At 67.6% G+C, this 111000-nt stretch carries 107 protein-coding genes, 1 tRNA gene, 1 other RNA gene and 1 riboswitch (2 of these 110 cut by a window edge); of the genes, 54 read left to right on the top strand and 55 right to left on the bottom strand.

Annotated elements, in window-relative coordinates; translation table 11 throughout:
• A protein-coding gene (locus U5809_RS07510; protein ID WP_322086036.1) for an ABC transporter permease subunit crosses the window boundary here: on the bottom strand, positions 1 to 1754 show its 5' portion. 4 nt of this gene lie to the left of the window's left edge; 1754 of the gene's 1758 nt are visible here — the first part of the coding sequence; its start codon is at positions 1752 to 1754; its stop codon lies off the left edge, out of view.
• Between the two features lie 432 nt (positions 1755 to 2186).
• Between U5809_RS07510 and U5809_RS07505 the strand changes: the two genes are divergently transcribed.
• Positions 2187 to 2453, top strand: coding sequence for a hypothetical protein (locus tag U5809_RS07505; protein ID WP_011545926.1), 267 nt, complete (start codon positions 2187 to 2189; stop codon positions 2451 to 2453).
• A gap of 42 nt (positions 2454 to 2495) precedes the next feature.
• On the opposite strand, the gene U5809_RS07500 is transcribed toward U5809_RS07505, so the two are convergent.
• Together U5809_RS07500 and U5809_RS07495 are read right to left on the bottom strand one after the other, a co-directional pair.
• Positions 2496 to 3812, bottom strand: coding sequence for an ATP-binding protein (locus U5809_RS07500; RefSeq protein ID WP_282505735.1), 1317 nt, complete (start codon positions 3810 to 3812; stop codon positions 2496 to 2498).
• Positions 3796 to 4521 (bottom strand): response regulator, encoded by a 726-nt coding sequence (locus U5809_RS07495; protein WP_006493394.1) that lies wholly within the window; start codon positions 4519 to 4521, stop codon positions 3796 to 3798. The genes U5809_RS07500 and U5809_RS07495 overlap by 17 nt, the downstream gene beginning before the upstream one ends.
• A gap of 224 nt (positions 4522 to 4745) precedes the next feature.
• Between U5809_RS07495 and U5809_RS07490 the strand changes: the two genes are divergently transcribed.
• Entirely contained in the window at positions 4746 to 5297 is a 552-nt protein-coding gene (locus U5809_RS07490) for a periplasmic heavy metal sensor (RefSeq protein ID WP_322086035.1), read from the top strand.
• 69 nt (positions 5298 to 5366) lie between these two features.
• Here the strand turns inward: U5809_RS07490 and U5809_RS07485 are convergent, their stop codons facing one another.
• Positions 5367 to 6065 carry a pirin family protein gene (locus tag U5809_RS07485; protein ID WP_322086034.1) on the bottom strand — a complete coding sequence of 233 codons (699 nt, stop codon included), beginning with the start codon at positions 6063 to 6065 and terminating at the stop codon, positions 5367 to 5369.
• A 369-nt stretch (positions 6066 to 6434) separates the two neighbouring features.
• Here U5809_RS07485 and U5809_RS07480 point away from each other — a divergent pair, with 369 nt between their 5' ends.
• The 4 genes from U5809_RS07480 to U5809_RS07465 all read left to right on the top strand — a co-directional run bounded on the left by U5809_RS07480 (position 6435) and on the right by U5809_RS07465 (position 9632).
• Positions 6435 to 7217 (top strand): ABC transporter substrate-binding protein, encoded by a 783-nt coding sequence (locus tag U5809_RS07480; protein ID WP_176050605.1) that lies wholly within the window; start codon positions 6435 to 6437, stop codon positions 7215 to 7217.
• Between the two features lie 217 nt (positions 7218 to 7434).
• Entirely contained in the window at positions 7435 to 8124 is a 690-nt protein-coding gene (locus tag U5809_RS07475) for an ABC transporter permease (protein WP_021158491.1), read from the top strand.
• Positions 8121 to 8834: an ABC transporter permease gene (locus tag U5809_RS07470; protein WP_282505738.1), complete on the top strand. Its 714-nt coding sequence runs from the start codon at positions 8121 to 8123 to the stop codon at positions 8832 to 8834. The genes U5809_RS07475 and U5809_RS07470 overlap by 4 nt, the downstream gene beginning before the upstream one ends.
• Positions 8835 to 8852: 18 nt before the next feature.
• A complete protein-coding gene (locus U5809_RS07465) occupies positions 8853 to 9632 on the top strand; it encodes an ABC transporter ATP-binding protein (protein WP_282505739.1) in 780 nt (259 codons plus the stop codon).
• Between the two features lie 54 nt (positions 9633 to 9686).
• On the opposite strand, the gene U5809_RS07460 is transcribed toward U5809_RS07465, so the two are convergent.
• Positions 9687 to 10184 carry a GNAT family N-acetyltransferase gene (locus tag U5809_RS07460; protein ID WP_322086033.1) on the bottom strand — a complete coding sequence of 166 codons (498 nt, stop codon included), beginning with the start codon at positions 10182 to 10184 and terminating at the stop codon, positions 9687 to 9689.
• 133 nt (positions 10185 to 10317) lie between these two features.
• Between U5809_RS07460 and U5809_RS07455 the strand changes: the two genes are divergently transcribed.
• On the top strand, positions 10318 to 11244 hold the full coding sequence (locus U5809_RS07455; protein ID WP_322086032.1) for a LysR family transcriptional regulator: 927 nt from the start codon (positions 10318 to 10320) through the stop codon (positions 11242 to 11244).
• Positions 11245 to 11801: 557 nt separating this feature from the next.
• The gene (locus U5809_RS07450) at positions 11802 to 12881 is read left to right on the top strand and encodes a porin (protein ID WP_322086031.1); all 1080 of its coding nucleotides are present in this window, start codon (positions 11802 to 11804) and stop codon (positions 12879 to 12881) included.
• A 136-nt stretch (positions 12882 to 13017) separates the two neighbouring features.
• On the opposite strand, the gene U5809_RS07445 is transcribed toward U5809_RS07450, so the two are convergent.
• Both U5809_RS07445 and U5809_RS07440 read right to left on the bottom strand, forming a co-directional pair.
• Positions 13018 to 13356 carry a P-II family nitrogen regulator gene (locus U5809_RS07445; protein ID WP_006398637.1) on the bottom strand — a complete coding sequence of 113 codons (339 nt, stop codon included), beginning with the start codon at positions 13354 to 13356 and terminating at the stop codon, positions 13018 to 13020.
• A gap of 83 nt (positions 13357 to 13439) precedes the next feature.
• Positions 13440 to 15158, bottom strand: coding sequence for an NAD+ synthase (locus U5809_RS07440; RefSeq protein WP_322086030.1), 1719 nt, complete (start codon positions 15156 to 15158; stop codon positions 13440 to 13442).
• Between the two features lie 109 nt (positions 15159 to 15267).
• Here U5809_RS07440 and U5809_RS07435 point away from each other — a divergent pair, with 109 nt between their 5' ends.
• The gene (locus U5809_RS07435) at positions 15268 to 16446 is read left to right on the top strand and encodes a GNAT family N-acetyltransferase (RefSeq protein WP_322086029.1); all 1179 of its coding nucleotides are present in this window, start codon (positions 15268 to 15270) and stop codon (positions 16444 to 16446) included.
• Between the two features lie 71 nt (positions 16447 to 16517).
• Here U5809_RS07435 and U5809_RS07430 read toward each other — a convergent pair whose 3' ends face one another.
• Positions 16518 to 18776, bottom strand: a complete 2259-nt coding sequence (locus U5809_RS07430) for a glycoside hydrolase family 3 C-terminal domain-containing protein (RefSeq protein WP_322086028.1) — start codon at positions 18774 to 18776, stop codon at positions 16518 to 16520.
• A 150-nt stretch (positions 18777 to 18926) separates the two neighbouring features.
• Here U5809_RS07430 and U5809_RS07425 point away from each other — a divergent pair, with 150 nt between their 5' ends.
• Together U5809_RS07425 and U5809_RS07420 are read left to right on the top strand one after the other, a co-directional pair.
• Entirely contained in the window at positions 18927 to 19961 is a 1035-nt protein-coding gene (locus U5809_RS07425; protein ID WP_322086027.1) for a helix-turn-helix transcriptional regulator, read from the top strand.
• 49 nt (positions 19962 to 20010) lie between these two features.
• Complete coding sequence (locus U5809_RS07420) at positions 20011 to 20877, top strand: GIY-YIG nuclease family protein (protein WP_322086026.1); 867 nt, start codon at positions 20011 to 20013, stop codon at positions 20875 to 20877.
• A 54-nt stretch (positions 20878 to 20931) separates the two neighbouring features.
• Here U5809_RS07420 and ppa read toward each other — a convergent pair whose 3' ends face one another.
• A complete protein-coding gene (gene ppa / locus U5809_RS07415; RefSeq protein WP_011352863.1) occupies positions 20932 to 21459 on the bottom strand; it encodes an inorganic diphosphatase in 528 nt (175 codons plus the stop codon).
• Positions 21460 to 21685: 226 nt separating this feature from the next.
• Here ppa and U5809_RS07410 point away from each other — a divergent pair, with 226 nt between their 5' ends.
• From U5809_RS07410 to U5809_RS07390, 5 genes are all read left to right on the top strand, one after another.
• Complete coding sequence (locus U5809_RS07410; protein ID WP_322086025.1) at positions 21686 to 23125, top strand: aldehyde dehydrogenase family protein; 1440 nt, start codon at positions 21686 to 21688, stop codon at positions 23123 to 23125.
• An 85-nt stretch (positions 23126 to 23210) separates the two neighbouring features.
• Entirely contained in the window at positions 23211 to 23969 is a 759-nt protein-coding gene (locus U5809_RS07405; protein WP_322086024.1) for an SDR family oxidoreductase, read from the top strand.
• A gap of 174 nt (positions 23970 to 24143) precedes the next feature.
• Positions 24144 to 25448, top strand: coding sequence for an MFS transporter (locus tag U5809_RS07400; RefSeq protein ID WP_282505750.1), 1305 nt, complete (start codon positions 24144 to 24146; stop codon positions 25446 to 25448).
• A 230-nt stretch (positions 25449 to 25678) separates the two neighbouring features.
• Positions 25679 to 26092 carry a helix-turn-helix domain-containing protein gene (locus U5809_RS07395; RefSeq protein WP_322086023.1) on the top strand — a complete coding sequence of 138 codons (414 nt, stop codon included), beginning with the start codon at positions 25679 to 25681 and terminating at the stop codon, positions 26090 to 26092.
• Entirely contained in the window at positions 26089 to 27315 is a 1227-nt protein-coding gene (locus U5809_RS07390; protein WP_322086022.1) for an alpha/beta fold hydrolase, read from the top strand. Before U5809_RS07395 ends, U5809_RS07390 begins: the two co-directional genes overlap by 4 nt.
• A gap of 62 nt (positions 27316 to 27377) precedes the next feature.
• Here U5809_RS07390 and U5809_RS07385 read toward each other — a convergent pair whose 3' ends face one another.
• The 3 genes from U5809_RS07385 to hemC are packed head-to-tail and all read right to left on the bottom strand — an operon-like array spanning position 27378 to position 31542.
• A complete protein-coding gene (locus U5809_RS07385) occupies positions 27378 to 28565 on the bottom strand; it encodes a heme biosynthesis protein HemY (RefSeq protein WP_282505753.1) in 1188 nt (395 codons plus the stop codon).
• Positions 28566 to 28567: 2 nt separating this feature from the next.
• Complete coding sequence (hemDX, locus tag U5809_RS07380; RefSeq protein ID WP_282505754.1) at positions 28568 to 30538, bottom strand: fused uroporphyrinogen-III synthase HemD/membrane protein HemX; 1971 nt, start codon at positions 30536 to 30538, stop codon at positions 28568 to 28570.
• Positions 30538 to 31542 (bottom strand): hydroxymethylbilane synthase, encoded by a 1005-nt coding sequence (gene hemC, locus U5809_RS07375; protein ID WP_282505755.1) that lies wholly within the window; start codon positions 31540 to 31542, stop codon positions 30538 to 30540. The genes hemDX and hemC overlap by 1 nt, the downstream gene beginning before the upstream one ends.
• A gap of 208 nt (positions 31543 to 31750) precedes the next feature.
• Here hemC and ppc point away from each other — a divergent pair, with 208 nt between their 5' ends.
• On the top strand, positions 31751 to 34765 hold the full coding sequence (gene ppc / locus U5809_RS07370; RefSeq protein WP_322086021.1) for a phosphoenolpyruvate carboxylase: 3015 nt from the start codon (positions 31751 to 31753) through the stop codon (positions 34763 to 34765).
• Between the two features lie 105 nt (positions 34766 to 34870).
• On the opposite strand, the gene U5809_RS07365 is transcribed toward ppc, so the two are convergent.
• Positions 34871 to 35623 carry a class I SAM-dependent methyltransferase gene (locus tag U5809_RS07365; RefSeq protein WP_322086020.1) on the bottom strand — a complete coding sequence of 251 codons (753 nt, stop codon included), beginning with the start codon at positions 35621 to 35623 and terminating at the stop codon, positions 34871 to 34873.
• 218 nt (positions 35624 to 35841) lie between these two features.
• Between U5809_RS07365 and U5809_RS07360 the strand changes: the two genes are divergently transcribed.
• The 3 genes from U5809_RS07360 to U5809_RS07350 all read left to right on the top strand — a co-directional run bounded on the left by U5809_RS07360 (position 35842) and on the right by U5809_RS07350 (position 38944).
• The gene (locus U5809_RS07360) at positions 35842 to 36651 is read left to right on the top strand and encodes a helix-turn-helix transcriptional regulator (protein ID WP_322086019.1); all 810 of its coding nucleotides are present in this window, start codon (positions 35842 to 35844) and stop codon (positions 36649 to 36651) included.
• Positions 36652 to 36754: 103 nt separating this feature from the next.
• Positions 36755 to 38164: an argininosuccinate lyase gene (gene argH, locus U5809_RS07355; RefSeq protein WP_322086018.1), complete on the top strand. Its 1410-nt coding sequence runs from the start codon at positions 36755 to 36757 to the stop codon at positions 38162 to 38164.
• A 96-nt stretch (positions 38165 to 38260) separates the two neighbouring features.
• Positions 38261 to 38944 (top strand): HAD family phosphatase, encoded by a 684-nt coding sequence (locus tag U5809_RS07350; RefSeq protein ID WP_322086017.1) that lies wholly within the window; start codon positions 38261 to 38263, stop codon positions 38942 to 38944.
• Between the two features lie 87 nt (positions 38945 to 39031).
• Here the strand turns inward: U5809_RS07350 and U5809_RS07345 are convergent, their stop codons facing one another.
• The 5 genes from U5809_RS07345 to apbC form a co-directional block, all read right to left on the bottom strand.
• Positions 39032 to 39862 (bottom strand): lysozyme inhibitor LprI family protein, encoded by an 831-nt coding sequence (locus U5809_RS07345; RefSeq protein ID WP_322086016.1) that lies wholly within the window; start codon positions 39860 to 39862, stop codon positions 39032 to 39034.
• On the bottom strand, positions 39862 to 42141 hold the full coding sequence (locus tag U5809_RS07340) for an arginine/lysine/ornithine decarboxylase (protein ID WP_176050627.1): 2280 nt from the start codon (positions 42139 to 42141) through the stop codon (positions 39862 to 39864). Before U5809_RS07340 ends, U5809_RS07345 begins: the two co-directional genes overlap by 1 nt.
• Positions 42142 to 42222: 81 nt before the next feature.
• Positions 42223 to 42792: a dCTP deaminase gene (dcd, locus tag U5809_RS07335; protein ID WP_006398615.1), complete on the bottom strand. Its 570-nt coding sequence runs from the start codon at positions 42790 to 42792 to the stop codon at positions 42223 to 42225.
• A 112-nt stretch (positions 42793 to 42904) separates the two neighbouring features.
• On the bottom strand, positions 42905 to 43441 hold the full coding sequence (gene sodC / locus U5809_RS07330) for a superoxide dismutase [Cu-Zn] (RefSeq protein ID WP_282505760.1): 537 nt from the start codon (positions 43439 to 43441) through the stop codon (positions 42905 to 42907).
• A gap of 133 nt (positions 43442 to 43574) precedes the next feature.
• A complete protein-coding gene (gene apbC / locus U5809_RS07325; protein ID WP_322086015.1) occupies positions 43575 to 44666 on the bottom strand; it encodes an iron-sulfur cluster carrier protein ApbC in 1092 nt (363 codons plus the stop codon).
• Positions 44667 to 45017: 351 nt separating this feature from the next.
• On the opposite strand from apbC, the gene U5809_RS07320 reads away from it, so the two are divergent.
• Positions 45018 to 45662, top strand: coding sequence for an OmpA family protein (locus U5809_RS07320; protein ID WP_282505762.1), 645 nt, complete (start codon positions 45018 to 45020; stop codon positions 45660 to 45662).
• A gap of 376 nt (positions 45663 to 46038) precedes the next feature.
• The gene (gene metG, locus U5809_RS07315) at positions 46039 to 48195 is read left to right on the top strand and encodes a methionine--tRNA ligase (RefSeq protein WP_322086014.1); all 2157 of its coding nucleotides are present in this window, start codon (positions 46039 to 46041) and stop codon (positions 48193 to 48195) included.
• Positions 48196 to 48253: 58 nt separating this feature from the next.
• On the opposite strand, the gene U5809_RS07310 is transcribed toward metG, so the two are convergent.
• Positions 48254 to 52327, bottom strand: a complete 4074-nt coding sequence (locus U5809_RS07310; protein ID WP_322086013.1) for a translocation/assembly module TamB domain-containing protein — start codon at positions 52325 to 52327, stop codon at positions 48254 to 48256.
• A gap of 28 nt (positions 52328 to 52355) precedes the next feature.
• Positions 52356 to 54170: an autotransporter assembly complex family protein gene (locus tag U5809_RS07305; protein ID WP_322086012.1), complete on the bottom strand. Its 1815-nt coding sequence runs from the start codon at positions 54168 to 54170 to the stop codon at positions 52356 to 52358.
• A 247-nt stretch (positions 54171 to 54417) separates the two neighbouring features.
• Here U5809_RS07305 and U5809_RS07300 point away from each other — a divergent pair, with 247 nt between their 5' ends.
• From U5809_RS07300 to panD, 4 genes are all read left to right on the top strand, one after another.
• Positions 54418 to 54606, top strand: coding sequence for a DUF3460 family protein (locus U5809_RS07300; RefSeq protein WP_322086011.1), 189 nt, complete (start codon positions 54418 to 54420; stop codon positions 54604 to 54606).
• A gap of 4 nt (positions 54607 to 54610) precedes the next feature.
• Positions 54611 to 55483: a segregation and condensation protein A gene (locus tag U5809_RS07295; protein ID WP_176050634.1), complete on the top strand. Its 873-nt coding sequence runs from the start codon at positions 54611 to 54613 to the stop codon at positions 55481 to 55483.
• A gap of 259 nt (positions 55484 to 55742) precedes the next feature.
• Complete coding sequence (gene panC, locus U5809_RS07290; protein ID WP_322086010.1) at positions 55743 to 56582, top strand: pantoate--beta-alanine ligase; 840 nt, start codon at positions 55743 to 55745, stop codon at positions 56580 to 56582.
• 45 nt (positions 56583 to 56627) lie between these two features.
• Entirely contained in the window at positions 56628 to 57014 is a 387-nt protein-coding gene (gene panD / locus U5809_RS07285; protein WP_011545962.1) for an aspartate 1-decarboxylase, read from the top strand.
• Between the two features lie 73 nt (positions 57015 to 57087).
• On the opposite strand, the gene U5809_RS07280 is transcribed toward panD, so the two are convergent.
• The 4 genes from U5809_RS07280 to U5809_RS07265 form a co-directional block, all read right to left on the bottom strand.
• Positions 57088 to 57756 carry a ParA family protein gene (locus U5809_RS07280; RefSeq protein ID WP_322086009.1) on the bottom strand — a complete coding sequence of 223 codons (669 nt, stop codon included), beginning with the start codon at positions 57754 to 57756 and terminating at the stop codon, positions 57088 to 57090.
• Between the two features lie 137 nt (positions 57757 to 57893).
• The gene (locus tag U5809_RS07275; protein WP_322086008.1) at positions 57894 to 58307 is read right to left on the bottom strand and encodes a DoxX family protein; all 414 of its coding nucleotides are present in this window, start codon (positions 58305 to 58307) and stop codon (positions 57894 to 57896) included.
• 148 nt (positions 58308 to 58455) lie between these two features.
• Positions 58456 to 58593: a hypothetical protein gene (locus U5809_RS07270; protein WP_322086007.1), complete on the bottom strand. Its 138-nt coding sequence runs from the start codon at positions 58591 to 58593 to the stop codon at positions 58456 to 58458.
• A gap of 82 nt (positions 58594 to 58675) precedes the next feature.
• A complete protein-coding gene (locus U5809_RS07265; protein ID WP_322086006.1) occupies positions 58676 to 60178 on the bottom strand; it encodes a cobyric acid synthase in 1503 nt (500 codons plus the stop codon).
• Between the two features lie 74 nt (positions 60179 to 60252).
• Here U5809_RS07265 and cobU point away from each other — a divergent pair, with 74 nt between their 5' ends.
• Genes cobU through U5809_RS07245 form a run of 4 tightly spaced genes read left to right on the top strand, consistent with a single transcriptional unit; the run spans position 60253 to position 63671 of the window.
• Entirely contained in the window at positions 60253 to 60807 is a 555-nt protein-coding gene (gene cobU / locus U5809_RS07260) for a bifunctional adenosylcobinamide kinase/adenosylcobinamide-phosphate guanylyltransferase (protein WP_322086005.1), read from the top strand.
• Positions 60801 to 61745, top strand: coding sequence for an adenosylcobinamide-phosphate synthase CbiB (gene cbiB, locus U5809_RS07255; protein ID WP_322086004.1), 945 nt, complete (start codon positions 60801 to 60803; stop codon positions 61743 to 61745). Before cobU ends, cbiB begins: the two co-directional genes overlap by 7 nt.
• Positions 61738 to 62757, top strand: a complete 1020-nt coding sequence (cobD, locus tag U5809_RS07250; RefSeq protein ID WP_322086003.1) for a threonine-phosphate decarboxylase CobD — start codon at positions 61738 to 61740, stop codon at positions 62755 to 62757. Before cbiB ends, cobD begins: the two co-directional genes overlap by 8 nt.
• Positions 62754 to 63671: a cobalamin-binding protein gene (locus U5809_RS07245; protein ID WP_322086002.1), complete on the top strand. Its 918-nt coding sequence runs from the start codon at positions 62754 to 62756 to the stop codon at positions 63669 to 63671. Before cobD ends, U5809_RS07245 begins: the two co-directional genes overlap by 4 nt.
• Positions 63672 to 63777: 106 nt before the next feature.
• Here the strand turns inward: U5809_RS07245 and cobC are convergent, their stop codons facing one another.
• The 5 genes from cobC to U5809_RS07220 form a co-directional block, all read right to left on the bottom strand.
• Positions 63778 to 64362, bottom strand: coding sequence for an alpha-ribazole phosphatase (gene cobC / locus U5809_RS07240; protein ID WP_322086001.1), 585 nt, complete (start codon positions 64360 to 64362; stop codon positions 63778 to 63780).
• Complete coding sequence (locus U5809_RS07235; RefSeq protein WP_322086000.1) at positions 64347 to 65123, bottom strand: adenosylcobinamide-GDP ribazoletransferase; 777 nt, start codon at positions 65121 to 65123, stop codon at positions 64347 to 64349. The genes cobC and U5809_RS07235 overlap by 16 nt, the downstream gene beginning before the upstream one ends.
• The gene (cobT, locus tag U5809_RS07230; RefSeq protein WP_322085999.1) at positions 65113 to 66168 is read right to left on the bottom strand and encodes a nicotinate-nucleotide--dimethylbenzimidazole phosphoribosyltransferase; all 1056 of its coding nucleotides are present in this window, start codon (positions 66166 to 66168) and stop codon (positions 65113 to 65115) included. The genes U5809_RS07235 and cobT overlap by 11 nt, the downstream gene beginning before the upstream one ends.
• Positions 66169 to 66229: 61 nt before the next feature.
• Positions 66230 to 67042, bottom strand: coding sequence for an ABC transporter ATP-binding protein (locus U5809_RS07225; RefSeq protein WP_322085998.1), 813 nt, complete (start codon positions 67040 to 67042; stop codon positions 66230 to 66232).
• The gene (locus U5809_RS07220; protein WP_415877931.1) at positions 67039 to 68154 is read right to left on the bottom strand and encodes a FecCD family ABC transporter permease; all 1116 of its coding nucleotides are present in this window, start codon (positions 68152 to 68154) and stop codon (positions 67039 to 67041) included. The genes U5809_RS07225 and U5809_RS07220 overlap by 4 nt, the downstream gene beginning before the upstream one ends.
• A gap of 41 nt (positions 68155 to 68195) precedes the next feature.
• A riboswitch (cobalamin riboswitch) is annotated at positions 68196 to 68448 on the bottom strand.
• A 154-nt stretch (positions 68449 to 68602) separates the two neighbouring features.
• Here U5809_RS07220 and U5809_RS07215 point away from each other — a divergent pair.
• The 5 genes from U5809_RS07215 to U5809_RS07195 all read left to right on the top strand — a co-directional run bounded on the left by U5809_RS07215 (position 68603) and on the right by U5809_RS07195 (position 70982).
• On the top strand, positions 68603 to 68953 hold the full coding sequence (locus tag U5809_RS07215) for an ATPase (protein ID WP_282505779.1): 351 nt from the start codon (positions 68603 to 68605) through the stop codon (positions 68951 to 68953).
• Positions 68950 to 69264 carry a cell division protein ZapA gene (locus U5809_RS07210; RefSeq protein ID WP_006478091.1) on the top strand — a complete coding sequence of 105 codons (315 nt, stop codon included), beginning with the start codon at positions 68950 to 68952 and terminating at the stop codon, positions 69262 to 69264. Before U5809_RS07215 ends, U5809_RS07210 begins: the two co-directional genes overlap by 4 nt.
• Before the next feature lie 81 nt (positions 69265 to 69345).
• Positions 69346 to 69527, top strand: a non-coding RNA gene (gene ssrS, locus U5809_RS07205) — 6S RNA.
• 71 nt (positions 69528 to 69598) lie between these two features.
• Entirely contained in the window at positions 69599 to 70060 is a 462-nt protein-coding gene (locus U5809_RS07200; protein ID WP_282505780.1) for an EVE domain-containing protein, read from the top strand.
• A gap of 181 nt (positions 70061 to 70241) precedes the next feature.
• Entirely contained in the window at positions 70242 to 70982 is a 741-nt protein-coding gene (locus U5809_RS07195; protein WP_322085997.1) for an SIMPL domain-containing protein, read from the top strand.
• 111 nt (positions 70983 to 71093) lie between these two features.
• On the opposite strand, the gene lgt is transcribed toward U5809_RS07195, so the two are convergent.
• On the bottom strand, positions 71094 to 71984 hold the full coding sequence (gene lgt, locus U5809_RS07190; protein ID WP_322085996.1) for a prolipoprotein diacylglyceryl transferase: 891 nt from the start codon (positions 71982 to 71984) through the stop codon (positions 71094 to 71096).
• 88 nt (positions 71985 to 72072) lie between these two features.
• On the bottom strand, positions 72073 to 72987 hold the full coding sequence (locus U5809_RS07185) for a LysR substrate-binding domain-containing protein (RefSeq protein WP_322085995.1): 915 nt from the start codon (positions 72985 to 72987) through the stop codon (positions 72073 to 72075).
• Between the two features lie 134 nt (positions 72988 to 73121).
• Here U5809_RS07185 and ilvD point away from each other — a divergent pair, with 134 nt between their 5' ends.
• On the top strand, positions 73122 to 74795 hold the full coding sequence (gene ilvD, locus U5809_RS07180) for a dihydroxy-acid dehydratase (protein ID WP_282505783.1): 1674 nt from the start codon (positions 73122 to 73124) through the stop codon (positions 74793 to 74795).
• A gap of 126 nt (positions 74796 to 74921) precedes the next feature.
• On the top strand, positions 74922 to 75248 hold the full coding sequence (locus tag U5809_RS07175) for a c-type cytochrome (RefSeq protein ID WP_322085994.1): 327 nt from the start codon (positions 74922 to 74924) through the stop codon (positions 75246 to 75248).
• Between the two features lie 143 nt (positions 75249 to 75391).
• On the opposite strand, the gene U5809_RS07170 is transcribed toward U5809_RS07175, so the two are convergent.
• The 3 genes from U5809_RS07170 to U5809_RS07160 are packed head-to-tail and all read right to left on the bottom strand — an operon-like array spanning position 75392 to position 78126.
• On the bottom strand, positions 75392 to 76138 hold the full coding sequence (locus U5809_RS07170; protein WP_322085993.1) for a DUF2486 family protein: 747 nt from the start codon (positions 76136 to 76138) through the stop codon (positions 75392 to 75394).
• Positions 76139 to 76163: 25 nt separating this feature from the next.
• Positions 76164 to 76580: a DNA polymerase III subunit chi gene (locus U5809_RS07165; protein ID WP_176050655.1), complete on the bottom strand. Its 417-nt coding sequence runs from the start codon at positions 76578 to 76580 to the stop codon at positions 76164 to 76166.
• A 34-nt stretch (positions 76581 to 76614) separates the two neighbouring features.
• Positions 76615 to 78126, bottom strand: a complete 1512-nt coding sequence (locus U5809_RS07160) for a leucyl aminopeptidase (protein ID WP_176050656.1) — start codon at positions 78124 to 78126, stop codon at positions 76615 to 76617.
• A 122-nt stretch (positions 78127 to 78248) separates the two neighbouring features.
• Between U5809_RS07160 and lptF the strand changes: the two genes are divergently transcribed.
• Genes lptF through U5809_RS07145 form a run of 3 tightly spaced genes read left to right on the top strand, consistent with a single transcriptional unit; the run spans position 78249 to position 80903 of the window.
• Positions 78249 to 79340 carry an LPS export ABC transporter permease LptF gene (gene lptF / locus U5809_RS07155; RefSeq protein WP_322085992.1) on the top strand — a complete coding sequence of 364 codons (1092 nt, stop codon included), beginning with the start codon at positions 78249 to 78251 and terminating at the stop codon, positions 79338 to 79340.
• Between the two features lie 3 nt (positions 79341 to 79343).
• Entirely contained in the window at positions 79344 to 80492 is a 1149-nt protein-coding gene (lptG, locus tag U5809_RS07150; RefSeq protein WP_176050658.1) for an LPS export ABC transporter permease LptG, read from the top strand.
• A gap of 27 nt (positions 80493 to 80519) precedes the next feature.
• Positions 80520 to 80903: a sirohydrochlorin chelatase gene (locus tag U5809_RS07145; RefSeq protein ID WP_282505788.1), complete on the top strand. Its 384-nt coding sequence runs from the start codon at positions 80520 to 80522 to the stop codon at positions 80901 to 80903.
• An 81-nt stretch (positions 80904 to 80984) separates the two neighbouring features.
• On the opposite strand, the gene cobA is transcribed toward U5809_RS07145, so the two are convergent.
• The 6 genes from cobA to U5809_RS07115 form a co-directional block, all read right to left on the bottom strand.
• Positions 80985 to 81734 (bottom strand): uroporphyrinogen-III C-methyltransferase, encoded by a 750-nt coding sequence (cobA, locus tag U5809_RS07140; protein WP_322085991.1) that lies wholly within the window; start codon positions 81732 to 81734, stop codon positions 80985 to 80987.
• Between the two features lie 86 nt (positions 81735 to 81820).
• Entirely contained in the window at positions 81821 to 83137 is a 1317-nt protein-coding gene (locus tag U5809_RS07135; RefSeq protein ID WP_282505789.1) for a sulfate adenylyltransferase subunit 1, read from the bottom strand.
• A gap of 22 nt (positions 83138 to 83159) precedes the next feature.
• A complete protein-coding gene (gene cysD, locus U5809_RS07130; RefSeq protein ID WP_322085990.1) occupies positions 83160 to 84122 on the bottom strand; it encodes a sulfate adenylyltransferase subunit CysD in 963 nt (320 codons plus the stop codon).
• A gap of 76 nt (positions 84123 to 84198) precedes the next feature.
• A complete protein-coding gene (locus U5809_RS07125) occupies positions 84199 to 84942 on the bottom strand; it encodes a phosphoadenylyl-sulfate reductase (protein WP_322085989.1) in 744 nt (247 codons plus the stop codon).
• Complete coding sequence (locus U5809_RS07120) at positions 84939 to 85505, bottom strand: DUF934 domain-containing protein (protein WP_322085988.1); 567 nt, start codon at positions 85503 to 85505, stop codon at positions 84939 to 84941. The genes U5809_RS07125 and U5809_RS07120 overlap by 4 nt, the downstream gene beginning before the upstream one ends.
• A 25-nt stretch (positions 85506 to 85530) precedes the next feature.
• Positions 85531 to 87210 carry a nitrite/sulfite reductase gene (locus U5809_RS07115; RefSeq protein WP_322085987.1) on the bottom strand — a complete coding sequence of 560 codons (1680 nt, stop codon included), beginning with the start codon at positions 87208 to 87210 and terminating at the stop codon, positions 85531 to 85533.
• A gap of 215 nt (positions 87211 to 87425) precedes the next feature.
• Between U5809_RS07115 and U5809_RS07110 the strand changes: the two genes are divergently transcribed.
• From U5809_RS07110 to U5809_RS07095, 4 genes are all read left to right on the top strand, one after another.
• Positions 87426 to 88367: a CysB family HTH-type transcriptional regulator gene (locus U5809_RS07110; RefSeq protein WP_282505793.1), complete on the top strand. Its 942-nt coding sequence runs from the start codon at positions 87426 to 87428 to the stop codon at positions 88365 to 88367.
• A gap of 64 nt (positions 88368 to 88431) precedes the next feature.
• On the top strand, positions 88432 to 89589 hold the full coding sequence (locus U5809_RS07105; protein WP_322085986.1) for an ABC transporter substrate-binding protein: 1158 nt from the start codon (positions 88432 to 88434) through the stop codon (positions 89587 to 89589).
• Positions 89590 to 89685: 96 nt separating this feature from the next.
• Positions 89686 to 89770: transfer RNA gene (locus tag U5809_RS07100), tRNA-Leu, on the top strand.
• A gap of 82 nt (positions 89771 to 89852) precedes the next feature.
• The gene (locus tag U5809_RS07095) at positions 89853 to 90062 is read left to right on the top strand and encodes a hypothetical protein (protein WP_322085985.1); all 210 of its coding nucleotides are present in this window, start codon (positions 89853 to 89855) and stop codon (positions 90060 to 90062) included.
• A gap of 40 nt (positions 90063 to 90102) precedes the next feature.
• Here the strand turns inward: U5809_RS07095 and U5809_RS07090 are convergent, their stop codons facing one another.
• Positions 90103 to 90993 carry an alpha/beta hydrolase gene (locus U5809_RS07090; protein WP_322085984.1) on the bottom strand — a complete coding sequence of 297 codons (891 nt, stop codon included), beginning with the start codon at positions 90991 to 90993 and terminating at the stop codon, positions 90103 to 90105.
• Between the two features lie 106 nt (positions 90994 to 91099).
• On the opposite strand from U5809_RS07090, the gene U5809_RS07085 reads away from it, so the two are divergent.
• A complete protein-coding gene (locus U5809_RS07085; RefSeq protein WP_322086114.1) occupies positions 91100 to 91996 on the top strand; it encodes a LysR family transcriptional regulator in 897 nt (298 codons plus the stop codon).
• Between the two features lie 23 nt (positions 91997 to 92019).
• On the opposite strand, the gene U5809_RS07080 is transcribed toward U5809_RS07085, so the two are convergent.
• The 4 genes from U5809_RS07080 to copC form a co-directional block, all read right to left on the bottom strand.
• The gene (locus U5809_RS07080) at positions 92020 to 92955 is read right to left on the bottom strand and encodes a LysR family transcriptional regulator (protein WP_322085983.1); all 936 of its coding nucleotides are present in this window, start codon (positions 92953 to 92955) and stop codon (positions 92020 to 92022) included.
• 187 nt (positions 92956 to 93142) lie between these two features.
• Complete coding sequence (locus tag U5809_RS07075) at positions 93143 to 93916, bottom strand: SDR family oxidoreductase (protein WP_124456186.1); 774 nt, start codon at positions 93914 to 93916, stop codon at positions 93143 to 93145.
• 179 nt (positions 93917 to 94095) lie between these two features.
• Positions 94096 to 94596: a DinB family protein gene (locus U5809_RS07070; RefSeq protein ID WP_176050671.1), complete on the bottom strand. Its 501-nt coding sequence runs from the start codon at positions 94594 to 94596 to the stop codon at positions 94096 to 94098.
• A 65-nt stretch (positions 94597 to 94661) separates the two neighbouring features.
• A complete protein-coding gene (gene copC, locus U5809_RS07065) occupies positions 94662 to 95036 on the bottom strand; it encodes a copper homeostasis periplasmic binding protein CopC (protein ID WP_322085982.1) in 375 nt (124 codons plus the stop codon).
• Between the two features lie 114 nt (positions 95037 to 95150).
• Between copC and U5809_RS07060 the strand changes: the two genes are divergently transcribed.
• Complete coding sequence (locus U5809_RS07060; protein ID WP_322085981.1) at positions 95151 to 95867, top strand: 16S rRNA pseudouridine(516) synthase; 717 nt, start codon at positions 95151 to 95153, stop codon at positions 95865 to 95867.
• A 106-nt stretch (positions 95868 to 95973) separates the two neighbouring features.
• Entirely contained in the window at positions 95974 to 96162 is a 189-nt protein-coding gene (locus U5809_RS07055; protein ID WP_322086113.1) for a hypothetical protein, read from the top strand.
• Here U5809_RS07055 and U5809_RS07050 read toward each other — a convergent pair.
• Positions 96145 to 97182: an NAD-dependent epimerase/dehydratase family protein gene (locus U5809_RS07050; protein ID WP_322085980.1), complete on the bottom strand. Its 1038-nt coding sequence runs from the start codon at positions 97180 to 97182 to the stop codon at positions 96145 to 96147. The genes U5809_RS07055 and U5809_RS07050 overlap by 18 nt on opposite strands.
• 107 nt (positions 97183 to 97289) lie before the next feature.
• On the opposite strand from U5809_RS07050, the gene U5809_RS07045 reads away from it, so the two are divergent.
• The 3 genes from U5809_RS07045 to U5809_RS07035 all read left to right on the top strand — a co-directional run bounded on the left by U5809_RS07045 (position 97290) and on the right by U5809_RS07035 (position 100270).
• Complete coding sequence (locus tag U5809_RS07045; RefSeq protein WP_322085979.1) at positions 97290 to 98321, top strand: CDP-6-deoxy-delta-3,4-glucoseen reductase; 1032 nt, start codon at positions 97290 to 97292, stop codon at positions 98319 to 98321.
• A 295-nt stretch (positions 98322 to 98616) separates the two neighbouring features.
• Complete coding sequence (locus U5809_RS07040) at positions 98617 to 99801, top strand: acetylornithine transaminase (protein WP_176050676.1); 1185 nt, start codon at positions 98617 to 98619, stop codon at positions 99799 to 99801.
• Between the two features lie 13 nt (positions 99802 to 99814).
• Complete coding sequence (locus U5809_RS07035) at positions 99815 to 100270, top strand: GNAT family acetyltransferase (protein WP_322085978.1); 456 nt, start codon at positions 99815 to 99817, stop codon at positions 100268 to 100270.
• A gap of 24 nt (positions 100271 to 100294) precedes the next feature.
• On the opposite strand, the gene U5809_RS07030 is transcribed toward U5809_RS07035, so the two are convergent.
• The 8 genes from U5809_RS07030 to U5809_RS06995 form a co-directional block, all read right to left on the bottom strand.
• The gene (locus U5809_RS07030) at positions 100295 to 100966 is read right to left on the bottom strand and encodes a DUF2278 family protein (RefSeq protein ID WP_322085977.1); all 672 of its coding nucleotides are present in this window, start codon (positions 100964 to 100966) and stop codon (positions 100295 to 100297) included.
• Positions 100967 to 101251: 285 nt separating this feature from the next.
• Complete coding sequence (locus U5809_RS07025) at positions 101252 to 101968, bottom strand: ABC transporter ATP-binding protein (RefSeq protein ID WP_282505803.1); 717 nt, start codon at positions 101966 to 101968, stop codon at positions 101252 to 101254.
• The gene (locus U5809_RS07020; protein ID WP_059233415.1) at positions 101968 to 102744 is read right to left on the bottom strand and encodes an ABC transporter ATP-binding protein; all 777 of its coding nucleotides are present in this window, start codon (positions 102742 to 102744) and stop codon (positions 101968 to 101970) included. The genes U5809_RS07025 and U5809_RS07020 overlap by 1 nt, the downstream gene beginning before the upstream one ends.
• Positions 102745 to 102767: 23 nt before the next feature.
• The gene (locus U5809_RS07015; protein WP_282505804.1) at positions 102768 to 103937 is read right to left on the bottom strand and encodes an ABC transporter permease subunit; all 1170 of its coding nucleotides are present in this window, start codon (positions 103935 to 103937) and stop codon (positions 102768 to 102770) included.
• Positions 103938 to 103955: 18 nt separating this feature from the next.
• Complete coding sequence (locus U5809_RS07010) at positions 103956 to 104906, bottom strand: branched-chain amino acid ABC transporter permease (RefSeq protein WP_034208173.1); 951 nt, start codon at positions 104904 to 104906, stop codon at positions 103956 to 103958.
• A 211-nt stretch (positions 104907 to 105117) separates the two neighbouring features.
• Positions 105118 to 105792: an amino acid-binding protein gene (locus U5809_RS07005; protein WP_322085976.1), complete on the bottom strand. Its 675-nt coding sequence runs from the start codon at positions 105790 to 105792 to the stop codon at positions 105118 to 105120.
• 269 nt (positions 105793 to 106061) lie between these two features.
• Entirely contained in the window at positions 106062 to 107042 is a 981-nt protein-coding gene (gene ispH, locus U5809_RS07000; protein ID WP_011352949.1) for a 4-hydroxy-3-methylbut-2-enyl diphosphate reductase, read from the bottom strand.
• A 2-nt stretch (positions 107043 to 107044) separates the two neighbouring features.
• A complete protein-coding gene (locus U5809_RS06995; RefSeq protein WP_006488950.1) occupies positions 107045 to 107500 on the bottom strand; it encodes an FKBP-type peptidyl-prolyl cis-trans isomerase in 456 nt (151 codons plus the stop codon).
• A gap of 136 nt (positions 107501 to 107636) precedes the next feature.
• On the opposite strand from U5809_RS06995, the gene radC reads away from it, so the two are divergent.
• The 4 genes from radC to nadB all read left to right on the top strand — a co-directional run bounded on the left by radC (position 107637) and on the right by nadB (position 110813).
• Complete coding sequence (gene radC, locus U5809_RS06990) at positions 107637 to 108410, top strand: RadC family protein (RefSeq protein WP_322085975.1); 774 nt, start codon at positions 107637 to 107639, stop codon at positions 108408 to 108410.
• Between the two features lie 237 nt (positions 108411 to 108647).
• Positions 108648 to 108881, top strand: a complete 234-nt coding sequence (gene rpmB, locus U5809_RS06985; RefSeq protein ID WP_004186391.1) for a 50S ribosomal protein L28 — start codon at positions 108648 to 108650, stop codon at positions 108879 to 108881.
• 17 nt (positions 108882 to 108898) lie between these two features.
• Complete coding sequence (gene rpmG, locus U5809_RS06980) at positions 108899 to 109066, top strand: 50S ribosomal protein L33 (RefSeq protein ID WP_006478046.1); 168 nt, start codon at positions 108899 to 108901, stop codon at positions 109064 to 109066.
• A gap of 160 nt (positions 109067 to 109226) precedes the next feature.
• The gene (gene nadB, locus U5809_RS06975; RefSeq protein WP_176050682.1) at positions 109227 to 110813 is read left to right on the top strand and encodes an L-aspartate oxidase; all 1587 of its coding nucleotides are present in this window, start codon (positions 109227 to 109229) and stop codon (positions 110811 to 110813) included.
• A 98-nt stretch (positions 110814 to 110911) separates the two neighbouring features.
• Here nadB and nadC read toward each other — a convergent pair whose 3' ends face one another.
• Positions 110912 to 111000, bottom strand: partial view of a carboxylating nicotinate-nucleotide diphosphorylase gene (gene nadC / locus U5809_RS06970; RefSeq protein WP_322085974.1) — the 3' portion only. Its footprint extends 793 nt past the window's final position; 89 of the gene's 882 nt are visible here — the last part of the coding sequence; the start codon falls outside the window, past its right edge — the gene reads right to left on this strand; it ends in the stop codon at positions 110912 to 110914.

The raw sequence follows: 111000 nt of genomic DNA, 5'->3' as shown, positions 1-111000 counted from the left end.
TCGAGCCGCAGCTTCGCTTCGGCGAAGGCATACAGCGGGCGCCACAGCAGGCGGTTGAACAGGGTGACGAACAGGGACATCACGGCGATGCCCAGGATGATCTTCGGGAAATCGCCGGCAGCCGTGGTCTGTGCGATGTACGCGCCGAGGCCGTGCGCCTCGATCTTGGTGTTGCCCCACTGGACGGCTTCCGACACGATGCTCGCGTTCCACGCGCCGCCCGACGCGGTGATCGCGCCGGTCACGTAGTACGGGAAAATGCCGGGCAGGATCGCCTGCCGCCACCACTGCCAGCCGCGGATGCGGAAATTCGTCGCCGCTTCGCGATAGTCGTTCGGGTAGGACGTTGCACCGGCAATCACGTTGAACAGGATATACCACTGCGTGCCGAGCACGATCAGCGGCGACAGCCAGATGTCCGGGTTCAGGTGAAAGCGCGCGATCACGATCACGAACACCGGGAACAGCAGGTTGGCCGGGAACGCGGCGAGGAACTGCGCGAGCGGCTGCAGCTTCTCGGCCAGCCTCGGGCGCAGCCCGACCCACACGCCGATCGGCACCCAGATCACGGATGCGATCGCGATCAGCACGACCACGCGCAGCAGCGTGATGAGCCCGAGCACGATCACGTGGCCGACCTCGGCCATCGTCACGCCGGTCGACACGAAGCTGATGACGCGCCACACGATATAGGCCGTGCCGATCAGCACGAGGATCGCCCACGTGATGTCGACGGTGCGCGACGCCTTCTTCTCGACACGCGGCAGCGAAAAACGCATCGCGCCCGACAGCGGCAGGCGCAGCGGAATCCGTGCGGCCTTCGCGAACAACCAGCCGGCCGGCACGAGCAACTGATGAATCAGGCGCGTGCGGCGCACGAGGTCGAGCAGCCAGGATTGCGGTGCATCGCCCGACGCGGTGTTCTCCATCCGGAACTTGTCGGCCCACGCGATGAGCGGGCGGAACAGCAACTGGTCGTACGCGAGGATCACGACCGTCATCGTGACGATCACCCAGCCGATCGCCCCAAGGTTCTTGTCCGAGATCGCCTGTGCGAGATACGCACCGATGCCCGGCAGCGTGATCGTCTGGTTGCCGACGGTGATCGCCTCCGACGCGACGACGAAGAACCAGCCGCCCGACATCGACATCATCATGTTCCAGATCAGGCCCGGCATCGAGAACGGTACTTCGAGCTTCCAGAAGCGCTGCCACGACGTCAGGTGGAAACCGCGCGACACTTCGTCCAGATCGCGCGGCACCGTGCGCAGCGACTGATAGAAGCTGAACGTCATGTTCCAGGCCTGCGCGGTGAAAATCGCGAAGATCGCCGCGAGCTCCGCGCCGAGCACGCGGCTCGGGAACAACGCGAGGAAGAACGTGACGGTAAACGAGATGAAGCCGAGCACCGGCACCGACTGCAGGATGTCCAGGATCGGGATCAGCACCATGCCCGCGCGACGGCTCTTGGCCGCGAGCGTGCCGTAGACGAGCGTGAACACGAGCGACGCGACCATTGCCGCGAGCATCCGCAGCGTGGTCCGCAACGCGTATTCGGGCAGGCTCGACGGATCGAGCGAGATCTTCTGCGTCTGCAGCGTCCCGATCGGCGCCATCGTTTCGTGGAAACCGACGACCGCCATCGCGATCAGGCAGATGATCAGCGGAAACGCGATGAAGTCCCACCGGTTCGGCAGAACGCGCCACGCGGACGCGTTGGCGGTCCGGTTCGGATTGAAGAATCCGACGTCCATCAGGCGCCCTCCCCGGTAAGGCCGAACGAAGCCGGCAGTCGATGTTGATTCATGGCAAAGCGCTCGGGCGCGGTAATTCGATTGACTGACGATCTCGCGCACGCGCGATGCGCCGTGCGTGCAAGCTGCACCCGCGCACCCGGGCGAGTCGGCCCGCGACCGCACGACACTACACCAACCTGTATTTCAGGTACAACCGTCCGGGGGCGGCGCACGGATCGTGCCCGACGCGCGGACGGCCGGCCGGTGCAACCCGGCCTGAGTCCTTCGGCCGGCAGCAGGCCCGAATTATGCCGTGATCCGGCCCGGCCGGGAACCCGCCAGCCGCACACGGGCGCAATCCGTGTCCGGCGTCACGAGCCGGATGTGGCGAAGCGGGTATGATCGGGGCTAGCCCCCTTGGGGATCGATCGACGAGCGGGAGGAAAGGGAATGGCAGGAAACTTGGTGATCGTCTGCCGCGATCAGGATGCCGACGCGTTCTACGAACTGATGCAGGAGTATGGGTCGTTCCAGACGCGGCTGTCGTCGACGGCATGGTACCTGAACATGAACGTCGTGCCGGAATCGCTGCAGGAGGAAATCCTGGAGCGCCTCGGCCGGTATACGACCGTCTACATCTTCGAGGCCACCACCGTGACCTACAACACCATCGACAGCAACGCGGCCGAGACGCTCGGCACGCTGTTCGGCGAATGATGCCGCGCGGCGCCCGCCCCGCCGGGCAGGCGCCGCAGCCGCTTACGCGGCCTGTGCGTGGGGTTCGTCCTTCGGCACCACTTCGAACGGGAATGTCATCGCAACGCGCAGGCCGCCTTCGGGGCGGTTGCCGATGTCGCATGCCCCGCCCAGCCTGAGCACCAGCCGCTCGACGATCGCGAGCCCGAGCCCGCTGTGGCCATTCCCGCCGCGCGCGGGGTCGAGCCGCACGAACGGCCGCGTCGCGGCCGCCAGATCGCGCGGCGCAATCCCGCCGCCGCTGTCGCTGACCGACAACACATAGCCGGTCGGCGTGCGCGCCGTCTCGACGATCACCGGCGGCGCGCCATACGCATGCGCGTTGTCCAGCAGGTTCGACAGGATCCGGTCGAGCGTGGCCGTCGGCAGCCGGAAGCCCGGATCGGCGTCGAGCTGCGTCTGGACCGTCGGCGCGTTCGGTGCGACCGCGCGATAGCTGCGTGCGATCCGCTCGCAAGCCTGGTCGACCGACACCGGTTCGCTGCGGTCGGACCCGCCGTGCGCGAACACCAGGAACTGGTCGACGATGTGCGACATCGAGTCGACATCGCGCACGACACCGTCGCGCAACCGCGCGTCGTCCATCATTTCCGCCCGCAGGCGCATCCGCGCGAGCGGCGTGCGCAGGTCGTGCGCAACGCCCGCCAGCATCACCGCGCGATCGCTCTCGGCCTGCGACACCTGCTCCACCATCTGGTTGAAGCCGTGCGTGAGCTGGCGCAGCTCGCGCGGGCCGCGCTCGCGCAGCGGCGGCACCGGCTGCCCGCGGCCGAAACGCGCAACCGCGCGCGCGAGCGAGCGCAACGGCTGCTGCAGCTGCCAGGCCGCGAACAGCGCGGCGATCACGCCGGCCGAGAAGATCGTGCCGAGCCACAGCAGCATCCGGTCGAGCGAGCGCGGCGGCCGCAGCGGCTGCACGGGCACCACGATCCAGTTACGGTCGGCCGGCTCCTTCACCCACAGCACGGGCGGATGGCCGGGTGCGCCGATCTCGACCTGCGTGCCGGGCGGCATGCGGTCGCTTACGTCGTCGCGAAAACGCTTGAGCGGCGGCGGCAGCCCCGAATCGCCGCCCTTCGGTATGTCGGCGCTGCCCGGCGCGACGAGCCGCACGCGCGACGGCAGCGGCTGGTCCGGCGTGCGCGCGACGTGCTGGCGCACCGCGTCGACGAGGAAGGTGGCCTCCTCGACCGCATAACGCGTCTGCATCTGGTTGCGCTCGAGCCGCATCGCGAAGAACCACGCGAAGTGCGACAGGAGCAGGACACCGATGACGAGCAGCGCCAGCCGCCCGAACAGTGAATCAATGGGTTTGCGCATGAGCCTCGCCGTCGGGCACGAACACGTAGCCGCGCCCGCGCACCGTCTGGATGAAGCGCGGCGTCGACGGATCCGTCTCGAGGATACGGCGCAGGCGCCACACCTGGACGTCGATGCCGCGGTCGGTACCGTCGTACTCGGGCCCGTGCAGCAGCTCGAGCAGCCGCTCGCGCGTGAGCGTGCGCAGCGCATGGTTCACGAAGATCTTCAGCAGCGCGAATTCGCTGCTCGACAGCGTGGCCGGCTTGCCGTCGACCGACAGCGTGCGCGCCTGGAAGTCGAGCAGGAAGCGGCCGAACGCGAACGGCTCGCGCTGTTCGGGCGCGGCCGCCGACGGCGTCGCACGGCGACGGCGCAGCACGGCCTGCACGCGCGCGAGCAGCTCGCGCGGGTTGAACGGCTTGCCGAGGTAGTCGTCCGCGCCGAGTTCGAGCCCGACGATGCGGTCGACGTCGTCCGCCCGCGCGGTCAGCATGATCACGGGGATGTCGTCGCCGGCCGCGCGCAACTGGCGCAGCGCGGTCAGGCCGTCCACGCCCGGCATCATCAGGTCCAGCACGATCAGGTCGGGCCGCTCGCGCTCGAGGCGCTTCTCGAGCGTCGCCGCGTCGTGCAGCACGGACACTTCCATCCCCTGGCGCACGAGATAGTCGCGCAGCAGGTCTCGGAGTTCTTGGTCGTCGTCGACGATGAGGATCTGGGTAGTCATGGCTCGAAGTTTACCGCGCGAGGGCGGAGTCGAAGAACGAAACAAAGGGACGAAAGGGTTACTGCGAGTTACCGCGCAAGGGAACTGTAATGCGCGGTAATCGGGCCGCCGCCCCACGTAACACCGGCCGGAGCCTGCATCGCTAACCTGCGTCTTACCGGATGCGGTACCCGACTTTCCCGGCACCGCATCGCCGGACCCTTTGGATACAAGGAGTTTCTGAAATGTATAAGAAGACTTCCCGCGTGGCCATCGCGGCCGCCACCGTGCTCGCTCTCGCATTCGGCGCTGCGCATGCCGCGCAGCCCAACAACATGCCGCCTCCGGGCGGCCCCGGCATGCACCAGATGCACGGCGGGCATGAAGGCGGCCCGTTCGGCGCCGTCATGAAACTGCACGACCAGCTGAAGCTCAACGCGTCGCAGGAGCAGCAATGGCAGGCTGCCGTCAACACGATGAAGCAGAACCATGACGCGATGCGCAAGAGCCACGAGCAGATGCGCGAGCAGTTCAAGGCGCAGCAGAACCAGCCGATCCTCGACCTGAGCGCGATGCATTCGGCCCGCCAGCAGGCCGAGGCGCAGAACGCGCAACTGCGCGAGCAGACTACCGCCGCATGGCTCACGTTCTACAACGGGTTGAACGACCAGCAGAAGACGATGGTCAGCACGGCGCTCAAGCAGCAGTTCGCCAAGATGGAGCAGCGCCACGAGAAGATGAAGGAGCGCTGGGAGCAGCATCGCGCCGCCAAGGGCGCATCGGCGCCGGCGCAGTAAGCCGGCTGGCCGCTCCGCGGAGCGGCGCCGAAGGGGACGCGGGCACCGGCCCGCGTCCCTTTTTTCGTTTCAGGCGACGTCGAACAACAGCACCTCGGCCGCCCGGCCGCGCGCGAACGCCACTGCGTCCACGCCGCCGATCCGCGCGCCGTCGCCGGCGGCCAGCGCGCGGCCGTTGACCTCGACGTCGCCGCGCACCACATGCACGTAGGTGCTGCGCCCGGCACGCACATCGAACGTCGCCGCCTCGTCGCCGTCGATCAGCCCCGCGAAGATGCGGGCGTCCGCACGCATCGACAGCGCGCCGTCGCCGGCATCCGGCGCCGCGACGAGCCGCAGCCGGCCGCGTTTCTCGTCGTCGGCGAAATGCCGTTCCTCGTAGCCGGGCCGCTCGCCCCGCCCGGCCGGCTGCAGCCAGATCTGCAGCAGATGCAGCGGACGGTCGCGCGACGGGTTGGTTTCGCTGTGCACGAGCCCCGTGCCGGCGCTCATCCGCTGGATGCCGCCGGCGCGGACGATCGCGCCGCAGCCAAGGCTGTCGCGGTGCGCAAGCGTGCCGTCCAGCACGTAGGTCACGATCTCCACGTCGCGTCGCTGCTGCATCCCGAACCCGCGCGTCGGCGCGATCAGGTCCTCGCTCAGCACGTGCAGTGCGCCGAGCGGCGGATACCCGTTCGCGCCGCGGCCAGCGGACGAAAAGCTGTGACTCGATTCGAGCCAGCCGTGGCGCGTGTGGCAGCGATCTTCGGCGCGGCGGATCTGGAACATGGCGCGGACACTCCGGGGGCAGGATTCTTTCTTCGTTCGGGTTTACCTCGACTGTAGGGGGACACCGAACGCGCCACAATCCGCCGCCGGCGCACCGCATCGTTGCACCTGCGAGCCCAATCGCCAGACTATTCGTTGCGAATGCCACTATTGCCGCAACAACCAAATCGAAGAATCGATCGATCGCGCCGGATTGCCGTTTTCCAGGTATCGCGTTCGGGTAAAATACCGCCCTTTTGGCGTTCGCCGTTCCGGCGGCCGCCAACGCCCAAGCGCCGTTCGGCGAATTTTGGCCGTCTAGAATACGCCGCGGCGCCCGGTACGACCGGCCGCGAGCGCCCCCGGAAAGTCAGCAACAGAAGGATGGAAATGAAGAAGGCCGCCCTGTGCGCCGCCCTCGCCCTCGTGGCGGGCAGCGCCTTCGCGAAGGAGTGGAAGACCGTGCGGATCGGTGTCGATGCCAGCTACCCGCCGTTCGAGTCGACCGCGCCGAGCGGCGAGATCGTCGGTTTCGACGTCGATCTCACCAAGGAAATCTGCAAGCGAATCAACGTGAAATGCGTGTGGGTGGCGCAGGATCTCGACGGAATCATCCCGGCGCTGAAGGCCAAGAAGTACGACGTCATCGTGTCGTCGCTGACCGTCACGGACAAGCGCCGCGAGCAGATCGACTTCTCCGACAAGGTGTACGACGCACCGGCGCGAATGATCGCGAAGACCGGCTCGCCGCTGCTGCCGACGGTCGCGTCGCTGAAGGGCAAGCGCGTCGGCGTCGAGCAGGGCTCGACGCAGGAAACCTACGCGAAGGCGTACTGGGAACCGCAGGGCGTGACGATCATTCCTTACCAGAACCAGGACCAGGTCTATGCCGATCTCGGCTCGGGCCGCCTCGATGCGACGCTGCAGGACGAGCTGCAGGCCGACTACGGCTTCCTGCGCACGCCGCGCGGCAAGGGCTTCGCGTTCGCCGGGCCGGAAGTGAAGGATCCGAAGACGATCGGCGACGGCACCGCAATCGGTCTGCGCAAGGACGATACGGACCTGAAGCTCAAGATCAACAAGGCGCTGGCCGACATGCACAAGGACGGCACGTACGACCGGCTGTCGCACAAGTACTTCTCGTTCAGCGTCTATTCGGCTTCGGCCCGCTGAGCGCCGACAAGAAGAAGCAACGGATGCGGGGGCGGCCCCGTATCCGCGCAGTACTGGCAGTCAACCACGCGCCGCCCGCCCCCTTGCCCGCCGCTCGCGCGACGGGCTCGCCCGGCACCGTTGCCGGGGCGGACGGTCATGATACGCACGGGGCGTTCCGCGCAACTTGGCGGGCGCGTCTTTCGCGGCGCACTGCGTGCGCCGTCAAGGACCACATATGTTTCTACAAGGTTACGGCCCGCTGATCCTCGCTGGCACCTGGCAAACCGTCAAACTGGCGGTGCTTTCGCTCGCGCTGTCGTTCCTGCTGGGGCTGCTCGGCGCAGGCGCGAAGCTGTCGCGCAACCGCTTCACGAACGGCGTCGGCACCGTCTACACGACGCTGATCCGCGGCGTACCCGACCTCGTGCTGATGCTCCTGCTGTTCTACAGCCTGCAGATCTGGCTGAACATGGCGACCGACGCACTGGGCTGGGACCAGATCGACATCGACCCGTTCCTCGCCGGCGTGCTCGTGCTCGGCTTCATCTACGGCGCGTACTTCACCGAGACCTTCCGCGGCGCATTCCTGTCGGTCCCGCGCGGCCAGCTCGAGGCCGGCAGCGCATACGGGATGACGAACTGGCAGGTGTTCACGCGGATCATGTTCCCGCAGATGATGCGCTTCGCGCTGCCGGGCATCGGCAACAACTGGCAGGTGCTCGTGAAATCGACCGCGCTCGTGTCGATCATCGGCCTGGCCGACGTCGTGAAGGCATCGCAGGACGCCGGCAAGGGCACGCTGCGGTTCTTCTTCTTCACGCTGATCGCGGGTGCGGTCTACCTCGCCATCACGACGATCTCGAACTTCGTGCTGATGTGGCTCGAAAAGCGCTACTCGACCGGTGTCCGCAAGGCTGACCTATGATCGAACTCATCCAAGAATACTGGCGCAACTATCTCTACACCGACGGCTATCGCATCACCGGTGTCGCGATCACGCTGTGGCTGCTGGTCGTGTCGATCGGCCTCGGCTTCTGCCTGTCGGTGCCGCTCGCGGTCGCGCGCGTGTCGAAGAAGAAGTGGCTGTCGAGCGCCGTGTGGCTGTACACGTACGTATTCCGCGGCACGCCGCTCTACGTGCAGCTGCTGCTCTGCTACACGGGCCTCTACAGCCTGCAGGCCGTGCGCGGCACGCCGATGCTCGACGCGTTCTTCCGCGACGGGATGCACTGCACGCTGCTCGCGTTCACGCTGAACACCTGCGCGTACACCACCGAGATTTTCGCGGGCGCGATCAAGGCGACTTCGTACGGCGAGATCGAAGCCGCGCGCGCGTACGGGATGTCCACGTTCACGATGTATCGCCGCGTGATCCTGCCGTCGGCGCTGCGCCGCGCGCTGCCGCTGTACAGCAACGAAGTGATCCTGATGCTGCATGCGACGACGGTGGCCTTCACCGCGACCGTACCGGACATCCTGAAGATCGCGCGCGACGTCAACTCGGCGACCTACATGTCGTTCCATGCGTTCGGCATCGCCGCCCTGCTCTACCTCGTGATCTCGTTCACGCTCGTGTGGCTGTTCCGCCAGGCCGAGCGTCGCTGGCTCGCGTATCTGCGCCCGCAAGGCAAGTAAGTTTTCGCAGGACTATTGATGAATTCCCAGACTCAGAAGCTTTTCGTCGACGATCTGCACAAGCGGTACGGCGACAACGAGGTGCTCAAGGGCGTATCGCTGAAGGCGAACTCGGGCGACGTGATCAGCGTGATCGGCTCGTCCGGCTCCGGCAAGAGCACGATGCTGCGCTGTATCAACTTCCTCGAGCAGCCGAATGCGGGCCGCATCTTCGTCGACGGCGAGGAAGTGCGCACCGCGCTCGACAAGACGGGCGCGCTGCGCGCGGCCGATACGAAACAGCTCCAGCGCGTGCGCACCAAGCTGTCGATGGTGTTCCAGCACTTCAATCTCTGGTCGCACATGAACGTGCTCGAGAACGTGATGGAAGCGCCCGTGAACGTGCTCGGCATCCCGAAGAAGGAAGCCGAGGACCGCGCACGCGAATATCTCGAGAAGGTCGGCCTCGCGCCGCGCGTCGAGAAGCAGTATCCGTCGCACCTGTCGGGCGGCCAGCAGCAGCGCGTCGCGATCGCGCGCGCGCTCGCGATGCATCCGGACGTGATGCTGTTCGACGAGCCGACATCGGCGCTCGACCCGGAACTCGTCGGCGAAGTGCTGAAGGTGATGCAGAAGCTCGCCGAGGAAGGCCGCACGATGATCGTCGTCACGCACGAGATGGGCTTCGCGCGCAACGTGTCGAACCACGTGATGTTCCTGCACCAGGGCCGCGTCGAGGAAGAAGGCGTGCCGTCCGAGGTGTTCGGCAACCCGAAGAGCGAACGCCTGCGCGGGTTCCTGTCGGGCAGCCTCAAGTAACACGCACGAAACGCACGACGTTCGAACGGGCGCCCCGCGGCGCCCGTTTTGCGTTTACGCGGCGCTCACCGGCGCGCTGTCGGCGAACGCGCGCAGTTCGTCGCCCGCCAGCCGGTAACGCACCCATTCGCTCTGCGGCGCCGCGCCGACGCTCTCGTAGAAGCGGATCGCCGGCTCGTTCCAGTCGAGCACGCTCCATTCGAAGCGACCGCAGCCCGACTCGACCGCGATCCGCGCGAGCCTCTTCAGCAGCCGCAGCCCGGCGCCCGCACCGCGAAAACGCGGCGATACGTACAGATCCTCGAGATACAGCCCCTGCCGCGCGAGCCAGGTCGAATACGAGAAGAAATAGATGGCGAAGCCGGCCGGCTCGCCGTCGACCTCGCAGATCAGCGCGCGCGCCGGCGCCCCTTCGCCGAACAGGCTGCGCTCGAGCGACGCGGGCGTCGCGATCACTTCGTGCTCCGCCTTCTCGTAGACGGCCAGCTCGGTAATGAAACGCAGGATCAGCGGCACATCGGCAACAGTGGCGGAACGGATATCGATTTGCACGGGTTGAGCCCTCCTCCGGCCCGGACTTGAAACGGAAAGCGGCGCCGCGCAGCCGCGCTGGCGCCGATCAAACCGTCATGCTACGTTCACGTCGTTCCTGCAGGAAGTGCAGTTTCTTCATCCGGACCTGAACATGATGCATCCCGACCTGCGCCGTCTCGACCTGAACCTGTTGCTCGTGTTCGACGCGCTGTACCGCCACCGGTCGGTCGCGGCGGCCGCGCACGAGCTTGCCTTGAGCCCGTCCGCGTTGAGCCACGCGCTCGCGCGGCTGCGCGACGCGATCGGCGACGCGCTGTTCGTGCGCCTCGGCAACGAGATGCAGCCGACCGTGCGCGCCGACGACATCGCCACGTGGGCCGGCGACGCGCTCGACGCGATGTCGAAGGGGCTCGCCCGCGCACGCCGCTTCGATCCCGCGCACAGCGACCGCACGTTCGTGTTCGCCGCGACCGACTACACGGCGTTCGCGGTGCTGCCGGCGTTCCTCGCGCGGATCCAGCACGTCGCGCCGCAGTTGCGGATCCGCGTCGTGCATTCCGACCGGAAGATTTCCGTCGACGAGCTCGCGGCCGGCCGTATCGACTTCGCGCTCGGCTATCACGAGGAATCGGCGGCCGACGCGCCGGGCATCGAGGATTTCGACTGGTTCTCCGACGACTACGTCGTGATCGCAAGCGCCGCGCATCCGGCGATCCGCCGGCGGCTGACGCTCGATCATTACCTGGCCGCCCGCCACGTGGTCGTCACGCCGTGGAACGAGTCGCGTGGCGTGGTCGACTACGTGCTCGACCGGCTCGGCCTCGCGCGGCACGTGGCCGTGCAGTTGCCGACCGTGCTGGCCGCGCCGTTCGTGATCGCGGAATCCGAATTGCTGATGACCGTGCCGAACCGCGCCGCGCAAGCGCTGCGGCACGCGGCGCCGATCCGCATCTTTCCGGCGCCGTTCGAGATTCCGCGCTACACGATAAAGGTCTACTCGCACGCGAAGCATGCGCGCACCGATGCGCACCGCTGGATTCGCGCGCAGTTGCTCGACGCACGGCCGGGCCCGGGCTAGGTTCCGCGCGATCGGGCCGCGCGCCTTGTCCGACGGGCGTTTCAGGCGCCGGCCAGCGGCTGCCGAAACCGCTCAAATCATTACGAAATACTTACCAATTTAGCGACTTTCGCGCCTACGCCCGCGCTCCGGCAGCGTCAATAGTGGCAATCCTTGACCCATGTTCGCGGAATTCATGTCTCCCTTGCGTGACAAGGGTTTTCCGTTAATTGCTAACCCTCGGTGCACCCGTTGCGCACCGTGTTGCATGGCAATTTGGCGACAGCTGTTAGTCAAACAACGATTTCCATCGCCACAAAATTGTATTTTTGCTAAATTAGTAACCAAAGTAGCAAAACGAAGTTCGTGAAATGTAGTTTAGCTTCACGACACTACAAGGAGACCCCGCAGGCCGACCCGGCTGCGCGGGACCGCTCAACGGTTTTCCGTCCGCTTGCCCGCGTGCTGCGCTTACCGGCCCTGCACGAGGTCTCCCTGGTTATCCCGCTTTTGCCCGGCGCTCGCGCTCCGGGCATCTCGTGCAGTCTGGGTTGACTTTTTGACAGGGTATGGAGGAGATGATGAAGAAAGCTTTGGTCGCGGCCGCGCTGATGGCTGCTGGGGTGGTGACGGCGCACGCGCAGAGCAGCGTCACGCTGTATGGCCGCCTGGATGCAGGCATCGAGTACATGAACGGCCTGCAAAACGGCCACCAAGTGCGCGCGGAAAGCGGCGACTGGGGCACGAGCCTGTGGGGCTTGAAGGGTAGCGAGGACATCGGTGGCGGCAACAAGGTCCTGTTCCACCTCGAAGGCGCGTTCAACACGATGACCGGCGGCTTCAGCGGCTCGATCTGGGATCGTTTTGCGACGGTCGGTATCTCGAACGATCGCTACGGTACGCTGCTGTTGGGTCGTGAACTCGCGATCGCCAACGGCGTGTGGGACTTCGATCCGTTCGGCCAGTCGGCCTGGTCGACCGCATCGCTCGTCCGCGGCCGCAACTGGAACAAGACCAGCAACAACGTGTCGTACCAGTCGCCGCAGTTCTACGGCCTCGACTTCTACGGCCAGTTCTCGTTCTCGAACTCGACCAGCTTCAACGGCAACACGACGGCCGGCCAACCGGGCCGCGCAATGGGCGCTCAGGTTACCTACACGAACTCGCTGTTCCAGTTGCGCGGTATCTACGACGAAACGCGCGACAGCAACGGCCGCTTCTCGGACGTGTTCAACTACTCGCGTGAATACTTCGCGGGCGTGAACGTGTTCCTCGGCCAGTTCAAGGTGCAGGCGGCCTACCAGGCATCGCGCGCGGACGGCAGCGGCGGCCCGGCAGTGAACGCCGGCGTGACGGGCACCCAGCAAGTCTGGGGCGGCGTGACGTGGCAAGCCACGCCGGCAGCGGCGCTGATCGCGGCCGCTTATCACGTGAACGCGAACCACGGCGGCGGCAACGCGAACATCTACACGGTCGGCGGCTCGTACAACATCTCGAAGCGCACGCTGTTCGATCTGCAGGTCGCGACGGTGCGCAACAGCAAGAACGCGAACTTCGGCCTGAACGCCAACGGCGCAGGTACGGCCGTGTCGACGGGCAACCCGAATCCGGGCGGCAGCCAGACCGGCGTCTACGCCGGCATCCAGCACCTGTTCTGATCAGGCGCCGTCAAGGAACGATTCGACAACACTTTCCACGCTGCTGCGAGAGGCGCGTATCGGTGCGGTACCCAACCGGGTATCGCACCGTTTTTTATTGGCGGGGCCTGAAACGGCCCACTGACGAATGCGGCGCTCAGACGGCCGCTTCGTTCTCTTCGCCGGTACGGATGCGAATCACGCGCTCGACGTCCGACACGAAGATCTTGCCGTCGCCGATCTTGCCGGTACGCGCCGCGCCGATCACCGCGTCGATCACCTGGTCGACCTGCGCTTCCGCGACGACCACTTCGATCTTCATCTTCGGCAGGAAATCGACGACGTATTCGGCGCCGCGATACAACTCGGTATGGCCCTTCTGGCGGCCGAAGCCCTTCACTTCCGTCACGGTCAGGCCCGTGAGACCCACTTCGGCGAGCGCTTCGCGGACTTCGTCCAGCTTGAACGGCTTGATGATGGCGGTGATGCGTTTCATGGTGGTTGTCCCCCAATGCTCGTTTGGATGAAAAATCGCGATCCCGATTGTAAGCCTGCGAGCCGCATCCGGCCCAGCACGGCTCAATCGAGACGTTCGGTAAAACGTGACGTGATCGGGTAGCGCCAGTCGCGCCCGAATGCGCGATGCGTGACGCGGATGCCGATCGGCGCCTGACGGCGCTTGTATTCGTTGATCTTGATGAGCCGCGTCACGCGTTCGACATCGGCCTGCGCATGGCCGGCCGCGACGATCTCGGCGAGCGGCCGGTCTTCTTCCATGTACATCCGCATGATCGCGTCGAGCACGTCGTACGGCGGCAGGCTGTCCTGGTCGGTCTGGTTCTCGCGCAGCTCGGCCGACGGCGCGCGCGTCAGGATCCGCTCGGGGATCACGTCGCGCAGCGCATAGTCGGTCGCTTCGTTGCGATAGCGGCAGAGCCGGTACACGAGCGTCTTCGCGATGTCCTTGATCACCGCGAAACCGCCGGCCATGTCGCCATACAACGTGCAATAGCCAACGGCCATCTCGCTCTTGTTGCCGGTCGTCAACACGATCGAGCCGAACTTGTTCGACAGCGCCATCAGCAGCGTGCCGCGGATGCGCGCCTGGATGTTCTCCTCGGTCGCGTCTTCCGCGCGGCCCGCGAACTCGCCGGCGAGCGATGCGCGGAACGCGTCGAACATCGGCGCGATCGCGATCTCGTCGTAGCGCACGCCGACGCGCCGCGCCATCTCCGCCGCGTCGGTGGTCGAGATGTCGGCCGTGAAGCGCGACGGCATCATCACCGCGCGCACGCGCTCGGGCCCGAGCGCATCGCATGCGACAGCCAGCACCAGCGCCGAATCGACGCCGCCCGACAACCCGATCAGCACGCCGGGAAAGCCGTTCTTGCCGATGTAGTCGCGCACGCCGGTCACGAGCGCGCGGTACACCTGCGCATCCGTCGACAGCTCGGGCGCGATCGCGCCGGGCAGCGGCCGCGCGCCGTCGAATTCGACGATCGCATGGCCTTCGTCGAATTGCGGCATCTTCGCGACGAGCGCGCCCTGCGCGTCGAGCACGAACGAACCGCCGTCGAACACGAGTTCGTCCTGGCCGCCGACGAGGTTCACGTACACCATCGGCAGCCCGGTCTCGCGGATCCGCGCGCGAAGGATGTCGATGCGCACCGCTTCCTTGTTCATGTGGTACGGGGAACCGTTCGGGATCAGCAGCACCTGCGCGCCGGCCGCCTTCGCGATCTGCGCGGCCGATGCATGCCATGCGTCCTCGCAGATGATCACGCCGTATTTCACGCCGTTCAGCTCGAACACGAGCGGCTCGGCGTCCGTCGCGAAGTAGCGCTTCTCGTCGAACACCTCGGCGTTCGGCAGATCCTGCTTGCGGTAGGTGCCGACGATCTCGCCGCCGACGATCAGCGACACGGCATTGAAGGTATCGGTCGGCGGCACGCCGCGCTCGATCGGGCGGTTTGCATTACCATCGACGGCTGGCGCGCGCGCATCGCTGCCCGCCCCGCTGCCCGCACCGCGCACCGGATGGCCGACCAGCACCGCGAGCCCGTCGAACGCTTTCAGCGCGTCGGCCAAGGCGTCGAGCGCAGCGGCCGCCGCCGCGTAGAACGCGGGCCGCAGCAGCAGGTCTTCCGGTGGATAACCGGACAGCGCGAGTTCGGGCGCGACCATCAGCTGCGCACCATCGTTGTGCGCGGCGCGCGCGGCCGCGACGATCCGCGCGACGTTGCCGGCGAAATCGCCGACGGTGACGTTGATCTGGGCGAGTGCGAGTCGGGTCTTCATGGCGGGATCGGCGCAGCCAGGCGGCGCGCCCTGAACGGCTGACGAAATCGACCCGGACGCGGGCCATGGCGGCACGCATCCGGCAACATCCAACGGTACGGATTCACGCTTGAAACACGAACGCATCGATTATCGCACGGGCATCCTGTCGTCCCCCGCCGAGGTGCCGGCCGACGAATGGAACGCGCTGCTCGCCCGCGACGCGCAGCCGACGCCGTTCCTGCGCCACGAATTCCTCGACGCACTGCACGTCGCGCGCTGCGCGGTGGACGATACCGGCTGGTCGCCGCACTTCGTCACGCTGACCGACGAGCGCACCGGCCGCCTGGCGGCCGCCGCGCCCGTCTACGCGAAGCAGCATTCGTACGGCGAATACGTGTTCGACTGGGCGTGGGCCGACGCGTACCAGCGCAACGACCTGCCCTACTACCCGAAGCTGCTGTGCGCGGTGCCGTTCACGCCCGTGCAGGGCACGCGGCTGCTCGCGGCCGACGACGACGCGCGCCGCCGGCTCGCGGCCACGCTGCTCGCGTTCGCCGAGCAGAGCGACGTGTCGTCGCTGCACGTGCTGTTCCCGAGCGGCGACGAAGCGCGGCTCCTCGAATCGATGGGGATGATGCTGCGCGAAGGCGTGCAGTTCCATTGGCTCAACGACGGCTACCGCCACTTCGACGATTTCCTCGGCACTCTCGAGCAGAAGAAGCGCAAGAACATCCGCGCGGAGCGGCGCAAGGTGCACGACGCAGGCGTGACGTTCCGGCGGCTGACCGGCGATCGAATCACCGACGCCGACTGGCGCTTCTTCTCGCGCTGCTACCGGCAGACCTACCGCGAGCACTATTCGAGCCCGTACCTGAACCTCGAATTCTTCCGCACGATCGGCGCGACGATGCCCGAGAACCTGCTGCTCGTGATCGCGGAAGCCGACGGCAAGCCGATCGCGAGCGCGCTCGCCGTGTACCGGCGCGGCGAGCACGGCGGCGGCACGCTGTACGGCCGCTACTGGGGGGCGATCGAGCACGTGCCCTGCCTGCATTTCGAGACGGCCTACTACCAGTTGCTCGAATTCTGCATCGAGGCCGGGCTCGATACCTTCGAAGGCGGCGCGCAGGGCGAACACAAGCTCGCCCGCGGTTTCCTGCCGACCGTCACGCACTCGGCGCACTGGCTCGCGCACCCGGCATTTTCCGATGCGGTCGCGCGCTTTCTCGAACGCGAAACCGAACATATCCACGCGTACGTCGACGAACTGCGCGAACACGATCCGTTCCGGCGCGGCAGCGCGTAGCGTCGGCCGGCACACCGGCATGCGGCGAGGCCACGACCGGCCCCGCCGCATGCCGCACGGCCGCCCCCGGTTCAGTGCGCGGCGAGCGTCACCGCCTGCGACAGCGCCTGCGGGTCACGCGACGACGCGGCCGCCGACAGCGTATAGCTGCCCGCGCCGATCCGCCATGCATGCGCACTCGCATCCCAGACCGCGAAGCGCTGCGCCGGCACCGCGACGCTGACCGTGCGCGCCTCGCCCGGCTGCAGCGCAACCTTGGTCCAGCCGACGAGCCGCTTCGGCGGCTCGCCGAGCGACGCGGGCAGCGCCGCGTAGATCTGCACCGTCTGCACACCGGCCCGCGCGCCCGTGTTCGTCACCGTCACGCCGACCGTCACGTTGCCCGACGCATCGGCCAGTGCAGACATCGCCGACAACCCATACGTCGTGTACGACAGCCCGTAGCCGAACGGGAACAGCGGCTCGATCGCCTTCGCGTCGAACCAGCGATAGCCGTACGCGAGCCCTTCCGCATAGACGGTCTGCGTGCGCGACGGATCGATCGTCGGCTGCGGCAGGTCGGCTTCCTGCTTCGGGAACGTCAGCGGCAACCGGCCCGACGGGTTCGCGTCGCCGAACAGCAGGTCGGCGATCGCCTGGCCGCCCTGCGCGCCGGGATACCACGCGTCGAGCACACCGTGCACGTTCGCGAGCCACGGCATCAGCACGGGGCTGCCGTTCTCGAGCACGACGATCACGCGCTTCGCCTTCGCGGCGACGGCCGCGATCAGCGCGTTCTGGTCGTATTGCTGGTTGTACGGATCGGTCTTCGCATCGGGCAGCGACAGGCTCGCGAGATCGAGCCCTTCCGTCTGCCACTGCGTCGCGAACACGATCGCGACATCGGCCAGCGCGGCGGCGGTCGCCGCGGCGTTCGCGTCGGTCCCGTCGAGATAGCTGACCGATGCGTTCGGCGCCTTCGCGCGGATCGCCGCGAGCGGCGCGGACTTGTACCAGGTCGCGCAACCGCCGAACAACGTGTCGGCCGGTTGCTGGCAGGTCGTCACCGCATTGCCGTCGATCGCCGGCACCGCGCCGGAGCCGCCGCCCGACAATACGCCCACGTCCGCATGACCGCCGATCACGACGACCGACTTGAGCGCACCGGCCGCGAGCGGCAGCACGGGTTGCGCATCGCCCGGTGCGGCCGCGTTCTTCAGCAGCACCGCCGACTGCCGCGCGATCGCGAGCGCATCGGCGTTGCCGGCCGCTTCGTCGATCGCGCCGCCCGGCTTCGGCGGCGCGTCCATCACGCCGATGCGGATCAGCGTGCGCAGCTTGCGCTGCACCATGTCGTTCAGCCGCGCGGCCGACACGCTGCCGGCCTGCAGCGCCGCGCGCAGCTTCGTATTGAAGAACGAGCCGAGCGGCGCGTTGCCGTCGTCGGCCGCGCCCGGCTGTTCCTCGTCGAGCCCGGCCTGCACGGCCGCGACGGTCGAATGCGTCGCGCCCCAGTCCGACTGCACGACGCCCTTGAAGCCCCATTCGTTCTTCAGCACCGTGGTCAGCAGATACGGGTTCTCGCACGCATACACGCCGTTCAGCTTGTTGTACGAACACATCACGTTGCCCGGCTGGCCGTCCTTCACGCCGATCTCGAACGCGAGCAGTTCGGCCTCGCGCATCGTCCGCTCGTCGACGACCGAATCGATCGTCATCCGGTTGGTTTCCTGATCGTTGAACGCGAAATGCTTGATCGTCGCGATCACCTTCTGCGCCTGCGTCGCCTGCGTGCGCGCGGCGCTCAGCGTGCCTGCGAGCACCGGATCCTCGCCCATGTATTCGAACGTGCGGCCGTTGCGCGGCTCGCGCGCGAGGTTCACGCCGCCGCCGAGCCCTTCCGCGAAACCGAGCGCGCGCAGTTCGAGCGCGATGCGCGTGCCGTAGGTGCCCGCGAGCGCCGGATCCCATGTCGCCGCGAGCGCGACCGGCGCCGGCAGCGCAGTCACGCGCGCGTTCTTCACGTTCACGCCGCCCGCCGAATCGGCGCTGCTGACCGCCGGAATGCCGAGCCGCGGCACCCCCGGGATGTAGCTTGCGCCGTTCAGCGCGTCGGCCGGGAACGGGCCGCCCAGATCGAGCGCCGGCAGGCCCGTGCCATGCACGAGCTGCAGCTTCTCGTCGGTCGTCAGTTGCGCGACGAGCGCGGCCGCGCGCTGGTCGGCCGTCGCATCGGGATCGGCCGGCGCGGTCGGGCCCGCGTGGATGTCGTCGCCGCCGCACGACGCGAGCAGCACCGTGAGCGCGCACGCGGACGCAATCGTCGAACACCGGAACAGCGAAGTTTTCATTGATCCTCCTGAATCGATCTGTTGTACTTGTGGCTTAACTCCAGCGTCCGAGTCTAAAAATTGACCGGTCACCACGCTTGACCGGCAGGAGCATGCGTTGACCTCTCGCAGCGGGGACAAACCCGAACGGCATGACGAAGGGGGACAGACATGGAGTTGCAACAGAAATCGGTATCCGTCCGGATCTACCGCTGGCTGTGCGAGGACGCGCGCGCGAACGGCATCGATCTCGCGCCGCTGTATGACACGCTCGGCATCGGGCCGGCCGAGCTCGCCGACGACACGCGCCGCATTGCGGGCGACCGGCACGTCGCCGCGATGCGGCTCACGAGCGGCTGGCCGCTGTCGTGGCATCGGCCGCCGCCGCAGGTCGTGCCGTGGCTCGTGCCGTTTCCGGAGCTCGCGGGCATCACGTGCAACGCGGTGACGCTGCGCGACGCGCTGCACGGCTACCTGCGCTATCGCGAGCTGATCGGCAATGTCGACTGGGTGTTCGCGCACGAGAACGGCGACGCGATCGCGCTCGAATACGTGAACGAAGGCGACGGCCGGCATGCGGGTAGCGCGTTCGCGAACCTCGCGATCCTCGCGGCGCTTGCGCGCCTTTACGATCCGCACGTACGCATCGGCGATGCCGAATTCGCCGGCCGCGCGTTCGCACCCACCGCCGCGCTGCGCGACATGCTCGGCGCACCGGTGTCGTTCGATGCCGCGCACAACCGCATCGTGCTGCGCTCCGCGCACTTCGACACGCCGTTCGAGCGCTACAACGCGCCGCTCGCCGGCATCCAGCGCCATGCGGCCGACGCCGCGCGCGATCGCATTCGCGTACGCTCGACGTTCGGCTCGTCGGTCGAGCAATGCGTACGCGACTGGCTGCGCACCGCCGACGAAACCGATGCGCCGACCGACACGCTGATGCAGCACGTGTGCACGCGCTTCGCGATGTCGCGCTGGACGCTGCGCCGGCGGCTGCATCGCGAGGCCGTGGGTTTTCATGCGCTCGTCGCGCAGGCGCGGCTCGGCGAGGCACGCGACCTGCTGCTGAATACGCAACTGCCGATCGGCGAGATCGGCGTACGCGTCGGCTTCCGTTCGACGAGCGCGTTCACGCGCTTCTTCACGCGCGAACTCGGTGCGGCACCGAGCCGTTTCCGCGACGGGCACGGCGATCGATGGCGTTGACGCACGCCTTTTCTGAGACACTGGCGGCTTCGCATCCCGCCGCCCTGCCATGTCCTGGTTTCTGTATCTGATCGAATGCGCCGACGACAGCGTCTACACGGGCATCACGACCGACGTCGCCGCGCGCTTCGACGAGCACGCGTCCGGCAAGGGCGCGCGCTACACGCGCTCGCGCAAGCCGCGCGCGGTGCTCGCGTCGTTTCCGCTGCCCGACCGGTCGATCGCATCGCGGGCCGAGTACTGGGTGAAGCGGCTCACCGCCGCGCAGAAACGCGAGCTGGCGGCCGGGATCCGGACGCTCGAATCGGTGTTGCCGGCCGGGATGTCGATCGACGGGAACGTCGATACGGCCGGGTTGAAGGCCGGTACGCGCGGGCGGAAGAAGGCGAAGGAGAACGCGCAGTCTGCCGACAGCGCAACGCAGGCCGCTGAAACGGGCAAGCCCCTCAAGAAAGCCGCGAAGGCCGGAAAAGCATCGGCGCCCGCAAAGACCGCGAAACGCGGGCGAGCCGCGCAGGCGCCCACGAAGGCAAAGACCACGCCCGCCACGAAGCGTGCGAAGAACGACGGCGCTGCCGAATTGAAAACGACCGCGTCGCGTGGCAAGCCGGTCACGAAGACCACGAAAGCCACAAGAGCCGCACCGAAGCAGAAAGCGCCGGCACCCGGCGGCAGGTCCGCCACAAAGCCGCGCACCGACGTCGCTTCCGCACCGACGCGCCGACGTGCATCGGCAACAAAGGCCACCACCGACGCAGTCGAAATCCCGGCGACTCCCGTCGTCGTCGCCCGCCGCGCAACGAGCGCGAAACGTGCGGGGAGCGCTCCGAACGCCACAGCGCTGCCTGTGCCGGCCTCCGCCCGCGCACGAAAGAAGACCGCCCCGCGCACAAAACAAAACCGCGCGGCCTCCTGAGGAGACACGCGCGGTTTGCGTTCGGTACGAACCGGCCGTCGGCCGGTACGTCGCTTACTTCTTGTAGTTCGCTGCGCCGTCGGTGATTTCCTTGTGCGCGGCTTCGATGCCGGCCCAGCCTTCGACCTTCACCCACTTGCCCTTCTCGAGCGCCTTGTATTGCTCGAAGAAGTGCTTGATCTGGTCCTTCAGGTACTCGGGCACGTCGTCGATCGACTTCAGGTTCGCCGTCATCGGGCAGACCTTGTCGTGCGGCACGGCAACCAGCTTCGCGTCGACGCCCGACTCGTCGGTCATCTGCAGCATGCCGAGCACGCGCGAACGCACGATCGAGCCGGCCAGCAGCGGGAACGGCGTGATCACCAGCACGTCGACCGGATCGCCGTCGCCCGACAGCGTCTGCGGGATGTAGCCGTAGTTCACCGGATAGCGCATGCCCGTGCCGATGAAGCGGTCGACGACGAGAAGGCCCAGTTCCTTGTCCGCCTCGTACTTCACCGGGTCGCTTTGCGCGGGAATCTCGATGATCACGTTGAAATCTTGCGGCAGGTCCTTGCCGGCCGGAACATGATTGAAGCTCATGAGCACTCTCTGTAGGTCGATGGGAATTCGGGACAGGGCGCCGCGGCCGATGCACCGGCGCGGGCGTCCCCCAAGGGAATGCGCCATTATAGCCAATCGACCGGTGGCGTCCGGATGACGATCGGCGCGATAATCGTTCCGGATGGGTCGGCTGTCGAACCACCGGCCGCGTTGCATGGAATCGGCGTCGGCGCTGAAGCGCCAACCCGGGTACACGGGAGCAGGCATGGAAGAGGCGAAGCACTTCATCGCGGGCGAATGGACGTTGCCCGCGCAACTGGAAACCATCGCGGTCGTCGATCCTTCCGACGGCCAGCCGTTCGCGACGATCGCGCGCGGCACCGCGCCCGACATCGAGCGCGCGGTCGCCGCGGCCCGCGACGCGTTCGCGGGCCCGTGGGGCGCCAAAAGCGCCGCCGAGCGCGGCCGCGTGCTGATGCGGCTGTCGGCGCGCGTAACCGATTCGATCGAGGAACTCGCCGCGATCGAGGCGCGCGACACCGGCAAGCCGCTGAAGCAGGCGCGCGCCGACGCGGCCGCGCTCGCACGCTACTTCGAGTTCTACGCGGGCGCCGCCGACAAGCTGCACGGCGAAACCCTCCCCTACCAGGCCGGCTACACGGTGCTGACGGTGCGCGAGCCACACGGCGTCACGGGCCACATCGTGCCGTGGAACTACCCGATGCAGATCTTCGGGCGCAGCGTCGGCGCGGCGCTCGCGGCCGGCAACGCCTGCGTCGTCAAGCCGGCCGAGGATGCGTGCCTGTCCGTGCTGCGCGTCGCCGAACTCGCCGCCGAAGCCGGGCTGCCGGCCGGCGCACTCAACATCGTCACCGGCTACGGCCATGAAGCCGGTGCCGCGCTCGCGCGTCATCCGGGCATCGACCACATCTCGTTTACGGGGTCACCGGCCACCGGCAAGCTGGTCACGCAGATGGCAGCCGAGAACCACGTGCCCGTCACGCTCGAACTCGGCGGCAAGTCGCCGCAGATCGTGTTCGCCGATGCCGATCTCGAAGCGGCGCTGCCCGTGCTCGTGTCGGCGATCGTGCAGAACGGCGGGCAGACCTGCTCGGCCGGCAGCCGCGTGCTGATCGAGCGCGCGGTGTACGAGCCGCTCGTCGAGCGCCTCGCCACCGCGTTCAACGGGCTGCGCGTCGGCCCGAGCCGCGCCGATCTCGACTGCGGCCCGCTGATCAACGCCAAGCAGCAGCAGCGCGTGTGGGATTTCCTGTCCGACGCGCAGCACGACGGCATTCCGATGGCCGCGCACGGTCAGGTCGTCGCCGATGCCCCCGAAAGCGGCTTCTACCAGGCGCCCGCGCTGTTGCGCGACGTGCCGCCGTCGCACCGCCTCGCGCAGGAGGAAGTGTTCGGCCCCGTGCTCGCCGCGATGCGTTTCGTCGACGAAGACGAAGCCGTCGCGCTGGCGAACGGCACGCCGTACGGCCTCGTCGCGGGCATCTGGACACGCGACGGCGCGCGCCAGATGCGGCTCGCACGACGCCTGCGTGCGGGCCAGGTGTTCATCAACAACTATGGCGCGGGCGGCGGCGTCGAGCTGCCGTTCGGCGGCGTCGGCCACTCGGGCCACGGCCGCGAAAAAGGCTTCGAGGCACTGTACGGCTTCACCGCGCTGAAGACGATCGCGATCCGCCACGGCTGAACGCGCGGCACGCGACACGCGGCCGGCAGCGCCCGGCCGCCGATCGATGCACGACGACTCTCATCACCAGCACAGGAGACACACCATGCGGTTGAGCGGCAAGACGGCCATCGTCACGGGCGGCGGCTCGGGTTTCGGCGAAGGCATCGCGAAGACGTATGCGCGCGAAGGCGCGAACGTCGTCGTCAACGATCTGAACGGTGCGGCGGCTGAGCGCGTCGCGAGCGAGATCGCGCTCGCGGGCGGCAAGGCGATCGCGGTGGCCGGCGACGTGTCGAAGCAGGAAGACTGGCATGCGCTGCTGCAGGCCACGCTCGACGATTTCCACTTGGTGCAGATCGTCGTGAACAACGCGGGCACCACGCACCGCAACAAGCCCGTACTCGACGTGACGGAAGCCGAGTTCGACCGCGTGTACGCGGTCAACATGAAGAGCCTGTTCTGGTGCGTGCAGACCTTCGTGCCGTATTTCCGCGAACAGGGCGGCGGTGTGTTCGTGAACGTCGCGTCGACGGCCGGCGTGCGGCCGCGCCCGGGCCTCGTCTGGTACAACAGTACGAAGGGCGCGATGATCACCGCGAGCAGATCGCTCGCGGCCGAGCTCGGCGCCGACCGCATCCGCGTGAACTGCATCAATCCCGTGCTCGGCGAGACGGCGCTGATGACCGAGTTCATGGGCTGCGAGGACACGCCCGAGAACCGCCGCCGCTTCCTCGCGACGATCCCGCTCGGCCGCTTCTCGACGCCGCAGGACATCGCGAACGCGGCGCTTTACCTTGCATCCGACGAAGCCGAATTCATCACCGGCGTCTGCCTCGAAGTCGACGGCGGGCGCTGCATCTAGCGGTATCCCCGTTGCCGCGACGTGCCGCGGCCGGCAACCGCAACGACACACGCGCATTGCTTCGCACGACACCGGACAAGGCACCGATACGCCTTCTCCGGCCAACTACAAGGACAGCGGTGCATGGGATCCAGGTAACCGCTAAAGCGCTCACTTCGATCGACAGGAGACAACATGGCAACATCGACGCAGTCGCTGCCGGGCTCGTCCGGCGCATTCGAGGAAGCAACCTATCGCAAGGTGTCGTGGCGGCTCGTGCCGCTTCTGCTGCTGTGCTACGTGGTCGCCTATCTCGACCGCGTGAACGTCGGGTTCGCGAAGCTGCAGATGGCGAGCGACCTGAACCTGAGCGACACCGTGTACGGGCTCGGCGCCGGGATCTTCTTCTTCGGCTATTTCCTCTTCGAAGTGCCGAGCAACATCATCCTGCACAAGGTCGGCGCGCGCGTGTGGATCGCGCGCATCATGGCGACCTGGGGCGTGATCTCGATCCTGACGATGTTCGTCACGACGCCCGCGATGTTCTACGTGATGCGCTTCCTGCTCGGCGTCGCCGAGGCAGGCTTCTTCCCCGGCGTGATCCTCTACCTCACGTACTGGTACCCCGCGCACCGGCGCGGCCGGATGACGACGTTCTTCATGACGGCCGTCGCGTTGTCCGGCGTGATCGGCGGACCGCTCTCGGGCTTCATCCTGAAGGCGTTCGACGGCAAGAGCGGGTGGCACGGCTGGCAATGGCTGTTCCTGCTCGAAGGTATCCCGTCGGTGCTGGTCGGCGTGCTCGTGTTCTTCAAGCTCGACGAGCGAATCGCGAAGGCGACGTGGCTGACCGACGAGGAAAAGGCGCTGCTCACCCGCAACGTCGACGCGGAGGAAGCAACCAAGGAAGACCTGCCGCTCGGCGCCGTGATGTCGAGCCCGCGCGTGTGGCTGATGGCGTTGATCTATTTCTCGTTCGTGATGGGGCTCTACGGCGTCGGCTTCTGGCTGCCGACGATCATCAAGGCCACCGGCGTGACCGACACGATCATGATCGGCCTGCTGTCGGCAATTCCGTATGCGGCCGCGGTGGTCGCGATGATCCTGATCGCGCGCAGCGCGGACAAGCGCCGCGAACGCCGCTGGCACCTCGCGATCCCGGCTGCGATCGGCGCGCTCGGGCTCGTGCTGTCGGTGATCTGGGCGCACCAGACCGCGCTCGCGATGCTCGGCCTCACGCTCGCGACGATCGGCATCCTGACGACGCTGCCGCTGTTCTGGAGCCTGCCGACCGCATTCCTCGGCGGCACGGCGGCCGCGGCCGGCATCGCGATGATCAACTCGATCGGCAACCTCGCCGGCTTCCTGAGCCCGTACATGATGGGCTGGCTCAAGCAGGCGACGGGCGCCAACAATGCTGGCATGGTCATGCTTGCCGCGTTCCTCGTGCTCGGCGGGCTGCTCGCGCTGTCGGTGCCGAAGCGGCTGGTCGACAAGTGACGCGCGGCGCATAGCGGCGCACCGGACACGCCGGCCGACCGCCGGCTCTCGAAACGCCCCGGCGACCGGAATCCCTCCGGTCGCCGGGGCGTTTTCAATTCCGGACAGGCGCCCCCGGATCGGGCGGATGCCACGCCGGCTGGATGATGACACCTTGTTCACCAAATTATTCCCTTATTATCCTTTACATATGGAACAATAAAGAACATTCAGGGAAGTATTTGCCAACCATGTTCCACACCGTCGAAGACACTGCCACCCGCTTGCGCGTCCACCCGAAAACTGTCTTGCGGTTCATTCGCGACGGCAAGCTGCGCGCGACGCGGGTCGGCCGCGCGTACCGCATCCTCGACGCGGACCTCGCCGCGTTCGCACAAACGGAGCCGGCCGCGCCCGTACCGCGCGCGGTGCGCGTCACCAGCATCGTCGACATTCCGGACGCGTCTCAGTCGCTGCACCAGTACCTGTCGCGCTCGCTGCATGCGATGGCGTCGGGCCGCACGTCGTATGTCGAACCGGTGCGGATCGACGTCACGTTCGACCCCGCTGCAAGCGTGGTCAAGGTCGTCGTCGCCGCGACGCCGGCCGACACGGCGGCGCTGATGTCGTCGCTCGACATGCTGCTGCAGAAAAGCGGGACATGAGCGCGATCTTCCGGTCGCCCCGCCACGCCCGCGCGATTCGCGCCGCGTACGCGGCCGCGCTGTCGCACTGGCCGGCCGGACACCGGCGCATCACGATACAAACGCGCCAGGGCGCGACGCACGTGATCGCCTGTGGCCCGGAACACGCGCCGCCGGTCGTGCTGATTCACGGCGCGCAGACGACGGCGGCAAGCTGGCAGCATTACGCGGCCGTTTGGTCGACGCACTTCCGGCTCTACGCGATCGACGTGATCGGCGAAGCAGGACTCAGCGCGCCGTCGCGGCCGCCGCTCGCAGGCGACGCGTACGCGCAGTGGCTCGACGACGTGCTGGACGGCCTGCAGGTGCCGCGCGCCGCGTTCGTCGGCATCTCGCTCGGTGCGCGAACGGCGCTCGACTTCGCGCTGCGGCGGCCCGCGCGCGTGACGCGGCTCGCGCTGCTCTGCCCGTCCGGCATCGGCCGGCAGAAGCCGTTTCTGTGGTGGGCGCTGCCGCTGTTGCTGCTCGGCGATGCCGGGCGCGCGTGCGTACGACGGCGCGTGCTCGGCCGTCTGCCGCCCGCGTCGACGCCGGCCGAGCGTGACGCGCTCGCACTGATGCGCGCTGTCGATCGCGGATTTCGCCCTCGCCTCGAACCGATTCCGGTATTCGACGACGCCACGCTCCGCACGTTGTCCATGCCCGTGCTGGCGATCGTCGGCGGCCGCGATGTGATGCTCGATTCACGCGTCACGCGCGATCGCCTGATGCGTCTCGTGCCGCACGCGCACGTCCGGTTGCTTCCCGAGCAGCCCCACTACATCCGCGGGCAGCGCGACACCATACTCGCGTTTCTCGCCTCGACGGAAACCCTCGACATGCCCCATCGAATCGTTCAGGCAGCCGGCAGCCGTGTGCTGGTCCGCGATCCTTCCGCCGGCCTCGTGCAGCGGGAAAGCGATGCGCTCGAGCTCGTCGCGCTTGCGCACGAGCACGAAGCCGACTGGATCGCGGTCCCCGCCGACACGCTGCACGACGACTTCTACCGGCTCGACAGCGGGCTGGCCGGCGCCGTGCTGCAGAAGCTCGTCAACTACGGCGTCCGGCTCGGTGTGGTCGGCGACATCGATCGCTGGCTCACGCGCAGCGAAGCGCTGCGCGCGCTCGTTCGCGAGTCCAATCGCGGGAAGTCGGTGTGGTTCGTCGCGAGCGAGGACGACCTGCTGCGCAGGCTCGGCGCGTAACGGACGAAAAAAAGCCCCGAAGGCCGCTTGGCGTTCGAGGCTTTTTGCAGCGCAGCGCAGCGTCAGACCACGGTGATCGCGAGCGCGCTTTCGCGATAGTGCTTCGCGGCCTTGTCGGTTTCGCCGAGATGCTCGAACAGGCGAGCAAGCGCGCGATGGGCCCGAACCTTCAGCGCCTCGTTGTCGGCCAGCTTCAGCGCCGATTCGAGGAACGACTGCGCCTTGCCCCACAGCTGCTGCTGCTGGCAGAGGCGGCCGAGCGCGAACAGCAGGTCGGCATCGTCCGGGTGATCCTTCTTCCACCCTTCGGCCTTCTGGATCAACGGCAGCGCATCGGCGCCGGCCGTGTCCGGGTAACGGCGCAGCAGGCGTGCATCCCAGTTGTGCGCGAGCGCGTCCTCGACGATGCGGCGCGCTTCGTTGCGACGCTCGAGCGGCACGAGCAGATCGGCCGCGAGATCGGCCAGACGCGGCGACTGGCGCTCGACCGGCGACAGCGACTGCCACACCTCGAGCAGCGCGTCCGGGTCGTGCCGGCGTTCGCGCAGCAGGTTTTCCGCCGCCTGCTGGCGCAGCCGCACGGCCGCGGCCGGATGCAACGCCTCGCGCTTCTCGAGCGCCTTCGCAAGCTTCAGCACCTCGGCCCAGTTCTTCAACTGCTGCTGCGCGCGCAGCGCAACCTGCTGCGCATGAATGCGCTTGCCGCCGGCCTGCATGTCGGCCAGCGCGGCGAGCGCGCCGTCGGCATCGCGCGCATCCGCGCGCATGTCGGCCGCCGCGAGCAGCCGTGCATCCTGCCACTCGGGCGCATCGACCTTCGACAGCCAGTCGTCGCGGCGCGTGTACTCGTGCATCCGGTGCGCGGCGGTGGCCGCGACAAGACTCGCGGCGCCGAGATTCGCATCGACCGTCAGCGCTTCACGCGCGGCCTTCTCCGCACGCGAGAAACGGCCTGCGTACAGGTTCGAAATTGCGTCGCGCAGCGACGCCTGTGCCTTCTCGTTGCGCGAGCGCGCACGATACGCGGCGACCCGCTGCGGCATGCGCCAGATGTTGCGCACGATGCGCAGCAGCGCGTACATGACGATGAACAGCACGACGATGGCGATCACGAACAGGTTCAGCGACACGTCGATCCGGTACGGCGGATAGACGAGCAGCACCTGCCCCGCGTCGAAATGGCCGACGGTGGCGAGTGCCGCGGCGATCGCGAACAGGACCGCGAGCCAGACGATTCCTCGAAGCGTCATCGTTACCCCCGGCTCTTGAACTGCTGAACGGCGTTCAGGCTCGTGTTCAGGTTCGGCACCGCGACCGTCAGCGATGCGCCGTCAACCTGCTTGAGCAGATCCTCGACGGTCTGCGTGTCCTTCGATGCCTGGTCGAAATACTTCCCGAGCGACGCTTGCGCGGCGTGCAGGTCGGCCTTCATCGCGCCGTCGTTGCGCGCGAGCAGCGACAGCCGCGCGGTGAGCAGGCGCAGCTTCACGTTCTCGCGCACGAAGTAGCCCTGGTCGGGCGACGCGAGCATCGCATCCGCGTTGTCGATCCGGCGCACCTGCACGAGACCCTTCAACTGCTGGCCGAGGCCGGCCGAGAAGTCATGCCACCACACCTTCCAGCGCGGCTCGCCGGCCACCGCCGACGATGCGGCTTCGGCCGGCGCGGCCTTCGGCGCTTCGTGAGGGACGATCGCCTCGCCGGACAGCGGCAGCGCGTCGATCTTCGCGATCGCGTCGTCGAGCTTGATCGCAAGGCCCGTGAGGTCGGCCGCCGGTGCGGCCTTCAGCTTTTCGATGTCCAGCGCGAGCGCCTTGCGCACCGTGACGGCCTGCGCGCTCTGCGAGGTCGCGAGGCGCGCGTCGGCGTTCTGCAGCGCGATCAGCGCGAGCTGCGTGTTGCCGGTCAGTTGAAGCTGCTGGCTCGCGCTCGACAGCATCTGGTCGACTTCCTCGAGCATCCACGCATCGCGGTTGCGCGACAGGTCCTGGTATTGCTGCTGCAGCGCCTGCTGCGCGCTCTGCGCGTCGGCGAGCTTGCCGTCGAGCTGCGCGAGCTGCGTGTCGACCTGGTGCGTGCTGGCAAGCGCCTGCTCGGTCTTCATGCGCGTTTCGGCCGTCTGCGCGTCGAGCGCCTTCTGGCGCGTGACGAACGTGCCGTCGAGCCGGTCGATCTTGCGGTTCAGCGCGTAGCCGCCGACACCGGCCGCGCAGCCGAGCACGACGACGACGAACCACAGCACCGCGCTGCCGCCGCGGCGCGCGGGCGGTTCGGACGCCATATAGGCGGGACGGGACGGCGGTGCGGATGCAGCGGCCGGCTGGGATGCGACGCTTTTGGAATCGTTGGTATCTGTCATGCGTTTAGTCACCGGTGCGGCTGTCGCCGGTTGGACGGCCTCGTCGGCCATCGTTCGAAACGCGCGGACGATGCGCTCATCGCCCGCGCCGGTCAGCGTAATCCTATCAAAACCCAGTGCGCGCGCGGTCTGCTCGATCCGCGGGTGCGGCGTGACGAGCGGCGCATGCTTCAGCGCATCGATCTCGGCATCGTTCAGGTGTGCCCGCGCGAGTTCGTGCAGATTGCGTACGCCTTCGGAGCTCGTGACGAGCCACGCGTGCGGCTGGCCGTCGAGCAGCGCGTGCACGCGCTCCCACGCGCCGACGCGCGGCTCCGGCACGACGCGCCGGTATGCGGCGACGAGCGTGACGTCCGCGCCGGCCTCGCGCAGCCGGTCGGCGAGCCATTCGCGCCCGCCGTCGCCGCGCACGATCAGCACGCGCTTGCCCGTCAGCGCCTGCACGCCGCCGAACGCGGTCTCGATGCACGCGAACAGGCTTTCGGAATCGTAATGGGGCACGCCGCCGTCGGCCGGCGCCTGCGGCGCGATCACACGATGCGCGGGCGCCGCGATGCCGTGACGCGCGAGCGCCGCGACGCTGCCGGGCCCGACCACGCCGACCGGCAGCGCATTCGGCCAGATCGCGCCGTACTGCGCGAGCGCGCGGTCGATCGCGTTCGGCGACACGAAAATCACGAGCGCGTAGTCGGCGAGCGCCGCGAACGCGGCGTCGAGCGGCGCCGGATCGTCGACCGGCGCAATGTCGATCAGCGGGAATTCGAGCACGTCGCAACCGGCATCGGCCAGTTGCGACGCAAGCGCGTCGGACTGACCGTCCGGACGCGTCAGGACAGCGGTGAACGCGCGCGCGCCGCCCGCCATCAGGCGTCGCCCTTGCCGGCGGCCTGCGAGCCCGCGAGCAGCGCCTGGACGATGTCGAGCGCGCCTTGCGCCTCGAGCTCGTCGGATACCGCACGGCCGAGCGCGAGCGCATCGGCGACGGTCATCACGGCGCCGCACTCCTCGGCCGTCAGCACGCGCTTGCCGTCGGTCGTCGACACGCGGCCAGTCAGATACAGTTCGCCCGCGCGCCACACCGCGTGCGCGGCGAGCGGCACCTCGCAACTGCCGCCGAGTGCACGCGACACCATCCGCTCGGCCTCGACCGCGAGCGCGGTCTTCGGGTCGTGCAGCGGCGCGAGCCACGCGGCGACGTCGTCGCGATGCGCGGCGATCTCGATGCCGAGCGCGCCCTGGCCGGCGGCCGGCGGGCTGGCTTCGACGTCGATCAGCGTGCGGATGCGCGCTTCGAGGCCGAGGCGTTTCAGGCCGGCGGCCGCGAGGATGATCGCCGCGTAGTCGCCACGGTCGAGCTTCGCGAGACGCGTGTCGAGGTTGCCGCGCAGCGGCAGGACCTCGAGGTGCGGATAGCGCGAGCGCAGCATCGCTTCGCGGCGCAGGCTCGACGTGCCGACGACCGCGCCGGCCGGCAGCGCGTCGAGCGATGCGTAGTCGTTCGACACGAATGCGTCGCGCGGGTCTTCGCGCTCCATGATCGCGGCAAGCGAGAAGCCGTCGGGCAATGCCATCGGCACGTCCTTCAGCGAATGCACGGCGAGATCGGCGCGGCCGTCGGCCAGCGCGCTCTCCAGTTCCTTCACGAACAGGCCCTTGCCGCCGACCTTCGACAGCGTGCGATCGAGAATCTGATCGCCGCGGGTCGTCATCCCGAGGATTTTCACGTCACAAGCTGGATATAATTTGCGCAGCGCATCACGCACATGTTCGGCTTGCCACATCGCCAGGCGGCTCTCGCGCGAAGCAATCGTCAACGTCGCGGGCGGTTGTGCCTGTTGCGGCCCGGCCGCAGGGGTCTCGGAATTCATTGCTGGAACATCGAAGGACGGGATTGAAGATCGAACAATGGTAGCACGCACGCCCCGGCCCGCCCGGGCCCGGAGCCTGCGCCCGGCCTGCCCCTGTGCGGGCCGCGGCGCCGATGTGCGGATGTGCCGCACGTAGCTGGTTGCTTGACCGCAGTTCCCGCAGTTTTCGCAGTTCCTTTTGACTCGAGCTTTCCCAAGGAAACCCATCGTGAAGTCTTCCGGATCGGCGCGTACGGCGCGCCGCAATGCTGCCCTGTCCTCCTCCGACGCCTCGACGGACACCGTCGCCACCGCCGCGAACGGCCGTGCGAAAACGGCAACGAAACCGAAAGACCCGATACGTCAGACAAAACGCGCAACGAAAGCCGCCGGCTCCGCTGCCCGCAAGGCCGCCGCGCCGAAGGCCGGCACGCGTACGCGCGAAGACAAGGACCGTCCGCTGTTCGAAGACATCCGCTTCCTCGGCCGCCTGCTGGGCGACGTCGTGCGCGAGCAGGAAGGCGATACGGTGTTCGACGTCGTCGAGACGATCCGCCAGACCGCGGTCAAGTTCCGCCGCGAGGACGACAACGAAGCCGCGCTGACGCTCGAGAAGAAACTGCGCAAGCTGACGCCGGAGCAGACGGTGAGCGTCGTACGCGCGTTCAGCTATTTCTCGCATCTCGCGAACATCGCGGAAGACCGCCATCACAACCGCCGCCGCCGCATCCACGCGCTGGCCGGCTCCGCGTCGCAACCGGGTACGGTCGCGTACGCGCTCGAACAGCTGAAGACGACCGGCAACGCGTCGAAGCGTCTGCTGCAGCGCTTCTTCGACGATGCGCTGATCGTGCCGGTGCTGACCGCGCACCCGACCGAAGTCCAGCGCAAGAGCATCCTCGACGCGCAGCACGACATCGCGCGCCTGCTCGCCGAGCGCGACCAGGAACTGACCGCGCGCGAGCGCCAGTACAACGAAGCAATGCTGCGCGCACGCGTCACCGCGCTGTGGCAGACCCGCATGCTGCGCGACGCGCGCCTGACGGTCGGCGACGAGATCGAGAACGCGCTGTCGTACTACCGCGCGACCTTCCTCGACGAGCTGCCGGCGCTGTACGGCGACATCGAGGCCGCGCTCGCCGAGCACGGCCTGTCCGCCCGCGTACCGGCATTCTTCCAGATGGGCAGCTGGATCGGCGGCGACCGCGACGGCAACCCGAACGTGACCGCGCCGACGCTCGAGGAGGCGATCAACCGCCAGGCCGCGGTGATCCTCGAGCACTACCTGGAACAGGTGCACAAGCTCGGCGCCGAACTGTCGGTATCGAACCTGCTCGTCGGCGCGAATGACGCGGTGAAGGCACTCGCGGCCGCATCGCCCGACCAGTCGCCGCACCGCGTCGACGAACCGTATCGCCGCGCGCTGATCGGCATCTACACGCGGCTCGCCGCGAGCGCGCGCGTGCGGCTCGGCGAAGGCACGGTGCCCGTGCGCAGCGCGGGCCGCGGCGCGCCGCCCGTGCGCGCGATCCCGTATGCGGATTCCGAAGCGTTCGCCGCCGACCTGAAGGTGCTGACGGCGTCGCTCGACGAACACCACGGCACGTCGCTCGCCGCACCGCGCCTCGCGCCGCTCGTGCGCGCGGCCGAAGTGTTCGGCTTCCATCTCGCGAGCATCGACCTGCGCCAGAGCTCCGACATCCATGAAGCGGTGGTCGCCGAGCTGTTCGCGCGCGCGGGCGTCGAGGCCGACTACGCGGCGCTCGCCGAAGAAGACAAGCTGCGCGTGCTGCTCGCCGCGCTCGCCGACCCGCGCCCGCTGCGCTCGCCGTACTTCGAATACTCGGCGCTCGCGCAGAGCGAGCTCGGCGTGTTCGAGAAGGCGCGCGAAGTCCGCGCGCAATTCGGCGCGCGCGCGGTGCGCAACTACATCATCTCGCATACGGAAACCGTCAGCGACCTCGTCGAAGTCCTGCTGCTGCAGAAAGAGACGGGCCTGCTCGAAGGCGCGCTCGGCGTGCCGGGCGGCGATGCGAGGAACAGCCTGATGGTGATCCCGCTGTTCGAGACGATTCCCGACCTGCGCGACGCCGCGCGCATCATGCGCGAATACTTCGCACTGCCGGGCATCGACGCGCTGATCGCGCACCAGGGCGCCGAGCAGGAAGTGATGCTCGGCTATTCGGACAGCAACAAGGACGGCGGCTTCCTCACGTCGAACTGGGAGCTGTATCGTGCGGAGCTCGCGCTCGTCGACCTGTTCCGCGACCGCAAGATCACGCTGCGGCTGTTCCACGGCCGTGGCGGCACGGTCGGCCGCGGCGGTGGCCCGACCTACCAGGCGATCCTGTCGCAGCCGCCCGGCACCGTGAACGGCCAGATCCGCCTGACCGAACAAGGCGAGGTGATCGCGAGCAAGTTCGCGAACCCCGAGATCGGCCGCCGCAACCTGGAGACCGTCGTCGCCGCGACGCTCGAGGCATCGCTGCTGCCGCAATCGAACGCGCCCGCGCAACTGCCCGTGTTCGAGGCTGCGATGCAGACGCTGTCCGATTCGGCGATGGCCGCGTACCGCGCGCTCGTCTATGAAACCCCCGGCTTCACCGACTACTTCTTCTCGTCGACGCCGATCACCGAGATCGCCGAGCTGAACATCGGCAGCCGCCCGGCGTCGCGCAAGCTGCAGGATCCGAAGCAGCGCAAGATCGAGGATCTGCGCGCGATTCCGTGGGGCTTCTCGTGGGGCCAGTGCCGGCTGCTGCTGACGGGCTGGTACGGCTTCGGCAGCGCGGTGAGCGCGTATCTCGACAGCGCGCAGGACGACGCCGAACGCACGAAGCGCGTCACGCTGCTGAAGAAGATGAACAAGACCTGGCCGTTCTTCTCGAACCTGATGTCGAACATGGACATGGTGCTCGCGAAAACCGATCTCGCGGTCGCGTCGCGTTACGCGCAGCTCGTGTCCGACCGCAAGCTGCGCAAGCACGTGTTCGAGCGGATCGTCGCGGAATGGGAGCGCACGTCGCAGGCGCTCGCGGAAATCACCGGGCACGAAGGCCGCCTCGCGACCAACCCGCTGCTCGCGCGCTCGATCAAGAACCGCTTCCCGTATCTCGATCCGCTGAACCACCTGCAGGTCGAGCTGATCAAGCGTCACCGCGCGGGCGACACGAACGCGCGGCTGCGCCGCGGGATTCACCTGACGATCAACGGGATCGCCGCCGGCCTGCGCAACACCGGCTGATCCGGATGCGGCGCGGGCACGCTCCGCGCCGGCCGGCATCGTGAAAGCCGCGATACGCGAACGTGCGTATCGCGGCTTTTTTCATGCCACGGCGCGCCGCGTCGTTCAATGCGCGTCGATCAGCAGCGCGTCGTGCTCGAACGATCCGTCGGGCTGCACGGCATAGTAGGCGCGCACCTCGTCGGGCGCATACGCCCACAGCGCGCGAATGCCGGTCACGCTGTCGGCCGGCGTGCGGATCCGCGCGACCCACGTATCGAAATCGATCGGCAGCCGCCAGCGGCTGTGCACCTGTGCGTCGAAACCGGCCTCGCGGAACATCGCGAGCCATTCATCGGCGCGGTAGTCGCGCACGTGCGACGCGTCGCGCAGCACTTCCGCGGCCTGCAGGTACGTGTCGAGGAGCGGGTGATCGTTGCCGGCGATATCGATCATCAGCACGCGGCCGCCCGGCTTCAGCACGCGGCGCACCTCGGCGAGCGCCGCGCGCATGTCGTGCCAGTGGTGCGCACTCATCCGGCTCACGACCCAGTCGAACGTCGCCGTGTCGAACGGCAGCCGCTCGGCCGGCCCCTGCTGCGTGCGGATGTTCGTGAGCCCGCGCTCGCGCGCGGCCGCCTCGACGGTCGCGAGCATCGGCGCGGCGAGATCGTAGGCGACCACGTCGTGCACGTGCGGCGCGACCGCGAAGCTCGCGTGGCCGGCACCGCAGCCGAGATCGAGCACCGCGGCATCGGGCGTCGCGCGCACCGCGTCGGCGAGCGTCTGCAGGTCGGCGCCCGTCGCATGAACCGTGCTCGTCAGATAGGCGGCGGCCGTCGTGCCGAATGCGTCGGCGACCTGGTCGTGGTGTTTCATCGTTCGCTCCTTTCTCTTGCGCAATCGGCCGGCGTGGATGCGTCAGCGCGCATTCCGGCCCCATGCAACACGTTTTGTGGGACGCCCGCTGCCCTGCCAGCGCGCGAGCCGCTACAATAGGCCTGCGCCTGTACCAGTACAAGTTAAGCGATTATTCTGGTATTCGATCCACCTGTCTGAACGTTGCCGCGTCCCCGCGTCCCTTTCGCCGCTTTCGCATGAACCAGCCGTCCTCCGCCTCCGTCCCGCCGCTCGACGCCACGCCCGCCCGCGCGCTCGGCGAATTCATCCGCGCCCATCGCGAGCGGCTGTCGCCGCAGGCCGTCGGGCTGCCGCCCGGCCCGCGCCGCCGCACGCCGGGGCTGCGGCGCGAGGAAGTCGCGCAGCTGTGCGGCGTCAGCCCGACCTGGTACACGTGGATCGAACAGGGCCGCCCGGTGTCCGCATCGGCCGACGCGCTCGCCCGGATCGCCGTCGCGCTGCAGCTGTCGAAGGCCGAACGCGCGTACCTGTTCGAACTGGCCGCGCAGCGCGACCCGGCTGAACCCGACGTCACGGGCGGCGACCTGCCGCCGACGCTCGCCGCGACCGTCGCGGCGATCGCGACGCCTGCGTACGTGCTCGACCGGCAATGGAACGCGCTCGCATGGAACGCGCCGGCCGCCGCGCTTTTTTCCGGCTGGCTCGACGACGAGCACGACCGCAACCTGCTGCGCTTCACGTTCATGTCGCCGGCCGCGCGCACGCTGATCGTCGACTGGGAAACCCGCGCGCGGCGGCTCGCGGCCGAATTCCGCGCCGATTCGATCCGCCACCTGACCGACGCGCCGACGCGCGCGCTGATCGACGCGCTGACCGCCGGCAGCGATGCCTTCGCGCAGTACTGGGCGTCGCAGGACGTGTTCGAACGCGAAGGCGGGCTGCGCGAATTCGACCATCCGGCCGATGGCCGCCTCGTGTACCAGCAGATCACGCTGAAGCCCGCGCACCGCGAGGACCTGAAGCTCGTCGTGCTGGTACGCGACTGAGCGGCCCGGCCCGCGCGGGCCACGGCCGGCAGGCCCGCGAATGTTAGAATTGCAGGATTCCCTCGGCGGCGCACGCTGCCCAACTCCCCTTCGAAGAATCGCCATGACGTCCCAACTGCACAAAAAGGGCGAGGCCTGGTCGGCCCGCTTCTCGGAACCGATGTCGGAACTGGTCAAGCGCTACACGTCGTCGGTGTTTTTCGACAAGCGCCTCGCGCTCGTCGACATCGCCGGCTCGCTCGCGCACGCGAGCATGCTCGCCGCGCAGAAGATCATCAGCGCCGACGACCTGACCGCGATCGAACGCGGGATGGCGCAGATCAAGGGCGAGATCGAGCGCGGCGAATTCGAATGGCAGCTCGACCTGGAAGACGTCCACCTGAACATCGAGGCGCGCCTGACCGCGCTGATCGGCGATGCCGGCAAGCGCCTGCATACGGGTCGCTCGCGCAACGACCAGGTCGCGACCGACATCCGCCTGTGGCTGCGCGGCGAGATCGACCGCATCGGCGGCCTGCTCACCGACCTGCGCGGCGCGCTGATCGACCTCGCGGAACAGAACGCCGACACGATCATGCCGGGCTTCACGCACCTGCAGGTCGCGCAACCCGTCACGTTCGGTCACCACCTGCTCGCGTACGTCGAGATGTTCACGCGCGACGCGGAGCGCATGCGCGACTGCCGCACCCGCGTGAATCGCCTGCCGCTCGGCGCGGCCGCGCTCGCGGGCACGAGCTACCCGATCGACCGTCACGCAGTGGCGAAGACGCTCGGCTTCGACGGCATCTGCGCGAACTCGCTCGACGCAGTGTCCGATCGCGACTTCGCGATCGAATTCACGGCGGCTTCCGCACTCGTGATGACGCACGTGTCGCGCTTCTCCGAAGAACTCGTGCTGTGGATGAGCCCGCGCGTCGGCTTCATCGACATCGCCGACCGCTTCTGCACCGGCAGCTCGATCATGCCGCAGAAGAAAAACCCGGACGTGCCCGAACTCGCGCGCGGCAAGACGGGCCGCGTGAACGGCCACCTGATGGCGCTGCTCACGCTGATGAAGGGCCAGCCGCTCGCGTACAACAAGGACAACCAGGAAGACAAGGAGCCGCTGTTCGACACGGTCGACACCGTTGCCGACACGCTGCGAATCTTCGCCGAGATGGTCGCCGGCATCACCGTGAAGCCGGACGCGATGCGTGCGGCCGCGCTGCAGGGCTTCTCGACCGCCACCGACCTCGCCGACTACCTCGTGAAGCGCGGCCTGCCGTTCCGCGATGCGCACGAAGCCGTCGCGCACGCGGTGAAGGTCTGCGACGACCGCGGCATCGATCTGGCCGACCTGACGCTCGACGAAATGAAGCAGGAACTGCCGAACGTCGCGCACCTGATCGGCGAAGACGTGTTCGGCTACCTGACGCTCGAGGGTTCGGTCGCCAGCCGCAACCACCCGGGCGGCACCGCACCCGACCAGGTGCGTGCGGCCGTCAAGGCGGCCCGCGCCGCTCTGGGCCAGTAACAGCCTGCTGTCATGGACGGACGCCTTCGGCGTCCGTTTTTCATTCGGGCGGCCGTTGCGCCGCTCCTCGCTTTCCCAGCTTCCCGGATGCCGCCGATGACCTTTTCCGCCGCGCTCTTCGACATGGACGGCCTGCTCGTCGATTCCGAGCGGACCATCATGAACACGTGGATCGACGTGTCGAATGCGCACGGTGTCGCGCTGACCGTCACCGACTACCTGCAGATCGTCGGCCGCTCGTTCGCCGAAGGCCAGGTCATCCTGGCGCGGCTGATCGGCAATCCCGATACGTTCGACGCCGTGCGCACCCGCGTGCGCGAGCAGCTCGCGGCGCCCGAGCCGCATCCGAAGTTTCCGCTGAAACCGGGTGCGTTCGCGCTGCTCGATGCGCTCGCGCGGGCCGGCATTCCATGCGCGGTCGCATCGTCGTCCGCTGGTGAAGTGATCCGCGCGCGGCTCGACGCGGTCGGCGTGCTGCCGTTCTTCCGCGCGATCGCGGGCGGCGACGAAGTCGCACGCGGCAAGCCCGACCCGGCCGTCTACCGGCTCGCGGCCGAACGCCTCGGCGTGCCAGCACATGCGTGCGTCGCGTTCGAGGACAGTGACTTCGGCGCGCAGTCGGCCGCCGGCGCCGGCGCATCGGTCGTCACCGTGCCCGACCTGAAAGCGCCGACTCCCGAAATCATCGCGCTGAGCCTGCACGTGCTCGCGTCGCTCGACGATGCCGTCGCGCTCGTGCCGTCGTGGTTCGGCCTGCAAGGCACATCGCAGCCTGCATAGGCGTCACCGCACGCCGCGCAATGCAAAACGGGCACCCCAGGGTGCCCGTGTCGTTGGCTGGCCGAACGACCCGTGTCGTGGCGGCCCTTACTTGTTGCCGGCCGTCTCCGACAGCCGCTTCATCGTCGCGATGCGCGCCCCGATCAGGTCGACGCGCCCGTCCTCGCCGACGAGCGGCGCCGTCGCATCGCGGAACCCGACCCACGCGCGCTGCGCGCGTACGAGCGTCGCGGCCGAATGGGCCGGCATCTTGCGACGCAGCTTCTGGTAATAACGGTTCAGGTCGAACAACGCGTGCTCGCACGCGGCATCCTGTTCACACGGCCGCACGCGGCGCACGGCCCGATCGCGCGACGCGTTTGCCGCCGGCTTGGCAGTCGGCGTGGCCGCAGCCTGGGCTGCGCTCGTGCCGCCCTGCGCACCGCTCGTCGCCGCGACCGGTACCGCGGCGGGCGGCGGCGCATAGCGATCGGCCGCGCCGCGCAGCGCCAGCGCGCGATCGCGCACCGGCTGCAGCTGCAGGTCGGCGCTCGACATCGCATACGACGTGCCACGCGTCGTGTCGTACACGGCCTTCAGCAGATGTACTTCGTCCTTGCGCCACGTGAGCCAATGGCGCTGGCTGTCCTGCCAGCCGCGCTTCGCATCGGCCGGCGCATCCTTCAACAGGCGCTGGTACGCGCCGTCCATCACGGCCTGCCACTGCTGCTGCGCTTCGCCCATGCACTGGATCTGGCCGGCCGGCGACGACCGGTCGCGCCGCGCGAGGCATTGCCGCATCGCGACATCGATCGGGTCGGCCGCCGCGACTTCCGCGTGTGCGACGCCCGACCCTGCCAGCCCCGCCGCGCCTGCCGCCCAGACGACGAGCGCGGCCAACGCCGCGCGCATCGCCCGGATTCGTCCGTGCGCCGCCATCAGTCGCGCACGCAGTCGACGAAGTACTCGACGCGGCCGTTCACCTCTTCCGCGACGAGGCCGTGGATGTCGGTGTGGAAGCCCGGGAAACGCTCGTTGAAGTCGCGCGCGAACCGCAGGTAGTTCACGATCGTCTTGTTGAAGCGCTCGCCCGGGATCAGGAGCGGAATGCCCGGCGGGTACGGCGTGAGCAGGATGCTCGTCACGCGGCCTTCGAGCTCGTCGAGCGGCACGCGGTCGATCTTGCGGTGCGCGAGCTTCGCGAATGCGTCCGACGGCTTCATCGCCGGCTCCATGTCCGACAGGTACATCTCCGTCGTCAGGCGGGCGATGTCGTTCGCGCGGTACACGTCGTGGATCTGCGCGCACAGGTCGCGCAGGCCGACACGCTCGTAGCGCGGATGCTGCGCGACGAATTCCGGCAGCACGCGCCACAGCGGCTGGTTGTTGTCGTAGTCGTCCTTGAACTGCTGCAGCTCGGTCACCATCGAGTTCCAGCGGCCCTTCGTGATGCCGATCGTGAACATGATGAAGAACGAGTACAGGCCGGTCTTCTCGACGATGATCCCGTGCTCGGCCAGGTACTTCGTGACGATCGCGGCGGGAATGCCCGTCTCGCCGAACTCGCCGTCGACGTCGAGCCCCGGCGTGATGATCGTCGCCTTGATCGGGTCGAGCATGTTGAAGCCTTCCGCCAGCGGGCCGAAGCCGTGCCAGTGGTCGTTCGGCTTCAGCATCCAGTCCTCGCGCGAACCGATGCCTTCCTCGGACAGGTTGTCCGGGCCCCACACGCTGAAGAACCAGTCGTCGCCGTATTCGGCGTCGACCTTGCGCATCGCGCGGCGGAAGTCGATCGCCTCCGCGATCGATTCCTCGACGAGCGCGGTGCCGCCCGGCGGCTCCATCATCGCGGCCGCGACGTCGCACGACGCGATGATCGCGTACTGCGGGCTCGTCGACGTGTGCATCAGGTACGCCTCGTTGAAGCGGTGCTTGTCGAACGTGCGGTTCTCCGAATCCTGCACGACGATCTGCGACGCCTGCGAGATGCCCGCGAGCAGCTTGTGCGTCGAGTGCGTCGCGAACACGAGCGCGCCCGTGCGCGGACGGCCGTCGCCGATCGCGTGCATGTCGCGGTAGAAATCGTGGAACGTCGCGTGCGGCAGCCACGCTTCGTCGAAGTGCAGGGTGTCGAGCAGGTCGCCCAGCAGGTCCTTGATCATCTCGACGTTGTAGACGACGCCGTCGTACGTGCTCTGCGTGATCGTCAGGATGCGCGGCTTCATGTCCGGGTTCTCGCGCATCGCTTCGCGCGCGAACGGGTTCGCCTCGATCTTCTTGCGGATGTTCTCCGGCTTGAATTCGTCGCGCGGGATCGGCCCGATGATGCCGAAGTGGTTGCGCGTCGGCGTCAGGAACACGGGAATCGCGCCCGTCATCGTGATCGCGTGCAGGATCGACTTGTGGCAGTTGCGGTCGACCAGCACGATGTCGCCCGGCGCGACGGTCGCATGCCAGACGATCTTGTTCGACGTCGACGTGCCGTTGGTCACGAAGAACAGGTGGTCGGCGCTGAAGATGCGCGCCGCATTACGCTCGGACGCCGCGACCGGGCCCGTGTGGTCCAGCAGCTGGCCGAGTTCGTCCACCGCGTTGCAGACGTCCGCGCGCAGCATGTTCTCGCCGAAGAACTGGTGGAACATCTGGCCGAGCGGGTTCTTCAGGAACGCGACGCCACCCGAGTGGCCCGGGCAGTGCCACGAGTACGAGCCTTCGTCCGCGTACTTGACGAGTTCCTTGAAGAACGGCGGCGCGAGCGAGTCGAGATAGACCTTCGCCTCACGGATGATGTGGCGCGCGACGAACTCCGGCGTGTCCTCGAACATGTGGATGAAGCCGTGCAGTTCGCGCAGGATATCGTTCGGCAGATGGCGCGACGTGCGCGTTTCGCCGTACAGGAAGATCGGGATGTCCGCGTTGCGGCGGCGCACTTCGGTGACGAACGCGCGCAGCTCGATGATCGCGGTCGCCAGCTCGGGCAGTTCGCCGTCCTGGCCGGTCTCGCCGAGCATGAGTTCGTCGTCGTCGATCGACAGGATGAAGCACGACGCGCGGCTCGACTGCTGCGCGAACGACGTCAGATCGCCGTAGCTCGTGAGGCCGAGGACTTCGACGCCCTCTTTCTCGATCGCTTCGGCCAACGCCCGGATGCCGGAGCCCGAGATGTTCTCGGAGCGGAAATCTTCGTCGATGATGACGACGGGGAAACGAAACTTCATGGGCGATTCTCCAAAAAGAACGACCGCGGCGCGTCACGCGCAGCGGTCACCCGGAAACTGGTGAGACGTTATGCAACCAGATCAGGTTTTCGGCAGCGTGACACCGCGCTGCCCCTGATACTTGCCGCCGCGATCGGCGTACGACACGTCGCACACTTCGTCGCTCTCGAAGAAGAGCACCTGGGCGACGCCTTCGTTCGCGTAGATCTTCGCGGGCAACGGCGTGGTGTTCGAGAATTCCAGCGTGACGTAGCCTTCCCACTCGGGTTCGAACGGCGTCACGTTGACGATGATCCCGCAGCGCGCATAGGTCGACTTGCCGAGGCAGACGGTCAACACGGTGCGCGGGATGCGGAAATATTCGACGGTGCGGGCCAGCGCGAACGAATTCGGCGGGATGATGCACACGTCGCCCTTGAAATCGACAAACGAACCCTCGTCGAAGTTCTTCGGATCGACGATCGTCGAGTTGATGTTCGTGAAGATCTTGAATTCGTCCGCGCAGCGGATGTCGTAGCCGTAGCTCGACGTGCCGTAGCTGACGATCCGGCGGCCGTCCTCGGACGCGCGAACCTGATCGGGCACGAACGGCTCGATCATTTTGTGCTCTTCGGCCATGCGCCGAATCCATTTGTCGGACTTGATACTCATATCGGGGCGCCAGGAAACGCTGCGTGACGGAAAACGAAAGCCGCCGATACAAGACGGCGGCCAGGAAAGGCGGACATTTTACGCGATCATCGGCCGGCGCACGCGGCGGCCGTCAACGGATCACGCCGCAGGCCAGCGCGGGCCCCGCGCCATGCTGCGGAAACGCGGGATCGCTCGGTTCGCGGTGCACCAGCACCGCGCGGTTCATCGCCGAACGCACGCCATCGAGGGCCAGATCGGGCGCGACGATGAAGCCGGCCGCGACGCCGTTCGCGTCCGCATGGATGTTGCCGAGATCGCCGGCGACGCGCGCACCCGCGCGCAGGCGGTCGGCGGCCGGCGCGAACACCTGGCCGGCGCTCGAACCGTCGCCCGCGTTGCAGTCGCCGCGCTCGTGCACCTGCAGCGCATGATCGCTGTTCGGCGGCAGACCGGCCAGGTTGTAGGTGACCTGGACACCGTCCGGGCGCTCGACGAACGTGACGGCGCCGCGCGCCTGCGCGCCGACCGTCGGCTGCAGTTGTGCGTCGGCCCGTTTTTCGTGCGACGAGGAAAAGGAGGTACAGCCGGCCAGCAGGCCCAGCGCGGCGGCGGCCAGCAGCGCGCGCTGCGCGCGGCCGGCGCGCACGCCGTGATGTCGTTGTTTCATTCGATCCTCATGCCGGCGGGCGGTCGTTTGACACGACGGCCGCGCCGGGCGGGTAAAGGGACCCGGGAAAAGTCGCCATGATACCGCGCCTCGTGGCGCCGTAAACAGCGTAAGGGCCCGCCCCGCAAGGGTTTTACGTATTTTGAACAACGATCGACGGGAACTTCGACGTCATGTCGCGCGATCGCTCGGCAATCGCCAGCGCGACGCCGCGCGCGATCTCGCGGTAGCGGCGCGCCAGCGCGCCTTCGGGATCGGCCGCCACCGTCGGCGTGCCGCTGTCGGCGCGCTCGCGGATCGCGATGTCGAGCGGCAGGCTGCCGAGCACGTTCACGTCGTAATCCTTCGCCATCCGCTCGGCGCCGCCGGCGCCGAAGATGTGCTCTTCGTGGCCGCAGTTCGAGCAGATGTGGATGCTCATGTTTTCGACGATACCGAGGATCGGAATCCCGACCTTCTCGAACATCTTCAGGCCCTTCTTCGCGTCGAGCAGCGCGATGTCCTGCGGCGTCGTGACGATCACCGCGCCGGTGACGGGCACACGCTGCGCGAGCGTGAGCTGGATGTCGCCGGTGCCGGGCGGCATGTCGACGATCAGGTAGTCGAGTTCGCGCCAGTTGGTCTGGCGCAGCAGCTGTTCGAGCGCGGAGGTCGCCATCGGGCCGCGCCACACCATCGGGTTGTCTTCCTCGATCAGGAAGCCGATCGAGTTCGCCTGCAGCCCGTGGCCGACCAGCGGGTTCATCGACTGGTTGTCCGGCGACTCGGGGCGCTGGCCGTGGATACCGAGCATCGTCGGCAGCGACGGGCCGTAGATGTCGGCGTCGAGGATGCCGACCGACGCGCCTTCCGCGGCGAGCGCGAGCGCGAGGTTCACGGCCGTCGTGCTCTTGCCTACGCCGCCCTTGCCCGATGCGACCGCGACGATGTTCTTCACGTTCGGCAGCAGCTTCACGCCGCGCTGCACCGTATGCGCGACGATCTCCTGCGACACGGCGACGCGTGCGTCGCGCACGCCCGGCACCGCCTGGAGCGCCGCGGTGACGCGCGCGCGCACGTCGTCGTGCTGGCTGCGCGCGGGATAACCGAGCACCACGTCGAGCGCCACGACATCGCCGTCGATCGCGACGTTGCGCACGCCCTTGTTCGCCGCATACGGGCGGCCGGTATTGGGGTCGACGACTGCCGCCAATGCGGCGTCGACTTGTGCCCGGTCAATGCTCATCGAAACTCCATGAAAACGTTTTTCTCGCGCGCAAACGTCAAAAAATATCAAATTACGCTGCGAAAATCGGGAAAAGTGAAAGAATCTGTTGCACGCCATTGCGCGAACGCGCGACCCGGCGCACTCTTCGCGTGCGGCACGCTATGGGGCCAAATCGGCCACTTACCGCCTATATTGTAGAGGCTGACGCGTCGCACTGTCCGAACAGCCACGCTGACGGACAGGGCATGCGGCCACCTCGGCGGCTGCCGCGAGCGCAGGCCTGCCCTCCTTTTTCGGGCGGCCCGCGCAGGGAGCCGTAACTGTTGTTGTCGTCGTTGTCGACTCGTTCAACCAAGAGAGGAATCCAAGATGAACATGAAAATCGCGACCCGCTTGTCCGTCTTCGCATTGGCCGGCGCACTGCTGGCAGGCTGCGCCACGCAGCAAGGCAACAATACGGCCGTCGGTACCGGCACGGGTGCGGCGCTGGGCGCAGGTATCGGCGCGCTGGCGGGCGGCGGCAAGGGCGCGGCGATCGGCGCAGGTGTCGGCGCACTGGTCGGCGGCGTGACGGGCTACAACTGGCAGGCGATCAAGAACAAGCTCGCGCCGTCGGCAGCGAAGACGGGCACGCAGGTCACCGAACAGCCGGACGGCTCGCTGAAGCTGAACGTGCCGAGCTCGGTCACGTTCGCGACGAACCAGTACGCGATCACGCCGGCCTTCACGCCGCTGCTGAACGACCTGGCCACGACGCTGAACCAGAACCCGCAAGTCACGGCTTCGATCGTCGGCTACACCGACAGCACGGGCTCGGCGCAGCTGAACCAGACGCTGTCGCAGAACCGCGCGCAAAGCGTCGTCAACGCACTCGCCCAGCGCGGCGTGAACGGCGGCCGCCTGTCGGCACAAGGCATGGGCGCATCGAACCCGATCGCGGACAACGCGAGCGAAGCCGGCCGCGCACAGAACCGCCGCGTCGAAATCTACCTGCGCGCAGCGCAGGCGCAGTAAGCACACGACGAGGAGAAGGCGCGGGCAGGCTGCCCGCGCAGCCCCGCCGGACAACGCGTCCGGCGGGGCCGGTAACAAATCGAAAATATTTTCGAACTTCTGTCGCAGGCCGCGGTCAGTATTTACGGTACGCGGCTGGTGTTGCCGGCGCGTCACCATTCTCCTCTTGTCGTTGTTGCTCCGGGGCCGTATCCGCCCCGGTTTTTTTTGCCTGCAGAATTCGTGCTGCGCCGCAGCACAACACTACCGGGTACGCTACCTGCGCGGCCCCGCCTCCTCCGGCGCGCGGTCCGCGGCGCCCGCTCGCATCGCTGGCGTTCGCCCCTGCTAGAATCGCACTTTCCCGTCGTTTTTCCGCAGTTCCTCTACAGACCCTATGTCCGCATCCGACCTCACTTCCGTGCAGGCTGCGGCGCCGCAAGGCGACCGCCAGATCCTCGTAACGTCCGCACTGCCCTATGCCAACGGGCAGATCCACATCGGCCACCTGGTCGAGTACATCCAGACCGACATCTGGGTGCGGACGCTGCGAATGCATGGCCATGAGGTCTACTACATCGGCGCCGACGACACGCACGGCACGCCGATCATGCTGCGCGCGGAGAAGGAAGGCCTGACTCCGAAGCAGCTGATCGATCGCGTGTGGACCGAACACAAGCGCGACTTCGACAGCTTCGGCGTGTCGTTCGACAACTTCTACTCGACAGATTCGGACGAGAACCGCGTGCTGAGCGAGAAAATCTACCTCGCGCTGCAGGACGCCGGCCTGATCGCCGAGCGCGAGATCGAGCAGGCATACGACCCGGTCAAGGAAATGTTCCTGCCGGACCGCTTCATCAAGGGCGAGTGCCCGAAGTGCCACGCGAAGGATCAATACGGCGACAACTGCGAAGTGTGCGGTTCGACCTACCTGCCGACCGAACTGCTGAATCCGTATTCGGTCGTGTCGGGCGCGACGCCGGTGCGCAAGACGTCGAAGCACTACTTCTTCCGCCTGTCCGATCCGCGCTGCGAATCGTTCCTGCGCGAATGGGTGAGCGGCCTCGCGCAGCCCGAAGCGACCAACAAGATGCGCGAATGGCTCGGCGACGCCGGCGAAGCCAAGCTCGCCGACTGGGACATCTCGCGTGACGCGCCGTATTTCGGCTTCGAGATCCCGGGCGCGCCCGGCAAGTATTTCTACGTGTGGCTCGACGCGCCGGTCGGCTACTACGCGAGCTTCAAGAACCTGTGCGACCGCAACGGCATCGACTTCGATGCGTGGATCCGCCCGGGCACGAAGGCCGAGCAGTACCACTTCATCGGCAAGGACATCCTGTACTTCCACACGCTGTTCTGGCCCGCGATGCTCGAGTTCTCGGGCCACCGCACGCCGACCAACGTGTTCGCGCACGGCTTCCTGACGGTCGACGGCGCGAAGATGTCGAAGTCGCGCGGCACGTTCATCACCGCGCAGAGCTACATCGACACGGGCCTGAACCCCGAATGGCTGCGCTACTACTTCGCCGCGAAGCTGAACGCGACGATGGAAGACATCGACCTGAACCTCGACGATTTCCAGGCGCGCGTGAACAGCGACCTCGTCGGCAAGTACGTGAACATCGCGAGCCGCGCGGCCGGCTTCCTGATCAAGCGTTTCGACGGCCGCGTGCAGGACAGCGCGATGAACCACCCGCTCGTCGCGAAGCTGCGCGATGCGATTCCGCAGATCGCCGCGCACTACGAAGCACGCGAATACAGCCGCGCGCTGCGCCAGACGATGGAGCTTGCGGACGAAGTGAACGCGTACGTCGACGGCGCGAAGCCGTGGGATCTCGCGAAGGATCCGGCCAACGCGGTCGCACTGCATGAAACCTGCAGCGTGAGCCTCGAGTCGTTCCGCCTGCTGTCGCTCGCGCTGAAGCCGGTGATGCCGCGTGTCGCCGAGGCCGTCGAGGCGTTCTTCGGGATCGCGCCGCTCGCGTGGGCCGATGCCGCGAAGCCGCTGTCGTCGGAACAGCCGATCAAGGCGTACCAGCACCTGATGACGCGCGTCGACGCGAAGCAGATCGAGGCGCTGCTCGCCGCGAACCGCGATTCGCTGCAGGCCGAGGCCACCGGTGCGGCCGCCGCGAGCGCCAACGCCGCGAAGGACGCAAAGAACAACGCGAAGGCGAACGCGAAACAGGCGGTTGTGAACGGCGCCGACGACGCACCGATCTCGATCGACGATTTCGCGAAGATCGACCTGCGCATCGCGAAGATCGTCGCGTGCCAGGCGGTCGAAGGCTCGGACAAGCTGCTGCAGCTCACGCTCGACATCGGCGAGGAAAAGACCCGCAATGTGTTCTCGGGCATCAAGTCCGCGTACCAGCCCGAGCAGCTCGTCGGCAAGCTGACGGTGATGGTCGCGAACCTCGCGCCGCGCAAGATGAAGTTCGGCCTGTCCGAAGGGATGGTGCTCGCGGCGTCGGCCACCGACGAGAAGGCGGAACCGGGCCTCTACATCCTCGAGCCGCACAGCGGCGCGAAGCCCGGCATGCGCGTGAAGTAAGCCGAACACGCTGCCACTGGCGCAAAAAAAGGCCCCGCACGAGTCGTGCGGGGCTTTTTCATGGCTGCTCGGTAAGCCGCGTGCGTGCGGCGTCGCTGCCGAACCACCGGTCGAAACGCCGCGTGTAGTTCAGGTCGACGCCCTGGAACGTGCCGCCGTACGCGGACACCGACCAGAAGCGCGTCAGGTTGATCGTCGCCTTGAACGCGTTGGCCGCCGATTGCAGCCCCTGCTCGAAACCGAGCACGAACCGCTCGTTGATCGCCTTCGACACCAGCACGACCTGCGGATCGGTCAGGCCGACTTCGCTGCGGCCGACCGACACCTCGTCGAGACCGAAGGTCTGCGCGACGCGCTTGCCGGTCACGCTGCCGAGCAGCCCGAGCGCCGCCGTCATCGCCCCCTGCTGGCCGACGTTGTTGCCCTGGTCGGTGCCGTGCCCGAACAGCAGCCACGACAGCTTTTCGTTGTCCGTGACGTTCGGCTCCGACACGAGCTTGACCGTCAGCGACTGGATCGTGCCCGTCACCTGCACGCCGGCCTCGACCTCCTGGTTGCGCCGCATCGCGAGGATGTTGACGCCCGGGTTCGAGACCGGGCCGTTGAACGTGAAGAAGCCGTTCTCGATCGCGAGCTTGCGGCCGAACGAGGTGTACGTCGACCCTTCGGTCACGCGCACGTTGCCGACCGCGCGCAGCGGCACGCCCGGCGCGCTCATCACGGTGATCGTGCCGCGCAGCCCGAGATCGGCGCCGTGCCCCTTGAAGCGGAAGTTGTTGCCAAGCCCGATGTCTATGTTCGCGCGCGGCGCGAGCGACGGCGCCGGCTTGTCCTCGACCGGCTTCGGCTTCGCGATCGCGGTGCCGGTCGGCGTCTCGCCGCGCACCGTGCCGTCCGGCTGCACGATCACGACGTCGTCCGACAGGTGCGGCGCCGATTCCTCGGGCAGGTCGAACAACGCGCGGTCGACCACGAACTTGCCGTCGATCGACAGCGCGCCGCGCGGCCCGTCATTCGCGACGGTTGCCTTGCCCGACAGCGACAGCTTGCGGTCCGGCGCCGCGAACAGTTCGAGCTTGTCCGCGACGATGCTCGCGGTCAGGTCGGGCGCCTCGCCGTCGAGGCGCACGCGGCCGAGCGCGCGCAGCGTGCCATCGCCGCCGTGGAACTCGACCTGCTGGAATTCGACCAGGTTGTCCGACAGCTTCACGCGCACGATGCCGTCCTTCAGCTGTACGCCCTGGTCGATGAGCGTCGCGGACAAATCGTCGCCCGTCAGCATCCCCGACAGGTTCGGCTTCACCGGCGTGCCGGCGACCGTCAGCTTCAGCGCCGCACGTCCGCCAAGGAGATAGCTCGGCCCGAACAGGTTGCCGGTCGTTTTCAGTGCCGGAATGTCTGCGTCGATGCGGCCCGACAGCGGACCGTCGTTGACGACACCGAACACGCCGTCGTGCAACGCAAACGGCACCGTGACGTTCGCGTCGAGCGTGCCGATCCGGCTCGCCTTCGCGAGCGCCGTCACGTTGAGCCGGTTGCCGGGCGTGAAGCTCGCGCGCGCGGACAGGTCGGTCAACCCGAGCGACGCGATGCCGCGCCCGCTCTCGATCGTCACGTCGCCGCCGCGGCGCTTCACCTGCACGTAGCCCGTCGCGTTCGCGCCGAGCGAGAAATCCCAGTCGGCGTCGAGCACGACGTCGGTCCGCACCGGCGGGCGCTGGCCCGTCAATTCCTGGCGGACTTCGAGGAGACGCGCGACCGACGCGCCGCTCACCGAGCCCGCCGAGCGCATCTGGCCGTGATCGAACACGAACGACTTCAGGTCGATCGCCGCGCCTTCGAGCGTGAGGCGCGTCGCGCCGAGTGTCACGCGGCCGGCGCCGGCCGACACCGTCAGCGGCGCCTGCAGCGCGACGGCCGGCGTGCCGCGATTCGCCAGACGCGTGACGGTGCCGTCCCAGCGCATCCCGTCGCGGTTCTCGACCACGCCGCCGTTCGCCGCGAGCGTCAGGTCGATCACGCGGCCGCCGGCCATCCCGAGCGCCGACGCGTCGAGCGTGTGCTTCGCGCGCGTGCCGTCGAGGTTCGCGCGCAGCGATTTCAGCTTCAGCGAGCCGAGCGCGATGTCGGACGCGTCGGCCGTGAACACGAGCGCGCCGTGCGCGCCGTCGCGGATATCCGCGCGGCCTTGCGCGGCGCCGATCCGGTTCGAGCCGACGACGACGTGCTCGGCCTTGTAGGTGGCCGTCACGTTCGGATGCGCGAAGCTGCCCGTCAGGTCGCCCTGCGCCTGCACGAGCCCTTCGACGCCGAAGCCGAGCCGGTCGAGCTGCGGCGCATCGATCACGAAGCGCAGCCGGTCGCCGGGCGCGCCGAAGCTGCCGCGCAGGTCGACGTGGTTGCCCGCGATCGACAGGGTCGCATTGCTCGGCAGGATCCGCGAACCGGCGAGCTGCACGACGCCGGCGCCGGTCAGCGGCACACCGTCGTACAGGCTGTCGCCGAGCTTGAAGGTCGCCTTCGTCGAAACCTGCGGCGCGAACGCGCCCGACGCCGTCAGCGTGCCCGACACGCGCGTCTCGCCGTGCGTGGCGGACGCCTTGGCCGCCTTGGCAGGCGCCTTGTTGCCGCCGGCCTTCGGTGCGCTCAACGCGGCGAGGAGCAGCGGATCGAACGCCGTGAGCGTTGCCTTCGCGTCGTAGCTCGAATGCGCGTCGTGACGGAACACGCCCGTCAGGTCGATACGCCCCTTGCCTGCCGTCACGCGTGCGTCGGTCAACACGGTCTGCTGCGGCGTCAGCGCGACTTTCGCGCGTGCGCCGAGCGCGAGCTTCGGGTCGTTCAGGTTGAAGTCGACGGTCGTGACGTCGCCCGCGAGCGTCACGCCGAGCGGGCCGCCGAGACGCATCGGCCGCAACTCGGCCACGAACGCGTTCAGGTCGAGGTTCGCGACCTTCAGGTCGAAGCGGCCCTTGCCGCCCTTCAGCGTGCCGTTGCCCGTCACGCTGCCGTCGCGGATCAGTTTCAGCGCGAGATCGTCGATCCGTTGCGCGTGCGCGTCGAGATGCACGTTCGCATGCGCGTCGATTACCGGCAGCAGGTGGTCGCCGAGCGTGCCGGGCTTCGCGTTGACGATCGACACCGGGCCCGTCACCGCGAACCCCTTCGCGGGCGCCGAGCCGGCCGGCGCAGTCACGGGTGCGAGTTCCGCCCGCACCGCGAGATCGGCCGCCGGCGCGCCAGGCGAAAGCGCCTGCGGGTTCACATGGTCGAACGCGAGCGACGCGCGCGTGAGCGGCACCGCGCCGAACGGCGCGGCCTCGACGTGCGCGCGCCCGTTCAGCTTCATCCCGCTCGCGTCGACGTCGGCGACGAGCGCTTCGAGCGAACCCGACACGCGGGCCCGCGCGTCGACCGGCTCGTCCGACAGCTTGCCCGCGTAGGTGGCTTCGCCGGTCAGCGCGAACGGCTTCACGCCGTCGAGCTTCGCACGCGCGGTCAGCGCGCCGTACGGCGTATCGACGCCGTCGAGCACGAGTTCATGGTGACGGCCGTCGCTGCGACCGTTCAGCGCGATATGGTCGAGCTGCGTCGTCGAGCCGCCGTCGTGGATCGCAAGCCGATCGACGCGCAGGTCGTCGATCCGCAACTGCAGCGGCAGGCTCAGGTCCTGCGGCGTGGTGCTCGGCGTCGACGGCCCCGGCGCGACCCGCACGTCGATCGTGCCCGCGCGAAGATAGGCGATCGACAGCCGCCACGGCGCACGGGTCAGCGCCCAGCGGCCGTCGATCCGGTCGATCCGGACCTCGGTGCCCGAGCCGTCGGGGCTCGTCCATGCGAAGCCGCGCAGCCGCACGCCGGTCGCGAGCGAGCCGCCTTCGAGCGTGCCCGCGAGCCGTGTGCCGAGCACGTGCCCGGCCACCTGCCACGCGAGCCGCGTGCCGCGCTCCGTCGTCACCGCGCCCACCACCAGCGCCGCCGCCAGCACGACGAGCAGCACGACCGCCGCGAGCGTCCACGCGACGACGCGCACCGCCCGGCCGCGGCGCGGCGCGCGCGGCGGCGTGTCGGGCGCGCCGTCGGGCGAGTCCGGATCGTGAGGCGGCGGCGTGTCGTTCGGGTCCTTCGTCATGCGGTTCGTCGTCGATGAAGCGGTACGGTCAGAAAGCGATGCCGAGCGTCAGGTACGGGCGCACGCTATGGTTGCGCAACCCGTATGCGACGTCGACGTTGATGGGGCCGACGGGGCTGCGCCAGCGCGCGCCGACACCGACGCCCGGGTAGAACACGCGCTCGCCCCACGCATCGGTCGCGGTGCCGATGTCGAAGAACGTCGCGGCGCCCCAGTCGCGGTTGAACCAGTGCTGGTATTCGGCGGTGCCCGTCATCAGGTATTTGGTCGGCAACACGGAGCCGTCGACACTGTTGCCGATGCTCTGGTAGCCGTAGCCGCGCACCGAGTTCGAGCCGCCCGCGCGGAACAGCAGCGACGCCGGCACGCCGTTCGAGCTGCCGCCCGTGAACACGCCGCCGAGCTCCGCGCGGAACACGAACAGGTCGCGCTTGCCGATCGGCAGGTACTGCTGGCCACGCGCGTAGCCGCGAACGAAGGTCTGGTCGGTCGCCACGCCCTTGATCGCGAAGCCGGCCTCCGCGTGAATCAGGTTGCCCGAACGCGGGAACAGCGGATCGTCGACGTTGCGGCGCGTCCACGCCCACTGCGGCACCAGCGCGCGGCTCGTGGTCGGCCCCGCGCCGTTCTGGTCGAGCCGGTCCTGGTAGTACATCAGCGAATACGAATAGTCGATGAACTGGCCCGTGCGCGTGCGCTGCACGCCGACCCGCGCGCTGTAGATGCGCGTGTCCGACACGTTGGTGTTCGTATAGGACGCCAGCACGCTGTTGGTCCAGCCCTTCTCGCCCGGCGGCATCGACAGCTGGACCTGACCGTACTGCTGGATCTGGTCGAGCCGGCCCGACACCGTCAGCGGCCACGCGGCGCCGAACGTGTCGAGATACGTATAGGAGCCCTGCACGTGCGGCCCCGTATCGGTGGCGAAGCCGACACCGCCGCGGATGTTGTTGTACGGGAACTCGCTGACCTTCACGTGCACGGGCGTGCGCTCGGGCTTCGCCGTATCGTCGCCGACGTCGATCGCGACGCTCGCGTAATAAGGTGTGTTCTGCAACTGCCGCTGCAGCTCGGTGATCCGCTGCACGTCGTAGATCTCGCCTTCCGACAGCGGATTGACGTTCGTGACGATCTTCTCCGGATAGCGACGCACGCCGTCGACGTCGACCTTGCCGATCGTGAAGGTCGGGCCGCTCTCGAACGTGACGGCAAGCGTCGCACGCTGCGTACGCGGATCGATGCGCGCCTCGGACGACGCGATCTTCGCGCCGAGATAACGACGCGACTGCAGCTGCCTGAGCGCCGCGCCCTTCGCACCGTCCCAGTCGGACTGCGTGAACGGATCGCCGGGCTTCAGCGAGAACGCGAAACGCGTCGCGGCCTCCTGCTTCGGATCCTCGGTGTCGACGGGTCCCTTGAACGTCAGGTCGACCGTCGACACGAAGGTCTGCTTCCCCGGATCGACCGCGATGCGCACGTCGCGCTTGCCGTCGCGCGTGCGCACGTCGGTACGCACGACCGGCGAGAAATAGCCGGCCGTCGCGGTCAGGTCGCGCACCTGCTGCGGCGTGGCGGTCACGAGGAAGTCGAACTGGTCGTCGCTGATGTCGTCGCGCTTCGCGAAGCGCGCGATATCGAGATGCGACTTGAGGAGCTTGCGGATCGAGCGCGGCGCGTCGATGTCGACGTCGTACTTCGCATGGGCCGGCAGCGCGAAGCACGCGGCGAGGCACCCGGCGAGGGTCGCCCGTGCGATGCCGGCCACGGCGCCGGCGCGACTGCGTGCCGCGCGCGGGCCCGCGTCGTGCGCCATGGGTGCTTGCTGGTTCGACTGCCCCGCCAAATATGACCTCGCCGTCCTGGATTGTTACGGTTTCGTGGAAAACCCTGTATTTGACCACAGGGCGCGAGCGTCAAAGCCAAACGATTGTGAAAGACTGCTAGGCCCGCCACGGCCGCCGCGCCATGCGCTCCGGCGCCGCCCCGCGGATTCGACGCGCGATTGGCGCCGGCTGTTCCCCGCGATGCGGTAAAATCCCGCCATCGCGAATCCGGCGCATCGTGCGCCGCCCGAAACGGAAGATCCAGCCATGCCGTACCAGTCCGACGTCACGCAGTTCCTGAACCAGCTCAAGCAGCAGAAGCCGACGCTCGAGGAAGAGCAGCGCAAGGGCCGTTCCCTGCTGTGGGACAAGCAGCCGATCGATCTCGAAGAGCGCGCCGACCAGCAGGAAGCGCGCGTGAAGCAAACGTCGTACGTCTACTACCAGAACTTCTGACGACGTGAGCGCCGCCGACGAGGCCAGCGCCGCCCGGCAGGACGACGCGATCGCCGCGCCCGCGGGCGCCGATTCGACGCCCGACACGGTCGACGGTGTCGCGGCGTTCGCTCGCCTGTACGGCGAACCGCTCTTCAAGCTGCCGCAGGACCTGTACATCCCGCCCGATGCGCTCGAGATTTTCCTCGAGACGTTCGAAGGCCCGCTCGACCTGCTGCTGTACCTGATCCGCAAGCAGAATTTCAACGTGCTCGACATCCCGATGGCGCAGGTCACCGCGCAGTATCTGGGTTACGTCGACCAGATCCGCACGACGAACCTCGAGCTGGCGGCCGAGTACCTGCTGATGGCCGCGATGCTGATCGAGATCAAGTCGCGGATGCTGCTGCCGGTCAAGAAGGCCGACACCGGCGAGGAAGCGGAAGATCCGCGCGCCGAACTCGTGCGCCGCCTGCTCGAATACGAGCAGATGAAGCTCGCCGCGCAGCGGCTCGACCAATTGCCGCAGCTCGGCCGTGACTTCCTGCGCGCCGACGTCTACATCGAGCAGAGCATCACGCCGCGCTTCCCCGACGTGAACTCGGACGACCTGCGCGCCGCGTGGGCCGACGTGCTCAAGCGCGCGAAGCTCGTCCAGCATCACAAGATCTCCCGCGAGGAGCTGTCGGTGCGCGAACACATGAGCCTGATCCTGCGCCGGCTGCAGAACGCGCGCTTCATGGAGTTCGCCGACCTGTTCGACACGTCGCGCGGCGTGCCAGTCGTCGTCGTGAACTTCATCGCGATGCTCGAACTCGCACGCGAATCGCTCGTCGAGATCACGCAGCCCGAACCGTTCGCGCCGATCTACGTGCGCCTCGCGTACCTGCCCGCGTAACACCCGCCCCCGCCGCTTCCCGCTTCATCCCGATCCCGGCGCTCGCCGCTTCGCCGCGGCGGCTGGTCGTCCGGCGGGTATCCGGCACGCTCCGATAAAAAGTGAACGATCGTTCTTTTATCGATGCGTCCGGCGGCCAAATCCTCTACAATCCGCCGACGCCCGATGCGCCGCCCGCGCGCCGGCGTTCTCCGCTTCGACCCCGACGCCGCTGTTGCGGCGCCAACGCGCGCATGCGCGAGGAACCCGCTACCCGATCATGAAAGTCATCAGCTCGATCCATGAACTGCGCGACCAGCTGCGCGGACAGAACCGCACGGCGTTCGTGCCGACGATGGGTAACCTTCACGAAGGGCACCTGTCGCTGATGCGCCTCGCGCGCCAGCACGGCGACCCGGTCGTGGCGAGCATCTTCGTCAACCGGCTGCAATTCGGCCCGAGCGAGGATTTCGACAAGTACCCGCGCACGCTGCAGGACGATATCGAGAAGCTGCAGAAGGAAAACGTCTACGTGCTGTTCGCGCCGACCGAGCGCGACATGTACCCGGAACCGCAGGAATACCGCGTGCTGCCGCCGGATGACCTCGGCGGCATTCTCGAGGGTGAATTCCGGCCCGGCTTCTTCGCCGGCGTGTGCACGGTCGTCACGAAGCTGATGTCCTGCGTGCAGCCGCGCGTCGCCGTGTTCGGCAAGAAGGATTACCAGCAGCTGATGATCGTGCGCCGGATGTGCCAGCAGCTTGCGCTGCCGGTCGAGATCATCGCGGCCGAAACCGTGCGCGACGAGGACGGCCTCGCGCTGTCGTCGCGCAACCGCTACCTGACGACCGACGAGCGCAAGGAAGCGCCCGAACTCGCGAAAACGCTGCAGCGCGTGCGCGACAGCGTGCTCGGCGGCGAACGCGATCTCGGCAAGCTCGAGCAGCACGCGCGCACGCACCTGGCCGAGCGCGGCTGGGCGCCCGACTACATCGCGATCCGCCGTCGCGCGAACCTGATCGCACCGAGCGCCGCCGAACTCGAAGCCGGCGAGCCGCTCGTCGTGCTCGCGGCCGCGAAGCTCGGCGCGACGCGCCTCATCGACAACCTGGAAATCTGACGGGCCGCCGCGCCCGCGCCTCTCACGACGCATCACGGAGACACCATGCAGCGCCACATGCTCAAATCGAAGATCCACCGCGCGGCAGTCACGCACTGCGAGCTGCACTACGAAGGCTCGTGCGCGATCGACGAAGACCTGCTCGAAGCGGCCGGCCTCATCGAAAACGAACGGATCGACATCTGGAACATCAACAACGGCGAGCGCTTCTCGACGTACGCGATCAAGGGCGAGCGCGGCAGCGGGATGATCTCGCTGAACGGCTCGGCCGCGCGCCGCGCGCAGCTCGGCGACCTCGTGATCATCGCGGCGTTCGCGATGGTCGACGAAGCCGAACTGCAGGCCGGCTGGAAGCCGAAGCTCGTGTTCATCGACGACGGCAACAAGATCAAGGGCCACCGCGATCACGTACCGACGCAGAACTGGACGTAAGCCGCCTGCCGCTTACGAACAAAGGGCCGGATCCCGTACGCCACGGGATCCGGCCCTTCTCGTTTCGTCACGCTCAGGACGCCTTGGCGACCTTCTCCGCCTTTTCCGCCTTCGGCGCACGGCGCTCGGCCCATTCGACGATCGGCCGCCACTGTTCGAGATCCTTCTCGACGCGGCTCTTCGCGACGTCCCACAGCGTCAGGCCGTGCGCGGCGATCTGCACGTAGTTCTGCGTGTCGCGCACGTAGCCGAGCACCGGCAGGCCAAGCCCCTCGACGAACCGGTGCAGCTGGTCGGACGAGCGCGTACGCGCATCGACCCGCATCCCGACGATCCCGACCTCGACGCTGCCCTTGCGCACCGCCTTCTCGCCGGCCAGGCGCTCCAGAAACTGCTGGGTCGCGAGAATATCGAACATCGACGGCTGCAGCGGCACGATCACCTTGTCGGCCAGTTGCAGCGCGAGATTGAGGCGGGTGCCATGCAGGCCGGCCGGCGTGTCGATCACCGCATATTCGAGGCCGCGTGGCGGCTTCGACGGCGCGTCCGGATCGAGATCCCACGCCTCGATCGGCGGCAGGCCGGCGGGCCGCAGGTCGAGCCACGCATGCGCGGACTGCTGCCGGTCAAGGTCGGCCAGCGCAACCCATGCGCCCTGCGCCGCGAAATAGCCGGCAAGATTGGTGGACAGCGTGCTCTTCCCCACGCCGCCCTTCGGATTCGCCACCACGATCACCGTCATGAATTCCCCCGAAAAAGCCGCGCGGCGCCGGCCGCATGGCTGGCGCCGCTCGATTGCGGATACAGGGAGCGATGATATCGGCAAACGGGGTGTCACCGGAACGGGTTGCGCCGATCCGCACGCCGCTTTCGTTCGCCTTACGCGTGCTGGGCCGCCGCCTCCCGCGCACCGATCGCAAACGCCCCGCCGCCCAGCAGCGCCTGCACGGCCAGCGTGACGGCCCAGAACGCCGGATATTCCCAGCCGCCGTTCGGCGACGAGAAGCTCCAGCCGTTCGGCAGATGCGCGGCGGTCGCGCCGAGCATGAACGGCAGCAGCACGAGCGCGGCGACGCGCACGCGGAAGCCCGCGAGCAGCGCGAGGCCGCCCGCCAGCTCGACGAACGTCGTCAGGTACGCGAGCCAGCCCGGCAGGCCGATCGACGCGAAGAATTGCGCGGTGCCGGGCAGCGTGAAGACGAACACCTTCTGCGCCACGTGCGCGAGGTACAGCACGCCGAGCGTGACACGCAGCAGCGTCGCGGCGAAATCGTTCAGGCGATTGGAGTTCATGGCGGATTCCTTCGTGAGTGGATGAGAATGGATCACACTCTATTGAAATCAATTTCGCCGATAAACACGCCAATACGCTTTAATTGATTCCCAGCGAGAACGAATCGAATTAAAAACGGGCATGAGCGATCATGCCCGTTGCGATGCTTCAGTAGCCGCTCTTGCCTTGTGTGGCGTCGCCGGAGCCGGACTGGCCGCCCGGCGTGTACGAATCGCACGCATGCGCCACCGCCGACACGCCCAGCAGCGCCGCGAGCAGCATGCTCCACCACCATCGAGCCTTCATCGTCGCACTCCTCCGGGCGGACCTCCGCCCTCCTCTGTTGTACGCGATCGGGCGGAAAAAGCGAGGGCTGGCCGCGCGCACGTCAACGAAATTCGGCGTACAGCGCGTCGAGATCGAGATGGTCGGCGAACGTGTCGGCCAGCCGCTCGAGCGATGCCTCGCGCAGCGCCGGATAGTCGATGCGTTCCGCGCCGTCGAGCCCGGCCCACGCGAGCAGCGCCGAACATGCGTCGGGCGCGTCGAACAGCCCGTGCACGTAGGTCGCGAGGATCTGGCCGTCGGCCGACACCGCGCCGTCCGCGCGCGCACCGTCCTGCACACCGTCGGCCGCCAGCGTCAACGCGGGCGCCGCGAGCGCGGGCCCGCGCGTGTCGCCCATGTGGATCTCGTAGCCGCGCACGGTGGCTCCGCCCGGCAGCGCGAGTTGTCCCGTCACGTTCTTCAGCGTCTTGTCGGGCTGCAGCGTCGTGTCGAAATCGAGCAGCGCGAGCCCCGGCATGCTGCTGGGCACGCCTTCGAGGCCGAGCGGATCGTCGAGCGTGCGGCCGAGCATCTGCATCCCGCCGCAGATGCCGATCACCTTGCCGCCGTAGCGCAGATGGCGACGGATCACCGCATCCCAGCCCGCGTCGCGCAGCCATGCGAGGTCGCGCTGCACGCTCTTCGAACCGGGCAGGATCAGCAGGTCCGCGTCCGGCACGGGGCCGCTCTTCCAGTATGTGAATTCGACTTGCGGATGCGCGCGCAGCGGATCGAAATCCGTGTGGTTGCTGATGCGCGGCAGCGCGGGCACGACGACGCGCAGCACGCCGGCGTCGCCGCGCGCGGCGGCGCTGCGCGCCTGAGCGGGCAGCATGTCCTCGGCGTCGAGCAGCAGCCCGTGCAGGTAAGGCAGCACGCCGAACACGGGCTTGCCCGTCTGCGCGCGCAGCCAGTCGAGCCCCGGTTCGAGCAGCTTGATGTCGCCGCGGAAGCGGTTGATCACGAAGCCGCGCACGCGTGCGCGTTCGCTGTCCGACAGGCACGCGAGCGTGCCGACCAGGTGCGCGAACACGCCGCCGCGGTCGATGTCGGCGACGAGCACGACCGGACAGTCGACGCGTTCGGCGAAGCCCATGTTCGCGATGTCGCCTTCGCGCAGGTTGATCTCGGCCGGGCTGCCGGCGCCTTCGACGATCACCGTGTCGTAGCCGGCACGCAGGCGCGCATACGACTCGAGCACCGCATCGAACGCGACCGGCTTGTAGTCGTGATACGCGCGTGCGTCGAGGTTCATGCGCGCCTTGCCGTGAATGATCACCTGCGCGCCGCGGTCGCTCGTCGGCTTCAGCAGCACGGGGTTGAAATCCGTATGCGGCGCGACGCCCGCGGCCAGCGCCTGCAGCGCCTGCGCGCGGCCGATCTCGCCGCCGTCGGCCGTTACCGCGCTGTTGAGCGCCATGTTCTGCGGCTTGAACGGCGCGACGCGCGCGCCGGCACGGTGCGCGAGGCGGCACAATCCCGCGACGAGCGTGCTCTTGCCCGCGTCGGACGTCGTGCCCTGGATCATCAGCGTGCCGCGCGGCCGCGGCTCGGGTGCATTCATCGTGTAAAGGTCGTTGCGAAGCAAAGGCCGCATTATCGCCCGCGCCGGTATGCCCGCGCCGTTACAATCACGCGATGATTCCGCACGACCTCACCTTCGTCCTCGGCGGCGCGCGCTCGGGCAAGAGCGCCTACGCCGAGCGGCTCGCCGCCGACAGCGGCCGCACCGTCACCTACATCGCGACCGCGACCGCCGCCGATGCCGAATTCGCGCAGCGCATCGCGCATCATCGCGCGCGGCGGCCGGCCCACTGGGGCTTCGCCGACGCACCCGTCGACCTCGCCGGCACGCTCGCGCGGCTCGACGATCCGCACGCGTGCCTGCTCGTCGACTGCCTGACGCTGTGGCTCACGAACCTGCTGTGCCCGGCCGACGGCGAACCGCTCGACGATGCGCAGTACGCGGCCCAGGTCGACCGTCTCGAGCACGCATTGCGCGGCGCGCGCGCGAAGGTGATCGTCGTCAGCAACGAGATCGGGCTCGGCGTCGTGCCGCTCGGGTCGGTCACGCGCCGCTACGTCGACGAACTCGGGCGCCTGAACCAGCGCGTCGCCGCGCTCGCGACGCGCGTGACGCTGCTCGTCGCGGGGCTGCCGCTCGACCTCAAGGCGGGAGCATCGTCATGCTGATGCTGTCGCTGCCTGTTGTCGCGATGCTCGCGGTCGCGGCCGCGATCGTCGACCGCGCACTCGGCGAGCCGGCCGGCTGGCATCCGCTCGTCGCGTTCGGCCGCCTCGCCGCACGCATCGAAGGCGCACTGAACACCGGCCGGCGCGGCCGCATGATCGGCGTCGCCGCGTGGATCGCGGCCGTCGTGCCGCCGGTGGCCGTCGCGGCATGGCTTGTCACCGTGCTGCCGTGGCCGCTCGCGGCCGCGCTGCACGTCGCGCTGCTGTGGTTCGCGCTCGGCGCGAAGAGCCTCGCCGACCATGTCGCGCCGATCGCCGCCGCGCTGCTGCGGCACGACCTCGCGGCCGCCCGCACGCTGACCGCGCGCATCGTGTCGCGCGATACGAGCGACGCCGACGAAGGCGCGCTGTCGCGCGCGGCCGTCGAATCGGCGCTCGAAAACGGCAACGACGCGATCTTCGGCGCGCTGTTCTGGTTCGTCGTCGCAGGTGGTCCCGGCGCGCTGCTGTTCCGGCTCGCGAATACGCTCGACGCGATGTGGGGCTACCGCACGCCGCGCTTCCTGACCTTCGGCTGGGCCGCCGCGCGTCTGGACGATGCGCTGAACTGGCTGCCCGCGCGCCTCACGGCCGCGAGCTACGCACTGCTCGGCGATACGGCTACCGCATGGCGCTGCTGGCGCACACAGGCGCGTCACTGGGACAGCCCGAACGCAGGCCCAGTGATGGCAGCGGGCGCCGGCAGCCTGAACGTGCAGCTCGGCGGCCCGGCCGTCTATCACGGCGAGATCGAGGATCGCCCCGCGCTGGGTACCGGCGCGTCTGCAACCGCCCTCCACATCGTCGCCGCGCTGTCGCTCGTCACGCGCACGCTTGCCCTGTGGCTCGCGCTGCTGGTCGCGAGCGGCGCACTCGCCATGGCCACCCATCATGTCTGATACACGCATCGTGCATGGCGGCAACCTGCATGAAGCCGCCCGCCGCCACGGCATCCCGTACGACGCGTGGCTCGACTTGTCGACCGGCATCAATCCGGTCGGCTATCCGGTGCCGCCCGTCCCGGCCGACGCGTGGCGCCGGCTGCCCGACGACGGCGACGGCCTCGCGGCCTGCGCCGCGCAGTACTACCACGCACCCGATCCCGCCCACGTGTTGCCGGTTGCCGGCAGCCAGGCCGCGATCCGCGCATTGCCCGCGTTGCTGCCGGCCGGCGACGCCGGAGTCGCGACGCTCGCATACGGCGAATATGCGCCCGCATTCGTGCGTCACGGCCATCGTGTCGTACCGCTCGACATCGGCGCCGATACGCTGCCCGCGACAATGCGTCACGCCATCGTCGGGAATCCGAACAATCCGACCGCCGAATTCGTGCCGACCGAGCGCCTGCTCGGCTGGCGTGCGCAACTGGCGGCACGCGGCGGCACGCTGATCGTCGACGAGGCATTCGCCGATACCGGCGCATCACAGTCGCTCGCGCCGCAGGTCGATCGCCCGGGGCTCGTCGTGCTGCGCTCGGTCGGCAAGTTCTACGGGCTCGCCGGCATCCGCGCGGGCTTCGTGCTCGCGTGCCCCGAACGCATCGTCGCGTTGCGCGACATGCTCGGCGCGTGGACGGTCGGCGGTCCCGCGCGGCACGCGGTGACCTTCGCGTTTGCCGATCGCGCGTGGCAGGCCGCCGCCCGCGAACGGCTCGCGGCCGACGGCGAACGACTGGCCGAATTACTGCGTACGCATGGCTTCGCGGTTCGTGCAACACCGCTCTTCAGCTGGACCGACGACCCGCGCGCCGCGGCCTTGCATGCAGCACTCGCGGCACACGGAATCTGGACGCGGCACTTCCCGGCGCCGTCGAGCGTACGCGTCGGCCTGCCAGGCAGCGAAGCCGAATGGCAGCGCCTCGGCGACGCGCTTGCGCGCTGCGTGCCGCTGCTTCGACAGGCATCCGCATGAGTCCGCGCCTGTTTCGCCGGCTGGCGCCGGTCGCGATGCTGGCCGCGCTGGCGCACGCTCCGCTCGTCCACGCCGAGGTGTCGACGCGCGACGACGCCGGCAACACCGTCACGCTGCCCGCACCGGCGCAACGCGTGATCAGCCTCGCACCGCACGCGACCGAACTCGTCTACGCGGCCGGCGGCGGTGCGAAGCTCGTCGGCACCGTCACGTACAGCGACTATCCGCCCGCCGCGCAAGCGGTGCCGCGTATCGGCGACAACAAGGCGCTCGACCTCGAGCGGATCGCCGCGTTGAAGCCCGACCTGATCGTCGTCTGGCGGCACGGCAACGCCGAGCGCCAGACCGACGCGCTGCGTGCGCTGCACATCCCGCTGTTCTTCAGCGAACCGAAGCATCTCGACGACGTGTCGTCGTCACTGCGCCGGCTCGGCACGCTGCTCGGCACTCAACCGGCGGCCGATGCGGCTGCGGCCGCCTATACGCGCGACATCGCGGCACTGCGCACACGCTACGCGGCGCGCGCGCCCGTCACGATGTTCTTCCACGTCTGGGATCGGCCGCTGACGACGCTCAACGGCACACACCTGATCAACGAAGTGATCGAGCTATGCGGCGGGCGCAACGTGTTCGCGTCGCTCAAGCCGCTCGCACCGACCGTCACCGACGAGGCCGTGCTCGCGGCGAATCCGGAAGCGATCGTGACGACCAGCGCCGGTGCGACGCGTTCGAACGAACCGCTGCCGAGCCTGGCACGCTGGCGCGCGTGGCCCGCGCTGACGGCCGTGACACGCAACAACCTGTTCGCGATCGACGGCGACCTGCTGACGCGGCCTTCGCCTCGGATCGCACAGGGTGCGGCCGCGCTGTGCGAGGACCTCGATGCCGCGCGTGCGCGGCGGCCGGCGCGCTGAATTCCTGCAACATGCCGGCACATCGCGCACCTGCGCCCGATGTGACCGCTATCCGAGGAACGGATTGGCCGCGCGCTGCGTCGTTCACACGCAGACGCCGGCGCGCCTATTCGTCCCAGTGCATGACTTTCCACGCTCGCGTGTCGCGGTCCGCGCGCAACCAGACGACTCCGCCCGTCGGCACCGGCCGCGACAGCATCGTCTCGAGCGGTACACGCAATACATGGGACGCGAACGCACGAATAACGCCGGCATGCGTAACGATCCATTGCGGCCCGTCAAACTGCGCAACCGCATCGGTCTGCCGCGCAACCCGCTCGACGAACCGCGCAACGCTTTCGCCGCCATGCGAGCACGCATGCATCAGGTCGGCCGCCCACGCATCGAGCGCCGCGCGGTCGATGTCGTCCCAGCGCTGCATTTCCCACGCGCCGAAGTCCATTTCCTGCCAGCCGACATCGCACCGCAACGGCACATCGAACGCCTGCGCGAGCCGATCGGCAACCGATAAGCAACGCGTCAACGGGCTCGTCCAGACCTGCGCGGGCAACGGCGCGCCGAGAGCCGACAGATGCGCACGCACGGCCTGCGCGCCGGCATCGGCCGGCGCGGCGAGCGGCACGTCGCTGCGCCCGTAGCAGATGCCCGGTTCGACACCGACGGCCGGATGACGGATCAGGACGACGTCCATCCGAGCACCACGAGATAGATCGCCAGTTCGCACAATTGCTGCGCGAAGCCGAGACAGTCGCCCGTATAACCGCCGATCCGCTTCACGAAATAACGGGCTGCCCACGCGCGCACGAGCACGAGCGCCACGCACACCGCGACGCCCATGCGCCAGTCGGGCCAGAACAGCCACGGCAATCCGAATACGGCCGCGACGCACGCCGCGCGCGTGCCCATCCGCTGCGCGACCGGCTTCGCCTTGCCTTCCGGTCGCACGTAGTCGAGCGTCATCAGCAGGCTCACGGCCGCCGCACGGCTCGCCGCATGCGCGGCGATCATCGTCCATGCGGCACGCAGCGGCAGCATCGACGCAAGCGCCTGCCATTTCAGGCCGAGCGTGATCACGAGCGCGACCGCGCCGAACGTGCCGATCCGCGAGTCGTGCATGATGCGCAGCACGTCGTCACGCGTAAAGCCGCCGCCGAACGCATCGCAACTGTCGGCGAGGCCGTCCTCGTGGAAGGCGCCGGTCGCAAGCAGCGTCGCAGCGATCGACAGCCCGACCGCGATCGACGGGGGCAGCACGCGCAGCGCGACGAGATAGACGAGCGCGCCCCACGCGCCGACGCACGCGCCGACGAGCGGAAAATAGCGCGCGGCCTGGTCGAGATCGCCGGCCGCATAGCCGATCGAACGCGGCACCGGCACGCGCGTGAAATAGCCGAGCGCGACGAAGAAGTAACGCAGTTCGGCCCGCACGCCGCGCGCGCGCTCAGGCGTCACGATTGTCGACGCCTGCGGATTCGAAGCTCGCCATCTCGCTGAGGAACGCCGCAGCCGCGCGCACGAGCGGCAGCGCAAGCGCCGCACCCGTGCCTTCGCCGAGCCGCAGGTCGAGTGCGAGCAGCGGCTTCGCGCCGAAATGCTCGAGCATGCGCCGGTGCCCGGCCTCGTGCGACGTATGCGAGAACACGCAGTAGTCGCGCACGCCGGGCGCGATGCGCTCGGCGACGAGCAGCGCGGCCGTCGCGATGAAGCCGTCGACGAGGATCGTCATCCGCTCGCTCGCGGCCGCGAGGTACGCGCCCGTCATCATCGCGATCTCGAAGCCGCCGAACGTCGCGAGCACGTCGAGCGGCGCGATCGCGTGCGAATGCTTGACGAGCGCGCGGCCGAGCACCGCGCGCTTGTGCGCGAGGCCCTGGTCGTCGAGGCCCGTGCCACGCCCGACGCACGCGTCGATCGGCACGTCGAGCAGACGGCTCATCAGGCACGCGGCCGACGACGTGTTCGCAATCCCCATCTCGCCGAAACCGATCACGTTCGTGCCGAGCGATGCATGGAGGCGCACGCGCGCCGCACCGGCGGACAGCGCCGTCATCGCCTCGTCACGCGACATCGCCGGCTCCGCCGCGAAGTTGCGCGTGCCGCGCGCGACCGGCAGCGACACCAGCCGGTCGGACAGCGGCAACGGCGACGCGACGCCCGCATCGACGATCTCCAGCGTGCTCTGCGCGACGCCCGAGAACGCGTTGATCGCCGCACCGCCGGCCAGGAAGTTCGCGACCATCTGCGCGGTCACCGCCTGCGGATAAGGACTGACACCCTCGGCCGCGATCCCGTGATCGCCGGCGAACACGATCGTCACCGGGCGCTGCACGACCGGCCGTTCGGTGCGCTGGATCAGGCCGATCTGCAGCGCGAGCGCCTCGAGCTGGCCGAGGCTGCCGGGCGGCTTGGTCTTGTGGTCGATCACATGCTGCAGGCGTATGCGCAGCGCGTCGTCGAGCGGCGCGATCGCGGGCGGGAAGTGGGTCGGAGTCGTCATCGGGAAGCCGTGTCGTGGGCGCGGCACACGCCGCGCATCGGAAGAATCGGAAAAGGAAAGTTCATTGTCGCGCAGGCCACGCCGGCAACAGCGCATCGCGGCCGTTCTCGCGGATCAGCACGAGCGGATAGCCGAATGCGTCGCTCGCGCGTTCGGGCGTCAGCACGTCGTGCACGGGGCCGGCCCACGCGCGACCGCACCCGTCGAGCAGCAGCGCATGCGTCGCGAAACGCCGCGCGAGGTTCAGGTCGTGGCACGAGAACAGCACCGTGCGCGGGCCCGCATCGAGCCATGCGGTCAGCGCGCTCAGGCAGTCGATCTGGTGATGCAGGTCGAGATGCGCGAGCGGTTCATCGAGCAGCATCAACGGCGCATCCTGGCACAGCGTCGCGGCCAGCGCGACCCGCTGCCGCTCGCCGCCCGACAGCGACAACACGTCGCGCGACGCGAGCGCGGTCAGGTCGAACGTCGCAAGTGCATCGTGCGCGGCCGCGCGATCGCCGTCGCGCTCCCAGCCCCAGCCACCGAGATACGGAAAGCGGTTGAGCAGCACCGTGTCGAATACGGTCGCGCTGAACGCGTCGTGCAGTTGCTGCGGCATCAGCGCGCGGCGCTGCGCGAGTGGTTCCGGGCGCCACGCGGCAAGCGGCCGGCCGTCGATCTCGACTTGTCCGCCGGCCGGCGGCTGCAGCCCCGCGAGCGTCGCGAGCAGCGTCGTCTTGCCCGCGCCGTTCGGCCCCGCTACGCACCAGATCTCGCCGGGGCGGAAGGCCTGCGTGAACCCGTCGAGCAATGTGCGCGCGCCGGCCTTCAGCGTCAGGTCGACGGCCGCGTAGCGCAGGTCGCTGCCAGCGTGCAGTGCGGCATCCGTCATCGCATCGGTCTCCTCAACAACATCCACAGGAACACCGGCACGCCGATCAACGCGGTCATCACGCCGACCGGCAACTGTGCGGGCGCGATCGCGGTGCGCGCGAGCAGGTCGGCCGCCATCACGCCGCCGCCGCCCGCGAGCATCGCGGCCGGCAGCAGCATTCGCTGGTCGTTGCCGAACGCGAGCCGCAGCGCATGCGGCACAACGAGGCCGACGAAGCCGATCGTGCCGGCCGTCGTCACCGCAGCCGCGGCGGCCAGCGACGCGACGAGATAGATCCGCACGCGCAGGCGCGCGACGGGCACGCCGAGCGCGAGCGCGGTCGCGTCGCCACGCAGCAGCACGTTCAGTTGCGGCGCGACCGGCAGCGCGACGCAGGCGGCCAGCAGCAGCGCGCCCCATGCGAACCACGGCGTCGTCACGCCGTTCAGGTCGCCCGTGAGCCAGAAGATGATGCCGCGCAGCCTCGCATCGGGTGCGAGCGACAGCAACAGCGTGACGAGTGCGCCCCACCCTGCCGCGATCACGACACCCGTGAGCAGCAGGCGCGGCGACGCGTCGCGCGAATCGCCGCGCCACAGCTCGCGGCGCGCGAGGCCGAGCACGAGCGCGACCGAGACGAGCGAGCCGGCAAATGCGGATGCGTCGACGAGCCACCACGCGCCGCCCGCGATCATCGCGACGAGCGCGAAGCCGGCCGCGCCGCCGGACACGCCGAGCACGTAGGGTTCCGCGAGCGGATTGCGCAGCAGCACCTGCAGCAGTGCTCCGGCCAGCGCGAGCAGCGCGCCGCACGCGAAGCCCGCGAGTGCACGCGGCAGACGCAGCGTGCGGACGATATCGGCAAACAGCGCATCGCCGCCATGCGGCACGAGCGATGCAAGTGCCTGCCACGGCGACATCGGCACGCTGCCGATCGACAGCGATGCGACGAACAGCAACGCGACCATGGCGGCCAGCGCGGCCCAGATTGCGGCAGCGCGCGCGGCGCTCATGCCGTGCACGGCCGCGCGCATGACGCGCGGCGCATCCGCTTGAGGTTGCCGGCCGGACGTGACAAGGACGCCGCGCGGACGATTGGGGTCAGCATCGAAGAACATTCCGTGAAGCATTGCGCGCCCCGCCTCCCCGCAGGCCGCGCGTCACGAAGCCCGTGCGGGCTTCCCGTCTCGGCCGGTATCCGGGCTGGCGGCGGTCCGGCTCGCCTTCCCGCGCGTTTCAAGCGCAGTGGCCCGCGCCCGCGTGCGACACCTGCACGCAAAACGCGCCCGAGCCGGCCTGCGTCGGGAGACGCGGCCGCTTACCGTTGCGGGGGCAGCGCAGGTTGGCACGCTCTCGAAGCGCACGCCCTGCTTCCCGTTTAACCGCGCGTGCCACGCGCGAGCACCGAGGCGGCGCCAGTTTAGGAGCCGGTCGCGCGAGCGTCAAGGAAGCGTCAGGACACGTACGGGAAGCACCGATTCACGGCAAGAAGCAGGGGTGTTACGACTGGAAACGATACAGATGTCGGATTGCGCGTTATTCCGCGCTAAAATGCTGGGTCTTTAGAGGACGCAGCAAATGCTCAACGAACTCGAAACCTTATCTCAAAATATTGGCCGTCTGATTTCGCTGAACAAGCGCTATCACGCGGAACGGCTCGCGCTCGAGGAGCAGGTCGCGCAATTGCGCGCGGAAGCGGACACGGTCCGCGCGGAACTCGCGGAACTTCGCGACGAACGCAATGCACTCGCGGCCGAGCGTGACACGCTGTCGGCAAAGATCGACGACGCCCAGGTGAAACTGAACGCGATTCTCGAAAAGCTGCCGCGCTCGAAAAGCGCGGAGCAAGCCGACAACCAGCTCGACCTGCTGGATGCGCAGGCGCGTACGGATGGCGATGACGCGGCCAGCCACGGAGAACATGCATGAGCACCAAGCAGATCGAAGTCTCGATTCTCGGCCAGCCCTATCGGTTGGCCTGTTCGGCCGAGACCGAAGCGGCGCTGCTCGAGGCAGTCGCGCGTGTCGACGCCGAAATGTCGAAAATCCGCTCGAACAGCTCGGTACGCGGCACCGATCGCATTGCGGTGATGGCGGCGCTGTCGCTCGCATCGGAATTGCTGCGGCTGCAAACGAGCGTGCGGCACGGTGAAGCATTTCCGGCGGAGGAAATCCGTCGTACAATGCACCAGATGAACGAACAGCTCGGCGCGGTGCTCGCACAGCACGAGACGCAGTAACGTTTTAATCGATACGTCGATTCCCCTTGATCTCGGCGGTCAACGGTGGTCAAATTGGCGCATCGAATCACAGTTCAGTCAGCTTCCCTGCCTGGTTCGCCAAGGTCATATATTCCTTGAACCAATGCCATGTGCACGGTTGCGGAAATTTGTAGCACGGGCGCGCGCGTCACTCTGTCTGATGTACCCGAAGTGCTGCTAACTGCGACCAATTCTGAACCCCAGGTTCAGGATGCCGGCCTAGCGGCCAAGGCGGGGACCTATCCAACGGCATCGGGCACGTCCCGGTGCCGTTTTCTTTTGTAGCAGCCTCTTTCTGCGTCGATCACGATCCATGCAATACTGGCTGATGAAGTCCGAACCGGACGAAGCGAGCATCGACGATCTCGCCAACGCACCGCAGCGCTCGCTGCCGTGGACCGGCGTGCGCAACTATCAGGCGCGCAATTTCATGCGCGACACGATGAAGATCGGCGACGGCGTGCTGTTCTATCACTCGAGCTGCCCCGAGCCGGGCATCGCGGGCCTCGCCGAAGTATCGTCGACGCCCTACCCCGATCCCACGCAGTTCGATCCGGCAAGCCCCTATTACGACCCGAAATCGACGCAGGAAGCGCCGCGCTGGCTGCTCGTCGACGTGCGCTACGTGAAAAAGTCGCCGCTCGTGCCGCTCGCCGCACTGCGCGAACACGACGAACTCGCCGACATGCGCGTGCTGGCTCGCGGCAACCGATTGTCGATCACACCCGTGACGCGCACCGAATGGCGCTTCATCACCGAAAAGCTGATGAAGTAGGCCTGCGCCAAAGGTCAAATCTGGTCAGCACACGCGGCCGACACGGAACTCGCGGGTCTTTTGCGCAGCCTAAGCAACCGCTGTCGGCCGATCAGGCCGGCCGTGGTTTATTTCGTCGCGCGGTACGCCCGCGTCGTGCACGCGTGATCCGCGTGCGCGCCCTCGCACAAGGAGTCCAACAATGACCAAGAAATCCGCACTCGCGCTGTCGCTCGCCCTCGCCGCCGCCGTTCCCGTCGCGCTGACGCTCGCGTCGCCGGCCGCGCACGCGCAGACCGCAAACCCGCATTTCCCCGAGCCGGCGGGCGTGCTGTCGCTGTCGTCGCAGGCCAGCGCCGACGTGCCGCAGGACATCATCCACATCACGCTGTTCTACGAGCAGCAGGCCAAGGATCCGGGCAGCCTCACGGCGCAGTTGAACCAGCGCGCCGACGCAGCGCTGTCGCAGGCGAAGAGCGTGTCGGGCGTCACGGCGCACACGGGTGCGTTCTCCGTGTATCCGAGCACCGATCGCGACGGCAAGATCTCCGCGTGGCGCGGCCGTACCGAGGTGGCGCTCGAATCGCGCGATTTCGCCGCGGCGTCGAAGCTCGCGGGCCAGCTGTCGAACCTGATGCAGGTCGCGAACGTCGAGTTCTCGCTGTCGCCTGAGGCGCAGCGCACGGCCGAGCAGAAGCTCACGACCGAGGCGATCAAGTCGTTCCGCGCACGCGCGGACGAAGCCGCGAAGGCATTCGGCTACAGCAGCTACACGATTCGCGACGTGAACGTCGGCAGCGGCCGCAACGTGCAGCCGTACCCGCGCATGATGGCGATGGCCGCGGCACCGATGGACAGCGCGAAGATGAGCGCGCCGATCGCGGTCGAAGGCGGCAAGGCCACCGTGTCGGTCACCGTCAACGGCTCGGTGCAGATGAAGTAACGCACCACGCGCCGCTGTCGCAAACGAAAAACGCCGGCCCGAGGGCCGGCGTTTTTTATGTGCCTGCGCGTTGTCGATGCACGCATCGATTGCGCGCGCATCGATTTCGCATCACGCCGCAGCGTTTGCCGCGCGACGGCGATACGCCCAGACCATCAGCGCGACACCCACGAGGATCATCGGCAGCGACAGCCACTGCCCCATCGACAGGCCGAGCGCAAGCAGGCCGAGGAAGTCGTCGGGCTCGCGCGCGAACTCGACCGTGAAGCGTGCGAGGCCGTAGCCGATCAGGAACAGCGCGGACACGGCACCCATCGGCCGCGACTTGCGCGAGAAGAAGAACAGCGCGAAGAACAGCACGATGCCTTCGAGCACGATTTCATAGAGCTGCGAAGGATGCCGCGGCAGCATCTGGTACTGCATGAACACGTCGGCGAGATGCCACTTCTCGACGAGTTCCGGATGCTTCGGCAGCCACGCCGCATCGTCGCGCATCGCGCCCGGGAACAGCATCGCCCACGGTGCGGACGGATCGGTCACGCGGCCCCACAGCTCGCCGTTGATGAAGTTGCCGAGCCGCCCGGCCGCGAGCCCCGTCGGCACCATCGGCGCGACGAAGTCGGTGACCTGCAGCCAGTGGCGCTTGCGCTGCCACGCGAACAGCATCATTGCGAGCGTGACGCCGAGGAAGCCGCCGTGAAACGACATGCCGCCTTCCCACACCTTGAACACGTCGAGCGGATGCGAGAAATAGAAATCGGCCTTGTAGAACAGCACGTAGCCGAACCGGCCGCCGAGCACGGTGCCGAGCACGCCGTAGAACATCATGTCGTCGATGTCCTTCGCGGTCCAGCCCTGCGCCGCGACATGCGGCAGCTTCAGGCGGATCCGGCCGACGACGATCGCCGCGATGAAGCCGACGAGATACATGAGGCCGTACCAGCGTACGGCCAGCGGCCCGAGATGGATCGCAACGGGGTCGAAATTCGGGTGAATGATCATGGGTTAGCGAAGAAGTTTTCGAATGCGGTACGGCTGTCGCACTGCGCAGCACCGCGCATTGGACGGCGCCGGTGCACCATCGTTCACGTCACGCGGCAAGGCCCTGCGCGCGCACGACGTCGATGAAGCCGGCCAGCACGGGGCTCACGTCGCCCGTGCGCCACACGAGGCCTGTCTCGACGGCCGGCGCGTGACCGGCAAGCGGCCGGTAGACCACGCCAGTGCGCCGCAGGTTACGCAGCGATTGCGGCACCAGTGCGACGCCCATGCCGGCCGACACGAGGCTGACGATCGTCTGCATCTGGATCGCCTCCTGGCCGATGCGCGGGGTTTCCCCCGCCGCGCCGTAGCAGCCCGTAATGATGTCATAAAAGCCGGGCGCCAAACGGCGCGGAAAGATCACGAGCGGCAACGCGGCCACTTCGGCGAGATGCACGGGTTCGTCTTCGGGCGCATCGGACGCCGCTGCCGGCATCGCGACCACCAGCGGCTCGCGCACCACGGGCAGGTACGACAGGCCGGCTGCGTGGCGCGGCGGCACCGGCGGAATGACGAGCCCCGCGTCGATGCGGCCGGCGACGAGCTCGTCGATCTGCACATCGCTCGTCGCCTCCGCGAGTTGCAACCGAACCTGCGGATAACGTGCGCCGAACGCGCGCAGCAGCGATGGCAGCAGTCCGTAGTCGGCGGTCGACACGAACGCGAGCGACAGCGAGCCGGCCTCGCCGCGCGCGAGCCGCCGCGCGAGCGGCGGCAGCGCATCGGCCGACGCCAGCAGCCGGCGCACGTCCGGCAACAGCGCCGCACCGACCGCCGTCAGCGCCACCGAACGCTTGGTGCGCACGAACAGCGCGACGCCCAGCGCTTCCTCGAGTGCGCGGATCGCCTGCGACAGCGGCGGCTGCGTCATCGACAGGCGTTCGGCCGCGCGGCCGAAATGGCGCTCTTCGGCGACGGTCGCGAAATAGCGCCACTGGCGCAGGTCGGGTGTCGGATCGGCCATGCTCGACTCATTCGTGAAACGACTTAATAAGCGACAAATAATATATTGGACATCCCAATCCGGAAACTCCATTCTTGATTGATCCGAACCGGCGCGCCCTCACGAGCGACGCCCATACAACGATGGAGTCCCCCATGTCGTACAACCGTCGCTCGAAGCACATCACGCAAGGCGTGGCCCGTTCGCCGAACCGCTCGATGTATTACGCACTCGGCTACCAGAAGGACGATTTCGACAAGCCGATGGTCGGCATCGCGAACGGCCATTCGACGATCACGCCCTGCAATTCCGGCCTGCAGCGCCTGTCGGACGCGGCCGTCGAGGCCGTGAAGGCGTCCGGCGCGAACCCGCAGATCTTCGGCACGCCGACGATTTCGGACGGCATGTCGATGGGCACCGAGGGGATGAAGTACTCGCTCGTGTCGCGCGAGGTGATTGCCGACTGCATCGAGACCTGCGTACAGGGCCAGTGGATGGACGGCGTGGTGGTGGTCGGCGGCTGCGACAAGAACATGCCGGGCGGCATGATCGCGCTCGCGCGCCTGAACGTGCCGGGCATCTACGTGTACGGCGGCACGATCCGCCCCGGCCACTGGAAGGGCCGCGACCTGACGATCGTGTCGTCGTTCGAGGCCGTCGGCGAATTCACCGCGGGCCGGATGTCGCAAGAGGATTTCGAAGGGGTCGAGAAAAACGCGTGCCCGACGTCGGGGTCGTGCGGCGGCATGTACACCGCTAACACGATGAGCTCGTCGTTCGAGGCGCTCGGGATGTCGCTGCTGTATTCGTCGACGATGGCGAACCCCGACCAGGAGAAGGTCGATTCGGCCGCCGAATCGGCGCGCGTGCTCGTCGAGGCCGTGAAGCGCGACCTGAAGCCGCGCGACATCATCACGAAGGAAGCGATCGAGAATGCGGTGTCGGTGATCATGGCGACGGGCGGCTCGACCAACGCGGTGCTGCATTATCTCGCGATCGCGCACGCGGCCGAGGTCGACTGGACGATCGACGACTTCGAGCGCATCCGCAAGCGCGTGCCGGTGATCTGCGACCTGAAGCCGTCCGGGAAGTATGTCGCGACCGATCTGCACCAGGCCGGCGGGATTCCGCAGGTGCTGAAGATCCTGCTCGATGCGGGGCTGCTGCACGGCGACTGCATGACGATCACGGGCCGCACGATCGCCGACGAACTGAAGGACGTGCCGAGCGTGCCGCGCGCCGACCAGGACGTGATTTACCCGATCGACCGCGCGCTGTACAAGGAAGGCCACCTGGCGATCCTGAAGGGCAATCTCGCGGAAGACGGCGCGGTCGCGAAGATCACCGGCCTGAAGAACCCGGTGATCACGGGCCCGGCCCGCGTGTTCGACGACGAACAGAGCGCGATGGATGCGATCCTCGGCGACCGGATCCGTGCCGGCGACATCCTCGTGCTGCGCTATCTCGGCCCGCAGGGCGGCCCCGGCATGCCCGAAATGCTCGCGCCGACGTCCGCGATCATCGGCAAGGGGCTCGGCGAATCGGTCGGCTTCATCACGGACGGCCGCTTCTCGGGCGGCACCTGGGGCATGGTGGTCGGCCACGTCGCGCCGGAGGCGTTCGTCGGCGGCACGATCGCGCTCGTGCAGGAAGGTGACTCGATCACGATCGACGCGCACCGGCTGCTGCTGGAGCTGAATGTCGACGACGCGGAACTCGCGCGCCGCCGCGCCGCGTGGCAACAGCCGGCGCCGCGCTACACGCGCGGCGTGCTCGCGAAATTCGCCGCGCTGGCACAGCCGGCGAACAAGGGGGCCGTCACCGGTTGAGGGCAGCCCGCCTTAACATGTGACCCCAATAGACATGGCCGCGGGGAAACGCGCAAAACGCGCTTTCCCTTTGCTTTTATAATGCGCGGACCATGAAGCCGGCCGTCCCCGTCGGCGGAGAACCGCATGAAACAGACGATATTGCGCGCGCTGCTCGTGACGCTGCTGACCGGCAGCGCGGCGGCCGCGCGTGCCGACCAGGCCGACGGGCTCACGCTGGCGCAGCGCAAGAACTGCATGGCCTGCCACGCAGTGATCAAGCCGCTGATGGGCCCGTCGTTCCGCGACATCGCCGGCAAGTACGCGGCGCGCGGCGACGCCGTCGACTACCTGGCCCAATCGATCGTGAAAGGCAGCGTCGGCGTATGGGGCAACGTGCCGATGCCCGCCAATACGCAGCTGACGAACACCGAAGCCCATACGCTCGCGCAATGGGTGCTGTCGCTGCGCTGAACCGGATGCCCTGGACGGCGATCGCCGTTGCGCCGGCGGCTGCCGACAGGCGGGCCTGTACCGGCTGACCGGCGCCCTGACGGCCGCGTCACCGGTACCGAGTGGAACCGCACCCTCTTTTCCGCCACGGATCGACCGTGCGCTCAGCCGGAGTGACTGGTGCGGCGGCGCGCGATCTCTTCATCGACCGCGTCGCGGACCCAATCCATCACCTCGGTTTCCAACGCGAGCGCCACCTCGCGCGTAACCTGGCCCACGAGCCAGGCCGAATGCTCATGCAGCGCGTCGCGGCAGCGTGCCTCGATCGCGTCGCGGCCGGCTCCGGTCAGATAGTTCGTCAGCCGATTGCGCAGGCGCTCGGCGATATGTTGCGCGTCCTCCGGCGTCAGCCCCGCGGCAGCCGCTACATCCGGCTGCGGCGCCACGGCCGGTACGACCGCCTCCGGCAGCACGGTTTCAGGTGCCTGCCCGGCCGCTTCGTGCGCCATCACGGCAGACACGTGCCGCGGCACGGCGTCGTGTGCCAGCGACGACTGCAGCGGCGCATTCATCACCACCGCATCTTCGGCGACCACGTGCTCCGCGGCGCCCGGCTCGGCCGGCGCATCGGTCTCGCCCATCGCGGCCGCCTCGGCGGTCGCCACGTCGCCCGGCAGCTCGATCGCCGGCACGTGCGGCGTCGGCACCGGCTCGACGATGACGGTTTCGGGGTCGGCCCCGGTTTTCATGGAATCACCTGACGCGATCACGTCGGTGAGCACCGGAATCGCCGCGCGGTCATGCGACTGCGGCTGCGGTGCGTCGGGCGCGGACGCGCGCGCCGGCACCGGCTTGCCCGGCACCAGCACGTCGGTGAGCGTCGGGATCGAGGATGAATCGGCTTCTGTCACGGCAACACTCCGTCGACGGTTGCGGTTAGCTGCCCTGCTTGTAGTTGTTCAGCGCGTATCCGCGGTCGCGGTAGAACCGGTAGCGGTCGCGGCCCGCGGCCAGTTCGTCCGGCGCGTTGCCGACCACTTCGAGCAGGCGCTCGAAGCGGGCGAACTGCGCGGGCACGGCCGCGCCGAGGTTCAGCAGCACATGGTGATGCGGCGCGCGGTCGAGGTCGGCTGCCAGCACGATCGGCGTGCCGGCTGCGTGCTCGCTGTCGACGCCGCAATGCGGGATGAAATCGAGCGGCGAGAACGTCCAGAGCTGCTCGTCGAGCGCGCGCAGGCGCGCGGGCTCGGCGAGCACGACGACCGGCTGCCCGGCCTGGTAGGCCTTGCGCAGCAGCCGGCACGCGTACGCGAGCGAATCGCCGACGTTCGAGTGGAAATCGATCCGCGTCATTGCCTGCGCACCCGCATCGTCGTCAACCCCACCATCACTGGCCGGCGCGGTCGATCAGGAACTGCGCGAGCAACGGCACCGGACGGCCCGTCGCCCCCTTCGCCGCACCACCCTTCCATGCGGTGCCCGCGATGTCGAGGTGGGCCCACGGATAGCTCTCGGTGAAGCGCGACAGGAAGCACGCGGCCGTCACGGCGCCGGCCGGACGCCCGCCGATGTTCGCGAGATCCGCGAAGTTCGACTTCAGCTGGTCCTGGTACTCGTCGTCGAGCGGCATGCGCCAGGCCGGGTCGTTCGCCTCGCGCGATGCGTCGAGCAACTCACCCGCGAGCGCGTCGTCGGTCGAGAACAGGCCGCTGTTGTGGCCGCCCAGCGCGATCACGCAGGCGCCCGTCAGCGTCGCGACATCGATCACCGCCGCCGGCTTGAAACGCTCGGCATACGTGAGCGCGTCGCACAGGATCAGGCGGCCTTCCGCGTCGGTGTTCAGCACTTCGATCGTCAGGCCCTTCATGCTGGTGACGATGTCGCCCGGCTTCGTCGCGTTGCCGCCCGGCATGTTCTCGCAGGTCGGCACGATCGCGACGACGTTGATCTTCAGGCCCATCTCGGCGACCGCACGCATCGTGCCGAGCACCGAACCCGCGCCGCACATGTCGTACTTCATCTCGTCCATGCCCTCGCCCGGCTTCAGCGAGATGCCGCCCGTGTCGAACGTGATGCCCTTGCCGACCAGCACGACCGGCGCGGCCTTCGCGGCGGCGCCCTGGTAGTGCAGCACGATGAATTGCGGCGGCTCGACCGATGCACGCGCGACCGACAGGAACGAGCCCATCTTCAGCGCCTGGATCTGCTTGAGCCCGAGGACTTCGGCCTTCAGGCCCCAATCCTTCGCGATCTTCTTCGCGGTGTTGCCGAGGTAGGTCGGCGTGCAGACGTTGCCGGGCAGGTTGCCGAGATCGCGGGTCAGATCCATGCCGTTCGCGAGCGCGACGGCTTGCTTGACCGCGACCTTCGCGGCCTTCTCGTCGGCCGGGTCGACGCTGAACACGACACGCTTGAGCGTGTGCGACGCCGGTTCCGGCTTGCTCTTCATCTGCGTGAAGCGGTAGGTCTCGTTGCGCAGCGCGAGAATCGCGGCACGCACGCCCCAGTCGGAGCTGCGCTCGTCGACCGGCAGTTGCGCGAGCGAGAACGTGACCTGGACCACCTTGGTCGCCAGCAGCGCGCGCCACGCGGCCGTCACTGCGTCGTTATAGGCTTTCTGATTGAAAGCATCCTGCTTGCCGAGGCCGACGAGCAGCACGCGCGATGCGCCGATGCCCGACACTTCGTGCAGGAACAGCGTCTTGCCGCGCTTGCCGTCCATGTCGCCGGCCTTCACCACGCGCGAAATCAGCCCCTTGGTGGCCGTGTCAATGTCGAGCGCCGCGCCCGAAAGCGTCTGCGCCTCGAAGATGCCGAGCACGATGCAGTCGGATTTCCCGGTCAGGAACCCCTTGGCCTCGCCTTTGCTCCAATCACAGCCTTTTATGCTAAAGTCCATCGCGCTTGTCCTCGGATAAAATCTGGGCTAAGGATGAAAGCCGCAATTATCCGCTATTTTTCCCCCGGCGGCGCGAGCGCTCCACCACGCGTGCGCAGCCTCCCGCCCTCTTCTCATCAAGAATGATCTTCGAACGCTCCCTCCAGCGCGAGCTTGCGTATACGGCTGGCGCCGTGTTCATGGTGCTGCTCACGATCATGCTCACGACGATGATGATCCGCATCGTCGGCTACGCCGCGTCCGGTGAAATCGATCCGCGGGACGTGCTCGTGCTGATCGGCCTGACCGTGATCGGTTACCTCGCCGTGATGCTCGTCGTCACGCTGTTCGTGTCGATCCTGTTCGTGCTGACCCGGTGGTACCGGGACTCCGAAATGGTGGTGTGGCTCGCGTCGGGCGTGAGCCTCACGCGCCTCATCAAGCCGATCGGCGTGTTCGCCACGCCGATCGTCCTGCTGATTGCCTTCTTCGCGTTCGTCGGCTGGCCGTGGTCGAACCAGCAAAGCAAGATGATCAAGGCACGCTTCCAGCAGCGCGACGAGATCTCGCTGCTCGCGCCGGGCCAGTTCCGCGAGTCGGCCACGAACCACCGCGTGTTCTTCATCGAGAAGATGACGCCCGACCAGAGCAAGGTGCAGAACGTGTTCGTCACGTCGACCGAGAACGGCAAGGTCAACGTGGTCGTGTCGCAGACGGGTCACACCGAAACGCACGACGGCAGCCGCTTCGTCGTCCTGGAGGACGGCCGCCGCTACGACGGCACGCCCGGCCAGCCGAACTTCAAGATCATGGAGTTCGAGCGCTACGGCGTGAAGATCACGAGCACGCCGGTCACCAACGTGCCGACCACGAACAGCACGTCGACGCCCGACCTGCTGCGCAACCCGACGCGCGACAACCTCGCGGAATTCGCGTGGCGCGCAGGGCTGCCGCTGATCGCGATCAACCTGATGGTGCTCGGCATCCCGCTGTCGTACCAGAACCCGCGCCGCAGCCGCACGATCAACCTCGTGATGGCCGTGCTGATCTACCTCACGTATTCGAACCTGCTGAACGTCGTGCAGGCGCAGATCGAGCAGGGCAAGATGTCGTTCGGCGTCGGCCTCGTCGGCCTGCACCTCGTCGTCGCGGCGATCGTCGCGTTCATCTTCTGGTTGCGCGTGCGCAATCGTCCGCTGTTTACACGCGCGCTGTTCGGCCGCTCGGGAGCATGATCGATGCGGCTCTATGAAAAGTACTTCGCGCGACAGATCTACGTCACGTTCGTCTTCATCCTGTTCGCGTTCTCGGGCCTGTTCTTCTTCTTCGACCTGATCAGCGAACTGAATTCGGTCGGGCACGGGAACTACAAGTTCGGCTACGCGGTGCTGCGCGTCGCGCTGCAGACGCCGTCGCGCTTCTACGAGATCATCCCGGTCGCCGCGCTGATCAGCGCGATCTACGTGTTCGCGCAGATGGCCGCGAACTCGGAATTCACGATCTTTCGCGTGTCGGGTCTCGCGACCAACCAGGCGCTGCGCTCGCTGCTGAAGATCGGCATACCGCTCGTGATCGTCACCTACCTGATCGGCGAATTCGTCGGCCCGTACGCCGATCAGTTGTCCGAACGCGTGCGGCTGCAGGCGCTCGGCGCCTCGGTGTCGTCGAACTTCCAGTCGGGCGTGTGGGTGAAGGACACGCTCGCGGCCCGCGACAACGGCGAGCAGGTCACGCGCTTCGTCAACGTCGGCAGCCTGTCGCCCGACTCGACGATCAGCAACGTGCGCATCTACGAATTCGATTCGAAGTTCCAGCTGCAGAACGTGCGGATCGCGCAAACGGGGCGCTACGAGCCGCCCGGCCACTGGCTGCTGAAAGGCGTCACCGAGACCGAGCTGACGCCGATCAAGCCGATCAGCGGCCAGCCGACCGACGCGTTGAACCCCGTGTACCGGTCGCAGCAGGTATCGCTGCCCGAATACCGGCTGCGTTCGGACCTGACGCCGCAGATCCTGTCGGTGCTGCTCGTGTCGCCGGAGCGCATGTCGATCATCAACCTGTTCCGCTACATCCAGCACTTGCGCGAGAACCAGCAGGACACGCAGCGCTACGACATCGCCCTGTGGCGCAAGCTGCTGTATCCGTTCGCCGTGTTCGTGATGCTCGTGCTGTCGCTGCCGTTCGCGTACCTGCACACGCGTGCGGGCGTAGTCGGCATGAAGGTGTTCGGCGGCATCATGCTCGGCATGAGCTTCCAGCTCCTCAATACGCTGTTCTCGCACATCGGCACGCTGAGCGCGTGGCCCGCGCCGCTCACCGCTGCGACCCCGGGGCTGATCTATCTCGCGCTCGGCCTGTTCTCGCTCAAGTGGGTCGACCGGCACTGAGCGCCGCGTCATGACGGAGGCTTCGACATGAGTTCGCACGGCATCGTCCTGTTCGGCCACGGCGCCCGCGATCCGCGCTGGGCCGAGCCGTTCGAGCGGCTCGCCACGCGGCTGCGCGGCGCCGGCTCCCCTGCCCCGCACGTGTCGCTCGCGTTCCTCGAACTGATGACGCCGTCGCTCGCCGACGCGGTGGCCGCGCAGGTCGCCGCCGGCTGCACGCGCATCACCGTCGTGCCCGTGTTCTTCGGCCAGGGCGGCCATGTCCGCCGCGACCTGCCGCAGCTCGTCGATGCATGCCGCGCCGCACATCCCGCGGTCGAGATCCGCTGCGCGACGGCCGTCGGCGAAGACGACGGCGTGCTCGACGCGATCGCCCGCTACTGCATCGACCAGCTCGGCAGCGACGCGTAAGCCACGTACTTCCCGCACACAAAGAAAAAGCGCTGGCATCTGCCAGCGCTTTTGTCGTTTCGGACTGCGGTCGAACCGCCCTCAGGCGGCATTGCGCATCGAGTCGCCCGCTTTCGCCTGCCGTGCGCGCTCGGCGAACGCGTCGCCGATCATCAGCAGGCTCGGTTCCGCGGGATCGAGCCACGCCTGCGCGTCGCCCGCCGCCATCTGCGCAAGCGTCAGCGTCAGCGAGCGCTCGCGCGCGGTGCTGCACGCCTCGACGATCGCGACGGGCGTCGCCGGCGCACGGCCGGCGTCGATCAGTTCCTGCGCGATGCCGGGCGCGCTGTCGCGGCCCATGTAGTAGACGATCGAATCGGCGCGCGCGGCTTCGCGGATCTCGTCGCTGCCCGGCGCGCGGCTGTGCGTCGCGAACGCGACGCTGCGCGACACGCCGCGCAACGTCAGCGACCGCTTCAGCGTCGCCGCACCGGCCAGCGCCGCGGTGATGCCCGGCACGACCTCGTAGTCGATGCCGGCCGCTTCCAGCGCGCGCATCTCCTCTTCGGCGCGACCGAACAGCATCGGGTCACCGCCCTTCAGCCGCACGACGCACGCGTGTTCGCGCGCCGCATCGACGATCTGCTTGTTGATGAAATGCTGCGCGGTCGAACGCTGCCCACAGCGCTTGCCGACCGCGATCCGGCGCGCATTCGGCGCGTAGTCGAGCATCGCGGGCTCGACGAGCGCGTCGTGCAGCACGACGTCGGCCTGCGCGAGCAGGCGCGCGCCGCGCACCGTGATGAGGTCCGCCGCGCCCGGCCCTGCTCCGATCAGATACACCTTGCCCATGTTTGTCGCTTCGCTTCGTCCGTGCGGACGTTTGCGTACGGCCCGCGCCGCCGTGTGGCGACGCGGTTTGCCACGCAGATTGACGATTACGCCGAGAACGCCCGGATCATGCCCGCGGCGACCGTGTGGTGCGTCGCTTCGTCGATCAGCACGAACGCGCCCGTGCCCGGATGCGCATCGTACGTATCGCAGACGATCGGCTTCTGCAGCGTCAGCGCGACGCGGCCGATGTCGTTCATCTTCAGGTCGTGGCGGTCGGTCGCATGCGACAGCGTATGCACGTCGAGCACCTGCTTGACCGCGCCGATCTTCGCGAACACCGTGCTTGTGGTCTGCTTCAGCAGGTACTTGCGCTGCGGCGACAGCGGCGTCTCGTCGAACCAGCACAGGTCAGCCTCGAGCTTCTTGGCCGGCTCGACCGGCTCGGCGGTCGTGACGAACATGTCGCCGCGCGACACGTCGACATCTTCCTCGAGACGAATCGTCACCGTCTGGCCCGCGAACGCGTGCGCGACCGACGCGGTGCCGCCCGGCACCGGCGCGACGATCTCCGCGACCGTTGCCGTGCGGTTCGACGGCAGCACGACGATCTCGTCGCCGACCTTCACTTCGCCCGACTCGATCCGGCCCATGTAGCCGCGGAAATCGTCGGCCGAGCTGCCGTCCTGGCGCGCGACCCACTGCACCGGGAAGCGCAGCGCGTCATGCGCCTGCGTCTCGACCGGCAGCGATTCGAGCACGTCGAGCAACGGCTCGCCCGCGTACCACGGCATGCGCTCGCTCGCGCCGACGATGTTGTCGCCCTTGAGCGCCGACACCGGCACGAAGCGCACGTCGGTCAGGCCGAGCTGCTTCGCGAGCGTGACATACGCGTCGCGGATCTCGTTGAAGCGCGCTTCGCTGTAGTCGACGAGGTCCATCTTGTTGATCGCGACGATCACGTGCTGCAGGCCGAGCAGCTTGACGATCGCGCTGTGGCGCTTGGTTTGCGGCAGCAGTTGCACGACGCCGTTCTCGACCGTGATGCGCGTCGCATCGATCAGGACGATCGCCGCGTGCGCGGTCGACGCACCCGTCACCATGTTGCGTGTGTACTGCTCGTGGCCCGGCGTATCGGCGATGATGAACTTGCGCTTCGCGGTCGCGAAGTAGCGGTACGCGACGTCGATCGTGATGCCCTGCTCGCGCTCGGCTTCGAGGCCGTCGGTCAGCAGCGCGAGGTCGAGCTCGTCGCCGACCGTGCGCTTGTTCTTCGCGCGCGACAGCGCGGACAGCTGGTCGGATAGCACGGCCTTGCTGTCGTACAGCAGGCGGCCGATCAGCGTGCTCTTGCCGTCGTCGACGCTGCCTGCGGTGATGAAACGCAGCACGCCGAGGTCTTCGGTGTTCTCGATGATGCTCATGATGTGAATGTCCTCGTGTGCTTCAGAAATAACCTTGCTTCTTGCGCGTTTCCATCGCGGCTTCGGACGCCTGGTCGTCCATCCGGGTCGCGCCGCGCTCGGTGATCTCGGTCACCGCCGTCTCGGCGATGATCTTCTCGACGTCGTCCGCGTCGCTCTCGACCGGGCACGTGCAGGAAATGTCGCCGACCGTGCGGAAGCGCACTTGCGCGATCTCGCTCGACTCGCCCTCACGCATCGGCGTGAGCGGCGTGACGGGCACGAGCAGCCCGTTGCGGCGCACGATCTCGCGCTGGTGCGCGTAGTAGATCGACGGCAGTTCGAGGTTTTCGCGCGCGATGTACTGCCACACGTCGAGTTCGGTCCAGTTCGAGATCGGGAACACGCGCAGGTGCTCGCCCTTGTGCAGGCGGGCGTTGTACAGGCTCCACAGTTCCGGGCGCTGCGCCTTCGGATCCCACTGGCCGAATTCGTCGCGGAACGAGAAGATGCGTTCCTTCGCGCGCGCCTTCTCTTCGTCGCGGCGCGCGCCGCCGATCAGCGCCGTGTAGCCATGCTCCTCGATCGTCTCGAGCAGCGTGACGGCCTGTGCGGCGTTGCGCGAATCGGTTTCGCGGCGCAGCACGACCGTGCCGCGCTTGATCGAATCCTCGACGTGACCGACGACCAGCTCGGCGCCCAGTTCCTGCGCGCGGCGGTCGCGGAAGTCGATCACTTCCTCGTAGTTGTGGCCCGTGTCGATGTGCACGAGCGGGAACGGCAGCGCCGTCTTGCGGTTCGCGCCGAGGCCGAACGCTTTCAGGGCCAGATGCAGCACGACGACCGAATCCTTGCCGCCCGAGAACAGCAGCGCCGGCTTGCTGCACTCGGCAACCAGCTCGCGCAGGATGTGGATCGACTCGGCTTCGAGCCAGTCGAGGTGGCCCATGCGGTTGTCCGCGCCGGTGGTCGGGGCAAAGGCGGATTGCTCGAGCGTCGTGCTCATGATTTCAGTCCTTCTCTTCTGGGTTCGTGCCGCCCGCTGTCGCGGGCGGCGCAATATTCAGTTTCTTGTCAGGCTTTCAGTGCGTGGTGCCGGCAACGGCTTCCGCAGGAATCGGCGTGATCGTGATGTGCAGGCCGCATTCCTTCGTATCGCGCGATTCCCACCACCAGCGGCCTGCGCGGCTGTCCTCGCCAGGGCGGATCGCACGCGTACACGGCTCGCAGCCGATGCTCGGGTAGCCGCGAGCATGCAGCGGGTTGACCGGCACGTCAAACGCGTCAAGGTACGCCCATACGTCGGCTTCCGTCCAGTCGGCCAGCGGGTTGTACTTCGCGATCCCGCGTGCGTCGTCCTGTTCTTCCTCGTGCAGCTCGGCCCGCGTGACCGACTGCTCGCGGCGCTGGCCGGTGACCCACGCGCCGACGTCGGCCAGCGCGCGGTTCAGCGGCTCGACCTTGCGGATGTGGCAGCACGACTTGCGCAGCTCGACGCTCTCGTAGAACGCGTTCAGGCCGTGCTCGGCGACATACTGGTCGACGGCTTCCGGTTGCGGGTGGAACTGCTCGATCTCGTAACCGTAGCGCTCGCGCACGCGGTCGATCATGCCGAGCGTTTCCGCGTGCAGGCGGCCCGTATTCAGCGAGAAGATGCCGATCGACACGCCCTTCGACAGGATCGCGTGCGTGAGCAGCATGTCTTCCGCCGCGAGGCTGCTCGCGAACTTCACCTTGTCGTGACGGGCGCCGATCCGCGCGAGCAGCGCGTCGAGGCGCTCGACCTTCGCGGCGAGTTCCGGCGTCAGCGCGGTGGCGGTACTCATGCGCTCACCTTCGCGTCGGGCGTCGCTACGTCGGGCGTCGCTACGGCGGCCGCACGGCGGCGGAACAGCGGCGCCGGCTCGTCGAACGCGCCCTGGTAACGCTGCGTGAATTCCGTGAACGCGTTCAGCGCGTCGTGGATGTCCTTGTCGGCGCGCACCGCGAATGCGTCGAAGCCGCAACGCGACATGTACAGCAGCTGGTCGCGCAGCACGTCGCCGATCGAGCGCAGCTCGCCCGTCCAGCCGTGGCGCTCGCGCAACAGGCGCGCGATGCTGTAGCCGCGGCCGTCCGCGAAGCGCGGGAAATCGACGGCGATCAGCGAAATCGCGCCGAAGTCGGCCACGAGATCGGCCGGCTCGCTGTCCGGCGCGAGCCACACACCGAGTTCGTCCTTCGTCTTCGCGGCGACGAGCGCCGCGCGCTCGGCCTGCCACAACGCGAACGGCACCAGCACCTTGCCGGCCGGCAATGCGTCGACCGCGGGCAGAGCACCGTCTTCCGCCGCGCGCACGACCTGCCATGCATCGTCGATCACTGCGCGGTTCTTGATAATCGAAGCCATCTGCTAATTCCTTGTACCCGGTTGGTTACGCGTTCACTGCCTGGCGCGCCGCATACACGCGCTCCTTGAACGGCGCGATGCCGATGCGGTCGTACGTGTCGACGAAGCGCTCGCCGTCGATGCGCGATTCGACGAACGTGTCGATCAGCTTCGCGATCACGTCCGGCACTTCTTCCGCCGAGAACGACGGTCCGATCACGCGGCCGAGGCGCGCGCCGTTCTGACCCGTGCCCTGCTCGCCGCCGAGCGACACCTGGTACCACTCGGCACCGTCCTTGTCGACACCGAGGATGCCGATGTTGCCGACGTGGTGGTGACCGCACGAGTTCATGCAACCGGAAATGTTCAGCGACAGGTCGCCGAGGTCGTACACATAGTCCAGATCGTCGAAACGCTGCTGGATCGCCAGCGCGATCGGGATCGACTTCGCGTTCGCGAGCGAGCAGAAATCGCCGCCCGGGCACGCGATGATGTCGGTCAGCAGGCCGATGTTCGGCGTCGCGAAACTCGCCGCCTTCGCCTTTTCCCACACCGCGAACAGGTCGCGCTTCTTCACGTTCGCGAGAATCAGGTTCTGCTCGTGCGACACGCGCAGCTCGCCGAGCGAGTATTCATCTGCCCAGTCGGCCACCAGGTCCATCTGCGCGTCGGTCGCATCGCCCGGCGCCACGCGGTGATCCTTCAGCGACAGCGTGACGGCGGCATAGCCGGCCACCTTGTGCGGCGCGACGTTACGCTCGACCCAGCGCGCGAACGCCTTGTTCTCGAGCAGGTGCTGTTCGAACGATGCGTCGGTATCGGCCAGCTTTTCGTACACGGGCGGCTGGAAGTACTGCGACACGCGATCGACTTCCGCCTGCGTGAGCGTCGACGGGCCGTCCTTCAGGTGCTGCCACTCTTCCTCGACCTGCTGCGCGAACTTCGCCGGCGACAGCGCCTTCACGAGGATCTTGATCCGCGCCTTGTAGAGGTTGTCGCGGCGGCCGTAGCGGTTGTACACGCGCAGCACGGCTTCGCAGTAGGTCAGCAGGTGCTGCCACGGGAGGTCTTCCTTGATCACCGCACCGATGATCGGCGTACGGCCGAGGCCGCCGCCCGCGAGGATGCTCGCGACCACTTCGCCCTGCGCGTTCTTCTTCAGGTACACGCCGAGGTCGTGGATCTGCACGGCCGCGCGGTCGTCCTTCGAGCCCGACACCGCGATCTTGAACTTGCGCGGCAGCCACGCGAATTCGGGATGGAACGTCGACCACTGACGCAGGATTTCCGACCACGGACGCGGATCGATTTCTTCGTCCTGCGCGACGCCGGCGAACTGGTCGGCCGTGATGTTGCGGATGCAGTTGCCCGACGTCTGGATGCCGTGCATCTGCACCGACGCGAGCTTCGCGAGGATCTCGGGCGTGTCTTCCAGCTCGATCCAGTTGAACTGGATGTTCGAGCGGGTCGAGAAGTGGCCGTAGCCACGGTCGTGTTCGCGGGCGATGCGCGCCAGCATCCGGAGCTGGTCGCTGCGCAGGTTGCCGTACGGAATCGCGATGCGGTGCATGTATGCGTGGCGCTGCATGTACAGGCCGTTCTGCAGGCGCAGCGGACGGAATTCTTCTTCGCTCAACTCGCCCGACAGGCGGCGGCGCACCTGATCGCGGTACTGCGCGACACGCTCGTCGACGATCGTCTGGTCGTATTGGTCGTACTGATACATTCGGGGACCCCAGGGGTTTTCGTGGTGACCGCGCGACGTCCTAGCCACGTCGCGCCCGAATCTCCGTTCCGCCGTCACCGCCCCCATCCGCCACCGGATGGATTGCTAATGACGAAAACAGATATCCATATTTGAAAAACTCCGGTGAATCGTAATAAACTCGCCTTATATTTCAAACGACTAAAAAATTCTGTTGATATGCGGAAGGGTTATAAATGAACCTGCACCAATTTCGCTTCGTGCGCGAGGCCGTCCGGCAGAATTTCAACCTCACCGAGGCCGCGAAGGCGCTCTACACGTCCCAACCGGGGGTATCGAAGGCGATCATCGAGCTCGAGGACGAGCTCGGCGTGGAGATCTTCACGCGGCACGGCAAGCGCGTGCGCTCGCTCACCGAGCCGGGCAGGATCATCCTCGCGTCGGTCGAGCGGATCCTGCAGGAGGTTGAGAGCCTTAAAAGGGTCGGAAAGGATTATGCCGCACAGGACCAGGGCAACCTGACCATCGCCGCGACCCACACGCAGGCGCGCTACTCGCTGCCGGCCGCGATCGCCGAATTCAAGAAGCGCTTCCCGAAGGTGCACCTGTCGATCCTGCAAGGCAGCCCGACGCAGGTGGCCGAGATGGTGATCCACGATCAGGCCGATCTCGCGATCGCGACCGAGGCGATCTCGGACTACAAGGAGCTCGTGTCGCTGCCCTGCTTCCAGTGGCACCACGCGGCCGTCGTGCCGGCCGACCATCCGCTGCTCGAACGCAAACCGGTCACGCTCGACGATCTCGCGCAGTACCCGCTGATCACGTATGACGATGCGTTCGCGGGCCGCAAGAAGATCAACCATGCGTTCGCACTGCGCGGGCTGTCGCCGGACATCGTGCTCGAGGCGATCGACGCCGACGTGATCAAGACCTACGTCGAACTCGGCCTCGGCGTCGGGATCATGGCCGACATCGCGTTCAACCCGGAGCGCGACCGCAGCCTGCGGCTGATCCCGGTCGGCCACCTGTTCGGCAGCAACGTGACGCGCGTCGCGCTCAAGCAGGGTGCCTACCTGCGCAGCTATGTGTATACGCTCGTCGAACTGCTGTCGCCGACGCTGAATCGCAAGCTGATCGAACAGGCGCTCAAGGGTGAAGCCGAATCGTACGAGCTCTGAGCCGCGTGTATAAACAGAGGGGCGCATATCGCGCCCCTTTTTGCTGCCCGACGGAGATTCCCGCATGACGCTTCCCGCCCTGCTGCGCCGCGCCGCCGGCACCGCCCTCGTGCTGGCCTGCGCGGCCGCGCATGCCGACCTGAAGGTCGGTGTCGACCTGTCCTCGACCGGCCCGGCCGCCGCGATCGGCATCACGAGCAAGAACGCGATCCTGATGTGGCCGAAGACGATCGTCGGGCAGCCCGTCCAGGTGACGGTGCTCGACGACGCGTCCGATCCCGGTACCGCGGTGCGCAACATCCGCAAGCTGGTCGACGAGGATCACGTCGATGTCGTGGTCGGGCCGAACATCACGCCGGCCGCGCTCGCGGCGCTCGACACGGTCGCTGCCGCGCAGACGCCGATGATCACGCTGGTCGGCTCCGGCGCGATCGTCGAGCCGCAGGAAGGCGCGCGGACCTGGGCGTTCAAGATGGCGCAGAGTGACCGCGCGATGGCCGACGTGATGACGCGCTACATGGCGAACCACGGCGTGAAGACGGTCGGCTTCATCGGCTTCGCGGACAGCTACGGCGACAGCTGGCTGAACGAATTCACGCGCTTTGCCGATCTGCGCAAGATCCGCGTCGTCGCGACCGAGCGCTTCAACCGCACCGACGCGAGCGTCACGGGCCAGGCGCTGAAGCTGATCGCGGCGAAGCCCGACGCGATCCTGATCGCGGGCTCGGGCACGCCGGCCGTGCTGCCGCAGCGCACGCTGATCGAGCGTGGCTACAAGGGCCCGGTCTACCAGACGCACGGGATCGCGACGCCGGAATTCATCAAGCTCGGCGGCAAGGACGTCGACGGCACGCTGTTTCCGACGCAGCCGGTGGTCGTCGCGCGTACGCTGCCGGCCGACCATCCGGCCCGCAAGGCCGCGCTCGCCTTCGTCGACGCATACGAGGCGAAATACGGCGCCGGCACGGTCACGCAGTTCGCGGGCGACGCGGCCGGCGTCTACCCGCGCCTCGCCGACGCGGTCGGCCGCGCGCTGAAGGCCGCGCAGCCCGGCACGCCGGCGTTCCGCGCGGCACTGCGACGCGAGCTGGAACGCGCGCACGAGCTCGTCGTGCCGAACGGCGTCGTCAATGCCAGCGACAAGGATCATGTGGGGCTCGATCAGCGTGCGAGCGTCATGGGGATCGTGAAGCAGGGCCGGTTCGTCTACCTGAGCCAGTGACGTGCGCGACCGGCACCCGGGCAGCTTGCCCGGCGCCGGGATTTCGGACATAATCCGCGTTTCGCCGCGCACAATCGCATGCGCGGTCAGGATTAAGCCCAGGTGGTGAAATTGGTAGACGCAGGGGACTCAAAATCCCCCGCCGCAAGGCGTGCCGGTTCGATTCCGGCCCTGGGCACCAGTATTTCGCAGCGTCATGCGCTGCACCGTCGAAACCCGCGCAAGCTCACCGCTTCGCGGGTTTTTTGTTTTGGCCGCACGCGATGCCTGCCGCAACGCGCGCCCTCCCGCGACTGTCCAAGCATCAGTCCAAGCGCGTCATTTCAATCCCGATCCGCGTCGGCGTGCTCGTCGCACTGCTGTCGATCATGTTGGGCGGATGCGACCTGCTCCGCGAGCCGCCCGTACCCGACTGGCCGGGGCCGCATGCGCCCTACCCGTTCCCGGACAACATTCCGCATCGCACCGAATGACCACGCCGGACGGCCACGCGCCGCGGCACGGGCCGCGCGTTCAGTCGCGCTCGCAGAACCGCAGGATCGCGTCCGCGACGGCCGCCGGCGCCTCGCGTTGCGGAAAGTGCCCGACCGCATCCACGATCTGCCGCTCGTAGCGGCCGGCGAAGAACCGCTCTCGCCCCGCCGAGCTGTCCGGATGATTGCAGGTATCCGCGCCGCCGTGCAGCACGAGCGTCGGCACCGCCAGCACGGGCGCCGGGTTCAGCCGCGCATTGTCGTCGGCATAGGCCGGCGTGCCCGGCGCGAAGCCCCACCGATGCCGGTACGAATGCAGCACGACGTCGATCCAGTCGGGCCCGTCGAACGCGTCGGCCGCCGCGTCGAAATCGCTGTCGCGATACCAGCCGAGCGGCGACCACGTATCCCACATCAGGCGGGCAAACGCACGGCGGTCGTCACGCAAGGCCTGCTCGCCGCGCGGCGTCGCCATGAACCAGTGATACCAGTAGTTGCGCGCCTGCTGCAGCGACAGCGGCTGGCCCGGATCGTTGGTGCCGTAACCGACCGACAGCATCACGAGATGCGAAGCGGCGCCGTCACGCAACCCGCACGCATTCGCGGCCGCCCGGGCGCCCCAGTCATGGCCGACCAGCACGGGCCGCTCGACACCGAGCGCATCGGCGAATTCGAGCAGGTCGCGCCCGAGCGCCGCGAGCTCGCCGCTGCGCGGCACGGACGCATCGCGAAAGCGCGTCGGCGCAAAGCCGCGCAGCGCGGGCGCCAGCACGCGGTAGCCGCGCCCGGCGAGCGCTGCCGCCACCGCGTCCCAGCCGACAGGACTGTCCGGCCACCCGTGCACAAGCACGGCCACGCGCTCGCCGCGCGGGTTCCATTCGAGATAGGCAATATCGAGCGACGCGGTCGTCGCATGCGCATAGGTCGTCATCGTGTACTCCGTTGGGTCAGCCTGAGCGCACGATGGTAGGCCGGCCTTTCATCACGATTCACGGAGTATCATGATTCATTCTTTGAATTTCACGTTGAATCGACTGATGGAACCGCTGACCGATCCCGCGTCGACCGCACTCGACATCACGCTGCTGCGCACCTTCCTCGAAGTCGTCGACAGCCGCGGATTCGCGCCGGCCGCGGAACGTCTCGCGCTTACGCCCTCCGCCGTCAGCGGCCACATCAAGCGGCTCGAACAAGCGGCCGGCACCGTGCTGCTCGCGCGCACGACACGCCGTATCGCACTCACGCCGGCCGGCGACACGCTGTACGCCTACGCGCGCAACATCGTCGACATGGAGCGCGAAGTGCGCGCGCGGCTGCGCGGCGCGCCGGCGCACGGGCCGCTGCGGGTCGGCGCGTCGGAGGACTTTGCCGGTGCGTGGCTGCCGCACGTGCTGCGCACGTTTCGCGACCGCCACCCGCGTACGTCGATCGAGCTGAAGGTCGGGATCACCGCATCGCTGCTGCGCGAACAGACGCTCGGCCGGCTCGATGTCGTTTTCGGCAAGCAGTGCCGGCAGGTCGACACGCCGGGCGAATTGCTGTGGGAAGAGCCGCTCGTGTGGGCCTTCGCGTCGGATCGCACGCTCGACGCGGGCGGCGAAGTGCCGCTCGCGCTGTTTCCGCAGCCGTGCGTCTATCGGGAGGCGGCCGTCGCGGCGCTCGCCGCCGCGCTGCGATCGTTCCGCGTGCTGTTCGAGAGCAGCAGCATGGCCGGCTGCGTGTCGGCCGCGCTCGCCGGCTTCGCGGTCACCGCGCTCGCGCGCAGCCAGTTACGCGACGGCCTGCGCGAATGCGGGCCGCCGGACGGCCTGCCGGCGCTGCCGGCTGCGCGCTTCTATGCGTTTGCGGCGAAGCCCGACGGCCCCGGCGCGGCGTTGATCGACGCGGTGCGGGACGCCGGGCGCCACCGGCAGTTCGCGGCGCTGGGCGACTGAAACGTACGCGACGGCTGCCGCGATCAGTCGCCGTCCGCGCCCTGCCCGGCCGCCGTCTTCGTCAGCGCATCGGCCATCAATTCGCCGAACCACTCGATGAATGCATTGAGCCGGCGCGACCGATGGCGGCGGTGCGGATACACGGCCGACACGTCCATCGGCTCGGCGCGGTAGCCGGGCATCACGTCGACGAGCGCGCCGCTTTCCAGCAGATGCTCGACGTCGAACCGCGGTATCTGGATCAGCCCCATGCCGGCAATGCAGCCGGCGATATAGGTTTCGGCGTTGTTGACGATCACGCGGCTCGGCAGCGTCAGCGTGTGCCGCTGGCCGTCCGCGCAGTATTCCCACCCGAGTTCGCGCCCCGTCGTCGGCGACGCATAGCCGATCGCCCAGTGCCCGTGCGCAAGCGCATCCGGGTGCTCGGGTACGCCGCACTCGCGCAGATAGTCGGGGCTCGCGCAGTTGATCAGCGTGAACTGCCCGAGCGGCCGCACGACGAGGCTGCTGTCCGCGAGCCGCCCGACGCGGATCGCGCAATCGACGCCTTCCTGTACGAGATCGATCGAGCGGTCGGTCGAGCCGAGCGACAGTTGCAGCTTCGGGTAGCGGTGAAACAGTGACGGCAGTGCGGGCGCGACGACACGGCGCGCGATCCGGCTCGGCACGTCGACGTTCAGCCGTCCGACGACGTCGCGGTCGCGGCGCCGAAACAGGCGGTCGAGATCGTCGGCTTCCGCAAGCAGGCGCCGGCCGCGTTCGAGCAGCAGCGTGCCGTCGGCCGTGAGCTGCACCTGGCGCGTCGTGCGATGCAGGAGGCGCGTGCCGAGCCCCGTCTCGAGCTGCTGGACGGCCGCCGACACGGTCGCGCGCGGCACGTCGAGCGCATGCGCGGCCTTGATGAAGCTGCCCATTTCGGCAACCTGCAGGAAGATTCTGACCTGATCCAGCTTGTCCATCGGTGGGGAGCGTGGGTTTGGAAGATCGTCGCCGCCGGCTGTTGCGCGTCGCGGCGAGGTCCGGCGGCACAGAAAAAACGGGCGCGCAGCCGCAGGGCCGCGCGCCCGTCCATTGTCCACGCAAACGCGCCATTACGGTGCGCCACGCGCCCGCGACGGCCGCCGGCGCGGCCCGTCGCAGGCCCGGTTACTTGGTCGTATAGCCGCCGTTGATCAGGATCGTCTGGCCGGTGATCCACCAGCCGTCGGTCACGAGATGGCGGATGAACGGCACGACGTCCTCGATGTCGGTCAGGCCCGTCTTGCTGAACGGCGACAGCGCGGCCGCCGTCTTGTGATAGGCAACCGCATCGGCGCCTTCGGCCGGATAGAAGAACGGCGTATCCATCGGGCCCGGCCCGACGGCCGTCACCGAGATCCCGCGTGCGCCGTATTCCTTCGACGCCGCGCGCGTGAAGTGCTCGACCGGCGCCTTCGACCCTTCGTACGCCGCATAGAACGGCGTGAACGCGCCGAGCAGCGACGTCACGAGCGTGACGAGCTTGCCATGATCCTCGAGGTGTCGCCCGGCCTCCTTGATGAAGAAGAACGCCGACTTGCTGTTGACCGCGAACATCTCGTCGTACTCGGCCTCGCTGATCTCGGTGAACGGCTTCTTCAGCACCTTGCCGACCGTGTTGATCGCGATATCGATCTTGCCGAAGCGCTGCTTCGCGTCGTCGAACAGCTTCTCGACCGCGGCGGCCGTGGTCAGGTCGGCCTGGAACGTTGCGGCTTCCGCGCCGGCCGCGCGTACAGCGGCGGCCGTCTCCTCGGCCTGCGCCTGCGACGCCGCGCTGTTGTAGTGAATCGCCACCGCCTTCGCGCCGTGGCTCGCCAGGTCCCGCGCGATCAGGCCGCCGAGATTCTTTGCGCCGCCTGCGATCAGGACGACCTTGTCTGCGAGCGTGTGAGTTGCCACGGTTGACTCCTTTTTCCGTTGAACGAAGCTAGGAGTGTAGGCACGCGCGACGCGCCGGTCAGCCGGTCGCGGCTGGATGGATTATCCAGAAAAGCGATCCAATCGGAGCGATGCTGTGTGGCCGGCCGCACCGACAGCGGCCGCGGATTCCGAGCCAGGCCGTACGGCCGCCAGCCGTCTCAGCGAGCGTAAAGCGCCGCGTCGATCTTGCCGAGCAGCCACTGCATGCCGGCCAGATGCTGCTGGTCGTGGCTGCACAGGTAGTGGACGAGCCCGCGCACGGTCAGCGAACCGTAGCCGTCGAACTCGCCGGTGCGCTCGAACTGCTCGGGCGTCACGCGCGACAGCAACTCCAGCGTTTCGCGTCGCGCTTCGCGGATCGCCGCGAGCACGTCGGACGCATACGCATCGTTGTAGCGACGCTCGATCGCGAGCGCGTCGCCGTCGATCGACGCGAGCAGCGGCCGGTCCTCGTCGAGCATCCGCCGCAGCCGCACGTGATAGCCGTCGATCTCGATGTCGCGCACGTGGCAGAGCTGCCCGAGCGGCGAGAAATGCTCGCTCGGGATCCCGGCCCAGTCGTCGGGCGTCCAGCGCGCGTAGCCGTCGGGGACGGCCGCGAAATGCGCTTCGAGCTGACGGGGGAAATCGGCGAGTGCATCGAGCGTCGTCGGGTTCATGCGGGAAACTCCCTGTCGGATGAGGGCGACGACAACCCTGGCACGGGCCTGCCGCCGCCGTTGCGTCACTTCACGCTGAAGCCGTACGCACCCTGCGTGCGGTGCCCGTCGGTCGCGACGGCCACCCATTTCACCGTATAGGCACCGGCGCCGATTGCCGTCAGCGGCACCGTCATCCGCTTGCGGTTCGACGCGTCGATGCGCGCGCGGCCGTCCGACACCGTGTTGCCGCCGCCGTCGACGACGACGATCGAGCTGAATGCCGGCTCCAGCGGCTCGGTGAAGTCGATCGTGACGGCAGCCGGTGCGGCGGCCACCGCCGCGCCTGCCGCCGGATCGCTCTTCGCGAGATGCGCGTGCGCGAACGCGGCCGACGAGACGGTGGCGGCAACGATGATCGCGGCTGCCTGGCGGCCGAACCGGAATGAATCGAAACGCATGGACTTTCCGTGAAGAGTGAACGGGCGCCGCACCCCTCGCGGCGTTCCGGCAGCTTACCAGCGCATGCGCGTTCATGCCGGTCATCGGCCGCCGCTTGATAGAATGCGCGCGCTATGGATCTCGAAAGCATTCTCTACACTCAGGGCTTCGGCTCGCGCCGCCAATGCCGCGCCCTGATCGAAGCGGGCCGCGTCGCCGTCGCGGGCACCGGCGCGACCGACCCCGACGCCACGTTCGACACCGACGGCCTCGTGTTCTCGGTCGACGACACGACGTGGCCGTTCCACGCGCGCGCGTATCTCGCGCTCAACAAGCCGGCCGGCTACGAGTGCTCGCGCGATCCGCAGCACCACGCGAGCGTGTTCAGCCTGCTGCCCGCGCCGCTCGTCGCGCGCGGCGTGCAGTGCGTCGGCCGTCTCGACCAGGACACGACCGGCCTGCTGCTGCTGTCCGACGACGGCCAGTTCGTGCATGCGTACACGTCGCCGAAGCGCAAGGTGCCGAAGACCTACGTCGCGACCGTGCGCCACCCGCTCGACGATGCGCAGCTGAATGCGCTGCGTAGCGGCGTGCAGCTGCACGGCGAGCCGAAGCCGATCGCGGCCGTCGCCGCCGACGCGCGCGACACGCACGCGCTCGCGCTGACCGTCCTCGAAGGCAAATACCACCAGGTCAAGCGCATGGTGGCGGCGGCGAGCAATCGCGTCGAGTTGCTGCACCGCGAAAGCATCGGCGGCTTCACGCTGCCGGACGATCTCGCACCGGGCGCGTGGCGCTGGCTCGATGACGCCGACCTTTCAGCGCTGCGCAATCCCGTCAAAACCCTGTAAGGGAAAATCCGCACGACCGTTCGGTGCCCGGCCGCGTCTCGGCCGCATGTTCCCCCGCTATACTGAAATCACAAGCTGCAAGAGCAGCGATGCAGGGGGAGATACCATGAACATCAACCATTCTTTCGAACTGTCGTCCGTGATGATCGCGTTTGCGGTCATCGGTGTCCTCGTGATCGGCGGCCTGCTGGCCATGATGCACGCGAAGCACAAATATCATCCGAACCTGATTGGCGCGCTGATCGGTGCGCTGCTGTGCTTCCTGCTGATCGAGGCGTTACCGGCGCTGACCTGACGCGCTGCCCGGCGCGAGCGTTTGAAGGAAATCGTCTACGGTCGGATATCGCAACGTCACGCACAATTCGGCCTTGAGCCGTGCGTTGGACAGGCGTCGCGACTCGCGCATGAACGACAGCAGCGTCGGTTCGAGCTGGCGCTCGGCGTCCGCGCGGCTGACGCGCGGCGGCCTCGGCAGGCCGAGCACCTGCGCGACCCGGTCGAAATACTCCCCCATCCGCAGTTCGCTGTCGTCCGACGCGTGCACGGCGCGCGCCGGCCTGCCGCGCTCGGCCGTGCGGCGCAGGATCGCCGCGAGATCGTCCGCGTGGATGTGGTTCGTGTACACGTCGTCGGCCGGCGCGAGCGCCGGCGTGCCGCGCTCGAGCCGCGCGACCGGCAGACGGTTCGCCGCGTAGATGCCGGGAATGCGCACGATGTGCGCGGACAGCACGCCGCGCACCGTCGCCGCACGCAGTTGCCGCTCGGCCGACACGCGCCGGAACGCGCGCGGATTGGCGGGGCTCAGCGGGTGCGTTTCGTCGATGCGCGCGCCGCCGCAGTCGCCGTATACGCCCGTCGTGCTCGCGTAGACGAGCCTCGGCGCGCGAAGGCCGTCGGGTACAATACGCGCTCCCCGAACGGGTGCGCCGGCCTGCCGTGCAGCGGTGCGCAGCGTTCGGAGCCGGCCGACCGCCGGTGCCGGCGGGGTCGATGGCCGACGTGCGGGCATGGACGTTGCGGCGATCAGCGCACGCGTGCGCCGGTCGTCACGGCCGTCGGATTGCGGCGGTGCGAGATGCAGGATCGTGCGGGCAAGGCCCGCGAGGCGGCCGAGCGTCGCCCGGCGATCGAGATCGCCGACGATCGGCGTCGCGCCTGCGGCGCGCAGTTCGTCGCGGCGGGCCGGGTGGCTCGTCAGCGCGAAGATCCGCAGGTTGCGGCGCGCGTCACGCCATTGCGCGACGCAGCGCATGCCGACGTCGCCGCAGCCGACGATCAGTGCGCGCGGCCGGCGCAGGATTCGTGTCGCGATCATGTTGGTTGCGAAATCAGTAGCGGCCGTTGCGCGACGCGCAACGGTCTTGCATTGTAGCTGCCGTGCGCGACATGCACGGTCCCCACATTTTGTTCTAGTTTGGTTCTATGGCATTCAACGTCACTCTCAAGCAAAGCGGCCGGCAATTCCAGGTCGAGTCGGACGAAACCGTGCTGGCCGCCGCGCTGCGCCAGAACGTCCATCTGCCGTACGGCTGCAAGAACGGCGCGTGCGGCTCCTGCAAGGGCCAGATCGTGTCGGGCCAGATCGAACAGGGCCCGCACGCCGCGTCGGCACTGTCCAACGACGAACGCACGCGCGGCCTCGCGCTGCTGTGCTGCTCGAAGGCCCAGTGCGATCTCGAAATCGACGTGCGTGAAATCGCCGGCGTCGACGGCGTGCAGGTCAAGAAGCTGCCGTGCCGGATCGCCGCGCTCGAGCGCAAGGCCGACGACGTGATGGTCGTGAGGCTGCAACTGCCCGCCAACGAGCGCCTGCAGTACCTCGCGGGCCAGTACGTCGAGTTCATCCTGAAGGACGGTTCGCGCCGCAGCTACTCGATGGCGAACGCGCCGCACGAGGAAGGCCCGATCGAGCTGCACATCCGCCACATGCCGGGCGGCAAGTTCACCGACCACGTGTTCGGCGCAATGAAGGAGCGTGACATCCTGCGCTTCGAAGGCCCGCTCGGGACGTTCTTCCTGCGCGAGGATTCCGACAAGCCGATCGTGCTGCTCGCGTCGGGCACGGGCTTCGCGCCGATCAAGGCGATCATCGAGCATGTGAAGCACTCGGGCATCACGCGCCCGATGACGCTCTACTGGGGTGCCCGCCGCAAGAAAGACATCTACCTCGACGAACTCGCCGAGCAGTGGGCGCGCGAGATCCCGAACTTCAAGTACGTGCCGGTGCTCTCCGAGCCGGACGCCGGCGATCAATGGACGGGCCGCACGGGCTTCGTCCATCGCGCGGTGATCGAGGACCTGCCCGATCTGTCGGGCCACCAGGTGTACGCATGCGGTGCGCCGGTGATGGTCGAATCCGCGCAGCGCGACTTCACGCAGCATCACGCACTGCCGGCCGACGAGTTCTACGCGGACTCGTTCACGAGCGCCGCCGATCTCGCGCATCCGGTCTGAGCGCCGGGGCCGCCCGCGTCCCGAGCCGCACGCTGCGATGTCACATCCGTGGCATCGCAGCGGTTTACAGTGGGGCGCGGGATGCCTTATGCTTGCGCAAATGAACTGCTTCCTGTCCACCCTTCGACGTCGCCGCTCGCCGCTCCGCCCGGATGCCGCAGGCTCGTCACGGACTCGCGCGTAACCTCCACACCGCTTCACCGGTTACGCACAAGCTGTTCGAATCCACCAGCCACGGCCTTCCGTGGCTTTTTTATTGCCCGTTCCCTTTCAACGTCCGCTGGAGTCTGCTGCCATGCCCCTGAACGATTTTCCGATCGACTCGCTGATGTACATCACGAACCGCCCCGACATCGTGTTCACGCACGGCAAGGGTTCGTGGCTCTACGATCACACGGGCAAGCGCTATCTGGACTTCATCCAGGGCTGGGCCGTCAACAGCCTCGGCCACTGCAACGACGGTATCGTCGAAGCACTGAAGACGCAGGCCGAAAAACTGCTGAACCCGTCGCCGGCGTTCTACAACGAACCGATGGCGAAGCTCGCGGGCCTGCTCACGCAGCACAGCGTGTTCGACAAGGTGTTCTTCACGAACAGCGGCGCCGAGGCGAACGAAGGCGCGATCAAGCTCGCGCGCAAGTGGGGCCGCAAGTTCAAGAACGGCGCGTACGAGATCATCACGTTCGACCACAGCTTCCACGGCCGCACGCTCGCGACGATGTCGGCCAGCGGCAAGCCGGGCTGGGACACGATCTACGCGCCGCAGGTGCCGGGCTTCCCGAAGGCCGAGCTGAACGACATCAACTCGGTCGAGAAGCTGATCACCGACAAGACCGTCGCCGTGATGCTCGAACCGATCCAGGGCGAAGGCGGCGTGATTCCGGCCACGCGCGAATTCATGCAGGCGCTGCGCGCGCTGACGAAGCAGCACAACCTGCTGCTGATCGTCGATGAAGTGCAAAGCGGTTGCGGCCGCGCGGGCACGCTGTTCGCGTACGAACTCGCCGGTATCGAGCCGGACGTCATGACGCTCGCGAAGGGCATCGGTGGCGGCGCGCCGCTCGGCGCACTGCTGTCGAAGGCCGACGTCGCGGTATTCGAGGCGGGCGATCAGGGCGGCACCTACAACGGCAACCCGCTGATGACGGCGGTCGGCTATTCGGTGATCTCGCAGCTCGTCGCGCCCGGATTCCTCGAGGGTGTGCGCGCACGCGGCGAATATCTGAAGCGCAAGCTGCTCGAGCTGTCGGAAGAGCGCGGCTTCGAGGGCGAACGCGGCGAAGGCCTGTTGCGCGCGCTGCTGCTCGGCAAGGACATCGGCCCGCAGATCGTCGAGAAGGCGCGCGACATGCAGCCGGACGGCCTGCTGCTGAACGCCGCGCGGCCGAACCTGCTGCGCTTCATGCCCGCGCTGAACGTAACGACCGAAGAAATCGACCAGATGATGGCGATGCTGCGGTCGATCCTCGACACGCTCTAAGGAGACCGCCGCGATGGATGCCACCGCCGATGCTGTCGCCATCCGCCCGTTCGAACGCGCCGACACCGATGCCGTGCTTGCGGTATGGCGCGACGCGTTCCCGCAATACGAAGAGACCGATGCGCCACCGCATCGCGATCCGCTGCGATCGATCGAGCTGAAGGTCGCGACGCAGCCGGAACTGTTCTTCGTCGCGACCAGCGGCGCGCGCGTCGTCGGCACGCTGATGGCGGGTTTCGACGGACATCGCGGCTGGCTCTACTCGTTTGGCGTCGCGAACGACGCGCGCCGGCTCGGCGTCGGCCGCGCGCTGATCGCGCACGCGGAACGTGCGCTGGCCGCGCGCGGCTGCCTGAAGATCAACCTGCAGGTGCTGCCCGGCAACGACGACGCGTGCCGCTTCTATGCGGCGCTCGGTTATCGCGTCGAGGAGCGCATCTCGTTCGGCAAGACGCTGCCGGCAGCGTGACGCCAAAGCCGGCAACCGGCGATCTCAGCGCGTGATCGGCCCCGCGCCCGGCAGCGGATTGCCGAGCGCGTCGGTCGGCACGGCCTGCTGCTCGAACGCCGCGAAATACGCGGCCCACTGCGACTGGCTCACGCGCACGATCAGCGCGCCGTCCTGCCACACGTCGTTGTGGTCGTTATGGTCGTCGCCCGCGCGATGCAGGTAGTTCGGGCCTGTCGAGCCCTGGTTCATGTGCGTATCGTGAATGCCGTTGCCTTCCGTATAGGTGCGGCCGAACACGACGACGTCGAGGCCCTGCGACTGCGCGGCGTTCACGAGCCGCAGCAGCGACGGAATCGGCTCCGGATTCTCGGTGCCGTCCATCACCGCACTCGCGCGCCACGCGCCCGTCTCGTTCAGGATGTCGCTGCGCAGGTAGTCGAGCGCGGGCAGCGCGGCCTGCCCCGTGAGGTCTGTATAGCCTTCGGCCGCGGCCGCGAGCGTCTCGGTGACGGGATGATGGAAATCGTAGACGAGCTTGTAGTTCAACAAGTCGTCCGCATCGCTAGTGCCGACATTGATCGCGACATCCCAGTCGCCCGACGGCAGCGCCAGCGTCAGGTGGATGTGATACTGGATCTCGCTGCCATGCGGCGAGCCCTTCAGCGTCGCCACCGATGTCACCTTGGCCTTCACGAAACCGTAGTCCAGACTCATGCGTGCTCTCCGTGTTCGGATGGGCCGTCGATGCTACGCGGCCAGTGTGTCGGTTTGTGGGCCACCGGCATCGAACCACCTGCCGACGGCCTGCGTTCCACCATTCCCGCGCCGCATGCGCGGCGCAACAGTCGAATGGAGTCGCGTTCACGCGCACAGTTCGGCACGAATCGCACAACATGAAAAAAAGGCTGTCACGGCATCCCGTGACAGCCTTTCGAAAGCGCTGGTGCAACGCCCGCGGCATAGGCCGCCGCGCGTCACCGGACTCGCTCGTTCATACGCTCATTCACCCAGATACGCGGCGCGCACCTTCGGATCATCGAGCATCTTCTTCGCGTCTCCTTCCATCGTGACCGTGCCCGAATCCATCACGTAGCCACGGTCGGCCGCCTGCAGCGCGAGGCGCGCGTTCTGCTCGACGAGCAGCACCGTGATGCCCTCCTTCGAGATCTCGCGCACCACTTCGAAGATCTTCTCGACCATGATCGGCGACAGCCCCATCGACGGTTCGTCGAGCAGCAGCAGCTTCGGCTTCGACAGGATCGCGCGCGACATCGCCAGCATCTGCTGCTCGCCGCCCGACAGCGTGCCCGCGAGCTGCGTCGCACGCTCCTTCAGGCGCGGGAAGAAGCCGAACATCCGCTCGACGTCCTTCTTGATCTGGTCGTTGTCGTTGCGCAGGTACGCGCCCATCTGCATGTTCTCGATGATCGACATCCGCGCGAAGATCCCGCGGCCTTCCGGCACCATCGCGAGGCCGCGCTTGAGCAGTTCGTGCGACGGCACGCCCTTGATCGACTTGCCGTCGTACTCGATGTCGCCCGCCGAATACGGCTTCAGACCCGTGATCGCCTTCATCGTCGTGGTCTTGCCTGCGCCGTTCGCGCCGATCAGCGTCACGAGCTCGCCCTGACGGACTTCCATGTCAACGCCCTTGACGGCCTGGATGCCGCCGTAGTTGACCTGCAAGCCCTTGATTTTCAACATTGCCGCTGCCATCAGTGCACCCCTGCGCCGAGATATGCCTCAATCACCTTCGGATTCTTCTGCACGTCCTGCGGCAGACCCTCGGCGATCACCTTGCCGTAATCGAGCACCGTCATCCGGTTGCACAGCCCCATCACGAGCTTCACGTCGTGCTCGATCAGGAGAATCGTGCGGCCGTCCGAGCGGATCTTGTCGAGCAGGCGCGTGAGTTCGACCTTCTCGGTCGCATTCATCCCGGCCGCCGGCTCGTCGAGCGCGAGCAGCTTCGGGTCGGTCGCCAGCGCACGCGCGATTTCCAGCCGGCGCTGGTGCCCGTACGACAGGTTGCGCGACGTGTAGTCCGCGTACTGCAGCACGCCCACGTATTCGAGCAGCTCGATCGCGCGTTCCTTGATCTCGCGCTCTTCCTGGCGTTCGGCCGGCGTCTGGAACACCGCGCCGAGCAGCCCGTGCTTGGTCCGCACGTGGCGGCCCACCATCACGTTCTCGAGCGCCGTCATCCCGCCGAACAGGCGGATGTTCTGGAACGTGCGCGCGATGCCGGCCTTGGCCACCTGGTGCACGGCCGTCGGCGTGTAGTTCGTGCCGTCCAGCTTGAAGTCGCCGGAATCCGGCGTGTAGAGGCCCGTGATCACGTTGAAGAACGTCGTCTTGCCGGCGCCGTTCGGGCCGATCAGGCCGTAGATCTCGCCTTCCTTGATCTGCAGGCCGACGTCGGACAATGCCTGCAGGCCGCCGAAGCGTTTGTTCACGCCCTGCACGGACAGTCGGATTTGCTTGTCGCTCATGTGGATATCCCCTTGTCCGTTCGTTACGCGCGCACCGGCTTCTTGCTGGCGCGCTTCGCCAGTTTCGCGATCTTGTCCTCATGCTTCGGCGCGGGCCACAGGCCTTCCGAGCGGTACAGCATGATGACCACCATCGCGAGGCCGTACAGCGCCTGACGAATCACTTCCGTGTCGACGATGTCGTGACCGAACAGCGCATGCTGCAGCGGGCTCATCGTCGAGCGCAGGAATTCCGGGAAGATCGCGAGCAGCACCGCGCCCAGGATCACGCCCGGGATGTGGCCCATGCCGCCCAGCACCACGCACGCCAGCACCACGATCGATTCCCAGAACGTGAACGATTCCGGCGACACGAAGCCCTGGAACGAGCCGAACATCGCGCCCGACAGGCCGCCGAACGATGCGCCCATCGCAAACGCGAGCAGCTTCACGTTACGGGTGTTGATGCCCATCGCCTTCGCGGCGATTTCGTCCTCGCGGATGGCTGCCCATGCACGGCCGATACGCGAGTGCTGCAGGCGCGTACACACCCAGATCACCAGCAGCGAGCACAGCACGAACAGGTAGTAGTACATGTAGACCGACGGCAGCTGCAGGCCGAACAGCGAGTGAGTCTGCGACAGGTTGAAGCCGCCGACATGCACCGGATCGATGCCCGTGATCCCCTTCGGGCCGTTGGTGATGTTCACCGGACGGTCGAGGTTGTTCATGAAGATCCGGACGATTTCACCGAAGCCGAGCGTCACGATCGCCAGATAGTCGCCGCGCAGGCGCAGCGTCGGTGCGCCGAGCAGGATCCCGAAGGTCGCCGCCAGCGCCATCGCGATCGGCACGATGATCAGGAACGGCACATGCAGGCCGTTCGGCGCGATCGCCGCGATCCACTCGAACTGCGAGCTCAGGTGCGGCGAGCTGAGCAATGCCGCCGTGTACGCGCCCACCGCGTAGAACGCGATGTAGCCCAGGTCGAGCAGGCCGGCGAAGCCGACCACCACGTTCAGGCCCAGCGCGAGCATCACGTACAGCATCGCGAAGTCGAGCACCCGGACCCAGTAGTTGCCGCCGGCCGAGCCGATGATGATCGGCGCCGCGATCACGAGGACGGCGGTCAGCAGGCCGATGACGACGGTCTTGGCGGTATTGCGCTCTTCGACGAGCGACGTCGAGGATTCGATCGGTTGAATGGATGTCATGTTGTTTGCTCCCTTCCGTTACGCGCGATCCGCGACCCGTTCGCCCAGCAGGCCCGACGGACGGAACACCAGCACGACGATCAGCACGATGAAGGCGAACACGTCCTGGTAGTTACTGCCGAACACGCCGCCCGTGAGGTTGCCGATGTAGCCGGCCCCGAGCTGCTCGATCAGGCCGAGCAGCACGCCGCCGACCATCGCACCGCCGAGATTGCCGATCCCGCCCAGCACCGCCGCCGTGAACGCCTTCATGCCGGGGATGAAGCCCATGTAGAAGTGCACGTTGCCGTATTCGGATGCGATCATCACGCCGGCCAGCGCGGCAAGCGCGGAGCCGATCATGAACGTCGCGGAGATCACGAAGTTCGGGTTCACGCCCATCAGGCTCGCGGTGTTCGGGCTTTCGGCGATCGCGCGCATTGCACGGCCGAGCTTGGTCTTGTGCACGAGCAGCAGCAGGCCGCCCATCACGATGAACGCGACGGCGATGATCACGATTTCAGTGACCGAGATCACGGCGCCGGGCGTCGTGTCGGTCGCCTTGATCACGTTGATCGGATCGGTCGGCAGCAATTGCGGGAACGGCAGCGGGTTGCGCGACCAGATGATCATCGCGGCGGTCTGCAGCAGGATCGACACGCCGATGGCGGTGATCAGCGGCGCGAGACGCGGTGCGCGGCGCAGCGGCCGGTATGCGACGCGTTCGATCGTGAAGCCAACGAACGCACAGACGACCGCGGCGATGCCCAGGCCGATCGTCAGCGTCGCGACGTTGCCGAGTCCGGGGAAATGGTTCTGCAGCACGGTAATGGCCGACAGGGCGACCATCGCGCCGATCATCAGCACGTCGCCGTGCGCGAAGTTGATGATGCCGAGAATGCCGTACACCATCGTGTAGCCCAACGCGATGATGGCGTAGACACTGCCGAGCACCAGCCCGTTGAGAACCTGCTGGACGAAAATATCCATTTAAAGCTCCTTGGCCCGTGCTGCCGGAGGACGTTGCGCCCCGCGGGTAAGCGAGGAATCGCGCCTTCTCGGCGACACTGCGGGTACTAGTCGATACCGGTAAGGGTGGATCGTCCCGGCGCGCGCCGCCCGGCCTGTACGGCCGGACCTGCCGCCGGAGCGGATACAAAAACGGCACCGCACTGTCCCGGTGCCGTCATGAGTCCCGTCGCTAAATCGTCACGACATCGAGGACGGTGTTCGTGGCCTCCTTGAAGTCGTGGGACAGCATGCCGAGACGGCCTTCGTCCGGTTTCCCGGCATCCGTGCCTTGGCCCGTCCGGCGCGACGCAAACGCCACACCCGGACGGATCGGATTCCGCGCCGCGCCGCCCGCCGGGGCATTGCGCAAGCCGCACCCGACATTCGTCAGGACTGCGTCGGAATCCGTCGTACGAACCAGACCGCGCGCCATGACCCGACCGGTCGTGGCGGCACGCTGTTTCATCGAATTGAAATGAAGGGGGGCCGGTGACATCTGCGCGTCGCCTGCAGCGCCGCGACCGGCCGGCATCCGTCGATCGGCGCGTACGGTCACCGTCGCGCCACGATCGGCGGCTTGCCGCGACGCAACCGGCATGCCCGCTGCCGGACCGTTCGTCACGCCAAGCGCGTTGATTTCGTCAATCGTCAAACGTGCCCCGTATTCCTTGTCGTTGCCCAATTGCGCGATACGGCACGCCGACGGCGCCGCACGACCGACTCCGGCGACGCGCACGCCGCTGGCCAGCGGTGCCGCGAACGCCGCAGCCTCCCTGCCCGCCCCGTCGTCGCTCTTTTTGCTGCATCCGGCAAGCATTGCAACCGGTACGGCGACGGACTCGGCGTAAGCCAACTTCACATGCATTGAATGGTCTCCCGCGCCTTGCCAAAACCCGATTCCAAAGCCATTCCGGCTTGAAAACGGGCGCATTGTAACTCCATTTATAGGACGCCAATAATCCTGATTCGATGGGGTTTTCCTGCATTGCAACCAATTTTGAGAGACAGTTAGGAACGAGCGGAGCAACCGGGTTGCACCACGACTGCGAATAATGGTTGCGATTGCAATTTCGAAACGCAAAAAAAAGCGCGCCGGGAGGCGCGCTTTGGTGTTCCGCGGGTGCGATGCGGCAATCAGGCGGCGGGCGGCAGGTTCAACCCGCGCGGCAGCGGAAACGACACGTTTTCCTCGATGCCGTCGAGCGCGCGGACATTGCGCACGCCGAGTTCGCGCAGCCGCGCGATCACGGCCTGGGCGAGCACTTCCGGCGCCGACGCGCCAGCCGTCACGCCGATGCGGCGCTTGCCGGCGACCCATGCCGGATCGATCTGATCAGGTGCATCGACCATGTACGCGTCCACACCGCGCTTCTCGGCCACTTCACGCAGGCGGCTCGAATTCGAGCTGTTCGGGCTGCCGACGACGATCACGACATCGCACTGCGGCGCCATGAACTTCACCGCGTCCTGGCGGTTCTGCGTCGCGTAGCAGATGTCCTGCTTCTTCGGCTCGCGAATTTTCGGATACTTCGCCTTCAGCGCCCCGATGATCTCCGCGGCGTCGTCGACGGACAGCGTCGTCTGCGTGACGAGCGCGATGCGCTCGGGATCGGCGAGCTCGAGCTTCTGCACGTCCTCGACGCTCTCGACGAGATGCATGCCACGCTCGACCTGCCCCATCGTGCCTTCGACTTCAGGGTGGCCCTTGTGCCCGATCATGACGATGTCGACGCCGTCCTGGCGCATCTTCGCCACTTCGACGTGCACCTTCGTGACGAGCGGGCAGGTTGCGTCGTAAATGCGCAGCCCGCGCACGTCGGCCTCGTCGCGCACGGCCTTCGACACGCCGTGTGCACTGAAGATCACGGTGTTGCCGGCCGGTACTTCCTCGAGTTCCTCGACGAAGATCGCGCCTTTCTTCTTCAGATCCTCGACCACGTACTTGTTGTGGACGATCTCGTGACGGACGTAGATCGGCGCACCGTGCATCGCGATTGCGCGCTCGACGATCTCGATCGCGCGGTCGACGCCCGCGCAGAAGCCGCGCGGCTGGGCCAGCAGGATTTCGGCGTCGGCGGCGACGGTCTGCCCGGACAGCGTATCGGTGGTGCTCATGATTACAGGATTCCGATGATTTTCACTTCGAACGTGAGCGCCTGGCCCGCGAGCGGATGATTGAAGTCGAACAGCGCCGAGGTCTCGCTGACTTCCTTCAGCACCCCCGCGTACCGGCCGCCGTCAGGCGCGTTGAACTCGATCAGCTCGCCCGGCGTGAAATCGTCGCCGACCATCCCGTTCTCGCGCAGCGTCGACAGCGTCACGCGCTGGAGCATGTCGGGATTACGGGGACCGAACCCTTGATCGGGGGCTAGCTGAAAAGTCGAATGGTCGCCGACCCTGAGCCCGAGCAGAATCTGTTCAAGCGAGGGCGCCAGTTGCCCCGCGCCCAGCAGCAGCGTGGCCGGCTTGTCGGAGAAGGTGTTGACGATGTCGGCGCCGTCGGCCAGTGCCAGCCGGTAATGCAACGTGACATGGGAACCGGGCTTCACTTCGGATAGATCGATGAGGCTCATGAATTACTCGTTCGGTCGGCGCCCGATACGGCCGAATGGCCCGGCGCAAAGCCAATATTGTAAGTCACCTGAGCGCGCAAGGCGGAAAGTGCGACGACGTCGCGCATACCGCCCTGCCGCCGTTGGAGTTTCGAGCATGACGTCACCCTGCCTCGCCCTGTCGCCGGTCGAATGCTGCGACACCACCGATGCGCCGGCCAATCCGCCGGGCCGCGTTCTCCCGATCCGCCCGCGCAAGCGCCGCACCGGCGACTGGCGGCCCGAGCGGCCGCGCGAGCGATTGCTGGAGCGCGGGCCGGCCGCGCTGACCGACGACGAACTGATCGCGCTGCTGCTCGGCACGGGCAAGCCCGGTCACGACGTATTCGTCACTGCCCGCGCACTGGTCAGTCAGTTCAAGACGTTACGCGGGCTGCTCGAAGCGAGCACCGACGATTTCGAGGCACACCCCGGCATCGGCCCCGCGCGCGCCGCACGGCTGGCCGCAATCGTCGAGATCGCCCGGCGCGTGCTGAACGAGAAGGCGCAGGTACGGACGCCGATCGATTCGCCCGGGGCCGTCGAGGATTGCCTGCGGCTGAGGATCGGCTCGCGTTCGCACGAAGTGTTCGTCACGGTGTATCTCGATGCGCGCAACGGCCTGATCGACATGGAGGAAATCACGCGCGGCTCGCTCACGCGCATGGCCGTCTACCCGCGCGAGATCGTGCGACGCGCGATGGTGCACAACGCCGCGTCGCTGATCGTCGCGCACAACCATCCGTCGGGCGCCGTACAGCCGAGCGCAGAGGACCGTCGCCTGACCCGCGTGCTGAAAGACGCGCTCGAACTCGTCGACGTGCGGCTGCTCGACCATGTCGTCGTCGGCGTCGATGACACTTTTTCGTTCGCACGTGCCGGTTGGCTGTAGACTGTGCCGCGGCAGCCCACCCCGGGGCGCCGCAACGACGTAGCGAAATTAGGTTTGATTTTTCTGAACTTTTTCTGCTAGAATCGTCGTCTGTCTTTTTTCCAACCAGTTCTAGCCATCGAAGGGCCTTGTCTGTAAGGGCTACGGCGTTCTGAGTGCAGCCATGGATCACGTGGCGGTGCGATGGAACCTTCACCGGCGATCGAACCCCGAATTTAGCGTATTAGGAGTGCTCTCATGGCACGCGTATGCCAAGTAACTGGGAAAGCGCCGATGAGCGGCAACAACGTTTCCCACGCCAACAACAAGACCAAGCGTCGCTTCCTGCCGAACCTGCAAAACCGCCGGTTCTGGGTTGAGAGCGAAAACCGCTGGGTGCGCCTGCGCGTCTCGAACGCCGGCCTGCGCCTGATCGACAAGAACGGCATCGATTCCGTGCTCGCTGACCTGCGCGCACGCGGCGAAGCCTAAGCCCAAGGAGCACAATCATGGCAAAAGGCGCCCGCGACAAGATCAAGCTTGAGTCGACCGCTGGTACGGGTCACTTCTACACGACCACGAAGAACAAGCGCAACATGCCGGAAAAGATGGCGATCAAGAAGTTCGATCCCGTCGTCCGCAAGCATGTGGAATACAAAGAAACCAAGATCAAGTAATCTCCGGTTTCTGCCAGCCTGACGGCAACCGAAAAGCCCCGCTCCTGCGGGGCTTTTTGTTTTGCGCGCACGCTCGGGCCCGACGCGGTATGCTCTCCCCTTTCCGCGGCCCTGGCCGCCGGAACGCACAAGATCAAAAGCGTAACGATGGAGATGCAGCATGAAATTCGACGTGGCGATCGTCGGCAGCGGCCTGGCAGGGCTGTCGGTCGCACTCAACCTGGCCAGCACGCGACGTGTCGCGCTGATCGCGAAACGTTCGATGATGGAGGGGGCAAGCGATAACGCGCAAGGCGGTATCGCGGCGGTCCTCGACTCGGCGGACAGTATCGAGAACCATGTCGACGACACACTGGTCGCCGGTGGCGGGCTGTGCGACGAAGGCGCAACGCGCTACATCGTCGAGCACGGCCGCGAAGCGATCGAATGGCTGATCTCGCAAGGCGTGCCGTTCACGAAGGACGACGCGGCCGAACTCGGCTTTCACCTGACGCGTGAAGGCGGCCACAGCCACCGCCGCATCATCCACGCGGCCGACGCGACCGGCCACGCGGTGCTGGCGACGCTGTCGGAGCGTGCACGCCAGCATCCGAATATCACGTTCTTCGAAAATCACCACGCGATCGACCTGATCACGTCGGACCGGCTCGGCCTGCCCGGCCGCCGCTGTCACGGCCTGTATGCGCTCGACGTCGACCACGACCGCACGATCACGATCGAGGCGCCGCATACGGTGCTCGCCACGGGCGGCGCCGGCAAGGTCTACCTGTACACGACGAACCCCGACACCGCGACCGGCGACGGCATCGCGATGGCGTGGCGCGCGGGCTGCCGCGTGTCGAACATGGAATTCATCCAGTTCCACCCGACCTGCCTGTTCCACCCGTATGCAAAGTCGTTCCTGATTTCGGAAGCCGTACGCGGCGAAGGCGGCCTGCTGAAGCTGCCCGACGGCACGCGCTTCATGCCCGCGCACGATCCGCGTGCCGAGCTCGCCCCGCGCGACATCGTCGCACGCGCGATCGACTTCGAGATCAAGAAGCGCGGGATCGACTGCGTGTATCTCGACATCAGCCATCAGCCGGAAGCATTCCTGCGCGAACACTTCCCGACCATCCACGCGCGCTGCCTCGAATTCGGCATCGACATCGCGAAAGAGCCGATCCCCGTCGTGCCGGCCGCGCACTACACGTGCGGCGGCGTCGTCACCGATCTTGCCGGGCGCACCGATCTCGCGGGCCTGTATGCGGTCGGCGAAACCTCGTACACGGGGCTGCACGGCGCGAACCGGCTCGCGAGCAACTCGCTGCTCGAATGTCTCGTGATCGGCCGCGCGGCCGCCGAAGCGATCGAGGCAGCCGGCTTCGACGCCGAAACGCCGTCCACGCTGCCCGCATGGGACGAAAGCCGCGTGTCGGATGCCGACGAGGAAGTCGTCGTCGCGCACAACTGGGACGAACTGCGCCGCCTGATGTGGAACTACGTCGGCATCGTGCGCACCGACAAGCGCCTCGAACGCGCCAAGCACCGGCTGTCGCTGCTGCGCGACGAAATCCACGAGTACTACGCGAATTTCCGCGTGACGCGCGACCTGCTGGAACTGCGCAACCTCGTCGACGTGGCGACGCTGATCGTGAAGAGCGCGCACTCGCGCCGCGAAAGCCGCGGGCTGCACTACAGCCGCGACTGGCCGCACTCGCTGCCGAAAGCATTGCCGAGCGTGCTCACGCCGCGCGCGCGCCGCTGAGCGACAACCCTTCCCGGCTGCGGCCGGGTCACGCACAAGAAAAAAGCCGTTGGCGTTTGCGCGCCAACGGCTTTTTTGTCTGACTGGACGATGTTCGGTCAGTCGACGATTCGCATCGAATAGTCGGTCGCGCGCACGTCCTTCGTCAGCGCGCCGATCGAGATGCGATCGACGCCCGTTTCCGCGA

This window comes from Burkholderia sp. BCC1999 (assembly GCF_905339975.1).
GTDB lineage: Bacteria > Pseudomonadota > Gammaproteobacteria > Burkholderiales > Burkholderiaceae > Burkholderia.
Note: the sequence above shows the minus strand (reverse complement) of the source record. Positions and strands in the feature narration are given on the sequence as shown.

What these genes read in the sequence shown, in the direction of transcription:
- U5809_RS07505 (WP_011545926.1), top strand. Translation starts at nt 2,187, where the DNA reads ATGGCAGGAAACTTGGTGATCGTCTGCCGCGATCAGGATGCCGACGCG.
- U5809_RS07500 (WP_282505735.1), bottom strand. Translation starts at nt 3,812, where the DNA reads ATGCGCAAACCCATTGATTCACTGTTCGGGCGGCTGGCGCTGCTCGTC.
- U5809_RS07495 (WP_006493394.1), bottom strand. Translation starts at nt 4,521, where the DNA reads ATGACTACCCAGATCCTCATCGTCGACGACGACCAAGAACTCCGAGAC.
- U5809_RS07490 (WP_322086035.1), top strand. Translation starts at nt 4,746, where the DNA reads ATGTATAAGAAGACTTCCCGCGTGGCCATCGCGGCCGCCACCGTGCTC.
- U5809_RS07485 (WP_322086034.1), bottom strand. Translation starts at nt 6,065, where the DNA reads ATGTTCCAGATCCGCCGCGCCGAAGATCGCTGCCACACGCGCCACGGC.
- U5809_RS07480 (WP_176050605.1), top strand. Translation starts at nt 6,435, where the DNA reads ATGAAGAAGGCCGCCCTGTGCGCCGCCCTCGCCCTCGTGGCGGGCAGC.
- U5809_RS07475 (WP_021158491.1), top strand. Translation starts at nt 7,435, where the DNA reads ATGTTTCTACAAGGTTACGGCCCGCTGATCCTCGCTGGCACCTGGCAA.
- U5809_RS07470 (WP_282505738.1), top strand. Translation starts at nt 8,121, where the DNA reads ATGATCGAACTCATCCAAGAATACTGGCGCAACTATCTCTACACCGAC.
- U5809_RS07465 (WP_282505739.1), top strand. Translation starts at nt 8,853, where the DNA reads ATGAATTCCCAGACTCAGAAGCTTTTCGTCGACGATCTGCACAAGCGG.
- U5809_RS07455 (WP_322086032.1), top strand. Translation starts at nt 10,318, where the DNA reads ATGATGCATCCCGACCTGCGCCGTCTCGACCTGAACCTGTTGCTCGTG.
- U5809_RS07450 (WP_322086031.1), top strand. Translation starts at nt 11,802, where the DNA reads ATGATGAAGAAAGCTTTGGTCGCGGCCGCGCTGATGGCTGCTGGGGTG.
- U5809_RS07445 (WP_006398637.1), bottom strand. Translation starts at nt 13,356, where the DNA reads ATGAAACGCATCACCGCCATCATCAAGCCGTTCAAGCTGGACGAAGTC.
- U5809_RS07440 (WP_322086030.1), bottom strand. Translation starts at nt 15,158, where the DNA reads ATGAAGACCCGACTCGCACTCGCCCAGATCAACGTCACCGTCGGCGAT.
- U5809_RS07430 (WP_322086028.1), bottom strand. Translation starts at nt 18,776, where the DNA reads ATGAAAACTTCGCTGTTCCGGTGTTCGACGATTGCGTCCGCGTGCGCG.
- U5809_RS07425 (WP_322086027.1), top strand. Translation starts at nt 18,927, where the DNA reads ATGGAGTTGCAACAGAAATCGGTATCCGTCCGGATCTACCGCTGGCTG.
- U5809_RS07420 (WP_322086026.1), top strand. Translation starts at nt 20,011, where the DNA reads ATGTCCTGGTTTCTGTATCTGATCGAATGCGCCGACGACAGCGTCTAC.
- ppa (WP_011352863.1), bottom strand. Translation starts at nt 21,459, where the DNA reads ATGAGCTTCAATCATGTTCCGGCCGGCAAGGACCTGCCGCAAGATTTC.
- U5809_RS07410 (WP_322086025.1), top strand. Translation starts at nt 21,686, where the DNA reads ATGGAAGAGGCGAAGCACTTCATCGCGGGCGAATGGACGTTGCCCGCG.
- U5809_RS07405 (WP_322086024.1), top strand. Translation starts at nt 23,211, where the DNA reads ATGCGGTTGAGCGGCAAGACGGCCATCGTCACGGGCGGCGGCTCGGGT.
- U5809_RS07400 (WP_282505750.1), top strand. Translation starts at nt 24,144, where the DNA reads ATGGCAACATCGACGCAGTCGCTGCCGGGCTCGTCCGGCGCATTCGAG.
- U5809_RS07395 (WP_322086023.1), top strand. Translation starts at nt 25,679, where the DNA reads ATGTTCCACACCGTCGAAGACACTGCCACCCGCTTGCGCGTCCACCCG.
- U5809_RS07390 (WP_322086022.1), top strand. Translation starts at nt 26,089, where the DNA reads ATGAGCGCGATCTTCCGGTCGCCCCGCCACGCCCGCGCGATTCGCGCC.
- U5809_RS07385 (WP_282505753.1), bottom strand. Translation starts at nt 28,565, where the DNA reads ATGACGCTTCGAGGAATCGTCTGGCTCGCGGTCCTGTTCGCGATCGCC.
- hemDX (WP_282505754.1), bottom strand. Translation starts at nt 30,538, where the DNA reads ATGGCGGGCGGCGCGCGCGCGTTCACCGCTGTCCTGACGCGTCCGGAC.
- hemC (WP_282505755.1), bottom strand. Translation starts at nt 31,542, where the DNA reads ATGAATTCCGAGACCCCTGCGGCCGGGCCGCAACAGGCACAACCGCCC.
- U5809_RS07365 (WP_322086020.1), bottom strand. Translation starts at nt 35,623, where the DNA reads ATGAAACACCACGACCAGGTCGCCGACGCATTCGGCACGACGGCCGCC.
- U5809_RS07360 (WP_322086019.1), top strand. Translation starts at nt 35,842, where the DNA reads ATGAACCAGCCGTCCTCCGCCTCCGTCCCGCCGCTCGACGCCACGCCC.
- argH (WP_322086018.1), top strand. Translation starts at nt 36,755, where the DNA reads ATGACGTCCCAACTGCACAAAAAGGGCGAGGCCTGGTCGGCCCGCTTC.
- U5809_RS07350 (WP_322086017.1), top strand. Translation starts at nt 38,261, where the DNA reads ATGACCTTTTCCGCCGCGCTCTTCGACATGGACGGCCTGCTCGTCGAT.
- U5809_RS07345 (WP_322086016.1), bottom strand. Translation starts at nt 39,862, where the DNA reads ATGGCGGCGCACGGACGAATCCGGGCGATGCGCGCGGCGTTGGCCGCG.
- U5809_RS07340 (WP_176050627.1), bottom strand. Translation starts at nt 42,141, where the DNA reads ATGAAGTTTCGTTTCCCCGTCGTCATCATCGACGAAGATTTCCGCTCC.
- dcd (WP_006398615.1), bottom strand. Translation starts at nt 42,792, where the DNA reads ATGAGTATCAAGTCCGACAAATGGATTCGGCGCATGGCCGAAGAGCAC.
- sodC (WP_282505760.1), bottom strand. Translation starts at nt 43,441, where the DNA reads ATGAAACAACGACATCACGGCGTGCGCGCCGGCCGCGCGCAGCGCGCG.
- apbC (WP_322086015.1), bottom strand. Translation starts at nt 44,666, where the DNA reads ATGAGCATTGACCGGGCACAAGTCGACGCCGCATTGGCGGCAGTCGTC.
- U5809_RS07320 (WP_282505762.1), top strand. Translation starts at nt 45,018, where the DNA reads ATGAACATGAAAATCGCGACCCGCTTGTCCGTCTTCGCATTGGCCGGC.
- metG (WP_322086014.1), top strand. Translation starts at nt 46,039, where the DNA reads ATGTCCGCATCCGACCTCACTTCCGTGCAGGCTGCGGCGCCGCAAGGC.
- U5809_RS07310 (WP_322086013.1), bottom strand. Translation starts at nt 52,327, where the DNA reads ATGACGAAGGACCCGAACGACACGCCGCCGCCTCACGATCCGGACTCG.
- U5809_RS07300 (WP_322086011.1), top strand. Translation starts at nt 54,418, where the DNA reads ATGCCGTACCAGTCCGACGTCACGCAGTTCCTGAACCAGCTCAAGCAG.
- panC (WP_322086010.1), top strand. Translation starts at nt 55,743, where the DNA reads ATGAAAGTCATCAGCTCGATCCATGAACTGCGCGACCAGCTGCGCGGA.
- panD (WP_011545962.1), top strand. Translation starts at nt 56,628, where the DNA reads ATGCAGCGCCACATGCTCAAATCGAAGATCCACCGCGCGGCAGTCACG.
- U5809_RS07280 (WP_322086009.1), bottom strand. Translation starts at nt 57,756, where the DNA reads ATGACGGTGATCGTGGTGGCGAATCCGAAGGGCGGCGTGGGGAAGAGC.
- U5809_RS07275 (WP_322086008.1), bottom strand. Translation starts at nt 58,307, where the DNA reads ATGAACTCCAATCGCCTGAACGATTTCGCCGCGACGCTGCTGCGTGTC.
- U5809_RS07270 (WP_322086007.1), bottom strand. Translation starts at nt 58,593, where the DNA reads ATGAAGGCTCGATGGTGGTGGAGCATGCTGCTCGCGGCGCTGCTGGGC.
- U5809_RS07265 (WP_322086006.1), bottom strand. Translation starts at nt 60,178, where the DNA reads ATGAATGCACCCGAGCCGCGGCCGCGCGGCACGCTGATGATCCAGGGC.
- cobU (WP_322086005.1), top strand. Translation starts at nt 60,253, where the DNA reads ATGATTCCGCACGACCTCACCTTCGTCCTCGGCGGCGCGCGCTCGGGC.
- cbiB (WP_322086004.1), top strand. Translation starts at nt 60,801, where the DNA reads ATGCTGATGCTGTCGCTGCCTGTTGTCGCGATGCTCGCGGTCGCGGCC.
- cobD (WP_322086003.1), top strand. Translation starts at nt 61,738, where the DNA reads ATGTCTGATACACGCATCGTGCATGGCGGCAACCTGCATGAAGCCGCC.
- U5809_RS07245 (WP_322086002.1), top strand. Translation starts at nt 62,754, where the DNA reads ATGAGTCCGCGCCTGTTTCGCCGGCTGGCGCCGGTCGCGATGCTGGCC.
- cobC (WP_322086001.1), bottom strand. Translation starts at nt 64,362, where the DNA reads ATGGACGTCGTCCTGATCCGTCATCCGGCCGTCGGTGTCGAACCGGGC.
- cobT (WP_322085999.1), bottom strand. Translation starts at nt 66,168, where the DNA reads ATGACGACTCCGACCCACTTCCCGCCCGCGATCGCGCCGCTCGACGAC.
- U5809_RS07225 (WP_322085998.1), bottom strand. Translation starts at nt 67,042, where the DNA reads ATGACGGATGCCGCACTGCACGCTGGCAGCGACCTGCGCTACGCGGCC.
- U5809_RS07220 (WP_415877931.1), bottom strand. Translation starts at nt 68,154, where the DNA reads ATGCTTCACGGAATGTTCTTCGATGCTGACCCCAATCGTCCGCGCGGC.
- U5809_RS07215 (WP_282505779.1), top strand. Translation starts at nt 68,603, where the DNA reads ATGCTCAACGAACTCGAAACCTTATCTCAAAATATTGGCCGTCTGATT.
- U5809_RS07210 (WP_006478091.1), top strand. Translation starts at nt 68,950, where the DNA reads ATGAGCACCAAGCAGATCGAAGTCTCGATTCTCGGCCAGCCCTATCGG.
- U5809_RS07200 (WP_282505780.1), top strand. Translation starts at nt 69,599, where the DNA reads ATGCAATACTGGCTGATGAAGTCCGAACCGGACGAAGCGAGCATCGAC.
- U5809_RS07195 (WP_322085997.1), top strand. Translation starts at nt 70,242, where the DNA reads ATGACCAAGAAATCCGCACTCGCGCTGTCGCTCGCCCTCGCCGCCGCC.
- lgt (WP_322085996.1), bottom strand. Translation starts at nt 71,984, where the DNA reads ATGATCATTCACCCGAATTTCGACCCCGTTGCGATCCATCTCGGGCCG.
- U5809_RS07185 (WP_322085995.1), bottom strand. Translation starts at nt 72,987, where the DNA reads ATGGCCGATCCGACACCCGACCTGCGCCAGTGGCGCTATTTCGCGACC.
- ilvD (WP_282505783.1), top strand. Translation starts at nt 73,122, where the DNA reads ATGTCGTACAACCGTCGCTCGAAGCACATCACGCAAGGCGTGGCCCGT.
- U5809_RS07175 (WP_322085994.1), top strand. Translation starts at nt 74,922, where the DNA reads ATGAAACAGACGATATTGCGCGCGCTGCTCGTGACGCTGCTGACCGGC.
- U5809_RS07165 (WP_176050655.1), bottom strand. Translation starts at nt 76,580, where the DNA reads ATGACGCGGATCGATTTCCACTCGAACGTCGGCGATTCGCTCGCGTAC.
- U5809_RS07160 (WP_176050656.1), bottom strand. Translation starts at nt 78,126, where the DNA reads ATGGACTTTAGCATAAAAGGCTGTGATTGGAGCAAAGGCGAGGCCAAG.
- lptF (WP_322085992.1), top strand. Translation starts at nt 78,249, where the DNA reads ATGATCTTCGAACGCTCCCTCCAGCGCGAGCTTGCGTATACGGCTGGC.
- lptG (WP_176050658.1), top strand. Translation starts at nt 79,344, where the DNA reads ATGCGGCTCTATGAAAAGTACTTCGCGCGACAGATCTACGTCACGTTC.
- U5809_RS07145 (WP_282505788.1), top strand. Translation starts at nt 80,520, where the DNA reads ATGAGTTCGCACGGCATCGTCCTGTTCGGCCACGGCGCCCGCGATCCG.
- cobA (WP_322085991.1), bottom strand. Translation starts at nt 81,734, where the DNA reads ATGGGCAAGGTGTATCTGATCGGAGCAGGGCCGGGCGCGGCGGACCTC.
- U5809_RS07135 (WP_282505789.1), bottom strand. Translation starts at nt 83,137, where the DNA reads ATGAGCATCATCGAGAACACCGAAGACCTCGGCGTGCTGCGTTTCATC.
- cysD (WP_322085990.1), bottom strand. Translation starts at nt 84,122, where the DNA reads ATGAGCACGACGCTCGAGCAATCCGCCTTTGCCCCGACCACCGGCGCG.
- U5809_RS07125 (WP_322085989.1), bottom strand. Translation starts at nt 84,942, where the DNA reads ATGAGTACCGCCACCGCGCTGACGCCGGAACTCGCCGCGAAGGTCGAG.
- U5809_RS07120 (WP_322085988.1), bottom strand. Translation starts at nt 85,505, where the DNA reads ATGGCTTCGATTATCAAGAACCGCGCAGTGATCGACGATGCATGGCAG.
- U5809_RS07115 (WP_322085987.1), bottom strand. Translation starts at nt 87,210, where the DNA reads ATGTATCAGTACGACCAATACGACCAGACGATCGTCGACGAGCGTGTC.
- U5809_RS07110 (WP_282505793.1), top strand. Translation starts at nt 87,426, where the DNA reads ATGAACCTGCACCAATTTCGCTTCGTGCGCGAGGCCGTCCGGCAGAAT.
- U5809_RS07105 (WP_322085986.1), top strand. Translation starts at nt 88,432, where the DNA reads ATGACGCTTCCCGCCCTGCTGCGCCGCGCCGCCGGCACCGCCCTCGTG.
- U5809_RS07095 (WP_322085985.1), top strand. Translation starts at nt 89,853, where the DNA reads ATGCCTGCCGCAACGCGCGCCCTCCCGCGACTGTCCAAGCATCAGTCC.
- U5809_RS07090 (WP_322085984.1), bottom strand. Translation starts at nt 90,993, where the DNA reads ATGACGACCTATGCGCATGCGACGACCGCGTCGCTCGATATTGCCTAT.
- U5809_RS07085 (WP_322086114.1), top strand. Translation starts at nt 91,100, where the DNA reads ATGGAACCGCTGACCGATCCCGCGTCGACCGCACTCGACATCACGCTG.
- U5809_RS07080 (WP_322085983.1), bottom strand. Translation starts at nt 92,955, where the DNA reads ATGGACAAGCTGGATCAGGTCAGAATCTTCCTGCAGGTTGCCGAAATG.
- U5809_RS07070 (WP_176050671.1), bottom strand. Translation starts at nt 94,596, where the DNA reads ATGAACCCGACGACGCTCGATGCACTCGCCGATTTCCCCCGTCAGCTC.
- copC (WP_322085982.1), bottom strand. Translation starts at nt 95,036, where the DNA reads ATGCGTTTCGATTCATTCCGGTTCGGCCGCCAGGCAGCCGCGATCATC.
- U5809_RS07060 (WP_322085981.1), top strand. Translation starts at nt 95,151, where the DNA reads ATGGATCTCGAAAGCATTCTCTACACTCAGGGCTTCGGCTCGCGCCGC.
- U5809_RS07055 (WP_322086113.1), top strand. Translation starts at nt 95,974, where the DNA reads ATGAACATCAACCATTCTTTCGAACTGTCGTCCGTGATGATCGCGTTT.
- U5809_RS07050 (WP_322085980.1), bottom strand. Translation starts at nt 97,182, where the DNA reads ATGATCGCGACACGAATCCTGCGCCGGCCGCGCGCACTGATCGTCGGC.
- U5809_RS07045 (WP_322085979.1), top strand. Translation starts at nt 97,290, where the DNA reads ATGGCATTCAACGTCACTCTCAAGCAAAGCGGCCGGCAATTCCAGGTC.
- U5809_RS07040 (WP_176050676.1), top strand. Translation starts at nt 98,617, where the DNA reads ATGCCCCTGAACGATTTTCCGATCGACTCGCTGATGTACATCACGAAC.
- U5809_RS07035 (WP_322085978.1), top strand. Translation starts at nt 99,815, where the DNA reads ATGGATGCCACCGCCGATGCTGTCGCCATCCGCCCGTTCGAACGCGCC.
- U5809_RS07030 (WP_322085977.1), bottom strand. Translation starts at nt 100,966, where the DNA reads ATGAGTCTGGACTACGGTTTCGTGAAGGCCAAGGTGACATCGGTGGCG.
- U5809_RS07025 (WP_282505803.1), bottom strand. Translation starts at nt 101,968, where the DNA reads ATGGCAGCGGCAATGTTGAAAATCAAGGGCTTGCAGGTCAACTACGGC.
- U5809_RS07020 (WP_059233415.1), bottom strand. Translation starts at nt 102,744, where the DNA reads ATGAGCGACAAGCAAATCCGACTGTCCGTGCAGGGCGTGAACAAACGC.
- U5809_RS07015 (WP_282505804.1), bottom strand. Translation starts at nt 103,937, where the DNA reads ATGACATCCATTCAACCGATCGAATCCTCGACGTCGCTCGTCGAAGAG.
- U5809_RS07010 (WP_034208173.1), bottom strand. Translation starts at nt 104,906, where the DNA reads ATGGATATTTTCGTCCAGCAGGTTCTCAACGGGCTGGTGCTCGGCAGT.
- U5809_RS07005 (WP_322085976.1), bottom strand. Translation starts at nt 105,792, where the DNA reads ATGCATGTGAAGTTGGCTTACGCCGAGTCCGTCGCCGTACCGGTTGCA.
- ispH (WP_011352949.1), bottom strand. Translation starts at nt 107,042, where the DNA reads ATGAGCACCACCGATACGCTGTCCGGGCAGACCGTCGCCGCCGACGCC.
- U5809_RS06995 (WP_006488950.1), bottom strand. Translation starts at nt 107,500, where the DNA reads ATGAGCCTCATCGATCTATCCGAAGTGAAGCCCGGTTCCCATGTCACG.
- radC (WP_322085975.1), top strand. Translation starts at nt 107,637, where the DNA reads ATGACGTCACCCTGCCTCGCCCTGTCGCCGGTCGAATGCTGCGACACC.
- rpmB (WP_004186391.1), top strand. Translation starts at nt 108,648, where the DNA reads ATGGCACGCGTATGCCAAGTAACTGGGAAAGCGCCGATGAGCGGCAAC.
- rpmG (WP_006478046.1), top strand. Translation starts at nt 108,899, where the DNA reads ATGGCAAAAGGCGCCCGCGACAAGATCAAGCTTGAGTCGACCGCTGGT.
- nadB (WP_176050682.1), top strand. Translation starts at nt 109,227, where the DNA reads ATGAAATTCGACGTGGCGATCGTCGGCAGCGGCCTGGCAGGGCTGTCG.